The organism is Acinetobacter sp. S-1, assembly GCF_059579785.1.
The window spans coordinates 115,344-230,686 of record NZ_CM184207.1 but is presented as its reverse complement, the minus strand read 5'-3'; the positions used below and the strand labels follow the sequence as shown (position 1 = coordinate 230,686).

The following is a 115,343-nucleotide window of genomic DNA, read 5'->3' as shown; positions in this document are numbered from 1 at the left end:
CTGTAGCAGCATCATTAACTTCGACATAGTCATTTGATGCAGGCGCTTCTAATGAAATATCAGGATGTTTTAATAAATACTGCAAAGTATTTTGAATCATGCAGATTGCTCCATTGCTTTTGCACTACCTGCTTTTAGAGTTGCAAAACCTTGTTTCAAGATATCAAGGCCTTGACGGAATTGTTCAGCAGGAATGGTTAATGGATATAAGAAACGAATTACATTACCGTATTTACCACAAGTAAGAAGTAACAACCCGTTTTCCATTGCATAGTTTTGTACAACTTTTGCTTGTTCAGCTGTTTCAAGCTCTACCGCAACCATTGAACCTAATGCACGAATATCAGTTACGACGTCGCCTGTTGCTTGCTGAATATCTTTAAGAGTAGCGACTAACTCTGCACCTAATTCATTTGCACGGTCGCATAAGTTTTCTTCTTCAATCGCATCAATCACTGCGTGCGCAGCAGCAACTGCAATTGGGCTACCTGCGTAAGTACCGCCTAGTCCACCTGGGTTTGGTGCATCCATCACTTCTGCACGGCCAACAACACCTGAAATAGGGAAACCACCACCTAAGCTTTTCGCCATCGTGATGAGGTCTGCTTTAGTCTCGTAATAGTTCATTGCGAACAATTTACCAGTACGGGCAAAACCTGATTGCACTTCGTCAGCTACAAGTAAAATACCGTGCTTGTCGCAAATTGAGCGTAAACGTTTTAAGAACTCAGCTGGCACAACATTGAAACCGCCCTCACCTTGTACTGGCTCAAGCACAATTGCTGCAACATCATGCGGTGCAATATCTTCACTGAAAATATCTTCAACGCTTTCAATTGCCGCGTCTACTGAAATACCTTTAGCAGGCACTGGGTAACGCGCATGGAACACACCCGCTGGCATCACACCGAAATCACGTTTGTAAGGCGCAGTTTTACCTGTCATTGCCATCGTCATAAATGAACGACCGTGGAAACCGTTACCAAAAGTGATAATGCCGTGACGACCTGTATAAGAACGCGCAATCTTCACCGCATTTTCAACTGCTTCTGCACCAGTTGTGAAAAAAGCTGACTTTGCAGGACCAGCAATTGGCGCGCGTTCATTAATACGCTCAGCTAAAGCGACATAGCTTTCATATGGTGTTACTTGATACGCAGTATGCGTAAATTTAGTAAGTTGCTCAGTCACCGCTGCAATGACTTTAGGGTGGCGATGGCCTGTATTTAAAACCGCAATACCACCAGCAAAGTCGATAAATTGGTTGCCTTCCTTGTCCCAAAGCGTGGCATTTTCAGCTTTTTCCGCATACCACTGGCACATCACGCCTACACCACGTGGAGTTGCTTGCTGTTTACGTGCGTTAAGTGCAGAATGTTGATTATCCATTTGATTCCCTCATATTTTCATCATCAGTTGCAGCTTTGGTTTCTTGCATCCTGTGCTTAATTTTCAGGGTGCTTTACAACGACTGCCTATGCATGTAATTTCGCTCGTCTGATGCCAACTGACGAGAGCCACTTTTTAACTGTAGGAGAGAGCCAATTGCGTAGTTTACTTGGAGATCATTTGCTGCAACGACTCCAACAGGACACTGAAGGGAAACTACATCAACGCCTTTTCCGTTGCCTGCGTGGTGCCATTATTGATGGAGTCATCCAGCCCAAGACTCGTCTACCTGCGTCACGCGACTTAGCTAGTGAAATTCATGTTTCTAGAAATACCGTGCTCACTGCCTATGAACAGCTACAGGCTGAAGGTTACTTAGAAGCTCGTACGGGGCACGGCACTTGGGTTGCCGAAAAATTACCAGAGAGTTTTTTAAATACACAAAACAAGAAAAAAGTGGTTTCAAGCCCGAAAGTTCAAAGCTCTTATGCACTATCGCAGCGTGGTTCCAACTTATTGGGCTATGCCGCAGCGTCGCCACACCAATGGGGAGCTTTCGTGCCAGGAGCACCGGATGTAACCGAGTTCCCACATCATATTTTTAGTCGTATTCAAGCACGTTTAAGCCGTGAACCTGACATTAACCGCCTGATTTATAGCAATGCTGGTGGATGTATTGAGCTTCGAAGTGCATTGGCAGATTACTTACGTGTTGCACGTTCAGTCCAGTGCGATGCTGACCAAATTATTATTACTGAAGGCATTCACCAGGCGATCGACCTAGTCTCGCGTGCGCTCAGTGATATGGGAGATAAAATCTGGATTGAAGACCCTGCTTATTGGGGAATGCGTAATACGTTACGTATTAATGGTCTTGATATTCAACCGATGCCTGTCGATGCTGAAGGTATTATTCCTGAGGAAAATCCAGCAAAGCCTCCTAAACTCATTTTTGTCACACCTTCACACCAATATCCGCTTGGCTCTCATTTAAGCCTAAACCGCCGACGTAAATTGATTGAGATTGCCCGTCAGCACAATAGCTGGATTGTCGAGGATGACTATGACAGTGAGTTCCGTTTCTCAGGCCAGCCTTATCCATCTTTACAAGGCTTAGAAAATGATGCGCCTGTGCTGTACATGGGCACATTCAGTAAAACCATTTATCCGTCCTTAAGAATTGGATATCTAGTCGTACCTAAGCCATTATTTTCACCATTACGCATTGTGGCAGCCGAGCTGTATCGTGGTGGGCACTTGCTTGAGCAAAAAGCTCTAGCTGAATTTATTCGTGAAGGCCATTACGAAGCGCATATTCGCCGTATGCGCCTACTCTATGGCAAGCGCCGCGACTACTTGGTGAGCTTAATTCAACGCTACCTTGGCCCCGAATTTATTCATGAATATGATGAAGCGGCAGGGTTACATCTGGTTTTAAAACTACCAAACTCTTGCGATGATGTCGCGATTGCAGCAACGGCACTTGAACGTGGTGTCAAAGTTCGTCCCTTATCTCAATACTACATGCAGTCACATGCACATGCAGAGCGCGGGCTGTTGATGGGCTTTGCCTGTGTAAATGAAAAAGATATGGTGATGGCTTTTGGCGTCTTGCTCCAATGCTTACGTGAAGCAGGCGTACCTACGCTGAATTAACTGTTTTCTTTTATAAGACAAATAAAAAAGAGCCTCATTGTAAAGCTCTTTTTTATTTAAAAATTTAAACTAACTTTTCTTCATGACTATGAGTTAAATGGGTCGCTCTACGATCTTTACCCCAACCTAGCTTTTCAGACAACAAACCGAAGAACACAATAATGCCGAACAGCGCTGTGGTGTAAATCACTTCTTTAAAATAGGTGCCTTCAATCAACATGGTAAGAATTGCACCAATAATTGCAAAGATTACCACGTAAGTTAGATAAGGGAACATCCACATTTTAAAGTCAATTTTTACGCCTTCAGCCTCTAATTTTTTACGCATACGAAGCTGAGAATAAGCAATAGTCAGGTATACATAGAGTGTGGCTGCACCTGTTGTTAGCATGAAAAAATCATAAACATTCATACTCTCGGTTGCAGTTAAAACTACCGCAATTACAGAGAAGAAGCATGACACAATCACGCCCACCCAAGGACTGCTTTTACTGTTTACAGAGCCAAAACTTTTCGGAGCATCACCACGTTTAGCTAAAGAGAACAACATACGTGAACACGTGTAAAGTGCTGAGTTAAAGCAACTACATACCGAGGTTAGAACCACAAAGTTTACGATATGGCGCGCCCCTGGAATACCAAGTGCAGACAGAGTCACGCTATAGGTTCCCCAAGTTGAATCTTTCAAAAGTTCATTGTTGTGAGGAATGAGACATACCGCAACAAACATTGAACCGACGTAGAATAAAATAATTCGCCAAACCACCGAGTTCGATGCTTTACGAATTTCTTTCGATGGATTTGCCGACTCTGCTGCAGCTACCGTAACAATTTCAGCACCAATGTAGGCAAACATGACTCCAAGCAAGGCGGTAATAACGGATGAGCCGCCATTTGGCATAAAGCCTTGAGAGGTTAAATTACTAATACCAGAAGCAGCCGGATTACCCCAAGGCCACAAGTGCATGATGGCTAAACTACCAATCACAAGGAAAATAACAATCGCAATGACTTTGATGAGGGCGAACCAAAACTCAAATTCACCATAGTTTTTCACGTTTTGTAAATTAACAACAACCAGTGCGCCAATCACCACGACCATATAGACCCAGATCGGTATAAACGGGAACCAATTGTTTAGAATTTTTCCTGCCACATAGGCTTCCCACCCCATGAGCATGGCCAGAGTACACCAGTACAACCAACCAATTGAAAACCCTGCCCAACGGCCAATCGCACGGTCAGCATAAGTTGAAAAAGAGCCACTATCAGGGTTTAAAACGGCCATCTCGCCTAACATACGCATGATGAACCAAACAAGTAGACCACCTAAAGCGTAAGTTAAGAAAACTACAGGTCCAGTATTGTAAATAATACTGCCTGAGCCGACGAATAGAGAACCACCAATAACCCCTGCAATCGAGATCATGGTCAGGTGGCGTGATTTGAGTCCATGTTTTAAACTTTGGGAGTGATTGGCTTCAGAACCATTTTGATGAGCTGCCATATCATTTTCCTTAATATATGGAGGATATCGGCTAGTCTCGGAAATCCTCCGAAGCCAAAAAATATCCCCTAAAAATTTAGCCGTTCTGCCCAATTCCTAAAACAGAAAATTCACTGAGCTTATCCGGCGCTTCCGTATGCATACTTCCAATAGCTTTAATTTGTCGTTTCGGCACTCAAGAAACGAGAGCCATTTTTGTAATAAAAGAGAGAGCCAATTGCAAAATTTATACGCAAAATTGGCCCTTTTTGTAGGGGATGCTGGTAAATAGCTTTTAGTTTTTATTTTAATCAGATTGACTTTCTTTAGTTTTGTTCAGAAATTAATAATGCCTTTGTGCCTGTTTCCAATGCTCTAAATATATGTTTCTGGTCAGCTGGATAACAAATATAGTCGCCCACACCAAGCTCAACAGCTTCATCAATTAAGCCCACTAAAGCTTTACCTTCAACCACAATAATATGCTCCACAGAACCAACTGGATGCGGCTCTGAAAGACGGTCTTCGCCCGGCTCAACAATCAGTAAATACACATCTCGACGGGCATGTGGCGGACAAGTCGCTAACAAGATTGCTTTGTAATTGGCAATCTCAGAGCTCACTGTTGGCCCATCACCACAGCGAATCACTTGTACCTGATTACTCGGTTCTTCCATCAACCTTGCAAATGGAATATTTAGTGCAACACAAAGTGCCCATAAGGTTTCAATGCTAGGGTTACCTTGCCCTGCCTCTAATTGTGACAATGTAGATTTAGCAACACCTGCACGACGAGCAACCTCTGCCAACGAAAGCCCTGCTCTTTGACGTTCACGCGTTAAACCTTTGGCAATAATTTCAATTGGCTGAGACATTCACCACATCCGTTCTATAAAAAAAACGATCGTTCGTTTTGACAAAACGATCAGACTTATTCATTATAATGGAAAATCGTTCGTTATATCATGCTATGTCCACATACTCTTTGATTAAAAAACTAAGTAAAGACACTACCCGCTCGATTTTCTTTGTATGTCTAGCGACGAGTGTCGTTGGTATGTCTTTAGGTTCACTCGCTGCAAGTTATGGCTTAGCGCTCTGGATCCCGCTTTGTCTATCCGTGTTTGTGCTCGCAGGAACTGCTGAATTTATTTTTATTGGTTTCTTGGCTGTAGGTGGTAGCCCAATTGCAGCTGCGATTGCAGGACTACTCGTCAATTTAAGACATCTACCTTTTGGTATTGCGGTCAATGAACTAATCCGTGGCAAATTCTCTCGATATTTTGGGGCACATATCATGAACGATGAAAGCGTTTTGTTTGGTATGGCACAGCCCGATTTTGAGACGAAAAAAGCTGCTTACTGGCTATGTGGTATAGGCATCATGCTCAGTTGGCCACTTGGTGTAACGGCGGGTTATTTCATTGGAAGTGCTATTCCAGACCCGAAAACATTTGGCTTAGATGCCATTTTCCCAGCGATTTTAATTGCACTTACATTTAATGCTTTAAAGAATAAAATCACTCGAAAAGCTGCATTTGCTGGATCAACTTTAGCGCTGATCACCACACCTTTTTTGGCCTCAGGACTTCCAATTCTGATTTCACTTTTTGGCTTGATATTTGGTAGAAAGAAATGAGTCAACAATTACTAATTATTTTAGGTATAGGCTTGCTAGCACTTGGAACGTATGGGATTCGTTTCGCTGGTTTTCATTTGGGTGCCAAGTTCTCATTTTCTGAAAAATATCAAGTTTTACTGTCAAACGGTGCGACTGTTTTGCTCTGTGCGATTGCGGTGACGACAACATTTTTTGAAGGTCAACATTTTGCGGGTTTCGCGCGTATATTTGGTGTTGGCTTAGCACTGTTCTTGGTTTGGAAAAAAGTACCGCTGTTATTAGTGATTTGCTTGGCAGCTGCCGGCACGGCACTTATACGTTTGCTTGGAATTGAGTAATAAAAAAAGGCGAGATAAACTCGCCTTTTTTGAAACTTTGATTAGAACGGTAAATCGTCGTCTAAATCAGCTGGTGCAGAAGCCGGTTGTTGCGGAGCTTTAGGCGCAAAACCACCCGCTTGAGGGTTGCTTCCACCATTACCGAAACCACCTTGGTTACCATAACCACCGCTGTTTTGGCCATAGCCGCCACCTTGGTTGTTATTATTTTGATAACCATTACCACCTTGTTGAGGTGCGTTAAAACGTGGTTGGTTAAAATCATTACCGCCAGCGAAACCTTGTTCACCTTGTTGACGAGCATCTAACATTTGCATCTGGTCGCCACGGATTTCTGTAGTGTAACGCTCTTGGCCATTTTGGTCTGTCCACTGACGTGTACGTAATGAACCTTCAATATAAACCTTAGAACCTTTACGCAAGAACTGCTGAGCAATTTCCCCTAAACGGTTATGCAAAACAATACGGTGCCATTCTGTTTGTTCTTTACGTTCACCAGTATTTTTATCAGTCCAAGCTTCACTTGTCGCGATTGAAAATTGGGTCAACGAGCCCCCATTTGGAAAAGTTTTTGTTTCAGGATCACGACCCAAAGTACCAACCAAAATAACCTTATTTACACCACGCATTAGCTGTCTTCATCCTATACATTTCTATGTTTTACTTTATAAGAGTTATGCTTAAATGGCTACCTCTTTACCGAACAACTGCGTTAAATCACGTCGCGCAGCATCATCTAGAGACTGTTTATCGACTTTAATATAAGCAACTTGCTGGTCAGGCATCACCACAACTTCTTCGATACCACGAATTGCCAATAGCTGTGTGGTCCACTCATTCACCTGTTGCACATGCGGCAATGGCAACACAATCGATGACAAATACCGCGGCTGAGCTAAACCAAAACTAATTAGCAACCATATTATAGCAATCCCTGCTAAGACACTCCATCCAATCGCAGTATTATGTAACATCAATAATTGACCACCTAGTGTGCCACCAAAAAAAGCGCCTAAAAACTGACTACTGGCATTTACGCCCATAGCCGTTGCTTTTGACTGGATTGGAGCAGATTTTGACAGCCAAGAAGGCAATAAAGCCTCCATCACATTAAATGCAATAAAGAAAATTCCTAAGCCAGCGAGTAATACATATTTTGATTGATAACCAAATATGAGCAGCAGCAAACCTGCAATAATCCCTGTAATTGCTGTTAAGAAAATCCCGCGCATTTTGCGATATTTTTCAGCAATGATGATGCTTGGAAATGCAAAGAACAGGCTAATGACTAACAGCGGCAAATACACCAAACCATGGCTCGCCAAAGGAATATGCGCAAACTCGATGAGCTGTGAAGGCACATAAATAAACATGGCTGTCAGCAATAAATGCAATGCAAAAACCGAAACGTGTAAACGGTTTAAATCACCCATTTGAATGACTTGCTTAAGCTGCGCCATATAGCCTTGTTGATAATTACGATGATGACGAGTGACTTTAGGTACAAGCAATAACATCGCAATCGCAATCAAGCCCATAATGGTTGTCACAAAGAACAAACCAGAAATGCCCACAAGGCTTGTGAGCCAAGGCCCAAGGCTAAAAGCGACCACGAAAGACAGACCAATACTCATGCCCATCGCGGCCATGGCTTTAGTACGCTGCTCTTCACGTGTCACATCGGCTAAAAGCGCCATCACGACTGCTGAAACTGCACCAGCACCAGCGATGGCACGACCAATAATTACGCCATAAATCGTGTCAGATAAACCCGCAATTGCACCACCAATCGCAAACAGTAATAGACCAAATACTACAAGCGGTTTACGGCTAAAACGGTCTGCCAGTAAGCTAAATGGAATTTGTAAAATCGCCTGACTTAAGCCGTAAACCCCTACAGCCAAACCAATGAGTGCTGGAGTCGCATATTGATATGACTGCCCAACTACAGAAAAGACAGGAATAATCATGAACAAGCCCAACATGCGTAGCGCAAAAATACTACTTAAGGCAAAAGTTGAGCGACGTTCCAAAGCATTCATCATATCAATACACGTTATCAAACTAGGTAAATTATAAGCCGATTCGTTTCTAAAAATACGGAACACCTTATTTAAAATAACGATTTGGGCTTAAAAAAATAAAGAGGCATTTAGCCTCTTCATTCTATCGAACTTTACTGAAAATTAGCTTAAGGCGATTGTTGCTCGCGCTTTGAATATTGAATTGAAGCAATAACCGCCCAAACAATAAACGCTACACCAATTAAACCAGTAACAACTTCAGGTACATGTACGCCAGTACCACTTGCAATCATAATGAATGCCAAGGCACCAATTGCATAATGCGCTCCATGTTCTAAGAACACATAGGCATCTAATGTGCCTTTTTCTACAAGGTAAACTGTCATTGAACGGACAAAAATAGCACCGATTGCAAGACCCAGCATAATCACAACAACGTCGCTAGTAATTGCAAAAGCACCGATCACACCATCAAAACTGAATGATGCATCTAATACTTCAAGATATAAGAAACCACCTATACCCGCTTTAACTACGCCAGAAGCCGCGCCCGATCCATCTTTCATAATAGCATTGCCATCTTCGTCAATTTCAGGCTCACCACCTAACATATGACTTAATACTTCAACGCCAATATAAACCACAATGCCCCAAATACCTGCCATAGTCACCACAAGGCGCTGCGACTCATCAACATTTGCTGCCATAATTAACATCGCAATTAGAGCAATAAAGACAGACATTGCTGGTACGCTTGCTAAACTAGAAAGTTTAGCTTCAAGCCATCTGAACCAATGGGTTTCTTTTTCTTCATCAAAGAAGAAGTTTAAGAACACCAGTAATAAGAATGTTCCACCAAAAGCCGAAATTTCAGCGTGATGTGCCATTAAACGTTCAGAATAGGTTTTCGGATCATTGAGTGCCAATTTAGCTACTTCAATCATTCCCATATCCGCAGTCACGGCAACAATCGCCACCGGGAAAATTAAACGCATACCAAAAACGGCGATTAAAATACCTACCGTTAAAAAGAGCATTTTCCAGAACGGATCCCAATTACGTAGAACCGATGCATTTACGACAGCGTTGTCAAAAGATAAAGAGACTTCCATTACAGCTAAAATGGCTGTAATTGTTAAAGCTTTAAGCATGGTAGACACGCCCGCTTCAGGTCCGTGGGTAAAACCCCAATACGCGGATAGTGCTAAACACACCACCGTAAAAAATATCGAAAATCGGAAATGCTTCATGGATCAGACCTATACCAAGAATAAATTTAATCTTTCTTAAAAACCGCCGCTATTATATCGATAATTAACCACAAAACGATGTTGTTTTGTGCCGTTATTCCCTTTACTTTATCTCTCTGTTTAATAAAGAAATTTACAATATTTAATTAACTCATTAATCGTATTAAATATTTTCTTTCGATATATCTATCATTATTATTTTTGTATTTTAAAATTGATTTAAAATCTGGTTCAGCTGTCTTAATTTAAATGGAATGTTTTTATGCTTTTTTCTCAAGAACTTTGGCAACGCAATTTAAATTTATATCAAAAAATTCTCGACCTGCCTTTTAATCAGGAACTTGCTAACGGTACTTTAGATAAAGAAGCTTTTTGTCATTATGTTATTCAAGATGCTCAATATTTAGTGGCCTATGGTCGTGTGCTTGCTGTTGCAGCAGCAAAGGCCTTTGAGGCTGACGATATTATGCAATTTTCAGATGCAGCTAAAATTGCAATTGTGGTTGAACGTAGCTTGCATGATGACTTCATGAAAAACTTTGGAGTAACCAAAGAAGAATTTAAAAATACACCATTAACTTTGGCAGGCCACCACTACACTTCATTTTTAACAGCAACTGCTTGGTCTGAAAGCTACCCCGTTGTACTTGCTGCGCTTTTACCTTGCTTCTGGATTTATGCCGAAGTCGGTAAAGACATTGTAAATAAATCAATTCCAAATAACCCTTACCAAGCATGGATTGATACCTATGCAGGCGAAGAGTTCCATACTGCCGTTCGTAATGTAATTGCCACAGTAGATAAAGTTGCCGCACGTTGTGATGGAGATACTTTAGATAAAATGCATGCTGCATACACAATGGGTGCAAAACTTGAATGGTTGTTTTGGGATAGCGCCTACCATCAAAGACAGTGGTTAGGTTTAGATCAGATTTAAAACTTCAAAAGAATCGGTCAGTGCACTTAATAGTCTGATCGATTTTCAATAAAATGCGAGACAGATATGTATATCGGCGAATTAGCGGCTTTGACTGGAGCCACTCCTAAGGCCATTCGGCATTATGAGAAATTAGGCTTACTACCAGTCGCAAAAAGAAAAGGTAATTATCGTATTTATGAAGCGATTGATGTTCAATCGGTTAAGATGATTCGCCTTGCACAAGCTGTTGGATTTAGCCTTTCCGAGCTTTATGACCTGTCAGCTTTAAAATATAAAAATAATCGTTTTCCTGTAGAAATTGCACAGCAGCTTATTCAGAAAAAGAACCAACAAATTATTGAGCAGAAAGAAGATTTAAGCCGTTTGCAAAAAGATTTAAAACAACTAGAAGATGAGATTATTCAAACTTATATTACCAATAAGATTTCTGCTTAAAACAGTTTATTAAAATCTAAAAATAGCTTTCAAAATGAGTGCTTGACTCTGCCCTTAGGGACAAGGTTTATGGTAATAGCTTCTTTTATTACGGACCAATAAAATGAGCACTCACCTTTCTACACTTAAAAATTCAACAGCATTAATCACAGGCGCATCTTCAGGAATAGGCAAAGCCTATGCTCAAGAACTTGCATCTTTAGGAATTCACCTGATTTTAACGGCACGCTCTGAACAGAAGCTGACTGATTTAGCCGATGAACTTAGCAAAAAATATAACGTGAATGTTGAGGTGATCGTTTTAGATTTAGCTCAACCCAATTCAGCTCAAAGCTTATTTGATGAAGTGCAGGCGAGAAAATTAACGGTAGAGATTTTAATTAACAACGCAGGATTTGGTAAATGGACTAAATTTCTAGATCAATCTGTATCTACCTATCAAGAAATGATCACGCTTAACATTAGCAGTGTAACGTCTTTATGTTATTTATTTTTACCCCACATGCTTGCGAACAAAAAAGGCATCATGATTAATATTTCATCTACAGGTGCGTTCCAACCTCTGCCTTATATTGCTGTGTATGGGGCAACTAAATCTTATGTATTGCAATTTACTGAGGCTCTTGCAGGAGAATACGGCTCTTCAGGAGTTAAATTTCTGGCGGTTTGTCCGGGCAACACCCAAACCAATTTTACTCAGGTCGCAAATGCCGATACGAGTGGTATGAAAAGCTCTACGGTAGATGACGTTGTGTCTGCAACAGTTAAAGCATTAGATAAGAATAAATCAACGGTTGTGGTGGGATGTAGCAACTATTTGACGTCTCAATTGCCTCGAATTCTTTCCCGCAAAAAAATGATCAATTTAGTTGAAGGCATGCTCAGAACTCGTGTTGTTGAGTAACCATAAAAATGGTTCGATTTAAAAGATTAAGGAGTTTTCCTTAATCTTTTAATGTTGAAATAACTGCCAGCCATAAATCAAACCTGCCGCAGCCACAACCCAACATAGCGTTGCCAGTCCTAGACAAGACCACATCGACATGCGTGTTGCCAGCACATAAACAGCAACTAAATAAATGGCATAAGGAATAAGTGACCATAGACCAAACAGAGCCGTTTTTTGTAATGCCTCGGCTCCTTTTTGCTGATAAACAATCACGTGAGCAATCAAAGCAAAGGTAGGAAAAAGTGGGACTAAACCTGCAATATAAAATGCCTTACTTTTCGATAAAATCGAAATAATGAGGACAACCCCAGCCCCCAACATACACTTTAAAAATAACGCCCACATGCGCTGATCCTATCTGGTCATTTCCATTTCAAAACGCTGTATTTTGCGCTTTTTAAAGAAAATTAACAGCGACCAAAGCAATTAAAGCAGGAACTGCTTGAATATAAATAATCTTTTTGCTGGCAGTCAGACCGCCATAAATACCGGCAATGAGTACACAGCCTAAAAAGAAATTGGCAAGTGATGTGGCAAATGGTGCATCTACCAATAAAGACCAGAATAACCCCGCCGCTAAAAAGCCATTATAAAGACCTTGGTTTTGTGCCATCACTTTGGTGAGTTTTGCTTTTTCTGCATTATTTCCAAAGGCTTTCATGCCATAGGGTTTTTCCCACAAAAACATCTCTAACACTAAAATATAGACATGTAATATTGCGATAAGTGCAATTAAAATTTGTCCGATCATACAATTTTCCTTTTTATTTTAAAGATATGAAAAAAGATCAGTCTCTCGACTGATCTTTTAATGTGTTACGGTTTTAACAACACTTTGCCTTGACGAGCACCTTGCGTTGCTCTTTGAGCGGCAGTTTTAATCTCATCAAAACTAAATACACCTTCTACAGGCAGAATTAATTTTTTCTGAGTTGCTAACGTTAATAACTCAACAATGAGTTCTTTTTTGCGTTCGGTAGGCATTTCTTTGTTAACTACACTCGCCCAGAAACCTTTTACTGTCGCTTGTTTAAAAATCAAATCACCCGATGAAATCTGCATGGTTTCGCCAGTCATACTACCGAACGAAACGAGCAAACTATTTTCACTGAGTAAATTCAGCATTTCGCCACTTGCGGTTCCTCCAATCGAGTCCACACCAGCAATAAGAGGTTGGTCGCCGTGAATCTGTTTAACTTGCTCTTTCCAGTTTGGCTGATCAGTCGCAACAACATGCTGAATACCTAGTGCTTGCATCTCTGCAATCGCATCAGTACGACGGACCAGATTAATGACAGGTAAACCACGTGCCTGAGCAATCATGGCAACTGTTTTACCTACTGCACCATTCGCTGTGTTTTGAATGAGCCATTGACCCGGTTGAACGTTAACAAAGTCGAGTAGCATGAGGGCACTAATTGGCATACCAATCAGCTGTGCTGCTGTTTCATCATCAATTTCATTATTGAGTGGAATAATCCCATGAGCAGGCGCAATAAAGTACTCAGCCCAACTGCCATGCACAGCTGCCACTGCAATACGCTGCCCTACCTGCACATGAGTAACGCCTTCGCCCAACGCATCTACAATACCAACGCCTTCACTACCACCAATCGCAGGTAAAGTTGGCTTGTAACCATAGCTTCCGCGTACTGTCCATACATCATGATTATGAATTGGAGACATGATAGTTTTAATACGCACTTCGCCTGCTTTTGGTTCTGGCTTTGGCATATCCGCCTGCTCTAAAACGTCTACAGGTTCGCCAAAATTACGATGGATAATACTTCGCATTCTTTATTCCTCTATCGGTTTTATGAGTTGTTGGGTAGTTTCTAAGGCTAAATATAGATGTGCTTTGTCTTGCGACAATTTTGTGAGTAAAGCAGCACCTAACCATAACTGATACATGACTTGCGCAGTTTTTAAAGGCTCAATATGTTTTGGAATTGATCCTTCTTGTTGCCCTTCTTTGAGTAGCAAAGCCAAACGTTGCGTTAGTTTGTGCACGCCATCATTGAGAATTTGACGCATGTCTTCTGACAAGTCAGAAACCTCTGCCGCCAACTTCACAATCAAGCAATTCTCAGCCCAACTACCGTTTACGGGATCATCAATCCATGCCTGCCATAAGGCCATTAAACGAGCATGGGCACTTTGCTCACTGCGTTGCCAAAGTTGTTCCATACGAACTTTATAATCAGCCATATATTGCTCTAACAGCGCGCAGCCGAACGCCTCTTTCGAAGCAAAGTAGTGATAGAACGAACCTTTGGGTACGTCACAAGCTTTTAAGATCTCTTGCAAACCAACACCGACAAAACCTTTACGTAGTACCAGCTCAAAGCTCGTATCTAAAATGTGTTGTCGTGTGGTTTCACTTTTATTTAATCGTTTCATGCACACATCATAAACAACTATTAGACCAGTCGTCTAGTAAAGTTATGTTGCTGGTTTAATTTTGTCTAGAGTAGAAATCTGAAGTAAGGAATGTTAAAAATACAACCTGCTTATTTAAACAAATTTTGTCGATTGTCGTTTAACCGTCACAATTTGTCGCTTTAAATCATTTTGTACCACTTGAACAATTTTAAATCGTTATCATATATAGGGTCTGTTGTTTATAACCAGTCACACCTCTCTGCGACTAAGCAATCAGCACCTAAATTTTCATCAATATATAATTGAGATGTTTTATGAGCCAAAGTCATATCCGTATTCGAGGCGCACGTACCCATAATTTAAAAAATGTGTCTCTCGATATTCCACGCGACAAATTTGTGGTAATTACGGGGTTATCAGGTTCAGGAAAATCTTCTCTTGCCTTCGATACCCTATACGCCGAAGGACAACGCCGTTACGTCGAATCACTTTCGGCCTATGCCCGCCAGTTTTTATCGCAAATGGAAAAGCCTGAAGTCGACTCGATTGAGGGTTTATCACCAGCGATTGCCATTGAGCAAAAATCTACCAGCCATAACCCACGTTCAACCGTCGGTACGATTACCGAAATTTATGACTATTTGCGTTTGCTTTATGCACGTGTTGGCACGCCCTACTGCCCTGAACACGACTTGCCGATGGTTGCGCAAACTGTTTCTGAAATGGTCGATGCGGTAAAAACGCTTGAAGAAGGCACAGCACTTATGTTGCTTGCCCCAGTGGTTCGTGAGCGTAAAGGTGAGTACAGTAACCTGTTCGAACAACTACAAGGCCAAGGTTTTGTTCGTGCCCGTGTGGATGGCGAAATCATTGATATTGATACACCACCAGAACTCGACAAAAAGAAAAAACATACCATCGAAGTTGTAGTCGACCGCTTCAAAGTACGTGAAGACTTAGGTAACCGTATTGCCGAATCATTTGAAACCGCACTACGTTTAGGTGGCGATATTGCTGTTTTATCGTGGATGAATGGCGAACATCCTGATCGTGTTTTTTCTGCAAAGCACTCATGTCCTGAATGTGATCGCGCAGTCGCAGAGCTTGAGCCACGTTTGTTTTCATTTAACAACCCGTTTGGTGCCTGCCCTGTTTGTGATGGTTTAGGTACACGCAGTCATTTTAGTTCTGAAAAGCTCATTCCAAATCCTGACCTTGCGATTAGTGAAGGTGCTATCCGTGGTTGGGATCGTCAGCGTCCATATTATTATTCGATGCTGCAAAAAGTTGCCGATCATTTTGGTTTTCAACTTGATACACCTTGGAATCAGTTAGATAAAGATACACAAAAGAAATTCTTACAAGGTACAGGTAAAGAAAAAGTCGATTTAAGCTATATCGACGAACGTGGCCGTAAACATACTCGCGTGCAACCATTTGAAGGAATTTTGCCGCACCTTGAACGTCGTTACCGTGAAACTGAAAGTAACTATGTACGAGATGATTTAGCTCAATATCTCTCTAATGCAGCGTGTGATGCATGTGATGGTTCACGTCTCAATGAAATTTCACGTCATGTTCGTGTGAAAGACAAAACCATTGCTGACATTACCCGCATGTCGATTGGTGATGCTGAAAGTTACTATCAAGGCTTAAACCTTGAAGGTGCTAAAGGCGAAATCGCAGATAAAATCTTTAAAGAGATTCGAGAGCGTTTACATTTCTTGGTGAGTGTTGGACTGAATTATTTAAGTCTGGCTCGCTCTGCAGAAACCTTATCTGGTGGTGAAGCACAGCGTATCCGTTTAGCCTCACAAATTGGTGCAGGTTTAATGGGCGTCATGTATGTGCTCGATGAACCATCAATTGGTCTACATCAACGCGATAACGACCGTTTATTACAAACCCTGATTCGCTTACGTGATTTAGGCAACACAGTATTAGTTGTTGAACACGATGAAGATGCAATCCGTGCTGCTGACCATATTATTGATATCGGTCCAGGCGCTGGTGTACACGGCGGTGTGATTATTGCTGAAGGTACTTATGATGAGTTGGCTAAACATGCTGATTCTCTTACAGGACAGTATCTTTCTGGCAAACTCAAAATTGAAGTGCCAAAAAAACGTACTGAATCACCACGTCCAGATGAAGTCATCAAACTTTCAGGTGCAGCTGGTCATAACTTAAAAAATGTCGACTTAACGATTCCGCTCGGCATTATGACTTGTGTGACTGGCGTTTCAGGTTCAGGTAAGTCAACACTAATCAACCGTACTTTGCTTCCATTGGCAGCTACACAACTCAACGGTGCAACAACGTTAACCGCTGAAAAGTTTGACTCGATTGATGGACTTCAACATTTAGATAAAGTTGTTGATATTGACCAAAGCCCAATTGGACGCACGCCACGTTCTAACCCTGCAACTTATACAGGGTTATTTACGCCAATCCGTGAATTATTTGCTCAAACACCAGAAGCGAAAGCTCGTGGTTATAGTGCGGGTCGTTTCTCGTTTAACGTAAAAGGTGGACGCTGCGAAGCGTGTGAAGGCGACGGCATGATTAAAGTCGCAATGCACTTCTTACCAGACATGTATGTGCCTTGCGATGCATGTCATGGCAAACGTTATAACCGTGAAACGCTTGAAGTGGGCTATAAAGGCAAAAACATTTCTGATGTTCTAGAAATGACTGTCGAAGATGCTGCTGAGTTCTTTAGTGCCATTCCAGTCATCCACCGCCGCTTAGAAACCTTAACTCAGGTGGGCTTAGGCTATATTCGTTTAGGTCAAGCTGCTACGACCTTATCGGGTGGTGAAGCGCAACGTGTAAAACTTGCGCGTGAGTTAGCAAAACGAGATACGGGTAAAACTTTATATATCTTGGATGAACCAACAACAGGTCTACATTTCCATGATATTGCCAAGTTACTCGATATTTTGCATGAGCTACGTAACAAGGGTAATACCATTGTGGTGATTGAACATAACCTTGATGTGATTAAAACAGCCGACTGGGTTGTTGACTTAGGTCCAGAAGGTGGTTCGGGCGGTGGTATGATCATTGCCGAAGGCACACCTGAACAAGTGGCTGAGGTTGAAATTTCACATACAGGTCGTTTCTTAAAACCGATGTTGAAATAATTTATTGAATAAAAAAAGCCGGAATTTATTTCCGGCTTTTTTATCCCTCAACTGCATTTCGTCCTCGGGCTTTAGCTCTTAATAGCGAACGGTCAGCTTTCTCTAAAAGCTCTATCCAATTCGCCGCGCCTATGGCAAAACCAATACTGACTGACACATGTAATTTTTCTTCTGAACCAGATAAACAAATTTCTTCTAAAGAAATCGCAATCCGAATTTTCTCTGCTAAAAGACGAGCATCTACAAATTGTACTTGCTCTAGCAATATTAAAAATTCATCACCCCCATAACGAACAATTAAATCCGAACTTCGAATATTTTGCTTTAATTGCTCGGCAATACTGACAATGACGCGATCACCTACAATATGCCCATATTGGTCGTTCACCTGTTTAAAACGATCAATATCAATAATCATTAAACAGGTTTGCGTAAATTTTTGAGGGTAACTTTCAACAATTTTTAAATATTCAGATAAAGCTAAACGATTGGAGACTCCGGTGAGTGGATCAGTATTGGCAATATTCTTTAACTGAAATTCAAAAGCGTCGCGTTGTTGCAACATACGTTGTAATCGGTCAATTGCTTCAAATAGAGAAAAAAATTCACCTTTAGTGGTGACATTCATCTCATCTTTACAATGATCAGAACTATGCGATAAATCTAAAATTAAAGTTCTCGCTTTAATTAAAGGCGAAAATACTCGTCTTTGCGCATATATCAGAGTAAGTAATGCTGTGGCCAAAGAAATTAGAGAAATAAATAAAGTTAAAAAGAAACCATTTCGAGCAATTGTATTTTCTTGAGTGGCAATGACTACACTCTCATTAAGAATATAACTCTGCAAATCAACCACAGTGGTAAATTTACCTACAATTGCTTCGGTTAACTGTGTACCACTTAAAAAATATGGTTCACTCTTTTGGTTTTCTTCTAATAGCCTTTCTACAATCGGAATACCCTGATCTATAAACTCTGTTTTCACTCGGGAATATAACCGGCGGTATTCTGGAGTTTTTGCCTGTTCAGGCTGTAAGGTATCGACCAAAATCCATAAATATCTAGCTTGGTGTTGAGTTTGTAATGAACGTGCACGATTATTACTTGGAATCTCTTCATTAAAGCTCACAGGAGCAATAATGTTAGAGGCCATACGCCCAGCCTGATCACGCATATCAGTTAGAACGATAATAAGCGTAAAGTAATTAGAAATACGGCTGTCTTTACTTTTTAACTGCAACATTAGTTTTTGTAGTATTTCTCTACAGTTATCCCATGCGCCAAACATTCCTAAAATGGCATTATCCAGTTGAACAGAAGTTCTGGCTGCATATGGAGTTTCACCGTAATAATCAACGACACGTCGGGCTTGTCTAAGATTTCCTTTAAAATTAGTTTGTAGCTCATTGGCTAAGGAAACATAACCAGCTTGTTTTAAAATTAAAATGCTTGTATCAATTTGCGCATCAACGATTAAACGAAACTTTTTTAGTTCTTGCTGATTTTTTACTAAATCATGAGGACCACTCGACATCATTTTATTAGCAGGAGCACGTTCCTTAGAAACTTTATAGGCAATATCGGCTACTGCTCTTAAACTTTTTATTTCAGCTAGGGCTTGTCTAGTTTTTATATAATCCTGATAGCTTCCCACAATAAGAGGTACTGCCATGAATAATAAGGATAAAATAATAACCAGCATAAAAAAGAACAGTCGATTACTAATATGCTCTGAACGTAATCCTGACATTTCTAGCTGGTACTCCGTAAATGTCCTGCCATTTTTAATACGATATAAATTAGGCTTAAATCCATCCTAGCATTTTAATAACTAAAATTTCATCATTAACCCCTTCATTTCTTTTTTAATAATTATACGATCCCTAAATTTTGTCAGCTTAAATAACAAAATGAATCGAAAAATTGAATGCTTTTTATAAAAAAACTCTATTTTACAGATTAAAGATTTTTAATCATGATAGTAAAAACAGTATTTACTTGTCCTCTTGGATGCCTCTCCCAGCATCCACTGCCCAGCTTTAAGCTGGGCTCTTTTTGGCCTCTCATTTTTTCAATAAAATTCACATAACTCTTATTTTAATTTTTAGATTTTCTTACAGATAAAAAAAAGCTCAACCTTGGGGAAAGCTGAGCTCGTAAAATCTGATGTGTTCTACACATCGTATCTGGGCAAGCACTTTAAATCCTAAAAAACGTTAGGCAGTGAACTTTGCAATCGAATTATGTGATTTACCTCTACCTTTGTAAAGTTGATTAAATTAATCAGGATTAAAATTTTAATCGTTTTTTCAACTTAAAATAGAGATTTCTTTTATTTTATTCACTTATATAATAATTAAGAATAGTTAAATTTTTTAGTTAAACGAATCCAAATATTGTTAACTATTCCTCAAAATAAAACGAATTTGATAATAAAATGGCGGTTTTTTATTCACATTGTAAACACAGCTATATTTTTGTTAATGTTAAAACCGATTAATGCAATCTATTTTTTCAATCACAATTGTAATATCTTTTTAACATTTACTTCTTAATTCTTAATGAAATATAATTATTAGCTTATTGTAAATGTTCATTTTTTTATCAGGTTGACAAACCACTTTTCATTTGATTAGTTTTTCACCAATTTTAACATAAGTGTCAAATATCTTTAACATTACCTTTTCTAGATTATTGACTTCATAAATTGTTACAATACAATGACCCCAGCTTTATCTCTTGTTAATGCTGGAAATGATTATGAAAAAACTTGGTTTAGCCACTGCTGTATTATTAGCCATGACCGGTGCTCATGCTTATCAATTTGAAGTTCAAGGTCAATCTGAATATGTTGACACAACTGCAAACGATAAAAACTTCACTGGTGACGTTGCTGGTACATTCTATTTAAAAAATGTTGATACCGCTAAGGGTCCTTTAGCTGAAGCAGCTTTCTTGAACCAAGCTTCTAGCGTATCTTTAGGTTATAGCTACCAACAGTATGACCAAAACAACGGTTTGAACTACCACGTTGGTACATACGGCGTTAAAGGTGAGGCTTACGTTCCTACTCCTTACCTTCCTGTATACGCTAGCGCAACTTATAACCACACTGATGTTGATGGTAAAAACGCTATCTCTCGTGATGACAACGGTGACCGTTATGCATTAGAAGTTGGTGCTATGTTGTTACCTAACTTCTTAATGACTGTTGGTTATACAAGCGTTGCAAACCAATTCGCTTTAGATAACTTCGGTATCATCAGCAACGGTATCTACACTGCTGCGAACCAAACTGCTGCGATTCAAGACGACCAAGATGCTGTTACAGCTCGTGCTAAATATGTAGGTCCAATCGATGGAACTAACATGGCAATTGGTTTTGAAGCTGCTGGTGCTTTCGGTCAAGAAAACCAATACGGTTTGAAAACTGACCTTTACTTAACTCCTAAGTTAAGCGTTGGCGCTTCTTTCGTTGGTAACGATGGTTCAGCTGACATCAAAGGCAATGACCTTGGTGAATTCCGTCAAGCTTGGGGTGGTAACGTAAACTACTTCATTACTCCAGCTGTAGCAGTTGGTGCATCGTACATGAAAGCTGACGTTAAAAAGTCTAGCTACGATACACAAACTATCGGCTTAAATGCTAAATTCCGTTTCTAATTTAATTTAGAAATCGAATTAAAAAAGGACTCAATTGAGTCCTTTTTTTACAGCTAAATTTAGCTTCGTACAATATTTAAGAAATATAAATGGCGTTCATATTGATCGATAATGTCTTGGATCAAATCCTCTTGGGTCCAATCCATTACATCATAGTTCTGTCCACCTTCTCTTAAAAACACTTCGGCTTGGAAATATTGCCCATCTTCGGCTTCAGTACGTCCAATTAAAAAACTTGGTGGTACTGTTTCACGTGAAACAACTTTATAAATAAAATTAATTTCATTGTGATGATCGACTCGAAGCTGCATCCCATCCTCAAGTTGAGTAATTGAAACTTCTAAATGACGGCGTCTAAATTCATGTTTGATATTTTCAAACGCACGAGCTACTTGTTTTTCGATATATTCTCTAACCTCTTCTTCACTATGAGGATAGTGCATGATTAAACCTAGCCGCTGTTGCCAGCTTCTTGGATTATGAATGGCACGTGGGGTAATTCGAGCTTCCTGAATTGCTTGCATTTTCGTGACATCAAGATGCAATGCTTTTATTAATCCCCAACTCATGAACAGCATAACCACAGTAAATGGCAATGCGCTCATAATGATTGAAGATTGAAGCGCAGCCAAACCACCGACTAACAATAAAATAATGGCGAGTACAGCCATCAGTACTGTCCAGAACAAACGCTGCCAAGTTGGTGAATTTTCAGTTTTTGCAGTTAGATAGTCAGTAACGAGTGCCCCTGAGTCAGCAGAGGTCACAAAGAATAAAACGACTAAAACGGTAGCCAAAATATTCATGACACCTGACCACGGTAAGTGTCCTAAAAACTCAAATAGAGCTACTGATGAGTCTTGCTGAACAGCCTGAATGAGAGTGGCTTGATGTTCATGAATAATGCTAAATAATGCAGCGTTTCCTAAAAAGCCCATCCAGATAATGGTAAAGCCTGTCGGGATGAGGAGAACCCCTACAATAAATTCTCGAATGGTACGACCACGTGAAACTCTTGCGATAAACATACCCACAAATGGCGACCAAGAAATCCACCAAGCCCAATATAAAATTGTCCAACCACCAATCCATCCATTCGGCTGATAAGCGTATAAATTGAATGTCATGGTAAAAAGGTTAGAGATATATTGCCCAGTGTTTTGAATAGTAGTCTGGAGTAAATAAATACTAGGACCAGCGATAAAAACAAAAACTAATAATATTAAGGCTAAGACTAAGTTTAGCTCTGATAAGCGTTTAACCCCTTTATCTAGACCTAAGAACACAGACAAGGAAGCTAAAATGCTCACAAAAATAATCAGTAATACTTGAATATGGGTGCTTTGCTCGACACCGAACAAATAATGTAAACCCGAGTTAATCTGGGTAACGCCAAACCCTAGAGAAGTTGCTACACCAAATACCGTACCAATGGTCGCGAATATATCGATGCTGTCGCCCCAAGGCCCATAAATCTTCTTACCAATGAGAGGATAAAGGGCTGAACGGGTCTTTAACGGTAAATTATGTCGATAAGCAAAATAAGCCAATGCCAATCCGACCACTGCGTAAATAGCCCACGCATGCAAGCCCCAGTGGAAGAAGGTCACCCTTAATGCTTGCTGTGCTGCCTCAATAGTCTGAGCATCTCCACTTGGTGGATTAACATAATGCATGACAGGTTCGGCAACCCCGAAGAACATGAGACCGATACCCATCCCTGCTGTAAACAGCATGGCAAACCAAGACCCATTATTATATTCAGGCTGACTATGGTCAGGTCCTAATTTAATTCGACCTATTGATGAACAGGCGATATAAATCAATAAAATGAGAAAGAAGGCTACAGATAAAACATAAAACCAGCTAAATGAATCGGTGATCCATTGTTTTAATTGCTGCGTTAGAAGTTCAAAAGAACTCGGGGCGATCACCACAACTGCCAAGAACAAAGCAATGATAATGACCGTACCAAAAAATACGTTAGGATTAACGTTTGCGAACCAACCTGGTTGTTTGGAAGGCATAACTCCTCCATGTTATTTTAATGAAAAGTGACAGGCATAAAGCCAATAAAGACATTCACAGAATGAACAAAGTTAAATCTTTCAATAGAGAAAGCCGATAATACTTTAAATAAACTTAAATAATATTGCAGTTACAAAGGTGTAAAAAATTAAAACACCTTCTCCTTTATTTGTCAGAATCCTTTTTTGTTGGATGGGCAATGTACTGTAGAGCAATTAAACGTGTGACAATCAAAGCGAGATACATCACGCCACAAAACATTTGTAGCATGGCTAAAACGCGTGCTGGTGGACTAAGCGGCATTAAATCAGATAAACCTGTTGCTGACTGTAAGCTAAAGCTCAGGAACAGTAGATCTAACCAAGTCTGCAAATGATGAACATTGTTTGGATTTTGGAAGCTAGCAGGAATCAATAGCTGACAAATGTTGTAGAGGAATGCAAAGCCCCAAGCAAGCAAAGTAAAAACCGCGGCGGCTGCAAATAATTCATCTCTTGTTAAATATCGATCAGCAAACATATAACGAAATAAACCGTAAGCAGCCGAAAAGTAAGCCAGCGCTTCACAACTATGGGCAAAAATCTGAATCGTTAAATTGTTATAGCCTAATAAAATAAAGACGGAGGATATAATCGCTCCACTGACAAAAGTTAATCCCAGAAAAGTAAACATTGGGGTTTGACGAATGACCTTAGCAATAATAAGTAGGGCAAGCACTCCTAAAGCCCACGTTAGGGTCCGGTAAAATACATCATGAAAAGTGAGCATGGCCAAAATGAGTAGGATAAATTGCACAAGCAGCAACCATGCAGAAGGTAGCAGTCGAAAGCTCGCCCAGAAGTCCATGATAGATCGCATTTAATTATTTTCCTTTTTCATTATGTTTTGAATTATAGGAAATCATACTGTACAAAAAATAGGACAAACAAGTTGTTCTTTATTAAAGAGCTTCTTTCACTTTAATGTCTCCGATCAACAAAAAAAGCCCCGCAAGGCTTTTAATGAGATAGATATTTAATCCATTTTGATTTTAGTGATCTGATGCACCAGAAGCACCAATACCTGTCATTGAACGAACATATTGGGCATCGAATGCAGCACGCTCTTTTTTAGCACGTGCAGAGTTGTCAGTCACCGAGAAGAACCAACAGCAAAGGAATGACAATGGCATCGCAAATAATGCAGGACCATTGAATGGGTTAACTGGTGTATCAGAGATTTTTAAAGTATCTACCCAAACCGCTTTAGACAGAACAATAAGGACTACCGCTGTTACAAGACCAACCACACCACCGATAACTGCACCACGAGTCGTTAAACCTTTCCAGAACATTGAAAGAACAAGAATTGGGAAGTTTGCACAACATGCCACAGAGAACGCTAAGCCCACCATGAATGCTACGTTTTGCTTTTCAAACAAGATACCCAAAATCATGGCAAAGATTGCTAAACCAAGTGTCGCAATTTTTGACATACGAAGTTCTGAAGCTGGAGTCGTTTGACCTTTCTTGAATACGTTAGCGTATAAGTCATGTGAGATTGCAGATGCACCTGAAAGTGTTAAACCAGCAACAACAGCAAGAATCGTTGCGAACGCTACTGCTGAAATGAAGCCCATGAATAAGTCACCGCCTAAAGCATCACTTAAATGCACGGCTGCCATGTTGTTACCACCAACAAGTTCAAGCTTGCCTGATACTGCCATTTTTGCAACATCAAGGAATTGAGGGTTGTTTGATACGAAAAGGATCGCACCGAAACCAATAATGAAAGTTAGAAGATAGAAGTAACCAATGAAACCTGTCGCTACCACAACCGATTTACGCGCTTCTTTTGCATCTTTTACAGTGAAGAAACGCATAAGAATATGTGGAAGACCCGCTGTACCAAACATGAGTGCCAAGCCAAGAGACAATGCATCAATCGGGTTTGCGGCAAGTTTACCCGGACCCATAATTTTTGCAGCTTCTTCAAAGCTTACGCTGTGAACTTTACTGAATACTTCAATTGATTGAGTGAACATATTGCTAAAGCTGAAACCAACCGCTTTCATTACCATGAATGCCATGAAAGTCGCACCACTAAGCAACATAACAGCTTTAATGATTTGTACCCATGTGGTTGCTAGCATGCCACCAAAAATTACGTATGCCATCATTAATAGACCAACGATGACAACAGCAATGTTGTAGTTCAAACCAAATAGTAATTTGATGAGCTGCCCCGCTCCTACCATTTGAGCGATCAAGTAGAATGCCACAACCACAAGCGAGCTCAAGGCAGCTAAGGTACGGACTGGTTTTTCTTCAAGACGGAATGACACTACATCTGAAAGGTTGTATTTACCAAGGTTACGTAAACGCTCTGCAACCAAGAATAAAACAATTGGCCAACCTACCATAAACCCAAGAGAATAAAGTAAGCCATCAAAACCCGAACTAAACACCATCGCGGAAATACCAAGGAAAGATGCTGCTGACATATAGTCACCGGCAATTGCCAATCCGTTTTGGAAACCGCTGATTCCGCCCCCTGCGGTATAGAAATCTTGTGCTGATTGAGTTTGTTTTGCCGCCCACTTAGTAATAAACAAAGTGAAACCAACAAAGATGACAAACATAATGATAGCGTGCCAGTTAGTGGCTTGTTGCTCTGCTTCACCTAAGTCAGGGCTTGCCATAGCAACAGTTGAATATAGCGATGCTGCTGCCAATAAGGCTTTCGCTTTTAATGAATTCCATTTCATATTAGTGTAATCCTTTCTCATGCGTGATGGCTTCAACTTCCTTCAACGCTTCTTCACTCAACTGGTCAAGGGTATTGTTTGCGATATAGGAATACACGCCACACAGTAGGAAAGATAAAACAATAATTCCTAAGCCTAGTGGAATACCCCATGTCGTTACACCACCACTAAATGAACTCATTAAAAATTCTTTGTTGTAGCCAACAAGTAGCATAAAGCCCACATAAAGCACTAACATAATGATTGTGAGCGTCCAGCTTAATGCACTTTTTTTCTTGACCATCTTTTGAAACTTTGGATTGCGTAGAATCTGTTCTACTTGGCTCTGATCCATAACCAAACTCCTTGCCTGTGCCCAACCTTGGTCACTTTTTTAATAGTAGTTTCTCATTATTAAAATTAGCAAAATAACGTGTAATTCGTAACTTAGACTTTGGTCGTTAAAATTTAATCAATTTATAGCTTTGTTTCTGCTTGGGGTATGATAGGCACAAGGTTTTAATCATGTAGGTCATATGAACAGCTGGCTGATTATTGGGGTACTCACTCTTTATATAGCACTCTTATTTATTTGTGCTTTTTTTGGCGAGAAGCATGCTAGCCGCCTGAGTACACGTGGCCGGATGTTCTTGTTTAGTTTGACCTTAGGTGTTTACTGTTCATCTTGGACATTTTACGGTGCAACCGGAGCTGCCGTCCGAGAAGGCGTCATTTTCTTACCTATTTATTTAGGTCCACTGTTATTTGTCTGGTTTGGTTATGACATCTGGCGACGTTTAGGCCGAGTACGTCAACACCACGCAATTTCTTCAATTGCCGACTTTGTTGCTGCGCGTTATGGTAAAAGCGGCGTATTGGCATCGCTGGTTACGATCTTGGCAGTTATTGCGATTATTCCCTACCTGGCCCTACAGTTACGTGCAATTGCCTTAAGTACATCAGTCATATTGGAGCAAAATGCTCATATTCATACGACTACCAATAGCGTTTTGCTTTTAACTAGTGTCCTTGCGATCTTGGCCATGATTTTTGGTACGAGGCAGATCGCGAATACCGAACAGCATGGCGGCCTCATGTTAGCCGTTGCATTTGAATCTTTTGTAAAATTATTCGCCCTAATCTGTGTCGCTTTATTTTTTATTTTTGAAGCACCCGCGAACTTAGTACAAGTTTCGGCCGACGTAAACCAAACCTTCCAAGAAGTTCAGTTATTTGGGGTGCCTGAAACTTTCTGGATTCAGACATTATTGGCAGGTCTGGCAATTATCTGTTTACCCCGCCAGTTTCATGTAGCTGTTGTCGAATTACGCGATGAAAAGCACATTCGCGGTGCACGTAAATGGTTTGCGGCTTATCTCATTTTAACGATTCTAGCTATTATCCCGATTGCAAGCTGGGCCTTGCATGCAGCACCAAAATTCCTAACTGTGCCCGATGTTGCAGTACTCTCATTACCATTGAGTTATAACCAAGAGTGGTTAGCCCTACTGGCCTTTTTAGGTGGGTTCTCTGCATCAACAGGCATGTTACTGGTTTCATCTGTTGCCCTGTCTATCATGCTCAGTAATGACTTGATTATGCCTGCCCTATGGCGCTTCAAGTTGCTTTCACGACACGATAAACACTTACCTAAAGTTCTTAAATTTAGCCGCCGTATCAGTATTGTCGCGGTGATGCTACTTGGCTTTTTATTCTTCCATTTCTTTAATGATATTAACCAGCTTTCAGTATTTGGTTTATTGGCATTTAGTGCGGTTGCTCAATTCGCTCCTGCACTGATTGGAGGATTGTATTGGCGAGGTGGAAGTCGCCAAGGCGTTTATGCAGGTCTTATTGTTGGCTTTTTAATGTGGAGTTACACATTACTATTTCCAACCATCTTACGTAGTTTGCCGGAAGCCTATCAAGAAACAGCCCAGAGTCTTTTGCTTTTTGGCCCTTTGGGAATTAATGCATTACGTCCAGAATCACTTTTTGGCTTTGAGTCATTTGCACCTTTAACCCACGGCGTTATTTGGTCGCTTGGTTTAAATATTGTTTTATATATTTGGATTTCTAAACTTTACCGCCCAAGTGTGGCAGAACAAATTCAGGCAGAAAGCTTTTTTTATTATGAAACTAAGCCCCTGCCATCACCGCATACCTCTACCGATTTAACTTATTTACCGCACGATGCTGCACGTTTAAAAGTAGGCGATTTATTTGCGCTTGCTAAAAGAATTACGGGTGAGCAACCCACAACACAAGCGTTCGAGAACTTTTGTGAACAAAATCATCTCACGCTCAACCCGAATAGTATCGCCAATGGCATGTGGTGGCGATTCACCGAACAATATCTAGCTGGCATTATCGGCGCAGCCTCTGCCCGTACTTTGCTCACTACAGCAATGATCAATAATGGTCTGGCATTAGGCCAAGTCGCCAATATTTTAGACCAAGCCTCGCAATGGCAACGTTTTAATCAAAACTTGCTGATGACCATGATTGACCACATGACCCAAGGGGTAAGTGTGGTTGATAAAAACATGTGTTTGGTGGCTTGGAATAACCAATATTTAAAACTATTTGGCTACCCTAAAGATTTAGTCTATGTGGGTTGTCCAATTGCCGATCTGATTCGTTATAACGCTGAACGTGGCGAATGTGGCCCCGGTTCAGTCGAAGAACACGTCCGCAAACGTTTGCACTGGATGAAAGTCGGAAGTGCGCATGAATTTGAACGAATCCGTAAAGACGGACGCGTTATTCAAATGCGTGGTAATCCTATTTCAGGTGGGGGCTTTGTGACTACGTTCGCTGACATTACTGCTTTCCGTGCGAATGAGGCAATACTCGAAGCCCGCGTAAAAGACCGAACCCAACAACTTGCCGATGCTTTAACTGAGCAACAGCTTGCACGCGAACAAGCCGATATGGCCAATATGTCAAAAAGCCGATTTATTGCAGCGGCCAGTCATGACTTATTACAACCTATGCATGCTGCTCGTCTGTTTAGTACAGTTCTTGAACAAAGCATTGCGACCGAAGAAGACCGTCAAACTCTACAGCAACTTGACCGCGCTCTGTATGGCGCAGAAAGTATGCTCTCTGCCCTACTCGATATTGCGCGTTTGGAAGGCGGCACCATACAACCAAAAAGACAGCCTTATCCTCTGCACGATTTATTAAGCGATCTTGAACTCCAGTTCAAATCGATTGCTGCTCAGCGAAATATTTCACTCAAAGTTCATGATGTATCGTTCTGGATTGACACAGATCCACAGTGGATACGACGTATTATCCAAAACTTTGTAAGTAATGCTTTGCGATATACAGCCAAAGGCCGAGTGATTGTTGGTGTATTACGTTCAGCACAAAAACCTGGACACATTCGAATTGGTGTCTGGGATACAGGACCCGGAATTGCCGAAGAGCAACGTATTAAACTATTTCAAGAATTCGAACGCTGTGGGCATTTATCACCTTGGGGTGAGCAAGGTTTAGGTTTGGGTCTTGCTATTGTGCAGCGTATGACTGGTTTGTTGAATTATCCAGTCCATGTCTATTCGCAACTCGATAAAGGCTCCTGCTTTATGATTGAGGTTCCGGTGGTAGAAGCTCCAAAAGTGATAACCCCAACCGTACAAGCAGTGCCTTTAAAAACTAAGGCTTACCGAATTTTATGTTTAGACAATGATGAAACAATTCTTGAGGGCATGAGTAGCTTATTAGGTCGATGGGGCTACGAAGTTTTTAAAGCCACTGAACCAGAACAAGCATTTGAGATTATTCAAAAAGAGAATATTCAAGTCTGGCTTATCGATCAGCATTTAAACAACAACCAACTCGGTGTCGATTTTATTTTGCAAAATCGTCAACATGATGTTCCTGTTGCTTTAATTACTGCTGACTCTCATCCTGAGTTACCTCAACAATTGAAAGAACTGAATATTGTTTTACTCAAAAAACCGCTTAAGCCAGCTTCTCTAAGAGCATGGTTATCGGGACTTAAAATTGCCAGTGAGGTAGATTAAATATTTTCTCTCCCAAACCTTTTAATAAGTTTGGGAGAGATTTTTGGCAAAAATTATTGGCCTAATTTAAGCCAATAGGCAGAACTGCTCAAAAAGTCTACTTTTGTTGATTAAATAATTGGCCAAACTTTCCAATAGCCCTTTTTCTATGGCAAAGCACACCTTTTTTGTAAGTGAACACTTGTACACTTAGTTACAATTTCATAAATTGCTGTTTTTTAAAATTATAATTAGTCAAAAATAACCATATAAGACTTTAGTCGCATTCTACTTGCATTCTTCCTGACACATAAATATTCAAAACCTATTTCTTAAATGTACAGTCATTTTTATAACCCATTTCCATATTAAGCACCCCTGCTCACGAATTAATGCAAAGGACAATTGCCATGAATATTTCTGATAACAGCCCACAAGGCCAACTTTCGTCTCAACAATTTTATCGTCAATACAGTGCCAATGCTTTACTTCCTGAACTAGATTGGCAAAGTATTTTCCCCCACAGCAAACTGAATGATGCCCACATCAAAGCATTAAATACGATTTATCAGTGTGCCGTCCCCCTTGCACTTAATGTATTTCATGATCTAAATTTTGATGTATTTGCACCTGCGGCTTATCATCCTCAAGGTTTAGGTTTATTTGACAAATTGGCTCAACAAGAAGAAAACTTTTTAAAAGTTCTTAGCGCTGAAAGTGAAAATCTTGACCATGACACACGTCATCAAATCTGGAGCATGCTACTCCGTGGCGGTGCTGTACTCGTTTTCAAAGCTTGGCTTGGTCATGTCAAACTCGGCGAGAATCAGTTAGATATGACTCAGTTTGATGAATTATCTGACTTACTCTTTATTAAAACGCACCCCGATCAACTTGCTGAACGACTCCATGTTGATGAAAAAGCAAAACTCGACCATATCTTCTTAATGTATGGCAATGACATTTTCCTTGATCGCTTCAACAGTCTAGAAACAGCTGCTTTGTTTGTTGATTTAGGCGTTTATGATGCAGCCTTCTTAAGCCTACGCGATGACCGCGTAGCTGAATATTTAAAAATGAAAGGCTATGTGACTCAAGATCAAATTGATGATTTGCAATGTGCACTCAATCCTTTGTACTGCGACAGCCTAACACCAAAGCAAGATTGCCTTGCTTAAGTAGCACACATAAAAAAGACCTCAATCGAGGTCTTTTTTCTTGTTAAATTTTCTTATCTTCAATATTGAGTGCGCTAATGGCCAATACGGCTTGTGTACGGTTTTGCACACCTAATTTTCTAAAGATAGCCGTTACGTGAGCTTTAATCGTTGCTTCTGAAACATCAAGCTCATATGCGATTTGTTTATTTAACAAACCTTCCGCAACCATCATCAACACACGGAATTGCTGAGGTGTTAATGATTGAATACGTTCAGCTAAAGCAGTTTCATCTGCTGCTCTCGGGTCAAGGTTAAGATTAGATGGCAAGTTCGGTGGCAACCAGATATCACCCTCTAAGACTTGACGAATCGCTTCGCCAATATGACTTGGATGAGCCGACTTAGGAATATAACCCATCGCACCATGAGCGATCGCACGCTGAATGATTGAAGTTTCTTCATGTGCAGAAACCACAATAATCGGAATAGATGGATACTGTGCTCTTACATAAACCAGAGCCGAAAAGCCTGAAGCACCCGGTAAATTTAAATCGAGTAATACTAGATCAGGTTCTGCCCCATTTTCCAAACGCTCATAAAACTCATCAACCGAGGCTGTTTCATGAATTTGTGCCTGTGGCAGGCTATAACGTACTGCTTGAATTAAAGCATGACGAAACAAAGGATGATCATCAACGATTAAAATATTCATAAGCGATTAAAGTAATCTTGAGCATAAGTATGGCCTATTGTAACCCTACTATTTAGATGAAAGATACGTTCATCTTATCCATTTTTATGCAAAATGTTGATAAATGCAGAACCTAGCCAAGATTTTGAGATGTTTTTTAACTTTTAATCAAAATTAATCTGTTTTTTATATAAGCTTCCTTTTTATTATAAAAAATATATCACCTATAATTATATAAAATAAAAACAGCAACTTAATAGAAAAACAAAGTATAAAAATCCACTATTTATCTTTTATATTTAAAACTGATAAGGTTGACCAATTTCGTTATTTTACAGTTTACCGTCGTTGTTGATTAATAAGTCCAATCTCTTGTTTTAGGCTTAGGAACCAAATTATGACTGGTATCACATCACCAAAACCTTTAAATATCGTTGCTGTTTCTGGTGGATTAAATACCCCATCTAAAACGGAAAGTCTGGTTCAAGCCATTCTTGATGAATTATCAGAAGCAATCGATATTAAAGTTCACTTTATTAAATTAAGCGAAATCGGGCCTTTATTAGGCGGCGCATTTTATCGCAACCAACTTCCACAGCGCGTGCAAGATGATCTTGCAGCAGTTGAAGCAGCAGATGCTTTAATTGTAGGTACACCCGTTTACCGTGCTTCTTTTACAGGTCTTTTCAAACATTTCTTCGATTTTGTTGAACAAACAGCTTTAGTCGATGTGCCTGTACTTTTAGCAGCATCGGGTGGTAGTGATCGCCATGCTTTAGTACTAGAGCATCAGCTTCGTCCATTATTTAGCTTCTTCCAAGCACAAACTTTACCAATTGGCGTATATGCAACAGATCGCGACTTTACCCCTGAATATACGGTAAAAAGCGAGCAACTATCTGACCGTATTACCCTAGCAGTGGCTCGTGCATTACCAATTTTAGAATGGGCACCAGCAAAAGGTAAACGTGCAGAGGTAATCAAATCTAAGACTCAGCAAGCAAATCAAGAACTTGGTATTAACAAGCAAATTGAGCAAGAAGAAGTATTACCTTCAGCAGCTGTACCAAACCTTGATGCAGCAGAGTCTCGTTTGCATCACAAGTCTGGTAAATCATTAACGCATGTTGCCTAAGCGCAATATCGCTAAATAAAAATAACGAATGGGAGAGCGCACCATGACGCAATTACAACAACCGATTAAATTTGCTTATTGGGTACCGAATGTAAGCGGTGGCCTTGTTGTGAGCAACATCGAACAGCGTACAGACTGGAGTTATGACTACAATGTTCGACTTGCTCAGGCAGCCGAAAACAATGGTTTTGAATATGCGCTCACTCAAATTCGTTTTACGGCGGGCTATGGGGCAGAAAACCAGCATGAATCCGTGAGTTTCAGTCATGCATTACTGGCAAAAACTGAAAAGCTTAAGGTGATTGCTGCTATTCTGCCCGGCCCTTGGAAACCGGCACTTGCAGCTAAACAGCTCGCGACAATTGATTATCTAACTGAAGGCCGTATTGCGATTAATGTGGTGAGTGGCTGGTTCAGAGGCGAGTTTGATGCGATTGGTGAGGAATGGCCAGAGCATGACGAGCGCTATGTCCGCTCTGAAGAGTTTATTCGTACACTAAAAGGAATCTGGACCACCGATAACTATAGTTTCGATGGTAAATACTACCAATTCCAAAACTACACACTTAAACCAAAGCCTTTGCAAAAACCTCATATTGAAGTTTTTCAAGGAGGTAGTTCGCGTGCTGCACGTGACATGGCTTCACGCGTATCTGACTGGTATTTCACTAACGGCAATACTGTCGAAGAAATTCAAAAACAAGTAGAAGATATTCGTATCAAAGCAAAAGCCAATAACCATCAGGTCAAAATTGGTGTGAACGCTTTCATTATTGCCCGAGATACCGAAGAAGAAGCAAAAGCGGTACTTCAAGAAATTATTGATAAAGCCAACACTGAAGCCGTAAATGCTTTTGGCGATGCAACTCGTGAAGCAGGTGCAGCATCTCCAGAGCAACAAGGTAACTGGGCAAAATCAACTTTTGAAGATTTAGTGCAGTACAACGATGGCTTTAAAACCAATTTAATTGGCACACCTCAGCAAATTGCAGAGCGTATTGTGGCGCTTAAAAATGTAGGTGTCGATTTGGTTCTTTCCGGATTCTTACACTTTATTGAAGAGGTGGAATATTTCGGAGAAAAAGTTCTACCACTCGTTCGTGAGTTAGAACTTCAACAGGAAAAGGAGGTAGAAATCCAAGCGAAATCAGCCTAAAAAACTCCAGTTAAAACAGCGCAAGATAATAAAAACAACAAACTAAAATAAAGATTTATTGGCTCCAAGACTCGGCTTGGAGCTTTTATTTTTTAAGGTTTCTCAACTTCTCGAACGACAGTTTCAACCGAATATCGGCACCATTTTGAAAGTACCTCAATAAATTCATTTAATGCTGCAGGTTCAAAATGACTGACAATCATGTAGCACGCGTTGCCCATGACTTTGAAACATTCATCTATTTGTTCATATTGCTTAACCAAATTTTCAATTTCTTCAAAAGCGCGTTGTTCATTTAAATGCAAATGAATAAATTGTTTATGCGAATATTGAACAGCAATGGTGTAATTTTTGATAACCCCTGCATCCATTAATTGAGCAATTCGAGTACCCACCGCCTGCCCCGTCCGGTGAACTCGCTGCCCGATTTCTTTATTGGTTAAGCGGGAATCTTGCTTGAGTAATGCAATAATTTTTAGATCAATCGGGTCTAATTCAATATTCATTTTTCATGGCGAAAGAAAACTGGCGGTAATGCTTTCATCTGACTATAGCCGATTTTTCAAGCAGAGAATAATCTTGTTTTATCTCATATCAACAAGAGTGACCTCATGAAACAAGCTCTATTAGTTATCGATGTACAAAATGATTATTTTAAAAATGGCAAAATGGAATTGGTTGGGCCAGATCAAGCGCTCGATAAAATAAAGCAGCTTGAACAATATTTTAACGAGAAAAATTTACCGATTATTTATGTACAGCATATTAACCCGCCACAAGCGAGTTTCTTCCAAGAAAATACAGATGGGGTTTTACTTCATCCTGAACTCAGTGCTGGCAGTGATTCATTAATCGTAACAAAGCATTATCCAAACAGTTTTTTAGAAACCAATTTAAATGAGCTTTTAAAAACACATCAAATTGAACAACTCGTGATTACAGGCATGATGACGCATATGTGTATTGATTCAGGGACTCGTGCAGCCAAAGAACTTGGCTATCAACCCATCTTAATTGCAGATGCAACCGCAACTCGCGATTTAAGCCATGATGGAAAAACTGTAAAAGCTGAAGACGTACAAACTGCTTTTTTAACTGCGCTGAGTACATTTGCAAATGTAGAAAATACTGCCGATTTTTTAGCGAAATCTTAAATAAGGCTCAATAAAAAAGCCCCATTGGGGCTTTTTTTTAAATTAGTTTTGCTTATCAGGATAAACCGTTGCAATTAACTGATCTACCACTGCAGGCTCAGCTAAGGTTGAGGTATCACCTAAACTATCTAATTCATTCGCTGCAATTTTTCTTAAAATACGGCGCATGATTTTACCCGAACGGGTTTTCGGTAATGCTGGAGCCCAATGCAGCGCATCTGGTGAAGCTACAGGTCCAAGCACTTTACGTACCCAGTTGATTAACTCTTTTCGCAGCTCTTCCGACTCTGGGACACCTGCCTGTAAGGTCACGAAAGTACAAATACCTTGCCCTTTAATATCATGAGGCATGCCCACCACTGCTGCTTCTGCGACTGATTCATGCGAAACAAGAGCACTTTCAATTTCAGCAGTACCCAGACGATGACCTGAAACGTTTAAGACGTCGTCAACACGACCTGTGATCCAGTAATAGCCATCTTCATCACGGCGAGCACCATCACCTGTAAAATAAGTATTTTTAAAGGTCGAGAAATAAGCTTCAATAAAGCGGTCCGGATCACCCCAAATGGTACGCATCTGGCCTGGCCATGAATCTTTAATCACAAGGTTACCTTCAACCGCACCTTCTAGCTCATTACCCTCACCATCTACAATGGCAGGTTGGACGCCAAATAACGGACGTGTTGCTGAACCCGGTTTTAAGGCTGTTGCCCCCGGCAATGGAGCAATCAAAATACCGCCTGTTTCGGTTTGCCACCATGTATCAACAATCGGGCAGCGACCTTCACCAACAACGTTGTAGTACCAGTTCCAAGCCTCAGGGTTAATAGGTTCACCGACCGAACCGAGTAAACGCAGGCTACTACGGTTACTTTCACGTACAAACGAATCACCTTCTCGCATCATGGCGCGAATTGCGGTTGGTGCTGTATATAAAATAGAAACTTTATGTTTATCGACCACATGACCAAGACGTGCCCATGTTGGATATTGAGGTACACCTTCAAACATTAAGGTGGTCGTACCATTTGCCAGCGGCCCATAAATCAAATAACTATGCCCTGTAATCCAACCGATATCGGCTGTACACCAATACACATCATCTTGTTTTAAATCGAAGACCTCTTTAAAGGTACTGGTTACATAAACTAAGTAACCGCCTGTCGTATGTAACACACCTTTCGGTTTACCTGTTGAGCCCGATGTATAGAGAATAAATAAAGGGTCTTCTGCCTTCATTGGTTCTGGAGGACAATTGGCATCCACTTCCATAATAATGAGGTGATACCACAAATCACGGCCCGGCTTCATTTCAATTGGGTTTGCATTACGGTAAACCACAATCACATTTTCAACACACTCAGTACCCGGCAATGCTAAAGCCAAATCAACATTTTCTTTGAGTGGTAATAGTTTTCCGGCACGTAGACTTGAGTCTGCGGTAATCACGAGTTTAGCTTGGCTGTCTTCAATACGACTTGCTAAAGAATCTGGCGAGAACCCACCAAACACTACACAGTGAACAGCACCAATACGGGCACAAGCTAACATGGCAATTGCGGCTTCTGTCACCATTGGCATATACAGTACAACGCGGTCACCTTTACCAATGCCATATTTCTTTAAAACGTTGGCAAAACGGCAGACTTCATCATGTAATTCTTTATAAGAAACGATTTTATGACGAGAAGGATGGTCCCCTTCCCAAATAATTGCAGGTTTATGTGGATGTTCTTTAAGATGCCTGTCTAGGCAGTTTGCCGACACGTTCAACTCACCATCAGCAAACCATTCAATTTTGAAATTGTCTTTGTCAAAACTGGTATTTTTAACTTGGGTAAATGGCTTTATCCAATCGACAATTTTAGCTTGCTCTGCCCAGAATTCATCTGGGTTCTCGATAGAGTGTTGATAACGTTTAAAGTAGTCTGCTTCAACAGTACGAGCTGTTTTTTTAAATTCCTCTGGTACTGGATAGATCTCATTCATACGCAACTTCCTTGATCTTGTGCATCCCATCTCGAGACTGTGGCTATTATTTTACTGGATCTTATTTGCATGCCTTTGCAGTATGATGACTCTTTCAAAGCCTAGACAATGCGACTTTGGTCATATATTAACCACTTACTCAAGCATACGAAATTATGAACATTTTTATAAAATTAAGTTGATTTAAAACATTTGTCTATAGCTTTTACTTTTATAATTTTTTCAATATTTGATGGTTTTGATCATCAACAAAGATTATTTTGTCTCTCATATGCAACCTAGGAATAAAATAATATGTTTGCCCAAACAACTTCCTCACGCCCACCACAGCTGCCTTTAAAAGATAGCCCTTTTTCAATTCATGGCCGTTTTAACCGTATGAGTTATTTAGGTGGATATGGACTGATTTATTTAGTCACAATCGTGGGTTATTTTATTCTGGCCTCCTTTCTTGGAAGTTTTCAGCTTTCAAGTAATTTATTTAATTTTGAGTTTTATAGCTCTCTTTCTGGCCTCAGTGCTTTGGTAGTCTGGGCTTTTTGGCTATTCCTGATTTATTTAAATGTTGTTCTCGTCGTGCGACGTTTGCATGATCTAAATAAAAGTGGTTGGATGGGATTACTACTATTCATTCCAGTTGTTCAGTTCTTTTTTATGATTTATTTACTGCTTGCCTCAGGTACGGCAGGTCCAAATCAATATGGTCCTTCTCGACCATCAACGTTCATAGAAAAGTTAATGGCTTGGTTTATTTTATTCGCTATTTTAATTAGCCTTATTTCTACCGCAGGCTTTTTTTACTACTTCTCTGGTACCGATACTATTCAAACCCCGTCACAAATCTTACAAAAAGGAACGGAATACTTTTAATTAAAAAACACTTTATTATTCAGATGAACTCATTATAGTAGGCGCACATTTTATCTCCTACTATGATGAAAGCCGATCATCGCTTTCATAACTTTTTAAAATAGAGACTTGTCGTGGCTGATGAACAAAAATCCTTAACGGATGTTGCAAAAAATACAGGCGAACTTTTGCAAGAAGCAGGTACTAAAACCACTCAAACGGTTTTAGCCCATACCGAAAAGTATCATGATGCCTATACCACCATTGATAAAATCGTGGATAGCTTCTGGGAACGTGTGCCTTATATTTGTATTGCGATTATCGTTTTTATTATTTTTTGGCTACTCACCAAATTATTTAAGTTCTTTGTTCGTAAAACCTTAGAAAATCGTTCTTATACGCGCCAAAACCTAGTGTTGGTTCTAAACCGTGTAGGAAGTACGACAATTTTATTTTTTGGATTCTTAATTGCACTTGTCATCATGATCCCGGGTTTTACCCCAGGACAACTTATGAGCGCGTTAGGGATCGGTTCGGTCGCAATTGGTTTCGCATTTAAAGATATTTTCCAAAACTTGCTTTCAGGTATTTTGATTTTATTGAGCGAACCGTTCCGTATTGGCGATTCAATCGTGGTCAATTCACTTGAAGGAACTGTTGAAGATATCCAAATTCGTGCAACATTCTTACGTTCACCAGATGGCCGTCGTATTGTTATTCCAAATGCCACAGTTTATACGAGCGCTTTAACTGTAAATACGGCTTATCAGCAGCGACGTTGTGAGTTTGTAGTCGGCATTGGATATGACGACGATGAACAAAAAGCTAAACAGATTATTTTAGATATTCTTAATAATGACCGAAATGTACTCAGTCAACCAGCTTTCTCGGTTAACGTTACAGCTTTAGCAGATTTCTCGGTTAACCTGACTGTCCGTTGGTGGGTTGATACTACTGAAACTGATATGTCCTCATCTACAAGTACAATTCAAGCTCAAGTAAAACAAGCTTTCAATGAGAACGGTATTAATATTCCTTACCCAATTCAGGAATTAAAAATGGCTTCAAATCAGCCACTTTTAAACCCAGAAACATCAACTAAAGAGACGACCTAAAATATAAGAAATAGACGTTTCAGTTCTTAAAATACGGTTGCCTAAGCTCACAGCTTGGCAGCCATTTTTTGTGAGCAAATCAATTTCATAGGGAATGAAACCACCTTCGGGTCCAACGACTACACTGCACGCATGCGGAATATTAACTGGCATGCTCTGCTCGGCATACGGATGAGCCACATAGGCGGGACTTTCCTTTGAAATTAAGTTTGGTAGAACATCTTCAACAAAAGGTTTAAAGCGTTTATATAATTGAATTTCAGGAGCAATGGTGTCGCCTGCTTGCTCGAGACCTAAAGTCACATAGTTATCAAGTTGTTGCAAAAATGGAGTTTGCCAATAGCTTTTATCTACCCGATAACTATGAATCAAACTAATTCTTTCAACACCTAGAGTCACACTATCCATAATTAAACGGCGTAAAACTTTGGGCCTTGGTAACGCTACGATTAAATGTACTGGAAGTTTTGCAGGTACAACTTCTTCAGTGATAGGCCGTATACAAACTTCTTGCTCATTCATCGAAACAATTTCAGTGGTATAGCGTGCACCATTACGAACACCAACTTTTAGATTTTGGCCCACCGTAATATCAAGATGTTCACGTAAATGCTGCAATTGGCGTTTTGAACGGATTAACCATAAATCTGACTGAACATCATCAGGTTCTAGTAAAACGATATTCATGGTTTTTCGGCCAAATACCGGTTAATTACACCAATATGCTTTTGTAATGAACCTTGGTTACGCTGCAAAACTTTATGCGCCTGCTCAACCACCTGCTTTGCTTCTTCAGGTTCGGCTAAACATGCCATCCAGATTGCTACGACTTGCTCAGCATCTTGGGCAATGAGTACACCATTTTCGTCAATGAATTCATCGACAATAGTTTGGAAATTAAAGTAACGAGGTCCTATTACGGTCGGTACATTTAAAACCATAGGCTCTAAAATATTATGCCCACCACCCGGTTCATTAAGCGATCCACCCACAAAACACACCTGACTTAAGGCATACCATAGCCAAAGCTCACCCATACTATCTGCCAGATAAACCTGTGTACTGGCGTGAATACTATGATTCATACTTCTACGATGAGTAATTAAATCTAGGTTTTGGCAAATTTCAAAGACTTCGTCGAAACGTTCAGGATGTCGAGGTACGACAATACAAACTAACTCTGGATCTGACCTTAAATAAGGCTGAAGTGCTTGCAAAATTTGTAGTTCTTCGGGTGCATGTGTACTGGCAATTGTCAGTACTTTTCGTTGGCCCAAATACCATAGCTGGTATAGCTTTGCTGCCTGATTTATAAAAGCCTCTGGCGCATGGATATCAAACTTAATATTTCCAACTACCTGACTTTTTTGTTGATCTAAACCAAGTTCTACATAACGTTGTCGAGTCGCATTATCTTGTGCCAGCACCCAGTCAATTTGTTTCAGCATTCCTGCAGTTAGCCCTGAAACGCGGCTATAACCTTTTGCTGATTTTTCTGATAATCGCGCATTTAATAATAAACAAGGAACCTGTTGTAGCTTGGCTTGATCAATTAAATTTGGCCAAAGCTCAGTCTCAACCAATGCTAAAAGTTTTGGCTGATACAACTCAAAAAATTGTTTTAAAAGATGCTTTTGATCAACAGGCAAATAAACTGCTTGAAATAGGTCTAAATAAGGTGCTTTTAAAAATAATGATTTGGCACGCGCCTGCCCCGTCTTTGTTGTATTAGTAACTAATACAGGTTGACCGAGTTTAAGATAATGCTCGATTAAAGGCTGCGCAGCATTGGTTTCTCCAACCGAAACAGCATGGAACCAAATTGCTCTTACATTTTTCGGAGACTCAAACGGCCCAAATCTTTCAAGACATTCCTGATTATATAATTCCTGGCTTTCTGCACGTCTTTTTATCCGCCATTGGTAAAAAGGTTTTAATAAATGGAGTGCGGTGTTGTACCAAAAAGGGGTCGCCAAGCGGTTTGCCTCAAATAGTCAAAGTTTAAAACTGGGGAAAATATAACATAGATAGAAAAAATGGCAGAGTTTCGATACCTAAACTCTACCATTACAAGAAAAGCGATTTACTTACTTAAGAAATGAACTAGGTCAGTAAGTCGAAATCTCAAAGATATTATGAAGCTTCTAGTGCTGGATAGTCTGTATAACCTTCAGCACCTTTAGCATATAAAGTTGTTGGTTGAAGTTCATTTAATGGCAAGTCTTTTTCTAAACGCTGTAAAAGATCTGGGTTAGCAATATATGCTTTACCAAAAGATACAGCATCTGCCTGACCTTCACGCAAGATACGTTTTGCTGATTCTGGTGTTAGATTCTCATTGGCAATCCATACACCATTAAATTTTTCGCGAAGTTTAGGACTAATACTATCAGCAGCTTCATATTCACGAGAGAAAATGAAAGCAACATTACGTTGGTTAAGTTGTTCAACTACATGACCAAAAGTTGCTAATGGGTTTTCATCACCCATATCGTGTGAATCACCACGCGGTGCAATATGAACACCTACTCGGCCAGCGCCCCACACTTCAATAAATGCATCAACGACTTCTAATAATAAACGTGCGCGATTTTCAACAGGACCACCGTATTCATCATCACGTTGGTTGGTATTACTTTGAAGGAACTGGTCAATTAAGTAACCGTTCGCTGCGTGTAATTCAACACCATCAAAACCTGCTGCTTTAGCCAGTTCTGCTGAATGTTTGTATTGAGCAATAACTTCTTGAATCTCTTCAATTGAAAGTGCACGCGGTGTTACATACGGACGTTTAGGACGTAATAAACTCACTTCACCCGCAGGTTGAATTGCACTTGGTGCAACAGGAATATCACCATCTAAAAGTTCAGGATGCGAAATACGGCCTACATGCCAAAGTTGAGCTACAATTTTTGAACCTTGAGCATGAACTGCCTCAATAATTTTATTCCAAGCTTGTGCCTGCTCTTGTGACCATAACCCTGGGGTGTCTGCATAACCCACAGTTTTTGAACCAATTACTGTTGCTTCAGTCAAAATTAGACCGGCATTTGCACGTTGTTGATAGTATTCAACCATTAAATCATTAGGCACTCGGCTTTCACCACTACGCGCACGCGTTAATGGAGCCATTACCAATCGATTTTTGATTTCAAAATCACCAACCGTTAAAGGAGTATTGAGTTCAGCCATAATCGCCTCGACTTACACTTTTAATAATTTAAAGTGTTTGTTTTAAATGTTCGATATATTGCTGAATCAAAGCTTCGTTACGTGAAAAATAAGACCATTGACCATATTTTTGGACCTGAATAAGCCCCGCCTGCTGTAACACAGACAAATGATTAGACATCGTAGACTGAGCTACTTTACCCAAACGTTCAATATGACCTGCACAAACACCCTTCTCAAAACTACCACCACATTCTTCCACCGGTAAATAATGTGCAGGTTCTTTTAACCATTGCAAAATTTGCCGACGTAGAGGGTTGGAAAGGGCTTTGCTAATTGCATCAATATCCATAGGCTCAACACGTCTTTTAAACGAACAAAGCTTTGTTCAGCATTTCGAAAACATAATATCGCATTTTTTCGATATTCATATCTATTTTTTTCGATATTCATATCGCATTTTTTCGATTAATATTCGAAGGCTGAACTGCTTTGCCGTTTTAATCGCTAAAAATCCAAGAGTTCTACATATTCATAGATGAACTGTATTCAAACTAAAAGTTCAGCAGACTCTTATAAACCTTGTTTTAAACTCGCTTCGATAAAACGATCAAGGTCACCATCAAGAACAGCACCTGTATTAGAGTTTTCAACACCGGTACGTAAATCTTTAATACGAGAATCATCTAATACATATGAACGAATTTGGCTTCCCCAACCAATATCAGACTTCGAGTCTTCTAGAGCTTGAGCTGCTTCATTACGTTTTTGCATTTCTAATTCATATAAACGCGCACGTAACTGTTTCCATGCGTGGTCACGGTTAGCATGTTGCGAACGCTGGTTCTGACATGCCACCACAATACCTGTTGGGATGTGAGTCAAACGCACAGCCGAGTCGGTTTTGTTAATATGCTGACCACCTGCACCAGATGCACGGTACGTATCGGTACGAACATCAGAAGGGTTAATATCAATTTCAATATTGTCATCAACTTCTGGTGAAATAAATACCGCAGAGAATGAAGTGTGACGACGGTTGCCACTGTCAAATGGTGATTTACGAACTAAACGGTGTACACCTGACTCTGTGCGTAACCAACCATAGGCATATTCACCTTCAACACGAATCGTTGCTGATTTAATACCAGCTACGTCACCGTCAGACACTTCCATAAGTTCTGCTTTAAAGCCATGACGTTCAATCCAACGCATATACATGCGTAAAAGCATAGACGCCCAATCTTGTGCTTCAGTACCACCTGAACCTGATTGAATCTCGACATAGCAAGGATTCGGGTCCATCGGGTTACTAAACATACGACGGAATTCAAGTTTAGCCAGTTCATCTTCAGCTGCACTAAGCTCTGACTGAACATCTTCAAGCAAGCTTTCATCATCAGCTTCTACAGCCAAATCTAACATCGCTTTTGCATCTTCAAGTTGTGTTGACAACCCATCCAATACATTAATAACGTTTTCTAGTTCGCCCTTTTCTTTCGCCATCGCCTGAGCACGGCTTTGATCATTCCAAATCGCAGGGTCTTCTAACTCACGTAAAACTTCTTCTAAACGCTCTTTTTTCAGATCGTAGTCAAAGATACCCCCGTAGTGTTTGGCTACGATCAGTTAAGTCTTTCAATTGGTTTAGATAAGGATTAATTTCCACGCGAGTGTTCCCATAAGAGCAGATAAACAGTCAATTATTTTAGCATAGCTTGCCATACTCAAACAAAAGCCCTCAAACATATTGATTTTCAATATCTCATTAATGAAAAATAAATATAATATTATTGATTTACCCATTAAAAATACATTAAAATTAACAACTTAAATCTTAATAACTTTATAACATATATTACTCTAGAGCTTTATCCATGAAAAAATCAAAATTTTTGTTTGCACTCATCACAGCTGCATGTGCTTTCAACGCAAATGCCTATCAAACTGAAGTTGGTACAATGTACGAATTTACAGATATGGATGGTGCAGAAAATAATAGCTTCGGCATTAACGGTAAATATTATTTTAATCCTGTAGAAGCAAAAACTTTCCCTTTAGCTGAAGCTGCTTTTTTAAATAAATCTTCAAATATTGGACTAGGATATGCATATAGCAAACTAGAAGATGATGAAGATTCTGGAAAACTCGAATTTAGTTCTGTAGGCATTACAGGTGAATACTTTATTCCAAATACCCCACTCTATTTATCAGGAGCATTTAACCGTACAAAAACCGAAGTCACTGCAAATGATTTTGGTTCGGTTGATGATAGCGGTAATGGTTATGCTGTAGAGGTCGGTTTCCTACCAACAGATGGCTTATTGTTGGCCGCTGGTGTAACAGATTTATCTGAAAGCTTTGATCCAATACAAGCAGCTAAATATGGCTTTATTACTTCAGTCACAAATGCTACAGCTGTAACTGGTGAAGATGAGGATACAGCCGTAACTTTACGTGCCAAATACGTTACTCAAATTTCAGGTTTTTATACTAATTTTGAAGGCCAAACTTATATTGGAGATGAAACTACTTATCGTTTAGGTGCAGATCTTTATCTTGATCCAACTTTAAGTATTGGAGCATCTTTTGCAGACTCAACAGCAGAAGATTCAGATACAATTTTTAGTCTTCGCGCACAAAAATTCTTTACACCACAAGTAGCAGTAGGCTTAACTTATACGACTGTTGAGGATGCTGATTCTTTTGGTATTAATGGAACATTCCGTTTCTAATTCATAAGAATTTATTAATTAAAGATATAAACGCTTGGATAGATTTATCTGAGCGTTCTTCAGTTCATTTTAATTTTAACCAGTAACATCCTCATACAAAATTGGGTACTTTTACAGCAATTTTTATGATCTACACAAAATCTACTCAATTTTAATAAAATAAAACATTATTAACTTTTATTTAATAATCAATAATTTAAATAGATCAAGTTTACATAAAAAACACATAGTTACAGTATGGTTACTTGAGCAAGATTGACGCATAAGCATTTTGGTCTAGACTAAAAGTTGTAACAAAACATTTATAAAATCGCTTTTTAGAGGGGAGAGATTCCATGAAAAAACTAGCAATTGCATCAGCTCTTTTATCTGCACTGGCAGTAAGTGGCGCAGCAAACGCTTACCAAGCTGAAGTTGGTGGTTCTTACAATTATCTTGATCCAGATGACGGCAGCAGTGTAAGCAAATTCGGTGTTGACGGGACTTATTACTTTAATCCTGTTCAAACTCGTAACGCTCCACTTGCTGAAGCAGCTTTCTTAAGCCGTGCAAGTAATGTTAACGCTCTTATCAACTATGGCGATAACAGCGGTACTAAAGACACTCAGTATGGCGTAGGTGTTGAATACTACGTTCCTAACTCAGATTTCTACCTTAGCGGTGATGTAGGCCGTAATGAGCGTGAAATCGATAACACTAATATTGATAGTAAAGTTACGACTTATGCTGCTGAAGTAGGTTATTTACCAGCTCCAGGTTTATTACTTGCTCTAGGTGTTAAAGGTTACGACGAAAAAGACGGTAAAGACGGCGCTGATCCAACAGTTCGTGCTAAATACGTAACTCAAGTAGGTCAACATGACGTAAACCTTGAAGCGTTTGGTGCGTTTGGTGACCTTGACGAATATAAAGTTCGTGGTGACTACTACATCGATAAAACTTTAAGTCTTGGTGTGGATTACTACAATAACGACTTAACTGATAAAGATGAATTTGGTATTAATGCTAAAAAATTCTTAAATCAACAAGTAAGTCTTGAAGGTCGTATTGGTTTCGGTGACAACGATAACACTTATGGTGTTCGTGCAGGATACCGCTTCTAATATCGCTTAAAAAGCACATAAAAAAATCCGCTCTAATGAGCGGATTTTTTTATTGGTTTAAATGCACAATACGCAATTGTAAATTTACATTGCCATTAAATGCATTACGATCCATTTCATATACTAAATGAACTTCATCTCGCATAGGATTAAATTCAAAACGACCAGCTGCATTAAATGCAATCGCATCAAAAGTATATTGATCTAGGGCTAACCTAAGTTTTAAATGTGTTTCTTTAAGCCAGCGATAATCAACAACTTTAAAATGTCCTTCAAACTGAGGAAAAGGGAATTTTTGTCCCCACGGTCCCAGTTGTTCTATCCAATTTAAAGTATCTAGCTGTAAGGCAGAAGCAGGAAGTTCGCCATCCGTCCATAGCGTTGCTTGAAACAAAGATTCTTCCATTGCTGCAATGCAATTGGTAAATGCTGTTTTAAAAGCTTCAAAGTTTTCTTTACGTATGGTTAAACCTGCTGCTGCTGCATGCCCACCAAAATGGCTCACCAATTCTGGATGTTGTTCAGCGACCTGTTCAATCGTATCTCGAATATGCACGCCATCAATTGAACGTGCTGATCCTTTAATATGAATGCCATCTTCATCGGGTGCAAAAACAATAGTGGGGCGATGAAATTGTTCTTTTAAACGCCCCGCTACAATTCCAATCACGCCCTGATGCCAATTTTCTTCGAAGAGTATAAGAGCTGGAGGAATGTCTTCTTTTGAGAGCTGCAAGCTATCTAAAGCAGATAAGGCTTGTTGCTTCATCTCTCCTTCGATTTGACGGCGCTCTATATTTAATTGATTTAACTGTCTCGCGATTGGATACGCAGATTCCATAGTGTCAGCTAATAAACATTCAATGCCTATACGCATGCTCTCCATGCGTCCAGCAGCGTTAATACGCGGACCTAAAACAAAACCTAAATCTTGTGCACGCAAAGATGAAGCCTCACGGCCAGCAATATCTAGCAACGCCAATATTCCGACTCGGCATTGATGTTGTTGAATACGTTTTACACCTGCGTCGACCAAAATGCGGTTGTTATAATCTAGGACAGCAACATCCGCATAGGTTCCCAAAGCAACCAAGTCTAGATATTGAGTGACTTTACTTGTACTTTTGTTTTGCTTGTTACGTAAACTAGCTAAATTGGCCAGCACATAAAATGCAACTCCAACACCTGCAAGCGCCTTACTTGGGAACTCACAACCTAACTGATTTGGGTTTACAACTGCTTCTGCAAGTGGTGTTTCTTTGGTCGTTAAATGATGATCTGTAATAACCACTTGCATGCCCAGTACATGTGCCGCTTCAACACCAGCATGGCTGGAAATCCCATTATCGACAGTAATTAATAAATCGGGTTGATAAGTTTGATGTGCAAGCTCTGCAATTGCGGGGGTAAGCCCATAACCGTATTTAAATCGGTCTGGAACCAAATAGTCGACTTGTGCCCCCATATCGCGAAGCACCAATACCATTAAAGCTGTGCTAGTTGCACCATCGGCATCATAATCACCGACAATAACAATTTTTTTCTGCTCATCAATAGCTTGGTCTATTAATGCCACAGCAGTTTCTAATCCCTTGAGCTGCGGAGCTAATAAATTCTTAAGCTTTAACTCTAATTCCTGTTCAGATTGTACTCCACGCCTTGCCAAAATTTCGGCAATAAACGAAGGCACGCCCTGAAACTGTTCAGGGCGTGTCAATAAAGGTCTTTGTTTGATTTGTATTTTTGTCATTTAAGGCATCAGTCGGTGCATCGTCCATTGACCGTCGATTTTTTCATAACTCAAGCGGTCATGTAAACGATTTGGTCGCCCTTGCCAGAATTCATAGTAATCTGGCTGCAGACGATAACCTCCCCAGAACTCTGGCTTATCAAGCACTTCACGACTTGTAACTTGCTGTTGTAAGTCTTGAAAACGTTGCTGTAACAGCTCTCGGCTTTCAATCTTACCACTTTGCGGCGTACTGATATGCGCTGCAATCTGGCTATCACGTGGTCGTTTACGATAGTAATCTGTAGACTCTTGCTCAGCAATTTTGACTACATGACCACCAACTCGCACCTGACGCTCTAGACTTGGCCAGTAAAATAATAATTCGGCATATGGATTTTCTGCCAAATCGATACCTTTCTGACTGTCGTAGTTAGTATAAAAATCATACCCAGCTTCTGTAGCCCCACGTAACAAAACTGTTCGAACATGAGGTCTGCCATTCGCACTTGCTGTCGCTAATGACATTGCATAGGGTTCATGCAAATTGGCTGCTAGAGCATGGTTAAACCAACCAAGAAACTGCTGATGAGGACTAGATTCAACTTGCCCCTCATGCAATTCTCCTTGCTCGTAGCTTAAGCGTAATTCACTTAAATCTTTAATGACATCACTCATGTCATGCACCTTATGCGACTTGTGCTTGTGAACGAACTGAATCTGCTAAATGCTGAGCTAAAGCATTCACTTCTTGCTCATCATCACCTTCGACCATAACACGAATTACAGGCTCTGTACCTGACTTACGAATCAAGATTCGTCCACGTCCTTTGAGCTGTGCTTCTGCTTTATCAAACTCGGCAACCAATGCAGGAATAGAATACGGATCAAGCATTTGTTCTAAACGTACATTCACAAGAATTTGAGGGAATAATTTAAAGTCTTGAACCAACTCATGAAGAGCTTTATTTTGCTCGACCATCACGGTTAAAACTTGAAGTGCTGCAATAATCGCATCACCTGTCGTACTCTTGTCTAAAGTTAGAATATGGCCAGATGGTTCCCCACCAGTAACCCAACCATTTTCTTCTAGGGCTTGTAATACATAACGGTCACCAACCTTAGCACGAACAAAACCAACATTCGCTTTTTCAAGTGCGACTTCGAGTGCCATGTTACTCATGACAGTACCCACTACGCCTGCTGGCTTATTTTGAGCCTGAGTCGCTAAAATATATAAGATATGGTCACCATCAATTAAGTTACCAAACTTATCCACCATCACGACACGGTCAGCATCACCATCAAAGGCAATCCCTAAATCTGCTTCGTGCTCAACTACAGCTTTTTGTAGATTTTCAGGATGTGTTGAACCACAACCTTCATTAATATTTAAACCATCCGGCTCATTATATAAAGCAACTACTTTTGCACCTAACTCACGGAAAACCGAAGGACCAACGCTATACGCCGCACCATGAGCACAGTCCAACACAATCTTTAAATTATTTAAGTCAAAGTGGTAAGGGAAAGTAGATTTACAAAATTCGATATAGCGACCATTCGCATCATTTACACGAACACTTTTACCTAAGTTTGCTGTGTCCTCAATATATAAATCTTTTTCTAATTCGAGGTTAATTTCTTCTTGTAGAGCATCTGGTAATTTTTTACCTTCGCTTGAGAAAAATTTAATCCCATTATCAAAATATGGGTTATGTGATGCAGAAATCACGATACCGGCATGAGCATGTAAAGCACGAGTAAGGTGCGCAATTGCTGGGGTTGGTAAAGGGCCAAGTAAATGAACATATACGCCAGCAGCGTTTAACCCCGCCTGCAAAGCAGACTCTAAAATATAACCAGATAAACGAGTGTCTTTTCCTAATACAACAAGTGGCTTATTTTTTGGACTCGTTCGTTTTAATACCTTCCCTGCAGCAAAACCGAGTTTTAAAGCAAACTCTGGAGTAATAGGCATTTGCCCAAATTTTCCACGAATACCATCCGTTCCAAAATAACTCATAGCTTATCTCATTTTTACGCCACTTCAGCCGTGGCTTACTTCATATATGGCAATTCCGCCATATCTCTTTTCGTCAGATTTACTTTACACCAAAAACAAAAAGCCGTCAGTGTAATGACGGCTTTCTTCATTGTTTTGGTTACGAAAATCTAACCAACACGATAGTTTGGAGCTTCTTTAGTAATCGTTACATCATGAACATGTGACTCAGACATGCCTGCTGAAGTAATTTTCACAAATTTCGCATTTTGGCGAAGATCTTCAATCACAGCTGAACCTGTATAACCCATCGATGAACGTAAACCACCCATCATTTGATGAACGATGTTACCCATTGGGCCTTTATATGGAACACGGCCTTCGATTCCTTCTGGTACTAACTTCTCAGCACCCGCTTTTGAATCTTGGAAATAACGGTCAGCAGAACCAGTTGCTCCCGCCATTGCACCTAATGAACCCATACCACGATATGCTTTGTAGTAACGACCTTGGAAAAACTCAACTTCGCCCGGCGCTTCTTCAGTACCCGCAAGTAATGAACCAACCATGATCGTACTTGCACCCGCACCGATCGCTTTTGCCATATCGCCAGAGAAGCGGATACCGCCATCTGCAATTAAAGGAATTTGATCTTTTAGTGCACTAGCAACGCTGTCAATCGCAGAAATTTGTGGCATACCGATACCAGCCACAATACGTGTTGTACAGATAGAACCAGGGCCAATACCTACTTTTACAGCATCTGCACCTGCATCTAATAATGCTAATGCAGCATCACCAGTTGCAATGTTGCCACCAATCACTTGTACTTGAGGGAAGTTTTGTTTCACCCAACGTACACGTTCAATTACACCAGCAGAGTGGCCATGCGCTGTATCAACAACAATTACGTCAACACCAGCTTCAACCAATGCTTCCACACGACTTGGTGTATCAGCACCAGTACCTACCGCAGCACCAACACGTAAACGACCAAGATCATCTTTACAACTGTTTGGATAGCTCTCAGCTTTGCGGAAGTCAGTTACTGTAATTAAGCCTTTAAGTTCGTTGCTCTCACCAACGACCAAGACTTTTTCAATACGGTGTTTTTGCAATAATGCTTGAATATTTTCTTTAGACTCGCCTTCACGTACAGTGACTAAACGATCTTGGCCTGTCATGATGTTGCTAACAGGTTGTTCTAAATTGGTTTCAAAACGCGTATCACGGCCTGTCACAATACCAACAACCTTGCCGTCTTTAACAACAGGTACACCACTAATGTTATTAGCAGAGGTAATTGCGATGAGTTCACGTACTGTAGTTTCAGGCGTTACAGTGATAGGATCTTTCACCATACCCGCTTCGAATTTTTTCACACGGCGTACTTCTGCAGCTTGAGCAGCAATATCCATGTTTTTGTGCAAAATCCCGATACCACCATTTTGTGACATCGCAATCGCCATACGTGACTCTGTCACTGTATCCATTGCAGCTGAAACTAATGGGATATTTAAATGAATGCCGCGAGTTAAACGTGTCTTTAAAGAGACATCTTTTGGGAGAACAGTAGAGTAGGCAGGAAGTAATAAGACATCATCGAAGGTTAGCGCTTCTTGAACGATGGTCAGCATAACAATCTCACTGGTAAATTCCGTGAGCTATTATAAACAAATTTCAATGCAATTTTCATATTATCTTTGCCTTTTTCAGCAATAGATAGAGAGCTTCTCCAAATAATTCCCACTTATTATTGTGTTAGCTCATATTTAACTCACCTGATCATAGTCATGATCATTCTCAGAATCGGCTGGGTTAACACGAATAAGAGGAATAAGCTGGTGCGCCAAACGAGCTTTACTACATTGCTCATCTCCCATCTGCACCTCTCTACAGGTAGAACTACGTACAGTATAAATAGAACAACCCACCTCTTTACCAATTTCACCCGTCAAAGCCTGACACCGTGGCTGAGCCCGATTAGTTCCACGCATACAAGAATAAACAGGTGTCAAAGGTTCAATTAGATGTTCATCTATTAACTCGGCCTCAGCCCAGTAAAATGAAACCCGAAAATGTGCACAACATGCCCCACAGTGTAGGCACTCATCTGGAGTCGCAACTTGAGATAACATTTTATTCAAATTCTCGTCATCAAAAATTTTTCTGCGACGGAAAATACTAAAAAAATTTCAAATTGGACTCAAGATAATGGATCTCATTTTTTAAGTAGGGCAGCTAAAAATTTGCTCCGTCATTAAATCTACGCCGCATGGCAAGGTCTCAATCCAGTCTAAAAACTGATTGACCATTTCTTTACCCATAAATGGACTACCGTGCTGAGGCACAATCATTTCAATATCCATTTGGCGCACCATATTGACCCACAAACGGATAACTTTATTGGAACACATATAGCGTTGGTGAAAAGCCTTCATTTTCATGACGTGCGTATCGAAATCTTTTAAAGGCTGATTAGCATCTTCAACAATCGAGGCGCCCATATCACCAGAAAACAGAATCTTAGCAACTGGGTCATAAAACTGAAAATTACCCACCGAATGTAAGAAATGAGCAGGAACTACCACAAGCTTGGATTCCCCTAGAGTAATTACTTGGCCGCGGTCGGGTAATTCAATAAGGCGATCTTCCCAATTCCCTTTCATACGCTCACTCATAAATGAGGAATTTAGGTGTGGTAAAAAACGTGCCCATAATTTTGATGCAACAACTTTAGCATCGGTATAAACCAGCCAGCGTGGCATTGAAGTAATAATGTCCGGATCTTGATGCGAGGCCATCACATAGTCCAGATTTTTCAAACGTGTATATTTATTTAATTCCATCGTTAATGGAACGTAGGTCAAATCGCCACCCGGGTCAATTACAGCAGCACGTTCATGGTCAATAATTAAAAATTGATTGGCTTGGATACCTTCCCCTTTAACCAAGCTGGTAAAACTAATACATTTATGTAAGCCATTATCAAATAATATCTGCGATGTTGTTTTTTCAAACCCCATACAATTCCCCAAAAAAACTTTAAATATTAGATATTTTTATATCCATACTAAAATAAAGGGATTCAGTAACTCTTGCAATAAACTACTTTATTTTTCTAATAATATTTTAAAATTGATTTTGCTTTTCTTATTTTATAAATGAATCATAATGTTATTTAAAATTAACCCACAATAAATTAAAATAATTCTCATTATCAAATTTACTTTTTGTGCTGCTTAGGCCTCCCATGAATCAACCCTTCCGTTTTTCAACATCAAAAACATTGTTAGCAGTTGCTATTTTTACTTCGATGACAGCAAGTCACGCTGAAAAAATAACAGAACAACAAAATTCGACCAGTGTTCTTCCCACGATTTCTGTTCAAGCGCAAAAAGAAAGCACCTCACCTTACGTCGCAACTAAAGCAAACTCTGCCTTAAAATCAGACGCACCTTTATTTAAAACTGCTCAGTCGGTTTCGGTAGTAACCCGTGAGCAACTTGACCAAAAACAAGCAAAGACACTTACAGATGCACTTGAAGGTGTTGCTGGTGTTGGAGCTGGGAAACTTGGTCGTCGTGGTTGGGATGATTTCATTATTCGAGGACAAACTTCTTCTGATTCAGTTTATGTCGATGGTTTAAGAATTGGTCAAAGTTCTCCAACCCCATCTGTAGCAGCTGAAATATCAGGTATGGATCAGGTACAAATTTTAAAAGGGCCTGCATCTATTAATTTTGGTTTGGTTGCTCCAGGAGGTATTGTCAACTTAGTGACTAAACGCCCTCAAGCTGAAAGCTTTGCTCGGGCCACTATGACTTATGGCAGCTACAACCTTAAAGAAGGAACGTTCGATTTAAACTATAGCCCTAATAATAGTGAAAAAGGTGCTTTCCGTTTAAATGGTCGTATCTCGGATCAAGATGACCCAACAGATTATGTATATTTTAAAAATTACTACATCTCCCCCTCTTATAACTTTGACTTAGGGGATAACACTGATCTATCTGTCATCGCAAGCTATCAGCATCGCGAATACATCCGTCAACAAGGGTTACCTGTCATTGGTACATTAAAAGATAACCCTAACGGCGCTATAGATCGAAGTTTATATATTGGCGATCCTAATTTTGGTAAATATGAAGCAGATGTTTACCGTACAGGTTATACCTTTAAACACGCTTTTGATAACGGTTGGAACTTTAATCAGAACTTTGCCGTACAAAAAACTGAAATGGATGGTACTGCTGTCTTTGCTCGCACGGGTAACAACTTTTGGGTAAAAAACAAACAAGGTGAAATCGACTACACAACCATTAGCCGTAAAAATAATAGCCGCCACCAAATTATTGATAATTTAAGCTTTGCCATTGATAACCGTCTAAATAAACAGTTTGATTTATATGGTATGCAACACGACCTTAATATTGGAGTAGATGCTTTTCAGGAAAAAAGTGATTACACCAACGATAAATACGATATTGGCGATTTAAATATCTATGACCCCGTTTACGGTCAAAATGTAAAATTGACTCAAAATGTTCGTGATATCAACCGTCTCAAATATTTAGGGTTTTATTTACGTGACCGCATTCAGCTTAATGACCAATTACTTTTAAGCTTATCTGGTCGTCAAGACTGGGCGCAAACTCAAACCACAAGTTTGGTGACTGGCAGTACAAGTAAACAAACAGACAATGCATTTACAGGCAGCGCCTCTGTCATGTATACCCTTAATGATATTGTGGCTCCTTATGTCAGCTATGCCACTTCATTTACCCCAAATAGCGGTACTGATGTAAATAACAATCCATTCAAACCTGAAGAAGGGAAACAGGTTGAAGTCGGAATGAAATTACAAAGCCCAGATCAACGAGTTCAAGGTGCTATCGCTTGGTATGATTTAAAACGTCAAAATGTTTTAGTCACTGATACTGCGAATAGTGGCTATAAAGTACAACGTGGCGAACAGTTAACTCGCGGTATTGAAACTGAGCTAAGCGCAGAAATTTTAGAAGGTTTAAAATTAACAGCTGCCTATACCTACACAATTGATGCTGAAATTAGTAAAGATGCAAACGCGAGCAATGTAGGAAAAGCACTCGACAATATTCCTGAGCATGCTTACAGCCTGTCGGCTCGTTATAAATTTGACCCTGCCTCAAAACTTGGTTGGTATGTCGGCGGTGGATTCCGAGGTGAAACCTATAAAACTATGGATAAGTTAGATATCCATATTCCAGGCTATACCGTATTTGATACAGAAGCTGGCTATGATGCAGGACATTGGGGTGCTCAACTTGCGATCCGTAATCTATTCGATAAAGATTATTATGCAGGTGCCTTAAATGAAAATTTGGTGACTTTAGGTAATCCACGTCAAATTAACTTTACTATGAAATTTAACTATTAAAATTACCTATAAAAAAACGCACTCGATTCGAGTGCGTTTTTTGGCAGTTTTAAATGCGTTAGAAAAAATAATGCTGTACTAAAGTAGAGATACCTACAATTAAGAAAATAGCGGCACCAATTTTATGAATGAGCGAAATGGGTAAACGTTCAGCCAGTTTATTACCAATAAATACAGCGGGTGCATTGGCAATCATCATACCTATTGTTGTACCAAGCATAACCCAGAAAATGCTGTCATAACGTGCAGCTAAAGCAACTGTTGCTATTTGGGTTTTATCGCCAATTTCAGCCAAGAAAAATAAAATAAAGGTTGCACCAAAAACACCAAATTTTTGCCATCTATTAATACTATCCGTTTCATCATCGAGCTTATCTGGAATAAGCATCCAGAACGCCATACCAATGAAACCAGCTGCAAGGACCCAGACTAAAATTTCGGGGCTCAACACGGTCGTAATCCACTGTCCAAGTACAGCAGAAATACCATGATTAATTAGAGTAGCTAAAAGAATCGCAATAAGAATAGGGATTGGCTTACGGAAACGTGCAGACAGTAAAAGGGCCAATAATTGGGTTTTATCGCCCATTTCAGCGAGGGCAACAATTGAAGTAGAAATCAGAAATTCTTGCATGTCGTTTCTCTGGCTAGCATAAATGCCCATGACCTACCCCTCCTGCTAGCCAAATATCTGCAGAGTGGTAAATCAAAGGTCTTGCCAACTCGGAAACGATGAGACGTTTAAGCTATGATGACCATGTTCTGTTGAACAATTATGTTGATCATCACCTATTCATTTAGAAATGAATAGCGGCTACTCCCCAATGAAGTATGCGTTTATTATATTCGAGTAGTTCTATTTTTCAAACATTCAGGCGAAAAATTTTATCCACACCCAAACTAACAATCGTCCTAGACCCAATAATAAAGCTAAACAAATACTTAAGTTAATAAATCCAAAATTATTAATGCCAGTTACGTGCTGAGACTGAAATTCAAATGGCAAAATAAGCATTGCTACAAATACTTCCAAGCCCATTGCAACGTAGGTCATCCATTCCCAAGGAAAGTTTAAAACACTCACCCACAACCCCATTAATAAAAATACAATTAATAGAATCGGCACCATGATTTTTAAAAATCCTACCATTTATTCTTTCTCCTTTACCGACTAACGAGAAATTTCTCCTCTCTCGACACTTCATTTTTCGTCTTTAGATTAACTTAAAACCAATTAAATTAAATATCAAAATAAAACCCCGCCGAAGCGAGGTTTTAATGATTCATTTAAAAATATTAGATCAATAAAGTACGAATATCTTTAAGAAGTTTCGTAAGCTTATTAGTAAAGCGAGCCGCATCTGCACCATTAATTACACGGTGGTCATAAGACAATGACAAAGGCAACATTAAGCGCGGATCAAAGTCTTTACCATTCCATACTGGCTGCATTGTTGCAGGTGAAATACCTAAAATTGCAACTTGTGGCCAGTTCACTAGTGGTGTAAATGCTGTACCACCAATTGCGCCTAAACTTGAAATGGTGAAATTCGCACCTTGCAAATCTTTCGGTGTTAATTTCTTATCACGCGCTTTTTGACCTAACACACCCAATTCAACTGCAATTTGCTTAATTGATTTTTGGTCTGGGTTACGAAGTACTGGCACAGTTAAACCATCAGGTGTTGCTACCGCAATTCCCATATGGATTTCATTGCGCAAGAGCACTGATTTACCGTCATCAGATAGATGACCTGCGAATTCACGCTCTTCTTTCAACAAATACGCAACCGCTTTGATAATGAATGCCATAATCGTCAGGCTGATACCTTCTTTTTTGAAGTTGCCTTTTAACTCATTACGCCAATCTTCCAACTCAGTAATGTCAGCCAAATCAAACTGGGTGACTTGCGGAATAAAGTTGTTCAATGACAATTGCGGAATTGAAACTTGCTGCAAACGCGTCAGTACTTTTTCTTCCACACCACCAAACGCAGTAAAGTCAGGAAGCTTTGGCAAACCCGAAACCGCTGGTGCAACCGCAGCAACTGGCGCCGCTTGCGGTGCAGTTAAACGACTCTTCACATACGCAAAGATATCTTCTTTAACAACACGGCCATGCTCACCAGAAGTTTTAACTTGAGATAAAACTACACCAAGTTCACGAGCAAGCTTACGCACAGCTGGTCCTGCATAAACTTTAGCGTTTTCGGCTTCTTGTTCTTTGGTTAATTTATCATTACCAGAAGAAGCAGGGGCAGATACTGCTTGAGTCGGAGCAGGAGTTGCCGCTTTAGGTGCTGCTGCCTGTGGAGCTGATTCTGCTTTCGCCGCTGGTGCAGCAGCAGGTGCTTGGCCTTCAGCTTCAATTGTTGCCAGCAATACACCTTGTGAAACTTGTTGGCCTGCTTGCAAGTGAATTGCTTTCACAACACCAGCAACAGTACTTGGAACTTCCACAGTTGCTTTATCTGACTCAACAACAACAAGGCTTTGGTCTACATCAACTTTGTCACCAACCTGAACCAAGATTTCAGCAACAACTGCTTTATCTACACCCAAATCAGGAACGTTAATGTCAACCGGTCCAGATTGAGTAGCAGTCGATGCTACAGTTTCTTGCTGAGTTGGTGCAGGTGCTGCCGCCGGAGCTGCTGTTGTAGAAGCAGATGCCTCAGCTGACGCACTAGATGCAGATGTTGTTTTCACTTGAATGAGCACAACACCTTCTTTAACTGTATCGCCTTCTTTAACTTGAATGCTTTCTACAGTACCTGCAACACTGCTTGGTACTTCTACAGTTGCTTTGTCAGACTCAACCACAACGATGCTTTGTTCAACATCAATCTGTTCGCCAACTTTTACTAAAATTTCACCAACTAGTGCTTTTTCAACACCAATATCGGGAACTTGAACTTCAACCACTTGGCTAGTTGTTGCCGTTGCTGGTTGAGCAGCAGTTGAAGGCTGTTGAGCCGCTGCCGGTGCTGCTGTTTGTTCAGCTACTGGTGCAGCTTTTGGAGCTTCTTCTGCTTGAGCTACTGGTGCAGCACCCTCAGCTTCCAGTTCAAGCAATACCGTACCTTCAGTTACGCTATCACCTTCTTTGATTAAGATGCTTTTTACCACACCTGCTGAAGTGCTAGGCACTTCAACAGAGGCTTTATCTGACTCAAGCAAAACAAGGCTGTCATTTTCTGCAATGCTGTCGCCAACTTTTACTAAAATTTCAGCAACAACTGCTTTGTCTACACCAATATCAGGGGTCTTAATTTGCATGCTTAGTTCCCCTCACCTGTTTGCGTTTCATTATATTCAGCAACTGCCTGAACTTCTGGATGCGCTTGAGGAGCCCATGCCACTGGACGGTCAGTATCTAACTCAAAGTTAGAAATTGCGTCTTTAACTAAACGTGCGTCCACTTCACCTTCGTCAGCTAATTTTTTCAAAGTAGCAACAACGATATGTGCAGCATCAACACCAAAGAAACTACGTAAATTAGCACGTGTATCTGAACGACCATATCCATCTGTACCCAATGCAACAAATGGGCGACCATCTGGAAGATAAGCACGGATTTGTTCGCTGTAAGCACGCATATGGTCTGTTGCTGAAACAACGATACCTTCTGTGCCACGTAACTGTTTAGATACCCAAGACTCTTTCACTTCTTCAGAAAGTGGGTGTAAACGGTTGTATTCTTCACATGCCATACCATCACGTGACAACTCATTGAAGCTTGTTACGCTCCAAACGTTTGAATGGATTTGGTATTCATCACGTAAGATTTTCGCAGCTTTGATGACTTCACGAAGAATTACACCTGAACCAAGTAATTGGACAGTTGCTTTTTCATCTTTTTCGAACAAGTACATACCACGTTTAATGCCTTCCTCAGCGCCTTCAGGCATTGCAGGATGCTCGTAGTTTTCGTTCATTACAGTTAAGTAGTAGAACACACGCTCTTGGTTCACATACATACGTTGCAAACCGTCATGTACGATTACAGCTAATTCATAACCAAAACATGGATCATAAGATACACAGTTTGGAATAGTGTTCGCCAAGATATGTGAATGACCATCTTGGTGCTGTAGACCTTCACCGTTCAATGTTGTACGACCAGCTGTTGCACCTAACAAGAAACCTTGAGCTTGCGCATCACCAGCTGCCCACGCAATGTCACCAATACGTTGGAAACCGAACATTGAGTAGTACATATACATTGGAATCATTGGCAAGTTATTCGTTGAATAACTTGTTGCCAACGCAGCCCATGCACTCATCGCACCAGCTTCGTTAATCCCTTCTTGAAGCATGTGACCATCACTTGCTTCACGGTAATGCATTAACTGTTCTTGGTCTTCTGGAGTATATTTTTGACCATGAGCTGCATAGATACCGAGCTGACGGAACATACCTTCCAGACCAAAAGTACGTGCTTCATCTGGAACGATTGGTACTACGCGGTCTTTAATCGCTTTTTCTTTGAGTAAAGAAGCAATTAAACGAACCATCACCATAGTGGTAGATTGTTCTTTACCACCTGAGCCATTCAATACAGCATCAAATACAGATAATTCAGGAATCGCTAAAATTTCACTCTCTTTACGACGTGCAGGTAGGTAACCACCTAACGCTTCACGACGCGCCTTCATGTACTTCATTTCTGGAGAGTTTTCACTTGGGCGATAGAATGGAAGCTCTTCTAACTTATCGTCTGTAAATGGAAGATTGAAACGGTCACGTACATATTTCAAAGAGTCGATCTGCATTTTTTTGATTTGGTGAGTTTTGTTCACCGCTTCAATTTCTTCAGACAAACCGTAACCTTTAACAGTTTTCGCAAGAATAACTGTTGGTTGACCTTTAGCTTTCATTGCTTCTGCATAGGCAGCAAACACTTTGTAAGGGTCGTGACCACCACGGTTGAGATTATCGATGTCTTCATCGCTTAAATCTTTTACAAGTTCCGCAGCTTCTGGGTACTTGCCAAAGAATTTCTCACGTGTATATGCACCACCTTTCACTTGATAGCGTTGGTATTCACCATCAACTGTCTCTTCCATTACCGCTTTTAAAGCGCCTGTGCTGTCTTTTGCAAGTAGTGGGTCCCAATGACGGCCCCATACCACTTTAATTACGCGCCAGCCTGCACCACGGAATAAAGATTCTAACTCTTGAATGATTTTACCGTTACCACGTACAGGACCATCTAGACGCTGTAAGTTACAGTTAACAACCCAGATAAGGTTATCAAGCTTTTCACGACCAGCAAGTGAAATTGCACCAGTACTTTCTGGCTCATCCATCTCGCCATCGCCAAGATAAGCCCAAACTTTACGATCTTCTTCTTTGATCAAGCCACGGTTCATCAAATATTTTTGAATATGTGCTTGATAAATCGACATGATTGGACCAAGGCCCATTGATACGGTTGGGAATTGCCAATAGTCAGGCATTAAATATGGATGCGGATAGCTTGGTAAACCGTTACCGCCAACTTCACGGCGGAAATTACTTAACTGTTCTTCAGTTAAACGTCCTTCAAGGAATGAACGTGCATAAATACCAGGAGCACAGTGCCCTTGGTAATAAATCATATCTCCGCCAAAGCTATTGCTGTTTGCGCGGAAGAAATGGTTAAAACCTACGTCATATAATGTTGCACTTGATGCGAAGCTCGCCAAGTGTCCACCTAAATCGTCACCTGTTTTATTCGCACGAAGTACCATTGCTAAGGCATTCCAACGAATCAATGCACGAATACGGCGTTCCATATCTTGGTCGCCTGGCATTGCAGGTTGTTCTTCAACAGAAATTGTATTTAAGTAAGGTGTATTGAGACGTTGAATTGGAACATGCTTAGCAATTGCTTGTTGGTAAAGTTTTTCCAACAAGAATGCCGCTCGTTCAGTTCCCATATGTTGTAAAACTGAATCGAATGCATCTTGCCATTCTTGGGTTTCTTGTGCGTCGGAGTCACCGTAAAACGCCATAATTCACCTGTTCCTTGTTCTCTAATCTACTTTGTATTTTTACCACGTTTTACCCCTTTCAAGTTATTGCCTCGGGTGAATGTGGGGGGGCCCTATTATTTTCTGAATGAATAGTCATTGACCGAGCAGTAAACAAAATAACAAAAAAACGCCAATAATGGCGTTTTTTTATACAATCTTTGCGTTAAAAAAGGTTTAGCTTAGTTTTAGATTCATAAATTTAATAACCTTACCTTTTTAAGTATGCTTTTATGGAAGCATCGCCAAGTAAGTAGTTGGGTTTTTACGTTGACCGTCTTTTACTACTTCATAATGCAAATGTGGACCAGTACAGCGACCTGTACACCCTACATTAGCAATATGTTCACCAGCAGAGACTTGGTCGCCTACACGTACCATTAGACGTGAAGCATGAGCATAACGCGTTAAATAACCATTGCCGTGGTTAATTTCAACATATTGACCATAGCCAGTGCCCCAGCCAGATTTAGTTACAATACCTGGGCCTGTAGCATAGATTGGCGTGCCACTCGGAGCAGCCATATCTAATCCGCCATGATGTTCTGCACGGCCACCCATGGTACGACCACCAAAGTTTGAAGAAACTCGTACAGTATCAGGAAGAGGGTGAGAAACTAACCAAGAGTAAGAATTTGAAGAAGAACCATTAAAAGAATTTTTTGCGGTTGTGTTACCGTACTTCTTTGCGAGCGACTCATTGTTGAGTTCAACTGTTTTTTGGCGTAAGGTCACTGAAACTTTCGCACTCGCCGGAAGATCTAAATCATCGGGATGAGTATATGAACCTTGAGATAATGTTTTTGATAGCTGTTCCAATCGATCTGAATCAGTAGATTGGTTAATTGTTTGATAATCTGCAAAAGCAACTGATGCTGCCGAAGCGGCAAGTGAAAACGCTAATAAAATACGACGCGTGTGCATAAAAACCTCTTGAAACTGTTCTTACTCAAGTTCCTTATGATCTCTTCCTTGATATCGATTGAAATGAACGCTTAAGATTAAGACAAGAATCCATCCGAGAATGACCATGTCTAAACCCGATAACGTTTTTCAACAAACCGGAAAACACATAAAAACAGGAAACCTTACGTTTCTAACAACGCAAGTCGCGCAATGGCAAAGACTTACGAAAATTATCCAACCCTTATTGCCCCAACCGGAACAATGGCAGGTCGTGTGTTATCAAAATGGCTCTTTAATCATTACTGGTGAAAATCAAGCGATGATTAGTCAACTCAGTTATTTACAGAACCAATATGTATCTAAATTATCTCAGCTTGAAGGGTTAAAAGACTTACAACGAATTCAGGTCCGATTGAGAAATAAAAATATTCCAAATGCACCCTCATCTGAGCCATCTAAACCCATTCCCCCGGAAACACAAGAAATGTTACGTAGTGTAGCCGACTTCGTGAGCGACCCTAAGCTTAGCCAAGCTTTACTACGTTTGGCAAGCAATAAAAAATGACGAGCTTTCTATTTCTTAATTAGAATCATTATTATTATGTGATTATAATCACACTTTTTAATGTTACATTATAACATAGCCAAGTAAAGACAAGGACTTATGTCACGCTCACATATGGAATTGGACATTGACTCTCGTCATCAAATGTTACAATTTCATAATTACTCGGATCACTTTGAACATTGCGTAACAACTGATTATTTAAAGCATGTCCTGATTTATAGCCATCAAACTTGGCAATAATTTGATGACCAAGCAAATACAAATCACCTACTGCATCTAAAATCTTATGTCTAACAAATTCATCAGCGAAACGTAAACCTTCTTCGTTGACGACCCCTGTATCATCTACACCAATTGCATTATCTAAGCTTGCGCCTAGTGCTAAATTGTTTGCCTTCAGGTAGTCCAGATCTTTCATGAAACCAAAAGTACGTGCCTCACTGACTTCATAAACAAAAGTTTCTGTCGAAAAGTCGATTGTGGCAGATTGATATTCTTTAGCAAATGCCGGATGGTCAAAATCAATCGTGAAATTTAATTGAAAACCATTGTGAGGGCTAAAAATTGCTTTCTTATCATCGATGAGTGCTTCAACCGGTTTTAATATTCTTATGAATTTTTTCGGTGCATCCAGTTCTCGTAATCCACCTTGCATTAAAAGGTAAATAAATGGACCAGCACTACCATCCATAATTGGAACTTCAGAAGCAGATACCTCAACAATCAGGTTATCAATTCCTAAACCTGCAATCGCACTCATTACATGCTCAATTGTGCCTACTTTTATATCTCCGGTTACCAAGTTGGAGCACATAAAAGCTTCTTGAATGAGCAATGCATTAGCAGGGATATCGACTGGCGGATCCAAATCGATACGGCGAAATACAATACCCCCATCCACGGTATGTGGAATGAAATTGATCATCACTTTTTGACCGCTATGAAGACCTATTCCACTCGCTTTTACCACACGATTGAGAGTACGCTGTTTCACCATGCTTTGTAACTTCTTTTTTAAAACCGCTATACGTTAGCATATTTAGTCATTGATCAAAAATAAAAAAAGGCAGTGTTTAAACACTGCCCTTCATTAAATCTAACGATAATTTACTTACGTTGCTGATTTTTCAAGTAATCTTGAATACTCATTGGAGAAGAACGCGGAGTAGAACTTGCTGTGCTACTGACTTCATTATCAGCGTTTTGACGCTTATTGATTGCAGGAACATCATCTTCATCAACAGATTGAGCTGATTGACTCGATGCATGGCTTACCGTATTACGCTTTCTCGGTTCAGCGTCTGCTGCATTACGAGTTAAACCAGTTGCAATCACTGTTACACGTAATTCATCACGTGCATCTGGATCAAATACTGTCCCGTAGAAGATTTCGCCTTCATCAAGGTCAACAATCTGGTTCACAACGTCAGTAATGATTTCTGTTTCACGTAACGTAATATCATCACCACCCGTAATGTTAATTAACACACCTTTGGCATTAATAATATTAACATTATCAAGTAATGGACTACGGATCGCTTGTTCAGCAGCTTGACGTGCACGATCTTCACCACGACCTAAACCAGCACCCATCATTGCGTAACCGCGAGTACTCATTGCAGTTTTCAAATCGGCGAAGTCAAGGTTAATGTGACCACGGTTAACAACCAAGTCAAAGATACTACGTACAGCGTTTAACAATACATCATCAGCTTTTTTATAAGCATCTTTCATTGAAATATCGCCATATACGCTCAATAAGCGTTGGTTAGGGATAATAATCAATGAATCAACATGTGCTTCAAGTGCTTCAATACCGCGTTCAGCAGATTTTAAACGACGACGGCCTTCAAAGTTAAATGGAGTTGTAACTACGCCAACGGTCAAAATACCCATTTCTTTAGCAACTTCAGCCACAACAGGCGCTGCACCAGTACCTGTACCACCACCCATACCAGCGGTAACGAAAACCATATCCGTACCTTCAAGGTGGTGACGAATGATTTCACGGCTTTCTTCTGCTGCAACTTGCCCTACTTCGGGGTTAGCACCAGCACCAAGACCACGTGTACTTTGCTCGCCTAACTGAATTTTGAAAGGTGCATTCATACAGTCCAGTGCTTGTTTGTCTGTATTGGCACAAACGAATTTAACACCTTGAATATCAGACTGCACCATATGTTGAACGGCATTACCGCCACCACCACCTACACCAAATACAGTGAAACGGGCTTGACCGTTGCCATCGTTTAGTTCATCTTCTATAAATTCAAATGAGGCCATGACCTTTAGGGTTCCTAATACATTATGGCAGTCACTTCAGCCCGTATACTGCCTTGATTTTCAAAAATAACTAATTTTAAGAATGCTGTGCAATACCAACCTTGTCAAGTACAGCGGTTTTCTCTTACAACTTCCTAACAATTCTACCAATAAATACATACATCCTAAAAAATGGCTTTTAACTTGCTATTAAACGCATTCCAGCCATTCACCATTCGTTCCCATACCGAACGGTCATTTGCCTCTTCAGGCTCTTCAACAGCATCTTGCAACTCACTTTGGCTAAACATGAGCAAACCAGCTGCTGTTGCATACATAGAACGACGTAAGGCTGCTTGATGTTGATCATCAGCATAAACCTGTAACGGCGGATTACCCAAATGTGCAGATACACCCAACATACGACGAGCTAAACTCACCATACCTTCTATTTGACAAGCATCCCCTGTCAATACTACCCCATGGTATAAACCATGAATTGCACCGCTTTGTTCGAGTTCATCGCGAATCTGGCTAAAGATCTCTTCATAACGGGCAATAATAATTTCTGACAACTCAATTCGGCTAATTGTTTGAGGGCCATCAATTCCTTCTACCTGAATCATGTGATCTGGCTTAACAGCACTTAAATCGACACAACCATGCAGAATTTTAATTCGTTCAGCTTCTTCTGTCGTAGTTTGCAATACAGCTGCAATATCACGTGTAACATGCTCACCACCGCGTTGCAATGTACGTGCTAGAGCTAAACGACCATCTAGATAAACAGCAAGATTGGTAATGCCTGCGCCAATATCAACCAGACAAACACCATACTCTTTTTCATCTTTCAGCAAGCTTGCCTCAGCGGTTGCCAGACAAGACACCACCATTTTTTCAACCCCGATATTTGCACCTTTCATGGCACGATCAAGGTTTTGCATAGTCGCTATAGGCATCATCATTAACTGATAATGTCCAGTCATACTATGGGCAGTCATATTAATTGGATTCTGCACCCATTCAGCAGAATCACCCAACTCAAAGCCTAACGGCACTGCACTTGCTAAATAGTAATCAGAAGTCACATGACTTGCTTTTGCCAATTCTAACGCGCGCACGACTTCATTTGTTGTAATCACATGTGCTGGATTAGATACTGGTGTGCGACCAGAGGCATAAAAACTTTGCAACTCGGTACTCGGAATAGATACCCATGCGCTATGAATGCGACATTCGGCCATATTTTCCGCTTCAGCAACAGCATTTTTAATCGCAGCAATGACTTTATCGAGGCTTACAATTTTTCCTTTATTCATGCCTCGATTGCGAGCAGTTGCCATACCGATAACTTGAATGTTATCCGGCGCATGAATTTTTCCAATCAAAACTGAAACTTTATGCGTCCCAATGTCAATCGCAACAACTGAGGGAACAGCTTCACTCATCACTCATACCATTTCTTTGTTGTTTAATACCAGGCAAATTGCCTATTTTAAAGCCACGTATTATGGCTTTGCTTTTGTTCCACCTGCAATGCTTGTGTCATCACTCGTTACAACAAACTGACCATTCACAATTTTAGGTGGTGTTGCGTTCTTCCATTGAATAGATAATCCATTACGATATCGCAAATCAATGGCTGAGATTTTCGACCACACCGGTTTTAAGTCAGATTGTGCCAGATGACTTAAACGTTGCAACTTATTCATTGTTTGATCTTGGTCAACAATAATACGTAAACCAGAATCAAATTGCATAAACCAAGTCATTCGCTCAGTCAGATATAACTCTTTTAAGCGTAAATTAACAGGATGGAATAATTGATTAATTTCATTATAGCGTCGCATCATCATTTTTGACTGACTTACCGGCCCATGAAGCAACGGAAGTTCAGGATGAATTGTCGGCTCCGCCTCACTAAATACATCGCCTCCATCGCTTAACAAGCGACCTGTTCCCCAACGGGCGATAGCATGTCGAGGCATGACACGAACACGAATACCATTGGGCCAAGCGCGAGATACAACAACTCGGTCTACCCATGAAATTTCTAATGTTTTGTCACGAATCTGTTCTAAATCAGATGTGAAATAATTCGCTTTTATAATTGGAGCAACATGTTGCATCACTTGTTGTGTTTCAACAGAAGACGCTGAACCTACAACTTCTAGTTTTGCAACTGTTGCATCTGTAATAACTTTATATAACCCATAAATTCCGACTGCCAGCACTACAAAAGCAATAACCAACAGCACCCATCCACCAGCATTCGCAAGCTTCTGCTTACGCGTAGGCGGTTTATCATGAATAGAGGTGATGGCCGCACGTTTACGGCGCATGGAAGCCGGAAGTTGTGCCATATTTAAGCCGTACCTTCCAATGTTTGCTCAAGAATCGCAACACACAATTCATCAAAGCTATAACCAACAGCTTTAGCAGCTTTTGGAACTAAAGAGTGACTGGTCATACCTGGAACAGTATTTACCTCTAAAAGCCAGAAATTACCTTGCTCATCCTGCATCGCATCAATACGACCCCAGCCTTCTGCACCCACCGCCTGAAAAGCACGTAAACACAATGCTTGTAGGTTTTTCTCTTCAGCCTCACTCAGACCACAAGGAATACCATACTCTACATCATTACGTTGATACTTCGCTTCATAGTCGTAGAAAGCAACATCTGCTGGTGGTTGCAAACGAATAACCGGCAAAGGCTGTCCATTGAGGAATGAAATTGTGAATTCACGACCAGTGATCCATTTTTCTGCCATCACCACAGCATCGTGCTGAGTCGCCTTTTCAATTGCAGCAGCAAAGTCTTCTGCTTTCTCAACCTTACTCATGCCGACACTCGAGCCTTCATGTACAGGTTTGATAATGACAGGTAAGCCTAACTCAGCAATCACCGCCTCTAAATCTGTTTCTTTAGTAATAATGCGATATGGCGCTGTAGGTAAATCGCTACCCTGCCAGATTTGCTTGGTTTTAACTTTATCCATGCCAATAGCAGAACCTTGCACGCCTGTTCCTGTATAAGGCAGATTTAACCATTCAAGCACACCTTGAATTTGGCCATCTTCACCGCCGCGACCATGTAATACAATAAATGCACGATCATAATTTACAAGTTCAGTCACACTGCGGTCTTGTGGATCAAATGCTTCAGCCTGAACACCTGAACGTAACAAAGCGTCCAAAACTGCCTGACCACTATCCAAAGACACAGCACGCTCAGCCGATTTCCCACCAAATAACACGGCAACTTTGCCGAATTTTGTAGCATTTGACACGTTTAAATCCTTAACCCGATTATTCAATACTTTTTGTTTATTTCACATACAAATGGTGTTGTGCAAGTTCTACTGAAATTGCTCCCACGTTACCCGCACCTTGTGTTAATAACAAGTCATTTGGTTGTAACACATTTTGCATGATGTTTTGTAAATTACCTTCAACCGGATCGACCAAAATCGGTTCTACTTGTCCGCGTAAACGAATACTACGCGCTAAAGTGCGGCTATCTGCACCCACAATAGGTTTTTCACCAGCAGGGTAAACTTCCAATAATAATAATTGATCGACTTGAGAGAGCACTTCAATGAAGTCATCAAAACAATCGCGAGTACGAGAGTAACGGTGTGGCTGGAACAACATAACCAAACGACGGTCCGGATGGCTTTGACGTGCAGCTTTAATAGTTGCTTCTACTTCTTTCGGATGGTGTCCATAGTCATCAACTAACTTAACGTTGCCATCAGCAAGTTCAAATTCACCTTGCACTTGGAAGCGACGGCCAACACCACTAAACCCTTCTAATGCACGGCTAATTGCATCATCAGAAACACCTTCATCTGTTGCAACACCAATTGCTGCTAAGGCATTTAAAACATTATGTAAGCCTGGTTGATTAATTGTTAAACGCAATGGTTCACGACCTTTACGCAACACAGTGAAATGCGATTGCATACCATCTTGTTCAATATCAACTGCACGAATGTCATTATCTTCATTAAAACCATAAGTAATGACTGGACGGCCTACACGCGGCAGAATTTCACGAATGTTTGCATCATCACCACAAACGACAGCCAAACCATAAAATGGTAGGTTATGAAGGAACTGTACAAACGTATCTTTTAATTTATCAAAGCTACCTTCATAGGTATCCATATGGTCAGCATCGATATTGGTTACAATCGCTGCCATTGGTTGCAAATAAAGGAAAGATGCATCTGATTCATCAGCTTCAGCCACGATGAAACGGCTTTCACCTAATGCCGCATTTACGCCTGTACTGTTAAGTAAGCCGCCAATAACATAAGTTGGATCAAGGTTTTCTTCTGCCAACATCGTCGTCAAAAGACTAGTAGTTGTGGTTTTACCATGTGTACCAGCCACAGCAATACCGTGACGGTAACGCATAAGCTCACCTAGCATTTCTGCACGACGTACAATTGGAATACGCTGTTCAATTGCAGCTTTAATTTCCGGATTTTCCGGATCAATTGCTGTAGAAACTACAAGCACATTGGCATTTTTAATATTTTCCGGTTGATGACCAATATAAACCTTGATGCCATTTTTCTCTAATTGTTCTGTAGTTTTAGACGCCTTAATGTCCGAACCGGAAATTTTATAGCCTTGGTTACCCAAAACCTCTGCAATGCCACACATCCCAGCGCCACCGATCCCCACAAAATGAATGTGTTTAATACGGCGCATTTCAGGCACTTTAATCAGTTTTTTTGCTTGGTTCGCAGCTGTTGATGGAGACATAGTAAATCCGATTACATTTTTTGGATAAGATCAACCACATGCTGAGTCGCATTTGGTTGGGCATGTTGACGCGCTTTCACTGCCATTTCAGTAAGTAATTGGCGGTTCATCAGCGAAGTGAACAATTCATTTAAAACATCTGGCGTCATGGTCGATTGCTGGCAAATTTTCGCAGCACCGACATCCGCCAGAAATTTGGCATTTGCAGTTTGATGGTCATCAACTGCTATAGGGAGTGGTACAAAAACTGCGGCCACACCTGCTGTTGCAACTTCTGTTACGGTGAGTGCTCCAGCTCGGCAAATAATTAAATCCGCTTCACTATAAGCTTTTGCCATATCTTCAATAAACGGCAAAACGTGTACAGTTAAATTAGCTGGTGCATCTGCATAAAGTGCTTGAGTTGCCTCAACTTGTTGCTGACCACACTGGTGAAAAATATTGAGTGGAACTTGTAATTGTTTTAATGCTGGAGGTAAGCGTTCATTGAGTGCTTTGGCACCTAAAGAACCACCAACAATTAGAATATTTAGAGGCTGTCCTGCTTGCGCACGCTCATCATAACGCCACTTTGGGCTTAAAATATCTGTGATTTCATGACGTACAGGATTTCCTGTTGTAACGACTTTTCCACCAGCAAGAAAGGTATTTGGAAATGCTTCACATACGACTTTAGCAACACGAGACAACTGCGCATTGGTAAAACCTGCAACTGCATTTTGCTCGTGAATAAGTACAGGAATACCTAACAAACGTGCGGCTAAACCACCTGGACCAGCTACATAACCACCAAAGCCTGCAACCGCATCAACTTTAAGTTGTTTCATATAGCGCATTGCACTAAAAGTGGCTTTTAAAATTTTAAAAGGTGCAGCAACTTTACGGACTAATCCATTGCCACGAACACCTTGGATATCAATTTGATATATTGGAATATTTTGATCTTTTAATAACCGATTTTCCATACCTGTTGGCGTGGCTAACCATGAAACCTGACAACCTTGTTGTTGAAGTTGTTTGGCTACGGCGAGGGCTGGAAAAACATGTCCACCTGTACCGGCAGCCATCATCATGACATGTTTGGGTTTGCTTTGCTGTGAATCGGTCACGGTCTAATTCTTCAACTCAAAAAACAATGGAAATTGTCATCTATTTTTGTAGCCGTTTATTTTAATCCTAAAGCTTCATTAACGAAAAGCTAATTTCACTCGTTTATAACAGAAAGATGTGCTTTTTTGAAAATATGCCTACAAAGCTGTGGTGTATTTAGTATTGTTATTTTATTAATTCATATATTTTCAGGTGATTTCCAATAAATACCACTGAAAATCACCTGAAATAAATAATTAAGCTGTACGGCCAGCTTCTAATACATCAAATAGATCATCGGCAATTGATGTACCAAATTGAGCATCAATTTCGCGGATACAGGTTGGACTAGTGACATTAATTTCAGTGACATAATTACCAATTACATCAAGTCCAACAAATACCAATCCTTTTTCACGTAAGAAAGGCCCGATTTTCGCTGCAATCTGCTTATCATTTTCAGTAAGCGGACGCGCTTGGCCTAAACCGCCTGCTGCCAAGTTACCCCGCACTTCACCATTTTGTGGAATACGAGCTAGGCAGTAAGGAATAGGTTCGCCATTTACCATTAAAATACGCTTATCCCCTTCTACAATTTCAGGAATGTAGCGTTGAGCCATAATTGGACGAGTACCTAGCTCTGTAAGCATTTCTAGGGTAGAACCAATATTTACACCGTCTTGGTATAAACGGAAAATTCCCATACCACCCATACCATCAAGTGGCTTAACGATTACATCGCCATGTTCTTTAATAAATTCACGAATTAAACTTTGCTGTGATGTCACAAGTGTAGGTACTTGTAGCTCTGGAAATTGCGTTGCAAAAAGTTTTTCATTGCAATCACGCAGTGACTGAGGCTTGTTAATAATCCATGAACCTTCGCGTTCAGCTTGCTCAAGCACGTAAGTCGTGTAGACAAAATTCATGTCAAACGGTGGGTCTTTACGCATGAGCACAACATCGTAAGCCGCGATAGATTCTTTTTTCTTTTCGCCTAACTCATAGTAATGGTTGTAATCTTCGAACACCTTTAACGGTGAGATGAGGCCGTAAGCTTTGCCTTGATCGATATATAAATCTTGTTGTAATGCATAACCTAATTCATGTCCACGACGGCTCGCCGCCCACAACATTGCCATGGTTGAATCCTTTTTAAGGTTTACGGTTTCAATCGGATCCATGACGACAAGTACACGCATGCTCAAGCTCTTCTTAAAATTTAAATTAGCATGAGTATAACTGAGATTTTTCACTGGTTTTTCTTAATTTCAGTAAAACCTTATCGGTTATTTCTTTATCTTGAATTAAGGTAAATTCAGTTAAACTATGATCATAAAATATTATTTTTAAAGGCTAAACATGAAACTTTATCGCTATTTAACTGGCCCCGATGACTCTGCTTTTTGTGTGCGAGTAACTAAAGCTCTGAATCATGGTTGGGAGTTATATGAAGCACCCACTATGACCTTTAACGGCACGCATGTCATTGTGGGACAAGCAATTTGCAAAACAATTGATGAAAATTATGATCCAGAAATGGATATTTTAGATGTTCTCAAAAATAACGCGTAATTCCAGAAGGGTGCTTTTAATCGATGAAAAGCTCCCTTTAAAACCCAATTAACAAGAAAAACTAATGAGTCAACTCATACAATTCGTTTAATTTGCTAATTAACTTATTAAAAATCAGTTATTAAAAAATAAATATGTCATTTTTTAAGATAATAGTTCTTTTATTCTAAACAATTAAATGATTATAATTATCATTTATACTTTTATTTTTGTTAATTGATTTTATTTTTATGTTAAGAGTTTCTATACCATCTCCCCAAATGAAGCGTCTTTTCCCGCTGAGCTTACTCAGTTTAATGATCTTGAATATTCAAGGTGCCTACGCAGAGGAACCGACTGATTCAGCCGCAAAAGTGGCAGCTACCATGCCCACCATAAAAATTGAGGCAATGAGTGAGCTCGACCCAATTAAAAGTTATATCGACTATGATAAAGCCAATGTCACACGTAATGGTTTAGACAAAAAAGATATTCCTCAAACCGTTGATACGATTGATGTTCAGAAATATAAAATTTATGGATCAAATGATTTAAGCGTTATGCTGCAAGGCACCCCTGGCGTATCAACCAGTTACGATATGCGCGGTGATGGGATCACGATTCGTGGTTTTGGTGCTGATACAGGTGATATTTACCGTGATGGCATACGTGAAAGCGGACAAGTACGACGTAGTACAGCAAATATCGAACGTATTGAAATTTTAAAAGGCCCCGCCTCTGTTTTATATGGCCGTAGTGCTGGCGGCGGGGTTGTGAATATGGTGAGTAAGTTCGCCAATTTTGACTCTAAAAGTTCAGTTGGTGCATACGCTGGTTCATATGATAACTACGGAACAACCGCTGACATCAACCAAGTACTTAATGACAATTTAGCAGTACGTTTGACTGGAGAATATGGTGAGTCAGGCAGCTTCCGCTCTGGTATTGAAAATAAGATTGAAATGTTTTCACCAAGTTTCACTTATAAAAATGACGATGGAACACTCACATGGACCACACAATATACTTATGACAAATTAGGTCGTGTGCCTGATCGTGGTCCAGCATATGAAAACTTGCCTGCGGGAACCTCAATTAAAATGGGGTTTGCCCAAGACGGCGATTATGTTGATGATATTTTGCAAGTTGTCCGCACCGATGTGAATTATCAATATGCGCCTGATTGGAACTTTCACTGGGCAGCAAGTTACCGACAAGCAGAACAGAACTTTGACCACTTTTATTTTGGAACTTATTGTGGTTTAGATGGTAAAAACTCAAAGAATGAGTCTTGTACTAAAAAAGGTTACGTCGACCAAATTTACTACTGGCAACAAACCAGCAATAAGACCACCACCAATACCTTTGATATTAAGGGTAAGTTCAAAACTGGTCAGCTTGAACATCAAATCATGATGGGTACAGACTGGACCTATGAGCAACGAGAGCCACGTCTAGCCAATAAAACTCAAAATGGGTCAGCCATTTATGGTTACGTTAATCCAATCACTGGTGAACGAGAGTACAGTCGTGGCAATGGCCCATTAAAGATTAGTCAGCATAACTATAATGAAGGCACAACTTATGGCGTATTTATTCAAGATTTAATTGGTCTAAATGACGAACTTAAACTCATGCTGGGTGTGCGCTACGATTACTTTGACTTCTCAACCACCAACAAGCTGACTAATGAACACCGTAATGTAAAAGATGGCAGCTTTAGCCCGAATGTTGGCTTGGTATGGCAACCGCTTCCTGAACATAGCTTTTATACGTCTTACTCTAAAAGCTTTGCTCCATTTGGCGGACAAATGGGTGTTAACCAAGTTACTGGAAACACCGATGTCACAAAAATGGATAAAGAGCCTCAATATAACGAGCAATATGAAGTGGGTGTAAAAAGTGAATGGTTAGATAATCGTTTAAATACTCAATTTTCTATCTTTGATATTCGTAAAAATAATATCCGCTATAAACCAAATCCTAATGAGCAACCAGAAGTATGGGCAACTGCGGGTCAGCATCAATCTCGTGGTCTTGAATTTAGCTTTATTGGTCGCGTACTTGATAATGTTTTTGTCCGCGGTGGTTATGGTTATACAGATGCAAAAGTGAAAGAAGATAAACAAAAACCTGAACAAGAAGGCAACTATTTAGCAAACACATCCAAGAATACTGGTAATTTATTTGTTCGTTATTTACCAACCGAGCAGTGGTATACCGAAGTGGGTGTGACCTATGTCGGGTCTTATTATCCAAATATTAATAATCAAGTAAAAATGGAAGGCTTTAACCGTGTTGATGCAGCGATTGGTTATAGTGCAGATCCGTGGAATGTTACGCTTGCAGTGAATAATTTGACCAATAAAGAGTACTGGCGTTCAGACAGCATGCCAGGCACACCACGTAATGTGTTATTGCGTTTGAATTATCAGTTCTAAAAAAAATATTAAAAAGGCATACCCCTATTAGAGGTATGCCTTTTTATTAATGCTATACATTTGTACGATCTTAAGGCTGACGAAGTCCATAAAGATCGATTTTCCAAAGAAGATTTTGGGTTGTAGCAACAAATAGGATTGATTCAACTACTGCCAGACCAGCAGAGTAGTTACAATGATGAATATATATCCAAGCAGTACTTTCACTAATATAGTCAGAATTTGTACGTAACAAGCGATTATCTGTAGTCGACGCGAATAGGATATCTCCATAAGCAGCCATTGCATTGACAGTTGCATCCTGTGTAAACGTCGTCATTGCTGTCCATGACGGCGATGTTCTCGTTGCTGGTGCCCTCCATAATGCTCCTAGACTATCAACTGCATAAAGCATCCCGCCCGTAGCAGCTAATGCCTTGGTTCCACCAGTCGGACCAGTCCCTATTGAAGTCCAGAAGTGACCAACTTCTGAAGCAGGATACCACCAAAGTTGATTATCGGTTGTAACACAATAAAGCGTATCTCCAAGAGCAGCCATGGCGGTGACATAATTCGCCTCACTAATGTCACGCCAAGCTATATCTGCACCAACAGGATAACGTTGTGCAAGCCTATTCTGTGCAGTTGCCGCGAAAAGTTTGCCTTCCAATGCTGTAAGTGCTTGGCAATCATTTGCATATCCAATATTCTCCCAATCCCAAGCTATACGCTGTTTAAGACGAGAAAACACGTTACGTGTAATAGTAGCTACAACAGAATCACTTCCCAAAACAGATATCCAGTCCGTTGTTGCAACATTAAAAACAGTACCATTACGAGAAAATATACTCATTGTCGCCCGCCCTGGTTTACCATTCCATGAACGCAGATCTGCCGAAGCAAGCACTGTCGTTGTAAGTGGTGTATTTTCATCCCCTGTAACACGCGGATAACCCTCAATTTCTTCTACATAAGCTGCAGCATCAGCCTCATAAGTCATGAAAGCTGATGTTGTGGTTGCAGATGAAACACCATTGAATACCCAATGGCTCGGAAACCTGAGCGTATATGCTGTTGCTGCTCCACCATAAGCCCCATCAGTAAAACCAGTACCAAGGAACGAGTTCTGTGGCCGGTTCAATGGAGGCTCTGCCCATGCTACGGTCGTATCATAAGCATTTTGGTTAGGGTCACTACCAGCAAATTTATAAAAAACAACCATGCGGTTCCCTTGTTCTAACCTCACAGCTCGATAACAAGTGTTCCCAGAGAGTATGATCATGTTCCCGCCGTTAGCAACGAACTGTTCCGTTTGGTCCCGCATTGCTCTTGTCCAGTACTCATCATGTCCTGCAATGATAAGACACTCATAATTCATAAGTAGATTTGAAATACTATGTAAGTCCACACTCGAGCAATATTCAATCGCTATTCCTTCAGTTTCGAGCCAGTGAATAAGAATGGACTCAGGTCCATCACTTGATGGAGTACCACCAGATCGATCAAACGAAACTTTACTCGCCCGAGTTCCCGCGCCCCCACTGTTAAAATCATATAAACTTTTGCCACCTGCTGGATTATAGGCGGTTGGTGTCAGAAAAGAGACTTGTAAAAGTACCTTAGAAACAGCCGCTGGAGTGGCTGGTCGAATTACAAAAGTAAGTACATCCTGTCCAGAATAAGCTAGACGATATAGTCCAGAAGGCCAAGTTGAAGGGATGTTAAAAGTTGTTGAAACTGGCCATCCAAATCCTTCCCATGGATTTACCGTAGGCAGTGATCGATTAGAAAGAGTTGTAGAGATTGTTGATGATATTGAAGTTGTTCCTATACGCTCTATGGTTAAATTAGTTACCCCAGGTGAATCAGTACTGAGATAAAAACTTATTGAACTTCCAGGTACTACTGAAGTTGCTGATGAATATCCAAAAACTGCCATATCTCCACCTCGTATCCTTATGAAATGAAAAACTGGAAAATTTTTTACATCTTTTAACGCTTTTATCTATAAATGAGCTCATTTCAAGCATTCGTCAAGATCAATAACTTAGGTAAAATTTTTAAAAATAAAAATTATTAAATTTATTATTCATCATCAATTTAATATATTTTACCAAAAAGAAAAAAATATGGCTTTTAAAGATGATTTTAAGTCTTAAATATAATTATTAATTTCATGTGAATTTTAAAATAAAAAAAACAAAGAATAAAAAATACTATTTAGTAAAAAATCAAAGTATTATTTAATAATTTATAAGAGGAAAGAATATTTTATATAATTTTTAACTGTATTATTTATATGTTATTTAAGGAAAATTAATAACAAAAAAGGAAGCTTTATGCTTCCCCTTAAATTGTTAAAAAATTAAATTCCGTACTTTTCACGATAAGATTGCATATTGGCTAAAGCTTCTTTTTCGTCTTTTCCATCTAAATAATCCATTAAGTCCTTCATAGTAATCAGTGCATGCACAGGAATTTCTAATTCTTTTTGAACTTCTTGAATTGCAGAAAGCTCACCTTGACCACGTTCTTGACGATCTAGCGCAACCAAAACACCCGCAATAGTTGCGCCAGCATTTTTCAAAATCGTTACCACTTCACGAATCGCTGTACCTGCGGTAATCACGTCATCAATAATCCAGACTTTTTTACCTTCAACCGCAGCACCGACTAAAACACCGCCCTCACCATGATCTTTCGCTTCTTTACGGTTAAAGCCCCATGGCACGCTTTTGTTATGGACTTGCGATAAAGCCACAGCAGTCGCTGCTACAAACGGAATACCTTTGTAAGCTGGTCCAAAAATCACATCAACATTTTCACATTGTGTTAATTTATCAGCATAGCCTTGCGCTAAAAGAGATAAAGCTTCACCATCGTTGAGTAGGCCTGCATTAAAAAAATAAGGACTCACGCGTCCAGATTTTAAAGTAAACTCACCAAATTTAAGCACACCGCGTGATAATGCGAGTTCGATAAATGCTTGCGGGTGAAATGACACAGGCGTTGTCATGAGGTGCTCCAAATTCACAATTGAGGTTAAATTTTCGCATGATACCAAAGGATCAGTATCCAAGTGATGTAAAAATTCTTCGAGTCGTTTCCATTAACGTAAATGGCTTACGTTCTTCAGTAACGAAAGGCTTACTTGAATGGTTAGAACAGTCAGATGCCGATGTCGTATGCATGCAGGAAAGCCGCATTACCCATGAACAATGGACTGAAAAATTTAGACCCGAAGGATGGCATACCCATCTCTTTCCAGCAGAGCGTGCAGGTTATGCGGGGACTGCAATATATAGCCGCCTACCCTTCGTCTCTGTTAAAGATGGTTTAGGGTTTGAGCTGGCTGACAGTCAAGGCCGCTTTATTTCTGCGGAATTCGATTTAGGTTTGTCACATCCGGTACATATTGCATCATTATACTTACCTTCGGGCTCAAGTGGTGAAGAAGCGCAAGCACGTAAAGATTTATTTTTAGGTGAATACGCAAAAATCTTGAAACAATGGCGTGATGAAAACAAGTCAGTCATCATTTGTGGTGACTACAACATTGTTCATAAACGAATAGATATCAAAAACTGGTCAGGTAACCAGAAATCTTCTGGTTGTTTACCACATGAACGTGCGTGGCTTGACCATATCTATGATGAACTTGGCTATGTCGATACCTTCCGTGTAGTTCGCACAGAAGCAGAACTTTATTCATGGTGGTCAAATCGCGGTCAAGCTCGTGCAAAAAATGTAGGGTGGCGTATTGATTACCATGCATGCTCGCCAGACTGGAAAGCACGTACAATTAACGCATGGGTTTATAAAGATCAATGGTTTAGCGACCATGCACCCGTTATTATCGACTATAAAATTCAAGAATAAGTGAACACTCGTTCACTTACATTGTCGTTTTCGCTTACAGCATATGTCGTTTTTGAGTATTTTTCTTACACAGCTTTAACGGCATTATAGCCCCACGGCACAGGGAAGCAGTCAGGATGACGCAAAAGGATAGGACGCCGTAGGAAGATAAAATAAACTTATGATAAGTTTATTTGCAAGGATGTGACATTGGACGTTGAAATGAGACCCGCATGATCAGGATGATTAAATGCGGGTTTTCTCTTTTCTGTCTCTTATTTTGCGCTAAGTTCTTTTAGTTTTAACTTCTTCTTATTAAGCTCATTATTACCATGTCTTATGACAATAACATGACATTTTTCTTTCGATTAATCATTAATTTTCATTTGTTTTAAAAGTATCGGTATAAGTAGTGCTTCAAAGCTTTTTGGGTTAGGCTGTGTGCTCTCTCTTTTTGACATGGTCCGATAAAATGTTAAAAATTTATGGAATTAAAAACTGTAACTCAATGAAAAAAGCATTTGATGCCTTACAGGCTAAAGGGCTTAACTATGATTTTCATGATTATAAAAAACAAGGCATTGATGCAGATACTTTAAAAATCTGGTTAAAAGAAATTGGAAAAGATACCGTTCTCAACAAAAAAGGAACGACTTGGCGCAAGCTTTCAGAAGAAGAACAAAACCGTGCTCTAAGCAGTGAAGATCACCTGATTGAAGCACTCATTGCTCAACCAAGTTTGATTAAAAGACCTGTTTTAAAAACTTCACAGGGTTTTATTGTGGGTTTTGATGAAACCGCTTATCAAAATATACAAGGCTAAAAAAACGAGCCATTTGGCTCGTTTTTTTATTAAAACTTTTAGTTCGCGCGAATCCATGTTTGGTTACGACCAAGTGCAGAAACGCCAATATAACCACGTAATTTAAGCTTTTTGCCGCCATCGGTTAACTCACCTTTCAGTTTGTAAGTTTTACCTGATTTTGGGTCTAAAATCGTACCGTTTTCATAACTGTTACCACCTACATTTTTTAAATTATGTACAATGGTGACACCTTTAAGCGGTTTGTTTTTGTACGGACCTTCACATTTTGTACAAGCGTTTTCTTCACCTGGTGTCAAAATGTTTTGGATGGTTGCAGTTAGGGTTCCGTCCTTCTGTTCCGTAAATTTCACTACGGCTTTTGGCTTGTTGGTCTGATCATCAATCGTTTTCCATACCGTTCCATTGAGTGAATCAGCCGCATTGGCAAATGCAGCCATACCAATGAGTCCTAAAGCTAAAGCAATCTTTTTCATTTTTGTAATATCCTTGGGTCTTTCAAGATTTTCAGTATTCAGAAGTCGCAAAGATATTGCAATTTTTGAATGTGACTGTTTCGTGTAACCTTGTAATCTTGCAAAATAAAATTTACAAGAAAACAAGAAACTAGCATAAAAATGGATGCTATATGAATATATCAAATGTTTGGAAATATTATTTTACAGAAACTTTTCTTAAAACAACAATTCGTAAGCCAAGCCAGCTAAATTTGCCAGCTACTGCCTTACGCCCTGTACTAGATCAGATGTGTCGTGCTTTTCCACGTCAAAAAAATGTTTCTGTGCGCCCGATTCGACTAGCAGGTATTAAAGGTGAAGAAATCAAACCGCAAGATTCTGCGACTCAACTGATTTTTCACATTCACGGCGGTGCTTTTTTCCTTGGTAGTGTCAAAACACATCATGCTTTTATGACGGATTTAGCTGCCCGTACTCAAATGCAGATTATTCATGTGGACTATCCGCTTGCACCTGAACATCCATACCCTGAGGCAACTGAAGCTCTGTATGACATCTATCAATCTTTAGTGGTGCAAGGCATTCAGCCGAAAGATATTATTTTATCGGGTGATTCATGCGGGGCAAATTTAGCGTTAGCACTTTGCTTACGTTTGAAAGAACAACCTGAACTCATGCCGAGTGGCCTGATCTTGTTGTCTCCTTTTTTGGATTTAACACTCACGAGTGAGTCTCTTCGGTTTAACAAAAAGCACGACGCCTTATTATCTATTGAAGCCCTACAAACAGGTACTCAGTACTATATAGGCAATCATATCGCAGCTGATGACCCACGTGTTTCACCTATCTTCGATGACTTGCATGGCCTACCACCTACTTTAGTTCAAGTGGGTTCTAAAGAAATCTTATTAGACGATGCCAAGCGTTTTAGAGAAAAAGCTGAAGAGGCTGGCGTTAAAGTTCAATTCAAACTTTATACGGGCATGTGGCATAACTTCCAGATGTTCAATGCGTGGTTTGATGAAGCAAAACAAGCATTGGCAGATATTGCTGAATTTGCCCACGAACTGGATAAAACTTAATTTATTTATAAATGATGTGAATAGGCCTCAAAACTTTTCACATCATTTTCTTTATAAAAAGTCATCATATATAAATTGAAAATCATGTTATGTTTAAAATATAAATTATTGAAAAAATCCAATTTTAGGATGGTCTAACGAAGAGGCATCTATATTTAGGAGCCCTTATTTATTATGAAAAATCGTTTAATCACTTATCCCGTAAATAGAATAAAACAGGTGATAATCGATTTCATCCACAATAATCACATCATCAACTGGACGCCATTACAAAAAAGCGCACTGATGCTCACACTTGCTTGCGCAATGAATTTCAGTTGGATTTTATGGAAAGGCTATATTTTAATTACACCAAGTGTTTGGCAATGGGCAAATCTGCCTTTAGTTGAATCACAAATCTGGCTCAATTTATTTACCTTATTTTTATTAGTCCTTTTGATTATTCCATGTTACCGCTACAAAAATGATGATTGGGCTCAAAAAGTTATTCCTTTCATTAGCGTGCAGTTCTTTGCACTTATGCTATGTCATGATGGATATTTAATTGGCAGTATCAGCCCAGCCACTATGGTCGGTTATGTGGGTACGATTGGGGTGGGTCTGGTGTTATTTGACCGTAAAATTGTTTATAGCGCTCTTGTACCTGCCACAATTATTTTAACTGTTTGTACATATTTAAGTATGACAGGTGCTTTAGCGTATGCACCTCTATTTAATTTTAGAGCCATGGATCATGCCCAAACCAATTCTTTCTGGTTAGGAAGTATGGCTTTTTTTATTATGCCGATTTTATTGGCCTGTTTTGTTTTATTTGAAATATTACTCACCCAATGGCGTCAGCGAGAAACTTATATTCAACGTTTAAGCCAAATCGACCCATTAACTAATGTATTAAATAGACGTAGTTTAAACATGCATTTGGAGTCGCTACATCAACAACAATTTGATTATGCTGTGGTACTTCTTGATATCGATCATTTTAAAAAAATTAATGATATATACGGCCACCATCAAGGTGATCAGGTCTTAATTGAAATTGCTCAATGTCTTTCTGAGAATTTGCGTAGCGAAGACATTATTGGTCGATTTGGTGGAGAAGAATTTATTTTACTACTCCCCCATACAGATATTATTCAAGCAGAGAAAATTGCTGAGCGTTGTCGCCAAGCCTTGCAAGAATTACCTGTTTTTACCGCTCAAAATAATCCTATTCACATTAGTGCGAGTTTTGGAATAAGCAGTTCAGCTTTTGCACAAGATCCTTATCTGGTTATTCGGCAGGCTGACCAAGCACTTTATGCGGTAAAAGCTTCGGGACGTAATCAGGTACGTACATTTCATCAGACCGAAACTATTGATACTTTATGATTCTTTGAATTTTGCCAAACTCGCGAGTTGCTGCAAAAGCTCTTGTTGACTAAAAGCGCCCGTTAAACGTAAAGCACGAATCTCTTTTTGCTCTGGGCTTAAAAATAAATAGGTCGGTGGTCCTAAAATATTCCACTGCTTGAGTAGCGCTTCATGCGACTGGTCATAATGGCTCAAATCAAGCTTAATTAAATAATAAGGTGCAAGAGCAGATTGAACCTCTGGTGCTTTTAAAATACGGTGCTCAATCGGTTGGCAGGCAACACACCAATCTGCGTAGATATCAACCACAATAGCTCGGTCAGTAGGTGCTGCCGCTAAAATTTTCTCAAAGTCCGCTGCTGTAGTTGCAATATGCCACTCGGCCATGTGGGCAGAACTTTGCAAAGTTCGATTTTGAATATGTTGATATTGGTTATAGGCTACAAAAGGGGTAACGATTAATAATAAAATCGCGTAGAGCCATTGTAGTTGCCCTTTTTTCCAGAAAAACTGATAAACAGCATAGCCTATAAAAGCAAGGCCTAATACGAGGCTAAGCACTTGCATACCCAAATCTGGCAGCAAAGGACGAATAAAATAAAGACTTAATCCCAACATCAGAAAAGCAAAAATTACTTTAATCTGATGCATCCAGTCGCCCGCTTTAGGCAAGAATTTTGCCCCTAAAATACTTGCGAGTAACAATGGAATTCCCATTCCAAAGCCTAGGCAGAATAAAAGCAAAGCACCTTGCCACTGATTTTGCGTTTGAGAAATAAATAACAAAGTTCCGGCGAGAGGTGCGGTCATACAAGGCCCCACCAAAAGCGCAGAAACGACACCCATAACCCCAGCACCGACCAAAGTACCACCTTGTTGCATTGACTGAATACGGTCAAGTCGGTTTAACCATGTCTGAGGTAAACGAAGCTCAAACAAACCAAATAAGTTCAGAGCAAAAACAATAAACAGCAAACTAAAAGCAATTAAAGTCGCTGGCTGTTGTAACCAGCGTTGGAAATTTAAGCCTGCCGAAGAAGCAATTAAACCTAAGCCTGCATAAACCAATGCCATGCTACACACAAAAGTAAGCGCAATGGTCCAAGCCTTTAAACCTTTATGTTCGCGAATGATCAGTGAAGTTAAAATAGGAAGCATCGGTAAAGAACATGGCGTAAATGCGAGCAACATGCCTAAACCTAAAAATAATAAAACTCCATACCAAAGCGAGTGTTCAATTAACTTGGCTGACCAGATCTGATCTTGCGCAATTTGAGTTGTAGTTGTATCAGCTGCTGTCTCTGTACTCTGCTCTTTTTCTAAAGATTCTGAACCCGAGGAAGTGTCGGATTGTGTATTCGCTAAATCTAGTAATCGTTTTGGCGCTGTTCCTGCTTGGTTTTGCACACCCACCAAGCCATCTGCATCGGTTTGAAACTCAATGGTCTGGGGTGGATAACAAATACGGTCTTTGGCACAGCCCTGCCAAGTCACACTATAGTGCTCTGAAGGCTTAGTCTTAATTTGGAAATTAACTTGATGGTAGTAAACCTGACTTTGCCCATAATTTTCATCATATTGGGCAACCGCTTTAGGTAACTTTAAAGTTAAAGGTTGAGTACCTTGTTGTACAGAAAATTTATGCTGATAAAGATAATAATTTGGCTGAATCTGCCAAGACAAACTCGCAGTATGCGGCTCAGAAGATTCAACCGAAAATGAAAAAGCTTGTTCGGGTGAGAGTAGCTTATCTTGTGCAGAAACCAGCTGGCTAAACACACAAACAGCAACTGCTAGAAAATAAAGAATTCCCTGATGAATAAGCTTTTTCATTAACATAAATTTAAATTGCTTCGATTAGAACAAGAATGCCACGCCTAAGCCACCGTTGTAGCTCTTGTCTTGACCCTCTAAATCAACCCCGATACTTGCATCGAGCTGAGTACGATCATTTACGGCGTAGACTAAACCTGTCCCTAAACCATATTCGTAGTCTTGGCTTTCAGCTTTACGGTAAATGAACTCAGAATAACCTGACAGCTTACCTGCGATTTTATAATCAATCGTTGGAATTGCAGTTACTGCCCAGTTACTATTTTGTACTTCGTAGCGCATGGTAATTGATGTGCCTACTAAGTCATTATATTTATAAGCGACTGCTGAACTTAGGCTATAAATATCGTCATGTGCAGTAAATTCATCATTTCCAGTGGCAATGATCGCTTCAGCTAACACAGCCATTGATAAATTTTCATCGTTTAGATCAATTGCTTTTTTCAAACCGATGCTGACATCACCAAAACCTGAAGTGTCATGTTTTTTACCAGCCCGTTTAGTTTGAGTCCATGCTGGACCTTGCCAACCTAATTGTAATTCCAAACCATCAGCTAAACCGGTACGGAATAACATATCTTCATTTACAGTTACGGTTTTTTCTTTGACGCCATCAACCGTTGATTCTGTATAAGTTGCACTTGGCAAACCTTGTTCCCAAGCCAATTTACCAACTGGAGTAATCCCTGTTCCAAAGCCAGCACCTGGGCGGTCAAAAGAGAACTCTGCAGCAAAAGTACTTCCTGCGGCAACAGTGGTCAAAGCAAAAGTTAAAATTTGAAATGTTCTCATTCTATTATCCAATCAAGTAGTTAGTTCTTTTGACATTTTTGCCCCATGTTGGCGCAATAATTCTAATGTTTCACGCTCTTCTTGAAGCGCTTCTGACCAGTCTATTTCATCAAAGTCACAATCAAAGAACAACTGACTGATTGACGATAAAATAGTGAGTCCTTCTTCATCGCGTGTGTTTGGATCAACTTTTTCATTTAATAAACGTTGAACGGCTGGCGCACATGCCGAGCTTGCCGCATCCCATAAAGGACCATAAAACTCTTCTGCATCCCAAAGGTGTACATTCGCTTTGGCTTGAATCAAAGCTTCGAGAATATCGAGGTAAACTTGTAATGATTGTTGCTTTTCTTCTTTTGATAGTGGTGTACCCGCTTCATAAGCTTCTGATACATCTTCCCACCATTTAAAAATTCCATCACAAATGATTGATACAGGTGGTCCTTGTTCCGGATCAATAAAGTTCGGATCAAGTCCTTCAGCAAGTAATTTTTGCACTTGCGCGAGTTCTAATTCTTCTATGGATTTAATTAAAGCTTGCTGCTGGGTGGTTAACATGACCATCTCTCAAAAATATATTAGGGCTATTATGCCTAATCTCTTCTGAAGATTTTAGAGGTTGATTGCATCGCATTGCAAACCTAATGTTGTGAATAGTTTTATTTTCATTAAATATAAAAAAAGCCCCGAAGGGCTTTTTAGCATTTTAAATTAAACTTCATCATCAATGAATTCTGGTTGACCACCTCTCGGGTGTTCTTTTTTCTCAAAAGTATGTTCAAGGCTACGTTTTAATTTTTCAATCGCGCCATGAATCGAGGCGTCAATATTTCCTGCTTTATGATGTACTGCAACTGGTTTCAAACCTGAAGGACGCGCTTCAATCATACAGTGGATATCTTTGTCACCACCTTTGTCCCCATTTTCATCACTAAAATGAACCGAAAAATGCGTAATACGTTCGCTATGACGTTGGAATTCTTGAGTAAGTTCTGCACGTACATAAGTAATTAAACGTTCGCTGTTATGGATGTTTTTATCTGTGCGGATTTCAATATTCATAAATACCATCCTCTCTTTCTTACTGTGGATCTTTTCTATGCAAAACTTTTTTATGTTGGCATGTTTTAAGCATGCATGAACTGACTTCAATTGTACATTTTGATGGTGTAATGGTTTGTTATCTCCTGACTTAAACGTACTGCTTTTAATTTATTTTGAAGATCTTCATACCTTCAATATCAGTCCATCTATAAAAATATGCAAGCTGATTTTTTAAATTTTTATGAAAAATTGAACAAAAGGAGAGCAATCGTGTCCAAATCTTATCTATCTGGAGCAGAGCTTATTGAGCAAATCCAGAAGTCTCCTTATTCACGTGATTTAATCGGATATCACGGGCAACCGCCACAAGTTAAATGGCCTAATAATGCCAAGGTTGCTGTGCAATTTGTTCTTAATTATGAAGAAGGTGGCGAAAAACATATAGAGCATGGCGATGATGGCTCAGAACAGTTTTTATCAGAGATTATTGGTGCCGCAAGTTACCCAGCTAAACATATGTCGATGGACTCTATGTACGAATATGGTTCACGTGCTGGTTTTTGGCGCATTCATAATGAATTCCAAAAGCGCAAACTTCCAATGACCATTTTTGGGGTTGCAATGGCACTTGCCCGCAACCCTTATATTGTAGAAGCGATTAAGCAAGCTGATTATGATGTGGTTTCTCATGGTTACCGCTGGCTTCACTATCAAGATACCGACATTGAAGTCGAAAAACAGCATATGGAGCAGGCTTTAACTGTCTTAGAAAACCTTTTTGAAAATAAAGTGATAGGTTGGTACACCGGACGTGACAGCCCCAATACACGTCAGTTACTCGCAGAGTTTCCACAAATACAATATGACTCAGATTATTATGGTGATGACCTGCCTTTTTGGACAACGCTTACCAATGCTGATGGCGCATCACGTCCTCATCTGATTATTCCTTACACTTTAGAATGTAACGACATGAAGTTCTGTTCACCGGGCGGCTTTAATAGTTCAGAACAGTTTTTTCAATATTTGAAAGATAGTTTCGATGTGTTGTATGCAGAGGGAGAAACTGCACCAAAAATGATGTCGATTGGAATGCATTGCCGCATTTTAGGGCGTCCGGGCCGTTTTAAAGCATTACAAAAATTTCTCGACTATATTCAAATGCATGATCGAGTATGGGTATGTCGTCGACAGGAGATTGCCGAACATTGGTATAAAAATCACATAACTAAATAATTGATTTTTAATTTTCAAAATTTATAAGCGAATTAAAACTCGCTATTGGCACTGTTATTGCTAAAACTCCATATCAAGACAACGAGTTTAGGAATAACAGTGTTTTTAGCCGAGTTTAATCAAGCCCCACCAGAACAACTCAAGACTTTGTTAAAAAACTGTGTCCACATTCAAGCATGGGCCGAAAAAATCATCTCAAAACGCCCCTATTCAACAAAAGCATCTCTTTTGGAATATGCAGAACAATTAAGTCAAATGTGGTCATGGCAAGAGATTCAAGCAGCTTTAGCAACTCATCCAAAAATTGGTGAACGCGAAGCTAAAAAACAACTCAATGCAAAAGAGCAAGATTTTTCATCTAAAGAACAAGCTGGCATTTCTTTAGATGAACAAACACAACAAGCTCTGCTGCAAGGTAATCTTGATTATGAGCAAAAGTTTGGCTTTATTTTTTTAATTAAAGCGGCAGGCCTCAGTAGTGATGAAATTTTAAAAAAGCTACATGAAAGACTAAAAAACGACTTAGCTATCGAAAAAACAATTGTACATGAGCAACTCGCAGCGATTGCTCTATTACGTCTATCTCAGGAAATACAAGCATGATCAGCACTCATATTTTAGATACGAATTTAGGTAAACCAGCTGCAGACGTAGAAGTAAAGTTGTTTCATGCAGCAACCCATGAACTGATAGCGACCGCAACCACCAATCAAGATGGTCGAGTGAGTGATTTTGGCATAACAGACTTTGCAGAAGGTGCTTATCAACTTGAATTTGAAATTGCTCCTTATTTTTCATCGCAGCAAGTCAAAACTTTTTTCCCGCGTGTTTGTATCCAATTTTTCATAGAAGACATCAATCAGCATTATCACATTCCTTTATTGATCAGCCCATTTGCTTACTCCACTTATCGCGGTAGCTAACTCAGATATAAATAGGAGAAAAATATGAATTATCAGCAAAAAAATGCGATTTCTCCAGAGCATGAATATTTAGGAATTTCCAAAAGTTTTGCTTACGGCTTACAGCATGTGCTGACCATGTATGGTGGCATTGTAGCCCCGCCCTTGATTATTGGAACGGCAGCTGGCTTAAGCTCAGCACAAATCGGAATGTTAATTGCGGCTGCGCTATTTGTAGGTGGATTGGCAACACTGATTCAAACCATCGGTACCAAATATCTAGGCGCAAAATTACCTCTCGTACAGGGTGTATCTTTCGCGGGTGTGGCCACCATGGTCGCCATTATCACTACAGGCGGTGGTTTACCTGCTGTCTACGGCGCGGTCATTGCTGCATCTCTAATTGGACTGTGTCTTGCACCTTATTTTTCTAAAATTATTCGTTTTTTCCCACCTGTTGTGACAGGATGCGTCATCACGATTATTGGTCTATCTTTGTTACCTGTCGCGATTCGCTGGATGATGGGTGGTAACAATAAAGCACCTGACTGGGGAAGTGTAGAAAATATCTCTTTGGCCTTACTGACTTTAGGCATTGTGATTGTTTTAAATATGTTGCCGCAAGCCAGCATTCGTCGCTTATCGATTTTATTGGCTATTGTTGCTGGTACTGCCCTCGCCTATTTTATGGGCTTTGGTGATTTTAGTCAGGTAAGCTCAGGCGCATGGCTGCAATTTCCACACTTATTTGCATTTGGCTTACCGACTTTCGAATTAAGCGCAATCTTGTCGATGTTGATTGTGACTTTAGTCATTATGACGGAAACCACAGCCGATATTATTGCTGTCGGAGACATTGTAGGAACTGAAGTCGATTCAAAACGTATCGCCAATGGTGTTCGTGCAGATATGTTCTCAAGTGCTTTTGCGCCTATCTTTGGTTCTTTCATGCAAAGCGCTTTTGCCCAAAATGTTGGACTGGTTGCGATTACAGGCATCAAAAGCCGCTTTGTAGTCGCAGCAGGTGGTGTCATTCTGATTATTTTAGGTCTACTACCTATTATGGGTCGTTTAATTGCAGCGATTCCAATGCCCGTACTTGGTGGTGCAGGTTTGGTCTTGTTTGGGTCGGTTGCAGCGAGTGGAATTCGCACTTTGGCAAAAATAGATTATAACGATCAGAAAAATTTAATTATTGTCGCAACTGCTTTATCAGCTGGGATGATCCCAATTATTAACCATGAGTTTTATGCTCATTTCCCGGTTTGGGTACAAACTTTGTTCCATTCGGGCATTAGTTCAACATGTATCTTTGCTATCTTGTTGAATTTATTATTTAATCATTTACCTTCATTTCGCAGTTCGCGTACCCCCCATTTAAGCCAAACAATAAATACAAGAAATACTCATTAAAGATTTAATTTTTAGCGCCCCACTTCGGTGGGCTTTTTTTTAACCATTGATCAAATTTGGCTTCATTTTTGCTTAAGACCCTGTATCCTTAGCGTGCTTTATTTGGGGGGAGATCATTTAAATGCAATTAAAGCAACTTGCGGCGACTTGTGCCTTGTTATCTGCAACTGCCATGGTTCAGGCGAAACCAATCTGGCAAGATTTTAGTGTGACTGGACTTTATGGTGAAAACTATGAAGTTGTAGATGACAAAGAAACTACGATTACTTTGGAATATGCAGCAAAAGTTAAATACGCTGATGTGTTTTTCTTTATGGACCGCATGCGTGGTGAAAATGACCACAAGAGTACTTACTTTGAGTTATCACCACGTCTAAGTTTAGGCGAAGTGTCTGGTAAAAAACTGTCGTATGGCCCAATTAAAGATGTACTCATTAGTACTACTTGGGAAGGTAACAGTGAAGACGGCAACAACTTCGACAACTTCCTTTATGGTTTTGCAGTTGATTTAGATATCCCATATTTCCAATATGCAAATTTAAACTTCTACCGTGCAAATAATGAGAACATTGACGACGATTATCAAATGACATTCGTTTATGGTATTCCATTAAAATTAGGATCTGAAGATTTCTTGGTAGATGGTTTCCTTGACTGGTCAACTGCTGAAGGCGACCATGCGAGCGAGTTAAACTGGACAACTCAGTGGAAATGGAATGTGGGTAAACACATTTCTCCTGATACACGCCTATACCTCGGTATCGAGCACTCAGTGTGGAACAACAAATTTGGTATTAAAGGTGCCGACGAAAATAACGTTAGTGCATTGGTTAAATACCACTTCTAAAATCCAAATTTAGAAGATAAACAGCAAGGAAAATTCCTTGCTGTTTTTGTTTTTAATCAAGTGGATTACCCACAATATTGCTAATAATTCCCTGCATAATATGTCCACCTTGTTCACGGCGTAATTCTTCATACCATGCTTGTGTAACAGCTTCATCTTTCATATGTGTCACATCACAACGTTTGCGTGCGCGAAGCACCAACTCATTAGCACGTTCATTGCGCTTGTTTTGATAGCGACGTAAAGCATCCTCTAGCCCCAAAGTATTAATTTGCAGAGAACGCGCTAAATAAATCGCATCTTCCATGGCTTGGCAGCCGCCTTGCCCAATATCAGGTGTCGTGCTATGTGCAGCGTCACCCAAAATCACTACACGACCTTTATAAAACTGTGTAAACGGTTCAATATCATGGATTTCTACCCGATTGGTTTTTTGCGGGTCTAAGCGTTCAATAAGCTGCTGTACGGGTTGGCACCAATCAACAAAATATTGTTTTAAAAGTTTTTTATATTCATCTCGATTATTATCTAACCCTGCTGGTAAAGGCACATCTAAAAAGAAATAGAACTTTCCATCTGCAACTGGCATTAGGGAGGCACGCTTGCCTTCGCCCACATAAGTCGTCCATTGCTGGGCTGGAGCTAAATCTTCAGATATTTCAACCAAGCCATTCCAGTTTACATACCCTGCGTAACGGCGCTGCACTTGCTGCCCCAATACATAGGTCCGTGTAAGTGAATGAGTGCCATCCGCCCCAATTAATAGATCGGCCTGCGTTGAGCTACCATCTGCAAAATGAACTTCTACAGAATCAGCTTTGTCTTCAAGGCTGACCATTTTTTTGCCTAGATAAATCTGATCACGACCAAATTCATCCATCAACATATTTTGTAAATCAGCACGTGCAACTGGATAAGGTCGTTGGCCCACTTCTTCAATTAATGGCAGTAAACTGAATTGTGTCATCACATCTCCAGTTAAACCGTCCACATAGGCCAAATCATCCATTTGTCCACCAAGTTTGGCGATTTTGTCAGTTAATCCCAGATAGTTCAGACATTTCACACCATTCGACCACAGCGAAATTGCCGCGCCGACAGGAAGAATTTTTTCAGTTTGCTCAAAAATGCGAACTTGGTGACCAAATTTCTTTAATGCAATGCCTGTGGTTAGACCTCCCATTCCTGCACCAATAATCACCACATTCATAACACTCTCCTATAGATATTCACCTATAGGGTGCTTATGCTAAAAACATGCCATCGTTCAAAATTTATTTAGCTTTTCCACAAAACTGGCATGCACCATGCTTATATATTTATGTATAAAACTCGACTTGGCACGCTCCGTGTTAGCGCAGTTTTAAATGAAAAATCATGTTTTTAACAAGAAATACGGATACTCCACTATGGCAACATTGCACGCTCCAGCTTTTGAACTTCCTGAGATTTTGAATACGAAAACCAATTTGGCAGATGCCCGAATTGGTGCACAAGTCATTGAGTGTTCAGATGATTTCTTTGCTGAAGCAAAACGTATGCTGCAATTTGATGCACCTATTTTTGTTGAAGATAAATTTGATGACAACGGCAAATGGATGGATGGATGGGAGACACGCCGTAAGCGTCACGCAGGTTATGATTGGTGTATCGTGAAGCTTGGTGTAAGCGGAAAAATCACTGCTCTTGATATTGATACCAGCTTTTTTACAGGAAATTATCCTGCATCTGCATCATTAGAAGCATGTTATGCACCAAATGGGGACCTGACAGGGGCAAAATGGGAGAATGTTTTAGGAAATACTGAACTAGGCCCGAGCCAGCATCATATTTTTATGATCAATAATGATGCACTTTTCACTCATATACGCCTTAATATTTTCCCAGATGGCGGTATTGCCCGTTTACGTGTCTATGGTGATGTTCATATTCAGGTAACTGATAGTGAACAAACTCTCGATTTATTGGCTCTCGAAAATGGTGGCCGTGTAGTTGCCTATAGTGATGCGCACTTTGGACATCCGCGTAATTTGATTAACCCAGGCCGTGGCGTCAACATGGGCGATGGATGGGAAACCAAACGCCGCCGTGCACCGGGTTATGACTGGTGTATTCTTGCGTTGGGTAAAAGCGGAAAAATTGAAAAGCTTGAAATTGATACAGCTCATTTTAAAGGAAACTTCCCTGCCCAAGTATCTATTCAGGCGGTTTACCTCGAAAATGCAACCGATGCACAGTTAATTCCTCAAAGTATGTTTTGGTCTTACTTACTAGAAGCCCAACCGATGCAAATGGATCATATTCATGAATATGTGAATGAGATTTTACAGCATGAAAAAATCTCGCATATTCGTATTAACATGATTCCAGACGGTGGTATTAGTCGTGTTCGTTTATGGGGAAAAATTACCAAGTCATGATCATGAAGAATGTTCAAATTCAGCCATTAACCATTGAGAACTTTCAGTCCTTTGGAGAAGTCATTTGTTGCGATGGGCATGACTTTTTTCATATTAACGATGCCCACACTGAGCGCTATCATGCGCTCGTTGAAACTGAAATTGAAGGGGAAGCAAAGGCAGGAATTAGTATTTTCCGTAATATTAAGACCAGTGTGCTGCCTCTGGAAATTTCAATGCTAGAGCGCCATCCGAAAGGCTCTCAGGCATTTATTCCACTACAGCAACAAAAGTTTTTAATTATCGTGGCACCCGCTTTGGACGAAAATACTCCTGATATTTCAAAACTATGTGCTTTCGTCTCGAATGGAAAGCAAAGTATTAATTATCGGGCAGGCACATGGCATCATCCTTTGCTTACCTTCGAGGCACCAAGTGATTTTGCAGTGGTGGACCGAATTGGAGGTGGAGCAAATTGTGATGTTTTTCAATTTCCACAGGTTATAAAAATTACGACCTAAATTAAAATATACAGATCTGTCTATTTTAATTTAATAGTAGAAATCGTTGTGGTGATTTCCAACAATTTAGATTTACATAAAAAAATCCCCGCCAATTGAGCGGGGATTTTTTACGCCTTTTTAGACAGTGATATCAGCTAAGTTACCCTTCTGCTCAAGCCACTGCTTACGATCTGCCGAACGTTTTTTCGCAAGTAACTTGTCGAGTAAACCTGCCGTTAGATGCACATCATCTAGATCGAGCTGAACTAAACGACGCGTGTTCGGATCCATCGTGGTTTCACGTAGTTGAATCGCGTTCATCTCACCCAATCCCTTGAATCGGGTAATTTGCGGATTACGATTACCTTTAATATTTTTCAAAATAGTTTCAAGTTCATCATCATCAAGCGCGTAATGAACATCTTTACCAATGTCGATACGGAACAATGGTGGCATTGCCACATACAAATGTCCTTCTTCAACCAATGCTGGGAAGTGTTTAACGAATAAAGCACAAAGCAAAGTCGCAATGTGTAAACCATCCGAGTCAGCATCGGCCAAAATACAGATTTTGCCATAACGTAATTCAGATAAATCATCACTGCCTGGGTCTACACCAATCGCAATCGCAATGTCGTGAACCTCTTGGGAAGCGAGTACTTCATCTGAAGAAACTTCCCATGTATTTAAGATTTTTCCACGAATTGGCATGATCGCCTGAAAGTTTTTATCACGCGCTTGCTTGGCACTACCACCTGCTGAGTCACCCTCGACAATAAATAACTCACTGTCCTCACGTGTTTGACCAACACAATCTGCCAATTTACCCGGCAATGCAGGGCCGGAAACAATTTTTTTACGCTCGACTTTCTTGGCTGCTTTTAAACGACGACCTGCTTTAGAAATCGCCATTTCTGCCAGCTGCATGGCAATTTCAGCATGTTGGTTGAGCCAGAGCGCGAAAGCATCTTTAGCAATATTTAAAACAATATTTGATGCTTCTCGACTCGAAAGACGCTCTTTGGTTTGACCTGAAAACTGCGGTTCTTGGAACTTGAGCGACAAGATATAGTTCACGCCATCCCAAACATCTTCTGCCGAAAGTTTAAGGTTTCGTGGCAACAGGTTGCGCAGCTCACAGAACTCACGTAACGCCTCAGTTACCCCAGAGCGCAAACCGTTCACATGAGTACCGCCTTGTGCAGTTGGAATTAAGTTGACGTAACTTTCTTGAACCTGTTCACCGCCTTCCACATTCCAACAAATCGCAAATTCACATGCCGCACGGTCTGCCTGACCGCTGCTTACAAATGCAGGGTTTGGCAAAATTTCGCGGTCTTGCAATTCATCCATCAAATAATCGACGAGGCCATTTTCAAATTGCCATTCGATTTTTTCATCGTTAATTTGATCGATATAAGTAATTTTTAAACCAGCTGCTAAAACAGCTTTCGCTTTTAAATTATGTTTAAGTGCTTTTAACGCAAATTTTGGACTATCGAAATATTTAGCTTCTGGCCAAAAATGTACCGTTGTACCTGTCGCACGTTTCGGTGCTTTACCCTCAAGAACAGCTAAAGGTGCTACTGGTTCCCCTTGCTCAAAGGCCATCTGGTATAAATTACCCTGACGCTGAACTTCAACCTCAACACGTGTAGATAAAGCGTTTACAACCGAAATCCCCACACCATGTAAACCACCTGAAAACTGATAGTTATCGGTACTGAATTTACCGCCTGCGTGGAGCTTGGTCAGAATGATTTCGATACCACTTTGACCATATTCAGGATGAATATCGACTGGCATACCACGGCCATTATCTTCAACCGACAACGAACCATCTTTATAAACCGTGACACAGATTTTGTCGGCATGACCAGCTAATGCTTCATCAACAGCATTATCAATAACTTCTTGGGCTAAATGGTTAGGTCGAGTCGTATCGGTATACATCCCTGGACGACGACGAACAGGGTCTAAACCAGAAAGAACTTCAAGCGATTGAGCCGTATATTGTGTCACGTTGTACGTTTTCCTTATTTGATGGTGTGCGCAAAGAATTCGATCACTAACGGTAATTTTTCTTCAAAATCTTCCATAGCATGATTGCCATGAGCATCCGTCAAAATCAATGAGGATGGCGTTGCAGCACTATAATAGCGTTGTGCTTGACGATAATCCAAAATTTCGTCGCCTTGTTGCAATAAGACGAGTATTTTGTCGGCATTTTCAGGTTGTTTCAGTTCCAGTTGTTGTAACTGCCGTAACTGAACATGGTCAATTGACCATTGATCATTCACCACATAGGGCATACTTTCAACTTGAAATAACTCATCAAACAGTTTCCATGGTTGCATAGCAGGGTTAATCAGTACAGCTGGAACATTATATTTCGCGACAAAATATGTCGCAAAAAACCCGCCAAGGCTACTACCAACTAAAGCCACGTCTTGTAACGATTCAATAAGCGCTGAAACTTGCTCAACCACTAGATCAGGAGATCTGTTTAAATCTGGCAAATGCACATTTATGCCCAATTCGCTACAATACTGCTTAAGGCTCAGCCCTTTAATTGAAAGAGAGCTACTATTAAAGCCATGGAGGTAGATAATATTCATATATTTTCCCTCTAAATTGAGAATAAACTCACATTTTTGTTCTCAGTTTGTATATAAAAACACTATTGTCAGACAAGAAAAACCACTCAACTAACCATTCATCAGTATTTTAAAAACATGTGTTATTTAAACTACTAAGATGGAAACGTTAGCTGCCGTTGATAAAAAGTACAGCTTAAAACGTCGGTTATAACGTATATGGGGAAAAGATATGCCGAGCTTAACACCACTACATGAAACTTATTGTAAATGGGATCGTACGCCACCTAGTCAGGCAGACGTATTAGAAGGTTTAGCTCAACTGTTCAGCACCAGCTTAAATGGTGTACATGAATTAATTCAAGTTATTAATATTGAAGTATTAAAAAATGCTTTTGGTGTGAGTACACAAAATGCTAAAAACTTTCAAAAACGACCATTTGTGCAAAAGGCATATCAGTTTTCTTATGGCGCTTTACAAAAATATGGGAGTTGTTTTTTAGCGCCAAGCTTACGTCACATTATTGAAAAATATCCTACACTTCACGAAAAACCACTCACCCCAAGCCTACATTTTTTAGTCGGTATTTTGAATGGGATTTTTGGGGATTATCTACTGAAACAGCATAGCCCCCTCGCTTTACCCATGGTGCTATACGATCACTACGGTGCAATACAACAAGGGGAACTTGCAGGCCGTATCGTGATTTTAGCTCATGGTTTATGTATGAACCATCTGACTTGGTCAAATGCACACTATGGCGGCATTGGTGAGCGCCTGTTAGCGCAGCGTGACCATAACACCATGTTGTATTTAAATTACAACACAGGTCGACGCATTTCAGCTAATGGACGCAGTTTTTCAAACTTATTAGAAGACTTGGTCCAACGTAATCCAAGAATTACCAGCATTGATATCATTGGCCATAGTATGGGCGGGCTAGTCTCTCGTAGTGCCTTATTTTATGGCAAACAAAATATGTATCAATGGATTCATATGGTCGAGAATCTAGTCTGTATTGGCTCTCCACATCATGGGGCAGTTTTAGAGCGCTTTGGCTTTACCATACAAGATAAACTTGGGGCTTTCCCTTTTGTCGGCTTACTCGGTCAACTGGTTAATATTCGCAGTAATGGTATTTTAGACTTACGTCACGGCAGCGTTCGTGATGATGATTGGGAACATATGGATGCCCGTATTGGTATGATGGATGATAACCGTGCTCCTGCTCCACTGCCTTCCCATATCAACACCTTTTTAGTAGCAGGGACCTTAGAATTTGAAAAGGTCCGTAATAAAGCATTGACCGTAATTGGCGACTACTTAGTGAGTGTAAAAAGCGCGCTAGGCGAACACCCTAATCCACGTTTTCAGCTTAAAGTTCCAGATTCACATAAAGCCGTGTTTTATGGCTTAAATCACTTTGAAATTCAGTATCACTCAAGTGTTGCCGAACAGATCACTCGCTGGTTATATCCTCATGTGAATGATTATGTTCAAGAGGGTATTCAAACTCATATTATTGATATGCCGAACTATAAGCTCGAAGATTTAGAAGGAATTGTAGAGACGTAAAAAAAGCCCAACTTATGTTGGGCTTTTTTAATTAATTAGCTTTTGTAGAAGAAAGAAAATATTTTTAAATTTCAACCTTCCAAGCTTTATTGGCAATTACTTTTCCATTTTTTATATTTAAAACAATATTGTAAACTGCTGCATCACCATTATTAAAAGTATTTAAAATATAAATATTATTATTTAAATAATATATTTTAAAATCAGCAAGCTCGTTCTTGTCTCCATCTATACCATTGTTAGGAAAAAAGTATTGCTCTATATCATTTTACCAATTTCTATTTTCTTATCTTTATCCTTAATTATGATTTTATCAAGTTGTAAAAAATCATTATTAGGTAAAGTACCATCAGTACCAAAGAATTTTTTATCATTAAAATACTTATATTCACCCTCTGCTAAAATAAAATATATTGAAACATTTAATACTTAATTTTGAACATCAACTGTTTTACGTAATTTAATATAAAATATTTTAGTTAAATATAATTAATAGTAATATATACCATCTTACACCTAATCTTATTACTTAAATAAGATTAGGTGTAAATAATATTATTCTCATATTAAGTATTTAGTCTCTCTAATTTATAAAAGTAAAAAAACTTACCACTCTTGGCATAAAGTTAAAGAGTTAATATAGTAAAAAACAACCTTGGTTATAACTCTGGAATTTCTTTAAAATAAATTTTTTCCTTATCAGAACAAACGCTATAGAACATGCCTGAATAATTATTCTTCGGATCTAAATCTTTCAGATAACTTTTACAATCAAGTAAAAGCTGCTTATTTTTCTTTATAAAAGTTAATTTTTGATATTGTTTGAAAGAGTAACCATCATAGAAGTCATTAATTATATACATATCTTTTCTATAGTTTTTCGAGGGAACATAATCAGAGTTATCACCACTACCTATAGAATTATAGTTTCCTAAAGTTTGAAATATCTTATTAGTTTCCATAACTAGATTATTTTCATTATTTGTAACTATTTTCATTTGTGCCCATCCCATCTCAACACCTTCTGAAAAGATATTTTTATAAACAACATAATATTTATTATCTTTTATTTTTATATAAAATTCATCTACCGGAGGCTTATAAGCAAATAATGCATAGCTGTTTTGATTTTTTGTATAATTAAATTCATTACAAGTGTTTTTTAAATTGCATTTTTTATATGAATAATAAATTGTATTAGCTGTATTAGCTGTATTAGCTGTATTAGCTGTATTAGCTGTATTAGCTGTATTAGCTGTATTAGCTGTATTAGCTGTATTAGCTGTATTGAAACATCCAGAAATTAATAAAACTAGTATTAATAATAAAGTATTTTTCATTGGGTTATCTCTATATGCATTGCACCTTCTCCAGGTTCATCCCCAGAAATAAAGCCACTAATGATACCATTAAGCTTAGCATCCTTACAGGCTTGCTTAAATTTTTTCCCTTGTGCATTCAAGTGACTATTAGTACCAAAACCATTACTATTTAATCCTATATCTACTACATTAACCTTGTTATATTGTTCAGTACTGACACAATGTTTGGAAACTTTTTTATTTTGTTTTTGTAATTCAATAATTTTCTCTACCATTTTACTAATAGTTTGTTCCTTCCTCATATTCTTGGCTTTACATTCATCTCTGACTCTTTTTACTTCTTCTCCCGGCGCAGTATACCTAATATTCTGACTATACATTGCATTAGCTTGGGATTCAGCTGTTCGAATTGTGCTTGTTATATATATTTTATTCATTCCCGCTTCTTTAGCTAAAAATGCTAATATTTTTTTGGTTTTTTCAGAAACAATATTTCGTCTCCACTCTTCATTCACGCCGCTAAATAGAACACTTACTCCTTCAACCTTAGCTACTTCTGCTTTTTGAATTTTCAAATTAATCGTTGCCATACTATTTTCAATTTTTCCATCAAAAATAATTTTCTCTTTATTGGATTCCAAAACTATAATTCTAATAGATTCATTTATTACCCCCTTATGAATTTTTTTACCCAGCCCATTTGCACCACTGACATGACTACGTTTTGTTCCTTTATACTCAACAATATAACTACCACCATTAAATAATTGATTAGTTTTAACGTCATAAGTTAAAACTGTAAATTCAACTTCTCTACTATCATTAACCACCATTTTGGGATGACCATCTTTACTTATCGCAGTGTTTTCATCTCTTTTAGGAGTAGAGTCATGAGTTTCAACTGGTTGTTTATGTTTTGATGAAGGAACTTGTTGTTTAGATTGAGCTAGTTCTACAACTTTAGTCCCTGTCTTTATATTTTTTGATGCTTGCTCTATTGCTGACGAGTCAACATCGATAACACGAAGCGATTTATTTTTATCAACTTTGATAGTCAATAAGTTCCGTTCATCTCTTAATTTATAATTCAGCTCGAATCCTGGCATTGCACTAACAGTTATCTTTCCATTACCATCAGTCTTTTTTTGCTTTATCTGATTTCTATATTTTTGAATTAAATTCAAATTTGTTATAGGTTTTTTCGTATCTTTATGTCTAAAAAGAATATTAAAAGTATGTAAATTAAGCTTTATCGTCTTTTCGCCCATACCTTCTTGTGCTGTAAAATGAATAATTTCTTGTTTTGAGTCTAGCCCACTAATTAAAAATGTAATCTCCTCGCCACTTAATGCTGTTAAGCTATTTTCAATACCATTAGCACCTACCCTATGCTTCTTTTCTGCATTTTTATATTTTAGAAAATAAGAAAAATTTGGAATCGGTTTATTTTCACTGTCTATGACTTTAATACTAAAATTAATATTTTTTTGCTGATCATTACTTTTACTTACTTTCGCGTTTTGCTCAACACTTGCTTTATTTTCTAATTTCACAGGCTCCGGTTTCTGCGAAGGAGTCGGTTGTTGGGTATGTATATCTGTTTGGGATTTGATTCCGCTTATACCATTTGCAACCACCAAAACTGCAGAATGATTTTTACCATCAGCAATTAATAGTACTGGCTTTTGATTATTATCAACAACAGGTTTTCCATCAACGGTAATCCTTGCTCCCCATCCTCCTTTCACTAAAATAGATCTAATTTTTCCTTGACTATTTGTCAATAAATTACTAAGAGTTGGCACTACTTTTGTTTTTTTGTAACCAACACTTACTCTAGAGTTAACTAATGGGCTAGCACTTTTATCTACAAATTGCACGTAAAACCGTGATGTACCTTTGTATCTATGCCAACTCATATCATCATTTTCAGTGCCTTTTATTTCAACTTTTTCTGTTTCAGAGTTTATAAATGCTGGTGGATACTTATAAATTTTTGGCTTATCTTTATGTAGTTGTGCTTGTGCTTTTGGGCTCCAATATAGCACGATGCCATTTGTAAAATCCTCTTCTTGTCTATTATAAATTGGTGACACTAAATCAATAATATGCTGAGTAGATTTAGAAATTTTATTAGATTTCATTTCCAACCTAACTTGTCGAACAGCATCAGTTTCATCTGTTAAAGCATCAAAATCATTTTTTAAATATCCCATTATACTTGTGTGTTGAGCCCATTCACCAAAACCTATTCTGTTCATTATACAATGTGCAACGGCTCTCTTTGAAATATCTCCACAAATACCCGCTTCGCCTTTTATAGTTGCGATAAAATCAATAAATTCTTCAGAATAACTCATCGTTATTCTCCACATGGATTAGCTATTTTTTTATTAGCTAATATGGTTGATTCATTATTTGCTATTAAATTTAAACTACCATCACGTAAAAAAGAACTCATATTTTTAAAATAACTATAATAATCAAACCTTTGAATCAAACTATTAAATTCTTTAGTTTTTAAATTGACAATTTTTCTAGCCTTATTTGTAAACAATTTTCTTGCATAAATAACTTTCTTTTCACTATCACTTTCAATCAAACAATTATTTTTATTATCAATGGCAATAAATTCGTCTGTGGAATCCTCTTTATTTTGACTATAGAAAAGCGTAACTAAACATGGAGACCCACAAGATGTTTTTACTTTATATAAGTTTTGATTTATTTTTGAAATATTTAAAAGTTTGACACCTTTTATAACTATTTCATTCTGAGCATTTACAGTTCTCACAATGTCACAACTAGAATTATATTCATCCTTACATTTCGCCGAAACTACAAACGTATCGCCATTTGCATAAAGATTAAAACTAAAAATAATTGTGCTCAATAGAAAAATTGATATAAAAGTCTTTTTCATATTCAATCGCGAAACTTGCGTTGTTTTTCGTTTAAATATTTCAATCATGTTCATGCTCTTCTCCACACCCACAGCCATCAATCTCCTCACCATCTAGTGATTCAGCTTCCTGTCCAAGCATCAGCTCTTTAATTTCTGTTAAATAAGCTCCTGGGACTAAAGCGAGTTCTACATTATCAACAGAATCGCTGTAAACTCTCGCGCTACTTTCTTGCTCAAACTCATATACAGCTTCAATTTTCTTAGAATGATTAATTAACTTATATTTCATATTTTTTAATATTTTAGTATCAAATATTTGACTTAAATCAAATCTCATACTATACATCCCAGTTGCCGGCATTTTCGGCAACTCAGCATTTACTGTTGCTCCACTCGTAAACAAGTGCTGCCCAGCTTTACTTTCAAACTTACCGCCTGTTGTTGAAAATACACCATCCGCATTAATTTTGAGCTGAGATCCACCCGCGGTTAAAACAATTTCTTTTGGACTGGTAAGCTCGATTTTTTCTTCCGTAGAAATGAGCTTAATGACCTTTTTAGCAATTGCTTCAATGGCATCGTCTTGTGCTTGTAGTTCGAGCTTTCCTTTTGCTGCATAAGCACGCAAACCCTTTTGCGCGGCAAACAAACTTATTTTGTCTTGCGCATGCCCAATGATATTTTTCTGTGCACTTAAATTAATTGAACCGCTGGCACTTTCAGCAATATCTTGCGAAGCTTGCAGAATAATATTTTCAGGTGTCGTCAAGGCAATGCCATTTGGCGATGCTAATAACATCAAGGCTTGTCTAAAAATTTTGCCTTGTTCTTGCTGTTTAATATCGGAACTACTTTCTAAACCTTGGGTATAACCTTCCATAAAGCCTTGCAAAGAACTTAATGCTTTAGAAGGTGATACTTCCAATTTACTGCCTTTACTAAACGTTCCACATACACTCATCATGTCAAAGTCTTTAGTCTCGATATTCGCTAAGACTTTTCCAACCTCTTGAATACTTTCAAATGGATTTTTATGAATGCGGTCTTTAATACTGGCAAGTTTTCCTTTAACGATGTCAGCACCATGCTCTTCAACATTTTCAATAAATGCTTTTAAGTTTTCTACCGCATCTTTGGCATCGCTAAAAAAAGAATTAAATTCGTCTACAACGCCTTTTGCATTTCCCCCTAACGCACCAATATCTTGAATAAAGCCGCCACAGTCTTTTAAAGCGTGAATAGGATCGTTATTAATCCCTTCTTTAAATAGATTCACCGTACTATCTAATGCCTGTCCTGTAGTTTTTAGCTCAAGTGACTGGATGAATTTGGGTAGGCGATTAATCACGTTCAAAGCATCAGTCTGTTGCTTTGCTGCAACTTCACTGAGCATTTTCATGCTTTCATAGCCTTGTGAAAGTAAAGATTGTGCTTGTGCGGCCTCTAGATGGTCTGCAATCGCCTGCTCTTGTGCATAGGTACTAATGAGCATCCCTTTACCTGCACGCACAGCTCCCCAAGCATCTGTTCTAAGCTCAAAGCCTTCTCCACGGCCTTGGCTCGTCGCTTGTTCTTTTGGATGGCTTAAATTACCCAAATTCAGCTGTGTTGCTGCATGGCTACTTTGTAATTGGGTACTAATTTGCCCCGTTGTGTCATCAAAGCGTAATTGGTTAAAGCCACTACCACTGATTTCCTGACTGCGAATTCCGCTTAGTTTTTTAGTATCAGGAAGCTGCCCTTTCACATCGAACTTGGTTGGTGAGCGCTGTGCTTCATGAATGCGTCCAGTCACAAATGGACGGTCAATATTGCCATCAAAGAAGTCAATGACCACCACTTCACCAATACGTGGTAAGAAGCGTGCTCCATAACCTTCGCCTGCCCAAGGAGTCAGTACATCCACCCAAGCTGAGTCGGTATCATTGTCATTGCTACCCGCGCCACCATCATGCCCATGATCATCACTACGGGTGAATAGAAAACGCACCTTAATGCGCCCCCATTCATCAACATGAATAGTCTCTCCCTCTGGCCCCACGACTTTGGCTCTTTGCGGGTAAGCAATTGGGCGATGCTGTTCTGGATTATATTCAGGTGCCGTTTTAATTTGACGGCGTATTAGGGTCAGCTCATTACCTTGGCGCTCAATATCATCATAACCACGTTTATCCCAACGACTTTGGGTTAACAACTGGCTAACTTGCTGATGTAAATCTTTTGGTAAGTTATTTTGGTTATAGAAATTTTTAGCAATGATTAAGAACTCTTGATCTGCTCCTTCATGCTGATCAATTTCAGGATGCTCCTGTAAATTAAACCAATAGCCGACTTGACTATCACGGACGCTACTATAAGCCTTAAAATATTTGGCCCGACTCGCGTACATGTCAGTGAAGTGCTGATTTAATTTTTCTAGCTGATTACTACTTGAAGCAGTGGCCTGATCTTCCCCTTTCAAATCTTGCATCCAAGCAGGACTAACATGCCATGCTTGTTCAAGACTCAAACTCGCTGAATCAAATTGCTCTGAATGTAAGTGTGTAGTGATAACTGAACCTACACCTTCTTCATGTGCTAGAGCATCAGGTTGCCAACGCTGCACATGTACAGCAGTCGGCTGTAAAGACCGCACCGCAACAAAACCTGTAATGCTATCTTGATATTCTGTCGCACTACTTCTGTGATAGCGAATACTGCGTCGTTCTAAAGCTTGGTACTGGCTATTATCATCAATGAGTCTTAGTTTTTGAGCCTGTATTGGTGCAGTAAAATGAGGGACAAAAAGCTCTGATTCATCAATGAGCCAACTAACACCCTCACTTCGCCACAAGCGTGTAAGAAAGTCATAATCAGATTCATTGTGCTGCATGATAAATGGGCGAATATCATAACTCTGACTTAATCCACTAAGATCAAGACTTAAACTTGTCGCAAATAGCTGACTTTTTTCTTGCCATTCTTTAAATAAAACTTCCGTGACTTCAATAATGCTTTTATTCATAAAAACACGACTATTACGGCGCTTGTGCCATAAGTTTGTCGCGTCTTTTAAGGTGAGTTTATAAAGCGTTAAAGCACCGTCACTCTGGCCATAACTCGCTTCTGTTACAATTCCTGTAGTTCGGAATAATTGTCCAGAATCAGTAACCTGATCAACAGCAACTTGCACACCTATAAACTGCTTTAATGCAATTTGGGCACTCGTTGAAAGGCAGATCAACTCAGCTTCCAATCCCCCATTTAGCTGATGTTGGCCTTCTATACGCTGTAAAAAAACTTGGCTATTGAGTAGTTCATTAGAAAATTGCACATGGATGGCACGTTTCTGCGCACTTAACCCTATTTTTTCCAAAACATTAAAGATATTAAAAAGCATTTTTTTATAATCATAAGGATATATAAACGGCTGCACTTTATAAAAAACAGAACTATCTGTCTACATGATTATGCTTTTTTTTAATTCGTTTTTTTATATTTTGACCTATTCCCAAGCAATAAAAAGCCCAACATAGTGTTGGGCTTTTTTAAAGAGCTTTAAGCTCTTTTTTTGGTTGTCTTAAATACTGGATAAAAACGGAATAACTGCCATAAACAGACCAGTAATAGTAAGAGGAAATAGACCAATGACCAAACTGGTAAAGATTGACCTAAAAAGGTCCAATCAATTGCTGCACATTCACCTGAACCCGACAATACTTCTTGTAAAACCGTTTTCATTGGTAAGGCATCAATTAAATAATTTAAACCTGGGCCACAGCTTGGTACTTGATCTGGTGGTAAATGTTGCAACCAGACATGACGTCCTGCCACACCTACTGACCATAAAATTGCGATGCCTGCTAAAAATGCATAAAAACGTTTAACCGCATTGGAAACTGGGTTATGCAAAAAGGCTATGAGTGCTACAAGGCCCATCGCCATTAAGCCAACACGTTGAAAAATACAGAGCGGACATGGCTCTAAACCTTTTACATGTTCCAGATACAACGCAAAAGACATGCCGACAATACTTGCTAAAACAAGTAGTCCACTCACCAAACGGTAACTTAATCGCATGTAAAACCTCGTTTTATTATCGATATTGTTCAAGATATTGATCAAAACTGACCTTGGTATCTTGCTCAAGTTGTTCTTGCTGCTGTAACGACTGTGCAGCCAATTGTTCAAAATGTTTCAAGGTTTCCACACTAAGCTCATGCTGTTCATAACTTTCAGCATGTAATTGCGCCATGTGGCTACCAAAACTCCAAGTTCCACCATGTTTTAACGTATCGTCAATAACATGGGCAGATAAAGTCTCATCAACTTCATCAATTCGTGCTTGCATGACCGCCAAAGCTGAACCATACAAGTCCGTTGCATAGGTCTGATCGAGTAGCTGTGCACAATCTTGCATTTTTGCAATATATAAACGTGCCCAATCTTCGATGTGATATGACCCTGTTAAATCTGTAATGGTTGCGTTTGGCGCTCGACCTCGGTTGACCACCTCTGTCTGATTTTTCTCAACCAAGTCTTGTTCAGGACATAACAAGTCTGGGCTATCACTTAACAGACAATAAAGTGCTAACACTTCAAGAAAGCCTGCTGTCGTTTCATCAACACCAATTGCCGAGTATGGATTTACATCTACTGCACGTAACTCAACATAACCGACACCTCGATTTTTTAAAGCTTGAGACGGTGTTTCACCTGCTTGAGGCACCTGTTTTGGACGTACGAGACTGTAATATTCATTCTCAATCTGCAAAACATGATCATTAATTTGCAACGGCTCACCAGATGCATCATTTAACCCTAAACGGCTAAATGGTGGGTAAGGAGAATGAACGGCTTTTTGTAAACCATCCAGATAGCCAGACAAATTGTTGTAATGAATACCTAAGCTTTTTTGTGCTGAGTTTTGATAGCCTAATCGTCCCATACGCAAAGCTGTAGCATACGGTAAATAGTATGAACCTTTGATTAAAGGCAACAAATGATGTTTGTGTCCAGTCAAGAAACAACGACATACTGTTGGACTCGCGCCCACCAAGAACATGACCAATGGTGTTAAACGAATAAAATTACGAATAAGGCCAAAATAACGATGGCTACGGTAATCCTGCAAACTTAATGATTTTAATTGTTCGTCAGTTTCATGAGCTTGTAGCTCAGCAAAAAGTGTATCTGGGAAAGATAAGTTGTAATGCACGCCTGAAATGGTCTGCATACGGCGACCATATCGAATTCCTAACCCACGGCGATATAGTGTTTTAAAACGGCCAATATTAGAAGTGCCATATTGCGCTAGACGAATCCGTTCTTCATTGTCGTCTAACATACATGGCATAGACAGCGGCCAGAGTTTTTCACCATTTTCTAAATGACGATGTACAACCGCATGAATATCGGTGAGCTCATGCAGAGCTTCTTCAATCGTTGGCTTAGGTGAGGTAATAAACTCCATCAACGCTTCTGAATAATCAGTCGTAATTTTTGGATGTGTTAACGCCGAACCTAGTGCCTTCGGATGTAACTCTTGTGATAAGAACCCATTACTTTGCATACGTAGGCTTTCACGCTCTATTCCACGTAACATGCCTTGTAGTAGCGACGAATCCACCCAAGCAGGAATAACTGATTGAGATGGTGTAGTGGGTTGACTCATGCATTTGCTCGCTTATTAAAGATCACTATATACAAAATCGTGAGATGATACGGTTACTTATATAATCACATCATTCCAGTTTGGCAATTTTTATCACAATCTTGTTATTTAAGACACGAAAGAATTGTGATTTTATTGAAGAATAATTGCTAAAGAGTTGTCAATATCATGAACGAACAAGACATTTTAAACTTCTGGTTTTCTCCTGAACACCGTTCACTTTGGTTTGCAAAAAGTGATGATTTTGACAAAAAAATCCGTGAAAATTTTTCTGATGTTCATCGACAGGCAACTCAAGCAGAACTCTGGTCTTGGCGAAAAACAGCAGAAGGTCGTTTGGCAGAGATTATTGTACTAGACCAGTTTTCTCGCAACATCTATCGTGATCAGCCCCAATCTTTTGCCTATGACAGCTTGGCATTAGCTTTGGCACAAGAAGCAATTAGTTTGCAACTCGATGCACAGCTTAATCCAGAGCAACGCTCTTTTTTATATATGCCATTTATGCATAGTGAATCAAAATTGATCCATGAATTTGCCTTGAAACTATTTCAACGTCTTGGCAATGAAATTAACTTGAGCTTTGAGAAAAAGCATAAAGTCATTATTGATCGCTTTGGACGCTATCCTCATCGCAATACCATTCTCGGGCGTGTTTCTACTCCAGAGGAAACCGAATTTTTATTAGAACCGAACAGTAGTTTTTAAAGCTTCTTAATTTTTAATGCTGAGTCATCTTTGTTTTAATGCTCAGCTGGGAGTTCACCATGAAATATCTCTCTCTTTGTTTAGCCTTAGGCACTGCCTTAACCTTAACTGCTTGTGCAACGACTCCAAGTAAACCAAAAACCTTTGATCAACTTGGCCAGTTTTCCGCATACCCTTTAAATGCGCAAACATTTCGTATTAGTTTTCAAGCCGATCCGAATATGAGTTACGGTGCAGCTGAAGAAATCACTTTGGTAAAATCAGCGCAAACGACCGTACAAAAAGGTTTCCGCTTTTTTAAAGTACTGAATGACCCAAGTAACCAAAGTCAGAAACCACCACGTCAGGCTGTGGTTTATCCATCTGCTCCAAGCTTTTATCCTTATGGCTATGGTCGTCGCTATCCGGGTTTCTGGCATGATCCATTCTATGATTTCCCACAAGTGGTCAATATCGACCCTGTTCAAGTGTCGTATACTATTGAATGTTATCGGGATCAAAAGCAGGCTCCTCAAGACGCTTTTGATGCAACCTTGATCTTGAAATCAATCGGACAAAAATATGGATTGAGTCCGACAGGAGCGCTGTTGCCACCACCCGAGCCTCCAGTAAAACAAAAATGAATAGGATAAATTTATGAGCATGGCAGAAGAAGTTCACCACGTGCCCAGTCTTAAACGTAGTAAATATTTTGCTACCCTAGCGCTGATCATCGTCGTTGTGCTGTGGATTGCACTGATGGTAGCCGACCGTTTTCTGCCAGAATATACAGGTTTTATTCATATTTTGATGCTAGGGGCCGAAGCAGGTGTAGTTGGTGGTCTAGCCGATTGGTACGCGATTACAGTTCTGTTTAGGAACCCTTTTGGTAAGTTACCAATTCCTAAGTTTTTACGGGACCATACCGAGATTATTCCGCGTAACAAGGCACGTATTGCAGAGTCAATGGGCCGTTTTGTACAGGAAAATTTTCTTTCGCCTCAAGTGGTCGAAAAAAGCTTAGAAAAAACAGACTTAAGCCTCGCAATTGGTCAATGGTTGGCAAGTCCGCAAAACAATACGCAAGTGGTGCAGCTCATTCAGCAAACTGTACCGAAAATTTTTGAATTTGTGAGCCAAGAGCAAATTGCTAATTTCGTGCAAAACAACAGTGTGCAATGGGTACGTAATACCCAAGTCAACAAACTCGCCAGTGAAATGCTACGTGCAGTCTTGGAAAATGATTTCCACCAAGACGTTTTACAACGTGGTCTCGATATTGCCCATGAGTGGGTGGTACAAAACCCAGATAAAACCCGTGAATTAACCCGAAAAATGTTTAAAGCACTGGGGGTCTGGTCACTTGCAAGAGGTGCAAGCTGGATTGGTATTGATGTTCAACAACGTACCATCGACTCATTGGTTGAAAAAGTAGAATCGATGCTGGCCGACCATGAACACCCATGGCGACAAGAAATTGAAACTATTGCACATTCACTCATGCTGGAACTAGCGAAACCCGATAGTGTTGCCAGTCAACGCCTTAACAGCGGCAAAGATGCGCTCCTTGATAGTCCTCAAGTTCTAAATTTTATTAGTGGTGCTGTCACCATTTTGTGTGATGCCATTAAAGAAGATTTAATGAAAGAAGACTCTGGTATTGCAATGAACCTGCGAGCTGCGATTCAGCAATTGGGTGAAAATCTTGTTCAAAATGTAAAAGTACGTGAAGTTCTCAACAAAGAAATGACAGGACTTGCCATGAATTTTACGGATCAATATAGCCATAAAATCATACGCTATGTGAGTGAACGCATTCATGAATGGGATTCACGTGAAATGATCGGGAAAATTGAAAATGAAGTCGGTGGCGACTTGCATATGATCCGAGTAAATGGTGTTGTAGTGGGTGCATTTATTGGTTTGACACTCGGTGTAATTCGGGCAGTGATTGAGTCAATTTTATAACTTTAAATATTTTTAATAAGAGAACAATATGCTTCAGCTACAGTCAAAATTGGCCACTCAAGGCGTGACTATTTTTAGTACCATGACGGCAATGGCACATCGTTTAGGTGCTCTCAACCTATCACAAGGCTTTCCAGATTTTCCGGCGCCACAAGCCTTACTTGAAGCCTTATCTCAAGCGACTTTAGCTGGACATAATCAGTACCCGCCTGGCGATGGCATTCTCGGTTTACGGGAGCAACTCGCTTTACAATTTCAGCAGCGTGATCAACTTCAACTTGATCCTGTTACTCAAATCACGATTACTCCCGGCGCAACCATTGCAATTTTTTGTGCCATACAAGCCTGCATCAATGCAGGTGATGAAGTCATTATTTTTGACCCAAGTTATGATAGCTATGGCCCTTCTGTCGAGTTAGCAGGCGGTAAAGCTGTTCATATTGCGTTGCAAGCACCTGACTTTAAGGTGAACTGGCAACAAGTTAAAGATTTGATTAATGACAAAACCCGTATGATTGTGGTGAATACGCCCCATAATCCAACCGGTACGATCTGGGCAAAACAAGACTGGTTAGAACTCATTGAACTGATTCAAGATAAAAATATTCTGGTTTTATCCGATGAGGTCTATGAACACTTAGTTTTTGATGGTCAACAACACTTTAGCGCATTGCATTTTCCAGAGCTCAGAGAGCGTAGTTTTGTGATTGGTTCTTTTGGAAAAACCTTTCATGTGACGGGATGGAAAACGGGTTACTGCGTCGCTTCACCTGAGCTGATGCGTTTATTCCGCCAGATTTATCAATATGCGAATTTCTGTGGTACGACCCCTTGTCAGATTGCTCTAGCGCAATATATGGAGCAACATCCAGAACATATTCAAGAGCTTTCTCAGTTTTACCAAACGAAAAGAGATCGATTTAATCAGGCAATTCTCAATAGTCGTTTTTTACTTAAACCTTCTCAAGGTACTTATTTCCAAAATCTTGATTATAGTCAAATTCGTCCCGACTTAAACGATGTGGAAATGTGCCAGTTTCTTGCCGAGCAACACAAGATTGTGGCTATTCCAGTTTCGGTTTTCTACCAGCAAGCGCCTGAGTCTTTACGCTTGATTCGATTCTGCTTTGCTAAAAATGATGAGACTCTGCAAAAAGCAGGAGAAATTCTGAATCAATGTTAATAAATTTAGCCACTTAGCACTGTAAAAATACTACAAGTCATTCACTCCAAATATGCTAAGTTGAATATCCGCCCAGCTCAACAAAGAGATGGGCGATGGAGAATACATGCCACCAAGACAGTCCTTAATTCAACAGCAAAATCTATGGAAAACATTTTTTGTTTTCTTGCTACCCTTGATTGCAACCAATATTTTGCAGAACTTGTCGGGAACTATTAACACCATCTTTGTTGGTCAAATGATGGGAGTAGATGCAATTGCGGCAGTTTCTGTATATTTCCCTATCTTATTTTTGCTACTCGCTTTTATTATTGGGATTTCAACGGGTACTACTGTTTTAGTAGGGCAAGCATGGGGTGCGCAAAATATAGAGAAAGTCCAAAGTGTGGTCGGTTCTACCCTGTTTATGACCATCATTGGTGGAATTATTACCGCGATTCTTGGTGTGTTTTTCGCCCATGATATTTTGGAGCTTTTAGGTACAGATCCCAAGGTAATGCATCTTGCTTTGCCTTATGTACAATGGATGTTGGCGGGTAGTCCACTTCTGTTCGTTTATATTATCTATACCTCAATTTTACGTGGTGTGGGAGACAGTACGACCCCTTTACTGGCTCTAGCTTTAACCAGTGTCATCGGTGTAATTATTACACCAATTCTTCTCAAAGGTTATTTTGGCTTTCCTGCCCTAGGGATTATTGCTCCTGCTATAGCATCAATTATTAGTTATATCGCAATATTAATTTTTCTCGCGATTTATCTTAACAAGCAAAATCATTCACTTCGGCCGAATCGTCAACTTCTGCAACATATCCGTCATAATCCAGAACTGAGCAAAATTATTTTACGCTTAGGCGTCCCAACTGGTATTCAAATGATTACCACCTCAATGGCGGGTTTAGTTATTGTTGGGTTGGTTAACCATTATGGTTCACATGCTACAGCAGCGTATGGAGCAGTGAATCAGGTGCTCAACTATATTCAGTTTCCAGCGATTTCGATCTCCATCGCAGCCTCAATTTTTGCAGCGCAAGCGATTGGTGCCGGTAAATCAGATCTATTAGCGCGAGTAACCCGCACGGCTCTGGGAATGAACTTTTTATTTACAGGTGCCTTAATTGCACTTGGTTATCTATTTTCAAAATATTTAATGGCTTTGTTTATTACCGACCCAACTGTGGTGGTGTTAGGTCAACAGCTTTTATTTATTGTACTTTGGGCGATTTTATTCTTTGGCGCAGGTGCCATTTTTGCATCTATCATGCGTGCGAGCGGTACCGTGACTGTTCCAATGCTGATTAACATCTCTGCCATTTTATTTATTGAAATTCCATGCGCTTACTGGTTTAGCTCAATGTGGGGACTTAAAGGCATTTGGGTTGCCTATGCCTTGGCATTTGTCAGTCTATGTATTATTCAAGGCTTGTATTATCAATTTATTTGGAAGAAAAAGACGATCAAAGTTCTTATTTAGAACCATCCAAGCCACATAAAAAAAGCCATCATTTGATGGCTTTTTTTTATTTAAATCTTATTTCATCCATTTGGTCACAACAGTTGAAGCACGTTGATATCCTGTTGGGAACAAACGCTGCAATGCATCAAGAAATTTTGCATCACTACCAATCAATAAACGGCGTTTATTTTTCAAAACGGCATCCAAGATTTGACGAGCCGCTTCTTCTGGTGGAGTACGTAGAAACTTATCAAAGTTTTGAATCGATTTAGCTGGGTCCATACCTAAAGTACTCAAGCTATCACTCATTTTTGCAGCTTTAGCAATATTGGTACGAATTCCCCCCGGATGTACGCACAAAGAACTCACGCCACTTTTTTCAATATCCAACTCTTGGCGTAACGATTCGGTAAAGCCACGCACAGCAAATTTAGTTGCGTTATAACCAGATTGTGTCGGTTGAGCAGTCAGACCAAATAAGCTCGAGATGTTAATAATGTGCCCATCTTGAGTTTGCTTAATGAACGGTAAAAATTCTTTAGTACCGTATACGACACCCCAGAAGTTAATTCCAACAATCCACTCTAAGTCTTCGTAGGTTGCGCCTTCAACAGTCGAGCCTAACGCAACGCCAGCATTGTTAAAAATCAGGTTAACAGAACCGTGATCTTGCACAGTTTCTTGCGCCCACTGTTTTACCGCTTCACGGTCAGACACATCAAGCTTTTTGGTGGTAACAGTAATATTGCTGTACGGCTTTAAAAGCTCGACAGTTTGTTGTAATCCTTTTTCATTAATATCACTCAACGAAAGATGGCAGCCCTGTTTTGCCAGAAGAATTGCTAACTGTTGCCCAATGCCAGAACCCGCGCCCGTAATTGCAGCGACTTTGTTTTTAAAATTTTTCATTGTCCATCCTTTGTTTTTCGATTTGCACAACCGGTTCATTGCATGTGCACTTTAGACACCTTCAATATAATTTTGACAATACACATTGTCAATATAGTACACTGTAATTTCAGATAGAATGGCACAATTCTGCTGAGGGCTTTATCATAGTGAGCATATTTGGCCAAAACCTATAAATTAGGAAACCATTCTTTAGGAAACAATTTATTTATGGCGACTAACGACTCAACCAGTAAAAAGAAAACAAAAAGTGTGAGTAAAGAACGTCAGTTCAAAGGGTTATCTCTATCTGAACGTAAAGAGGCACGCCGTGAAAAGCTGATTGAAGCGGGTATTGCAACCTATGGAACCCTTGGTTTTTTTTCAGTGACGGTAAAAGATGTCTGCCAAGAGGCAAAACTCACCGAACGTTATTTTTATGAATCATTTAAAAAGAGTGAAGATTTATTTCAAACCATCTTTTTAAAAATGATTGAAGAATTACAGCAAAATCTGATGCAAGCCGTGATTAAAGCTGCGCCCGATCCAGAAAAAATGGTCGATGCTGGTTTAAGAGCTCTGCTGACGACATTAAAAGATGATCCGAGATTAGCTCGTATTGTCTATGTCGATGCAGTTCTGGTGCAAGAATTACATAATCAAGCCACCATTCAAGAAACACTTGCGCAATTTGATCGCATGATTCAAGCCTTCGTTATGCTGACCATGCCCCAAATTCAGCACCATGAAAATGAGCTTTCTTTAATCGCAACTGGTTTGAATGGATATGTCACTCAAATTGCAATTCGTTGGGTGATGGGAGGATTTGAGCAGTCTCTTGAGCAGGTTTTAACTGCATGCCGTATCGTTTTTTTATCTTTATTAGCTCAAGTTTCAAAATAATATTAAAGTTTTTTGACAGCCAAAAATGTGAAAAAATAGCTAAGCAATTAAGGTGATAACCTATTGAATGATTTTAGAAAGTTTAAGGCTTAGATGTCATAATTTGGTCATACCTTTGCCTTAGTTTTGTCACAAATTATTGCTAAATTCATTTTTATAGACTTTTCTGCAATGAAATTGTCATAATTAATCTTTGTAATAAGCCTGTCATAACTACAAAACGGTTCACCGTTAAATCTATAGGATATTGCGTTGTGAAAGATGACTATATTTTAATTGTCGATGATGAGCTTCCTATTCGTGAAATGATCCATACTTCTTTGGACATGGCAGGCTTTCAGTGTTTACAGGCAGAAGATGCCAAACAAGCTCATCAAATTATCGTCGACCAACGTCCGGCGCTTATCTTGCTTGATTGGATGTTACCTGGAGGCGTAAGTGGTGTCGATTTATGTCGCCGCTTAAAACGCGATGAGAACCTAGCAGAAATTCCAGTGATTATGCTGACCGCTCGCGGAGAAGAAGACCATAAAGTACAAGGTCTTGATGCGGGTGCAGATGATTACATGACGAAGCCTTTCTCAACACGTGAACTGGTTTCACGTATTAAGG

Annotated in this window: 100 protein-coding genes, 1 pseudogene and 1 riboswitch (2 of these 102 cut by a window edge); of the genes and pseudogenes, 40 read left to right on the top strand and 61 right to left on the bottom strand. The window is 39.7% G+C overall.

Annotated elements, in window-relative coordinates:
* Positions 1-100, bottom strand: the 5' end (the start) of a protein-coding gene (locus AC52J8_RS01030) for an NAD-dependent succinate-semialdehyde dehydrogenase (protein ID WP_086399935.1). It extends 1,349 nt beyond the left edge of the window; 100 of the gene's 1,449 nt are visible here — the first part of the coding sequence; the start codon lies at positions 98-100; its stop codon lies off the left edge, out of view.
* Positions 97-1,389, bottom strand: coding sequence for a 4-aminobutyrate--2-oxoglutarate transaminase (gene gabT, locus AC52J8_RS01025; protein ID WP_002117401.1), 1,293 nt, complete (start codon positions 1,387-1,389; stop codon positions 97-99). The genes AC52J8_RS01030 and gabT overlap by 4 nt, the downstream gene beginning before the upstream one ends.
* 156 nt (positions 1,390-1,545) lie before the next feature.
* Between gabT and pdxR the strand changes: the two genes are divergently transcribed.
* Positions 1,546-3,045, top strand: a complete 1,500-nt coding sequence (gene pdxR / locus AC52J8_RS01020; RefSeq protein WP_017399625.1) for a MocR-like pyridoxine biosynthesis transcription factor PdxR — start codon at positions 1,546-1,548, stop codon at positions 3,043-3,045.
* Positions 3,046-3,109: 64 nt separating this feature from the next.
* On the opposite strand, the gene AC52J8_RS01015 is transcribed toward pdxR, so the two are convergent.
* Both AC52J8_RS01015 and AC52J8_RS01010 read right to left on the bottom strand, forming a co-directional pair.
* Complete coding sequence (locus AC52J8_RS01015; RefSeq protein ID WP_002117418.1) at positions 3,110-4,552, bottom strand: amino acid permease; 1,443 nt, start codon at positions 4,550-4,552, stop codon at positions 3,110-3,112.
* A gap of 305 nt (positions 4,553-4,857) precedes the next feature.
* A complete protein-coding gene (locus AC52J8_RS01010) occupies positions 4,858-5,406 on the bottom strand; it encodes a helix-turn-helix domain-containing protein (protein ID WP_002117406.1) in 549 nt (182 codons plus the stop codon).
* A 68-nt stretch (positions 5,407-5,474) separates the two neighbouring features.
* Between AC52J8_RS01010 and AC52J8_RS01005 the strand changes: the two genes are divergently transcribed.
* Positions 5,475-6,170 carry an AzlC family ABC transporter permease gene (locus tag AC52J8_RS01005; protein ID WP_086399934.1) on the top strand — a complete coding sequence of 232 codons (696 nt, stop codon included), beginning with the start codon at positions 5,475-5,477 and terminating at the stop codon, positions 6,168-6,170.
* Positions 6,167-6,490: an AzlD domain-containing protein gene (locus tag AC52J8_RS01000; RefSeq protein ID WP_002117414.1), complete on the top strand. Its 324-nt coding sequence runs from the start codon at positions 6,167-6,169 to the stop codon at positions 6,488-6,490. The genes AC52J8_RS01005 and AC52J8_RS01000 overlap by 4 nt, the downstream gene beginning before the upstream one ends.
* Before the next feature lie 41 nt (positions 6,491-6,531).
* Here the strand turns inward: AC52J8_RS01000 and ssb are convergent, their stop codons facing one another.
* From ssb to AC52J8_RS00985, 3 genes are all read right to left on the bottom strand, one after another.
* Positions 6,532-7,119, bottom strand: a complete 588-nt coding sequence (gene ssb, locus AC52J8_RS00995) for a single-stranded DNA-binding protein (protein ID WP_005066890.1) — start codon at positions 7,117-7,119, stop codon at positions 6,532-6,534.
* 51 nt (positions 7,120-7,170) lie between these two features.
* Positions 7,171-8,535 (bottom strand): MFS transporter, encoded by a 1,365-nt coding sequence (locus AC52J8_RS00990; protein ID WP_086399933.1) that lies wholly within the window; start codon positions 8,533-8,535, stop codon positions 7,171-7,173.
* 146 nt (positions 8,536-8,681) lie between these two features.
* Entirely contained in the window at positions 8,682-9,764 is a 1,083-nt protein-coding gene (locus AC52J8_RS00985) for a DUF475 domain-containing protein (RefSeq protein WP_005066886.1), read from the bottom strand.
* A 262-nt stretch (positions 9,765-10,026) separates the two neighbouring features.
* Here AC52J8_RS00985 and tenA point away from each other — a divergent pair, with 262 nt between their 5' ends.
* The 3 genes from tenA (at position 10,027) to AC52J8_RS00970 (ending at position 12,043) form a co-directional block, all read left to right on the top strand.
* Positions 10,027-10,701, top strand: coding sequence for a thiaminase II (tenA, locus tag AC52J8_RS00980; RefSeq protein ID WP_086399932.1), 675 nt, complete (start codon positions 10,027-10,029; stop codon positions 10,699-10,701).
* Between the two features lie 66 nt (positions 10,702-10,767).
* On the top strand, positions 10,768-11,139 hold the full coding sequence (locus AC52J8_RS00975) for a MerR family transcriptional regulator (protein WP_068929809.1): 372 nt from the start codon (positions 10,768-10,770) through the stop codon (positions 11,137-11,139).
* Between the two features lie 103 nt (positions 11,140-11,242).
* Positions 11,243-12,043, top strand: coding sequence for an SDR family NAD(P)-dependent oxidoreductase (locus AC52J8_RS00970; RefSeq protein ID WP_086399931.1), 801 nt, complete (start codon positions 11,243-11,245; stop codon positions 12,041-12,043).
* 48 nt (positions 12,044-12,091) lie between these two features.
* Here AC52J8_RS00970 and AC52J8_RS00965 read toward each other — a convergent pair whose 3' ends face one another.
* The 4 genes from AC52J8_RS00965 to AC52J8_RS00950 all read right to left on the bottom strand — a co-directional run bounded on the left by AC52J8_RS00965 (position 12,092) and on the right by AC52J8_RS00950 (position 14,488).
* A complete protein-coding gene (locus AC52J8_RS00965; protein WP_004789991.1) occupies positions 12,092-12,433 on the bottom strand; it encodes a GlpM family protein in 342 nt (113 codons plus the stop codon).
* A 52-nt stretch (positions 12,434-12,485) separates the two neighbouring features.
* Positions 12,486-12,839, bottom strand: coding sequence for a DUF1304 domain-containing protein (locus AC52J8_RS00960; RefSeq protein WP_086399930.1), 354 nt, complete (start codon positions 12,837-12,839; stop codon positions 12,486-12,488).
* 65 nt (positions 12,840-12,904) lie between these two features.
* The gene (locus AC52J8_RS00955) at positions 12,905-13,882 is read right to left on the bottom strand and encodes a zinc-binding dehydrogenase (protein ID WP_014207904.1); all 978 of its coding nucleotides are present in this window, start codon (positions 13,880-13,882) and stop codon (positions 12,905-12,907) included.
* Between the two features lie 3 nt (positions 13,883-13,885).
* Positions 13,886-14,488 carry a TetR/AcrR family transcriptional regulator gene (locus AC52J8_RS00950; protein WP_014207905.1) on the bottom strand — a complete coding sequence of 201 codons (603 nt, stop codon included), beginning with the start codon at positions 14,486-14,488 and terminating at the stop codon, positions 13,886-13,888.
* Positions 14,489-14,784: 296 nt separating this feature from the next.
* On the opposite strand from AC52J8_RS00950, the gene uvrA reads away from it, so the two are divergent.
* The gene (uvrA, locus tag AC52J8_RS00945) at positions 14,785-17,616 is read left to right on the top strand and encodes an excinuclease ABC subunit UvrA (protein WP_032004969.1); all 2,832 of its coding nucleotides are present in this window, start codon (positions 14,785-14,787) and stop codon (positions 17,614-17,616) included.
* 40 nt (positions 17,617-17,656) lie between these two features.
* Here uvrA and AC52J8_RS00940 read toward each other — a convergent pair whose 3' ends face one another.
* Positions 17,657-19,366 (bottom strand): GGDEF domain-containing protein, encoded by a 1,710-nt coding sequence (locus AC52J8_RS00940; RefSeq protein ID WP_086399929.1) that lies wholly within the window; start codon positions 19,364-19,366, stop codon positions 17,657-17,659.
* A gap of 1,010 nt (positions 19,367-20,376) precedes the next feature.
* Here AC52J8_RS00940 and omp33-36 point away from each other — a divergent pair.
* Positions 20,377-21,279 carry a porin Omp33-36 gene (gene omp33-36 / locus AC52J8_RS00935; protein WP_002122006.1) on the top strand — a complete coding sequence of 301 codons (903 nt, stop codon included), beginning with the start codon at positions 20,377-20,379 and terminating at the stop codon, positions 21,277-21,279.
* A 59-nt stretch (positions 21,280-21,338) separates the two neighbouring features.
* On the opposite strand, the gene AC52J8_RS00930 is transcribed toward omp33-36, so the two are convergent.
* The 4 genes from AC52J8_RS00930 to AC52J8_RS00915 form a co-directional block, all read right to left on the bottom strand.
* Positions 21,339-23,306 (bottom strand): glycine betaine transporter, encoded by a 1,968-nt coding sequence (locus AC52J8_RS00930; RefSeq protein ID WP_057068964.1) that lies wholly within the window; start codon positions 23,304-23,306, stop codon positions 21,339-21,341.
* 166 nt (positions 23,307-23,472) lie between these two features.
* A complete protein-coding gene (locus AC52J8_RS00925; protein WP_032004975.1) occupies positions 23,473-24,165 on the bottom strand; it encodes an ion channel in 693 nt (230 codons plus the stop codon).
* A 172-nt stretch (positions 24,166-24,337) separates the two neighbouring features.
* Positions 24,338-26,053, bottom strand: a complete 1,716-nt coding sequence (locus tag AC52J8_RS00920) for a cation acetate symporter (RefSeq protein ID WP_005078627.1) — start codon at positions 26,051-26,053, stop codon at positions 24,338-24,340.
* A 1-nt stretch (position 26,054) separates the two neighbouring features.
* A complete protein-coding gene (locus AC52J8_RS00915) occupies positions 26,055-26,387 on the bottom strand; it encodes a DUF485 domain-containing protein (RefSeq protein WP_000372818.1) in 333 nt (110 codons plus the stop codon).
* A gap of 181 nt (positions 26,388-26,568) precedes the next feature.
* Here AC52J8_RS00915 and AC52J8_RS00910 point away from each other — a divergent pair, with 181 nt between their 5' ends.
* Both AC52J8_RS00910 and AC52J8_RS00905 read left to right on the top strand, forming a co-directional pair.
* Positions 26,569-30,066, top strand: a complete 3,498-nt coding sequence (locus AC52J8_RS00910; RefSeq protein ID WP_086399928.1) for a hybrid sensor histidine kinase/response regulator — start codon at positions 26,569-26,571, stop codon at positions 30,064-30,066.
* A gap of 389 nt (positions 30,067-30,455) precedes the next feature.
* Positions 30,456-31,223, top strand: coding sequence for a hypothetical protein (locus AC52J8_RS00905; protein WP_046811788.1), 768 nt, complete (start codon positions 30,456-30,458; stop codon positions 31,221-31,223).
* A 43-nt stretch (positions 31,224-31,266) separates the two neighbouring features.
* Here the strand turns inward: AC52J8_RS00905 and AC52J8_RS00900 are convergent, their stop codons facing one another.
* Positions 31,267-31,917, bottom strand: a complete 651-nt coding sequence (locus tag AC52J8_RS00900) for a response regulator (protein ID WP_002122041.1) — start codon at positions 31,915-31,917, stop codon at positions 31,267-31,269.
* Positions 31,918-32,293: 376 nt separating this feature from the next.
* Between AC52J8_RS00900 and msuE the strand changes: the two genes are divergently transcribed.
* Both msuE and sfnG read left to right on the top strand, forming a co-directional pair.
* Positions 32,294-33,031 (top strand): FMN reductase, encoded by a 738-nt coding sequence (gene msuE, locus AC52J8_RS00895; RefSeq protein WP_086399927.1) that lies wholly within the window; start codon positions 32,294-32,296, stop codon positions 33,029-33,031.
* 43 nt (positions 33,032-33,074) lie between these two features.
* The gene (sfnG, locus tag AC52J8_RS00890) at positions 33,075-34,187 is read left to right on the top strand and encodes a dimethylsulfone monooxygenase SfnG (protein ID WP_086399926.1); all 1,113 of its coding nucleotides are present in this window, start codon (positions 33,075-33,077) and stop codon (positions 34,185-34,187) included.
* A 92-nt stretch (positions 34,188-34,279) separates the two neighbouring features.
* Here sfnG and AC52J8_RS00885 read toward each other — a convergent pair whose 3' ends face one another.
* The gene (locus tag AC52J8_RS00885) at positions 34,280-34,693 is read right to left on the bottom strand and encodes an Lrp/AsnC family transcriptional regulator (protein WP_086399925.1); all 414 of its coding nucleotides are present in this window, start codon (positions 34,691-34,693) and stop codon (positions 34,280-34,282) included.
* A 105-nt stretch (positions 34,694-34,798) separates the two neighbouring features.
* Between AC52J8_RS00885 and AC52J8_RS00880 the strand changes: the two genes are divergently transcribed.
* Positions 34,799-35,341 carry a cysteine hydrolase family protein gene (locus AC52J8_RS00880; protein ID WP_002121836.1) on the top strand — a complete coding sequence of 181 codons (543 nt, stop codon included), beginning with the start codon at positions 34,799-34,801 and terminating at the stop codon, positions 35,339-35,341.
* 42 nt (positions 35,342-35,383) lie between these two features.
* On the opposite strand, the gene acs is transcribed toward AC52J8_RS00880, so the two are convergent.
* Entirely contained in the window at positions 35,384-37,333 is a 1,950-nt protein-coding gene (acs, locus tag AC52J8_RS00875; protein WP_002121838.1) for an acetate--CoA ligase, read from the bottom strand.
* Between the two features lie 294 nt (positions 37,334-37,627).
* On the opposite strand from acs, the gene AC52J8_RS00870 reads away from it, so the two are divergent.
* Positions 37,628-38,203 carry a DUF805 domain-containing protein gene (locus AC52J8_RS00870; protein ID WP_005804442.1) on the top strand — a complete coding sequence of 192 codons (576 nt, stop codon included), beginning with the start codon at positions 37,628-37,630 and terminating at the stop codon, positions 38,201-38,203.
* A 113-nt stretch (positions 38,204-38,316) separates the two neighbouring features.
* The gene (locus tag AC52J8_RS00865) at positions 38,317-39,297 is read left to right on the top strand and encodes a mechanosensitive ion channel family protein (protein ID WP_005078641.1); all 981 of its coding nucleotides are present in this window, start codon (positions 38,317-38,319) and stop codon (positions 39,295-39,297) included.
* Here AC52J8_RS00865 and AC52J8_RS00860 read toward each other — a convergent pair.
* The 5 genes from AC52J8_RS00860 to prfB all read right to left on the bottom strand — a co-directional run bounded on the left by AC52J8_RS00860 (position 39,277) and on the right by prfB (position 44,137).
* Positions 39,277-39,984, bottom strand: coding sequence for a 16S rRNA (uracil(1498)-N(3))-methyltransferase (locus tag AC52J8_RS00860; protein ID WP_014207920.1), 708 nt, complete (start codon positions 39,982-39,984; stop codon positions 39,277-39,279). The genes AC52J8_RS00865 and AC52J8_RS00860 overlap by 21 nt on opposite strands.
* Positions 39,981-41,273, bottom strand: a complete 1,293-nt coding sequence (locus tag AC52J8_RS00855; protein ID WP_086399924.1) for a 3-deoxy-D-manno-octulosonic acid transferase — start codon at positions 41,271-41,273, stop codon at positions 39,981-39,983. The genes AC52J8_RS00860 and AC52J8_RS00855 overlap by 4 nt, the downstream gene beginning before the upstream one ends.
* Before the next feature lie 157 nt (positions 41,274-41,430).
* Positions 41,431-42,489: an alkene reductase gene (locus tag AC52J8_RS00850; RefSeq protein ID WP_086399923.1), complete on the bottom strand. Its 1,059-nt coding sequence runs from the start codon at positions 42,487-42,489 to the stop codon at positions 41,431-41,433.
* Positions 42,490-42,517: 28 nt separating this feature from the next.
* Positions 42,518-42,820 carry an ArsR/SmtB family transcription factor gene (locus AC52J8_RS00845; RefSeq protein ID WP_002121891.1) on the bottom strand — a complete coding sequence of 101 codons (303 nt, stop codon included), beginning with the start codon at positions 42,818-42,820 and terminating at the stop codon, positions 42,518-42,520.
* 221 nt (positions 42,821-43,041) lie between these two features.
* Positions 43,042-44,137, bottom strand: a protein-coding gene (gene prfB / locus AC52J8_RS00840) for a peptide chain release factor 2 (protein WP_140157919.1) whose coding sequence is annotated in 2 segments (ribosomal slippage) — positions 43,042-44,064 and positions 44,066-44,137 — 1,095 coding nt in all. Because the reading frame shifts where the segments join, the coding sequence is not laid out codon by codon here.
* A 208-nt stretch (positions 44,138-44,345) separates the two neighbouring features.
* Between prfB and AC52J8_RS00835 the strand changes: the two genes are divergently transcribed.
* The gene (locus tag AC52J8_RS00835) at positions 44,346-45,203 is read left to right on the top strand and encodes a putative porin (RefSeq protein ID WP_086399921.1); all 858 of its coding nucleotides are present in this window, start codon (positions 44,346-44,348) and stop codon (positions 45,201-45,203) included.
* 335 nt (positions 45,204-45,538) lie between these two features.
* Positions 45,539-46,306, top strand: a complete 768-nt coding sequence (locus AC52J8_RS00830) for a putative porin (RefSeq protein WP_005038035.1) — start codon at positions 45,539-45,541, stop codon at positions 46,304-46,306.
* 49 nt (positions 46,307-46,355) lie between these two features.
* Here AC52J8_RS00830 and recJ read toward each other — a convergent pair whose 3' ends face one another.
* The 6 genes from recJ to AC52J8_RS00800 all read right to left on the bottom strand — a co-directional run bounded on the left by recJ (position 46,356) and on the right by AC52J8_RS00800 (position 53,066).
* Positions 46,356-48,056: a single-stranded-DNA-specific exonuclease RecJ gene (gene recJ / locus AC52J8_RS00825; protein ID WP_086399920.1), complete on the bottom strand. Its 1,701-nt coding sequence runs from the start codon at positions 48,054-48,056 to the stop codon at positions 46,356-46,358.
* Positions 48,057-48,713, bottom strand: coding sequence for a pyridoxamine 5'-phosphate oxidase (gene pdxH / locus AC52J8_RS00820; protein WP_086399919.1), 657 nt, complete (start codon positions 48,711-48,713; stop codon positions 48,057-48,059).
* Positions 48,714-48,723: 10 nt separating this feature from the next.
* The gene (gene glmM / locus AC52J8_RS00815; protein ID WP_086399918.1) at positions 48,724-50,061 is read right to left on the bottom strand and encodes a phosphoglucosamine mutase; all 1,338 of its coding nucleotides are present in this window, start codon (positions 50,059-50,061) and stop codon (positions 48,724-48,726) included.
* Between the two features lie 149 nt (positions 50,062-50,210).
* Complete coding sequence (guaB, locus tag AC52J8_RS00810) at positions 50,211-51,677, bottom strand: IMP dehydrogenase (RefSeq protein WP_002121951.1); 1,467 nt, start codon at positions 51,675-51,677, stop codon at positions 50,211-50,213.
* Positions 51,678-51,812: 135 nt separating this feature from the next.
* The gene (locus AC52J8_RS00805; protein ID WP_086399917.1) at positions 51,813-52,178 is read right to left on the bottom strand and encodes a YkgJ family cysteine cluster protein; all 366 of its coding nucleotides are present in this window, start codon (positions 52,176-52,178) and stop codon (positions 51,813-51,815) included.
* Positions 52,179-52,268: 90 nt separating this feature from the next.
* On the bottom strand, positions 52,269-53,066 hold the full coding sequence (locus tag AC52J8_RS00800) for an oxygen-binding di-iron domain-containing protein (RefSeq protein WP_086399916.1): 798 nt from the start codon (positions 53,064-53,066) through the stop codon (positions 52,269-52,271).
* Positions 53,067-53,293: 227 nt separating this feature from the next.
* On the opposite strand from AC52J8_RS00800, the gene AC52J8_RS00795 reads away from it, so the two are divergent.
* Positions 53,294-55,459: a TonB-dependent siderophore receptor gene (locus AC52J8_RS00795; RefSeq protein ID WP_086399915.1), complete on the top strand. Its 2,166-nt coding sequence runs from the start codon at positions 53,294-53,296 to the stop codon at positions 55,457-55,459.
* Positions 55,460-55,517: 58 nt separating this feature from the next.
* Here AC52J8_RS00795 and AC52J8_RS00790 read toward each other — a convergent pair whose 3' ends face one another.
* The 5 genes from AC52J8_RS00790 to AC52J8_RS00770 form a co-directional block, all read right to left on the bottom strand.
* A complete protein-coding gene (locus AC52J8_RS00790) occupies positions 55,518-56,093 on the bottom strand; it encodes a TMEM165/GDT1 family protein (RefSeq protein ID WP_086399949.1) in 576 nt (191 codons plus the stop codon).
* Positions 56,094-56,108: 15 nt separating this feature from the next.
* Positions 56,109-56,294: riboswitch (yybP-ykoY riboswitch) on the bottom strand.
* Between the two features lie 36 nt (positions 56,295-56,330).
* Positions 56,331-56,609 (bottom strand): hypothetical protein, encoded by a 279-nt coding sequence (locus tag AC52J8_RS00785; protein WP_086399914.1) that lies wholly within the window; start codon positions 56,607-56,609, stop codon positions 56,331-56,333.
* 146 nt (positions 56,610-56,755) lie between these two features.
* Positions 56,756-58,738 (bottom strand): 2-oxo acid dehydrogenase subunit E2, encoded by a 1,983-nt coding sequence (locus AC52J8_RS00780; RefSeq protein WP_086399913.1) that lies wholly within the window; start codon positions 58,736-58,738, stop codon positions 56,756-56,758.
* Positions 58,739-58,740: 2 nt separating this feature from the next.
* Positions 58,741-61,458: a pyruvate dehydrogenase (acetyl-transferring), homodimeric type gene (aceE, locus tag AC52J8_RS00775; RefSeq protein WP_002121885.1), complete on the bottom strand. Its 2,718-nt coding sequence runs from the start codon at positions 61,456-61,458 to the stop codon at positions 58,741-58,743.
* 249 nt (positions 61,459-61,707) lie between these two features.
* Entirely contained in the window at positions 61,708-62,400 is a 693-nt protein-coding gene (locus AC52J8_RS00770) for a M23 family metallopeptidase (RefSeq protein ID WP_017399845.1), read from the bottom strand.
* 100 nt (positions 62,401-62,500) lie between these two features.
* Here AC52J8_RS00770 and AC52J8_RS00765 point away from each other — a divergent pair, with 100 nt between their 5' ends.
* The gene (locus tag AC52J8_RS00765; protein ID WP_086399912.1) at positions 62,501-62,947 is read left to right on the top strand and encodes a DciA family protein; all 447 of its coding nucleotides are present in this window, start codon (positions 62,501-62,503) and stop codon (positions 62,945-62,947) included.
* Positions 62,948-63,044: 97 nt separating this feature from the next.
* On the opposite strand, the gene lpxC is transcribed toward AC52J8_RS00765, so the two are convergent.
* The 8 genes from lpxC to gshB form a co-directional block, all read right to left on the bottom strand.
* Complete coding sequence (gene lpxC, locus AC52J8_RS00760; RefSeq protein WP_002121967.1) at positions 63,045-63,947, bottom strand: UDP-3-O-acyl-N-acetylglucosamine deacetylase; 903 nt, start codon at positions 63,945-63,947, stop codon at positions 63,045-63,047.
* Between the two features lie 110 nt (positions 63,948-64,057).
* The gene (ftsZ, locus tag AC52J8_RS00755; RefSeq protein ID WP_002121912.1) at positions 64,058-65,233 is read right to left on the bottom strand and encodes a cell division protein FtsZ; all 1,176 of its coding nucleotides are present in this window, start codon (positions 65,231-65,233) and stop codon (positions 64,058-64,060) included.
* Positions 65,234-65,397: 164 nt separating this feature from the next.
* Positions 65,398-66,660 carry a cell division protein FtsA gene (gene ftsA, locus AC52J8_RS00750; RefSeq protein WP_002122057.1) on the bottom strand — a complete coding sequence of 421 codons (1,263 nt, stop codon included), beginning with the start codon at positions 66,658-66,660 and terminating at the stop codon, positions 65,398-65,400.
* Positions 66,661-66,720: 60 nt separating this feature from the next.
* A complete protein-coding gene (locus tag AC52J8_RS00745) occupies positions 66,721-67,575 on the bottom strand; it encodes a cell division protein FtsQ/DivIB (protein WP_014207933.1) in 855 nt (284 codons plus the stop codon).
* A gap of 2 nt (positions 67,576-67,577) precedes the next feature.
* Positions 67,578-68,504: a D-alanine--D-alanine ligase gene (locus tag AC52J8_RS00740; RefSeq protein WP_017399847.1), complete on the bottom strand. Its 927-nt coding sequence runs from the start codon at positions 68,502-68,504 to the stop codon at positions 67,578-67,580.
* A 37-nt stretch (positions 68,505-68,541) separates the two neighbouring features.
* Complete coding sequence (gene murC / locus AC52J8_RS00735; RefSeq protein WP_057075488.1) at positions 68,542-69,990, bottom strand: UDP-N-acetylmuramate--L-alanine ligase; 1,449 nt, start codon at positions 69,988-69,990, stop codon at positions 68,542-68,544.
* A gap of 11 nt (positions 69,991-70,001) precedes the next feature.
* A complete protein-coding gene (murG, locus tag AC52J8_RS00730; RefSeq protein WP_086399911.1) occupies positions 70,002-71,099 on the bottom strand; it encodes an undecaprenyldiphospho-muramoylpentapeptide beta-N-acetylglucosaminyltransferase in 1,098 nt (365 codons plus the stop codon).
* Between the two features lie 237 nt (positions 71,100-71,336).
* Entirely contained in the window at positions 71,337-72,281 is a 945-nt protein-coding gene (gshB, locus tag AC52J8_RS00725; RefSeq protein WP_017387572.1) for a glutathione synthase, read from the bottom strand.
* A 160-nt stretch (positions 72,282-72,441) separates the two neighbouring features.
* Between gshB and AC52J8_RS00720 the strand changes: the two genes are divergently transcribed.
* On the top strand, positions 72,442-72,654 hold the full coding sequence (locus AC52J8_RS00720) for a DUF1737 domain-containing protein (protein WP_086399910.1): 213 nt from the start codon (positions 72,442-72,444) through the stop codon (positions 72,652-72,654).
* 230 nt (positions 72,655-72,884) lie between these two features.
* On the top strand, positions 72,885-75,074 hold the full coding sequence (locus tag AC52J8_RS00715; RefSeq protein ID WP_496538856.1) for a TonB-dependent receptor: 2,190 nt from the start codon (positions 72,885-72,887) through the stop codon (positions 75,072-75,074).
* A 70-nt stretch (positions 75,075-75,144) separates the two neighbouring features.
* Here AC52J8_RS00715 and AC52J8_RS00710 read toward each other — a convergent pair whose 3' ends face one another.
* A complete protein-coding gene (locus tag AC52J8_RS00710; protein WP_086399908.1) occupies positions 75,145-76,992 on the bottom strand; it encodes a N,N-dimethylformamidase beta subunit family domain-containing protein in 1,848 nt (615 codons plus the stop codon).
* Between the two features lie 426 nt (positions 76,993-77,418).
* Entirely contained in the window at positions 77,419-78,069 is a 651-nt protein-coding gene (gene pyrE / locus AC52J8_RS00705; protein ID WP_044099842.1) for an orotate phosphoribosyltransferase, read from the bottom strand.
* 38 nt (positions 78,070-78,107) lie between these two features.
* On the opposite strand from pyrE, the gene AC52J8_RS00700 reads away from it, so the two are divergent.
* Together AC52J8_RS00700 and AC52J8_RS00695 are read left to right on the top strand one after the other, a co-directional pair.
* On the top strand, positions 78,108-78,932 hold the full coding sequence (locus AC52J8_RS00700) for an exodeoxyribonuclease III (RefSeq protein WP_002122009.1): 825 nt from the start codon (positions 78,108-78,110) through the stop codon (positions 78,930-78,932).
* A 451-nt stretch (positions 78,933-79,383) separates the two neighbouring features.
* A complete protein-coding gene (locus tag AC52J8_RS00695) occupies positions 79,384-79,734 on the top strand; it encodes an arsenate reductase (RefSeq protein WP_032036146.1) in 351 nt (116 codons plus the stop codon).
* A 38-nt stretch (positions 79,735-79,772) separates the two neighbouring features.
* Here AC52J8_RS00695 and AC52J8_RS00690 read toward each other — a convergent pair whose 3' ends face one another.
* Positions 79,773-80,210, bottom strand: a complete 438-nt coding sequence (locus AC52J8_RS00690) for a DUF2147 domain-containing protein (RefSeq protein ID WP_002121971.1) — start codon at positions 80,208-80,210, stop codon at positions 79,773-79,775.
* A gap of 152 nt (positions 80,211-80,362) precedes the next feature.
* Between AC52J8_RS00690 and AC52J8_RS00685 the strand changes: the two genes are divergently transcribed.
* Together AC52J8_RS00685 and AC52J8_RS00680 are read left to right on the top strand one after the other, a co-directional pair.
* The gene (locus tag AC52J8_RS00685) at positions 80,363-81,274 is read left to right on the top strand and encodes an alpha/beta hydrolase (RefSeq protein WP_032036148.1); all 912 of its coding nucleotides are present in this window, start codon (positions 80,363-80,365) and stop codon (positions 81,272-81,274) included.
* A gap of 174 nt (positions 81,275-81,448) precedes the next feature.
* A complete protein-coding gene (locus AC52J8_RS00680) occupies positions 81,449-82,642 on the top strand; it encodes a GGDEF domain-containing protein (RefSeq protein WP_203080009.1) in 1,194 nt (397 codons plus the stop codon).
* Here AC52J8_RS00680 and dsbD read toward each other — a convergent pair.
* The 4 genes from dsbD to AC52J8_RS00660 form a co-directional block, all read right to left on the bottom strand.
* Positions 82,637-84,463, bottom strand: coding sequence for a protein-disulfide reductase DsbD (gene dsbD, locus AC52J8_RS00675; RefSeq protein WP_086399906.1), 1,827 nt, complete (start codon positions 84,461-84,463; stop codon positions 82,637-82,639). The genes AC52J8_RS00680 and dsbD overlap by 6 nt on opposite strands.
* A gap of 18 nt (positions 84,464-84,481) precedes the next feature.
* Positions 84,482-85,249: a transporter gene (locus AC52J8_RS00670; protein WP_014207941.1), complete on the bottom strand. Its 768-nt coding sequence runs from the start codon at positions 85,247-85,249 to the stop codon at positions 84,482-84,484.
* Positions 85,250-85,261: 12 nt separating this feature from the next.
* Positions 85,262-85,807, bottom strand: a complete 546-nt coding sequence (locus AC52J8_RS00665; protein ID WP_086399905.1) for an ankyrin repeat domain-containing protein — start codon at positions 85,805-85,807, stop codon at positions 85,262-85,264.
* Between the two features lie 153 nt (positions 85,808-85,960).
* Complete coding sequence (locus tag AC52J8_RS00660) at positions 85,961-86,311, bottom strand: HPF/RaiA family ribosome-associated protein (RefSeq protein WP_001019316.1); 351 nt, start codon at positions 86,309-86,311, stop codon at positions 85,961-85,963.
* 252 nt (positions 86,312-86,563) lie between these two features.
* On the opposite strand from AC52J8_RS00660, the gene puuE reads away from it, so the two are divergent.
* From puuE to AC52J8_RS00635, 5 genes are all read left to right on the top strand, one after another.
* Positions 86,564-87,529, top strand: coding sequence for an allantoinase PuuE (puuE, locus tag AC52J8_RS00655; RefSeq protein WP_197738958.1), 966 nt, complete (start codon positions 86,564-86,566; stop codon positions 87,527-87,529).
* A gap of 99 nt (positions 87,530-87,628) precedes the next feature.
* A complete protein-coding gene (uraD, locus tag AC52J8_RS00650) occupies positions 87,629-88,132 on the top strand; it encodes a 2-oxo-4-hydroxy-4-carboxy-5-ureidoimidazoline decarboxylase (protein WP_002121920.1) in 504 nt (167 codons plus the stop codon).
* On the top strand, positions 88,129-88,452 hold the full coding sequence (gene uraH / locus AC52J8_RS00645) for a hydroxyisourate hydrolase (protein WP_005066767.1): 324 nt from the start codon (positions 88,129-88,131) through the stop codon (positions 88,450-88,452). Before uraD ends, uraH begins: the two co-directional genes overlap by 4 nt.
* Before the next feature lie 24 nt (positions 88,453-88,476).
* Entirely contained in the window at positions 88,477-89,844 is a 1,368-nt protein-coding gene (locus AC52J8_RS00640) for a nucleobase:cation symporter-2 family protein (protein ID WP_086399903.1), read from the top strand.
* A gap of 121 nt (positions 89,845-89,965) precedes the next feature.
* Positions 89,966-90,691: an outer membrane protein OmpK gene (locus AC52J8_RS00635; protein ID WP_002121976.1), complete on the top strand. Its 726-nt coding sequence runs from the start codon at positions 89,966-89,968 to the stop codon at positions 90,689-90,691.
* 52 nt (positions 90,692-90,743) lie between these two features.
* On the opposite strand, the gene hpxO is transcribed toward AC52J8_RS00635, so the two are convergent.
* A complete protein-coding gene (gene hpxO / locus AC52J8_RS00630; RefSeq protein ID WP_057069017.1) occupies positions 90,744-91,901 on the bottom strand; it encodes an FAD-dependent urate hydroxylase HpxO in 1,158 nt (385 codons plus the stop codon).
* A gap of 199 nt (positions 91,902-92,100) precedes the next feature.
* On the opposite strand from hpxO, the gene alc reads away from it, so the two are divergent.
* Together alc and AC52J8_RS00620 are read left to right on the top strand one after the other, a co-directional pair.
* Positions 92,101-93,111 carry an allantoicase gene (gene alc / locus AC52J8_RS00625; protein WP_086399902.1) on the top strand — a complete coding sequence of 337 codons (1,011 nt, stop codon included), beginning with the start codon at positions 92,101-92,103 and terminating at the stop codon, positions 93,109-93,111.
* Positions 93,108-93,611, top strand: a complete 504-nt coding sequence (locus AC52J8_RS00620) for an ureidoglycolate lyase (RefSeq protein ID WP_197738997.1) — start codon at positions 93,108-93,110, stop codon at positions 93,609-93,611. The genes alc and AC52J8_RS00620 overlap by 4 nt, the downstream gene beginning before the upstream one ends.
* A 120-nt stretch (positions 93,612-93,731) precedes the next feature.
* Here AC52J8_RS00620 and parE read toward each other — a convergent pair whose 3' ends face one another.
* Both parE and AC52J8_RS00610 read right to left on the bottom strand, forming a co-directional pair.
* Positions 93,732-95,615 (bottom strand): DNA topoisomerase IV subunit B, encoded by a 1,884-nt coding sequence (parE, locus tag AC52J8_RS00615; protein WP_005804402.1) that lies wholly within the window; start codon positions 95,613-95,615, stop codon positions 93,732-93,734.
* Positions 95,616-95,629: 14 nt separating this feature from the next.
* On the bottom strand, positions 95,630-96,211 hold the full coding sequence (locus AC52J8_RS00610) for a YqiA/YcfP family alpha/beta fold hydrolase (RefSeq protein WP_017387585.1): 582 nt from the start codon (positions 96,209-96,211) through the stop codon (positions 95,630-95,632).
* Between the two features lie 211 nt (positions 96,212-96,422).
* Between AC52J8_RS00610 and AC52J8_RS00605 the strand changes: the two genes are divergently transcribed.
* The gene (locus AC52J8_RS00605; protein ID WP_002121854.1) at positions 96,423-97,766 is read left to right on the top strand and encodes a PGAP1-like alpha/beta domain-containing protein; all 1,344 of its coding nucleotides are present in this window, start codon (positions 96,423-96,425) and stop codon (positions 97,764-97,766) included.
* A gap of 64 nt (positions 97,767-97,830) precedes the next feature.
* Here AC52J8_RS00605 and AC52J8_RS00600 read toward each other — a convergent pair.
* The 7 genes and pseudogenes from AC52J8_RS00600 to gshA form a co-directional block, all read right to left on the bottom strand.
* A pseudogene (locus AC52J8_RS00600) lies at positions 97,831-98,162 on the bottom strand (SH3 domain-containing protein); the annotation flags it as partial.
* 263 nt (positions 98,163-98,425) lie between these two features.
* Complete coding sequence (locus tag AC52J8_RS00595; RefSeq protein ID WP_203080008.1) at positions 98,426-99,106, bottom strand: hypothetical protein; 681 nt, start codon at positions 99,104-99,106, stop codon at positions 98,426-98,428.
* On the bottom strand, positions 99,103-101,448 hold the full coding sequence (locus AC52J8_RS00590) for a hypothetical protein (RefSeq protein ID WP_086399899.1): 2,346 nt from the start codon (positions 101,446-101,448) through the stop codon (positions 99,103-99,105). The genes AC52J8_RS00595 and AC52J8_RS00590 overlap by 4 nt, the downstream gene beginning before the upstream one ends.
* A 2-nt stretch (positions 101,449-101,450) precedes the next feature.
* Positions 101,451-102,065: a hypothetical protein gene (locus tag AC52J8_RS00585; RefSeq protein WP_086399898.1), complete on the bottom strand. Its 615-nt coding sequence runs from the start codon at positions 102,063-102,065 to the stop codon at positions 101,451-101,453.
* On the bottom strand, positions 102,052-105,372 hold the full coding sequence (locus tag AC52J8_RS00580) for a type VI secretion system Vgr family protein (protein ID WP_197738957.1): 3,321 nt from the start codon (positions 105,370-105,372) through the stop codon (positions 102,052-102,054). Before AC52J8_RS00580 ends, AC52J8_RS00585 begins: the two co-directional genes overlap by 14 nt.
* Positions 105,373-105,530: 158 nt before the next feature.
* Positions 105,531-106,052 (bottom strand): disulfide bond formation protein B, encoded by a 522-nt coding sequence (locus tag AC52J8_RS00575; protein ID WP_002121896.1) that lies wholly within the window; start codon positions 106,050-106,052, stop codon positions 105,531-105,533.
* Positions 106,053-106,068: 16 nt separating this feature from the next.
* Positions 106,069-107,646 (bottom strand): glutamate--cysteine ligase, encoded by a 1,578-nt coding sequence (gene gshA, locus AC52J8_RS00570; RefSeq protein WP_017387592.1) that lies wholly within the window; start codon positions 107,644-107,646, stop codon positions 106,069-106,071.
* 168 nt (positions 107,647-107,814) lie between these two features.
* Between gshA and AC52J8_RS00565 the strand changes: the two genes are divergently transcribed.
* From AC52J8_RS00565 to AC52J8_RS00545, 5 genes are all read left to right on the top strand, one after another.
* Complete coding sequence (locus AC52J8_RS00565) at positions 107,815-108,354, top strand: DUF924 family protein (RefSeq protein WP_002121850.1); 540 nt, start codon at positions 107,815-107,817, stop codon at positions 108,352-108,354.
* Between the two features lie 59 nt (positions 108,355-108,413).
* A complete protein-coding gene (locus AC52J8_RS00560) occupies positions 108,414-108,977 on the top strand; it encodes a CC0125/CC1285 family lipoprotein (protein WP_002122008.1) in 564 nt (187 codons plus the stop codon).
* Positions 108,978-108,990: 13 nt separating this feature from the next.
* Positions 108,991-110,301 carry a DUF445 domain-containing protein gene (locus AC52J8_RS00555; protein WP_017387594.1) on the top strand — a complete coding sequence of 437 codons (1,311 nt, stop codon included), beginning with the start codon at positions 108,991-108,993 and terminating at the stop codon, positions 110,299-110,301.
* A gap of 28 nt (positions 110,302-110,329) precedes the next feature.
* Positions 110,330-111,484, top strand: a complete 1,155-nt coding sequence (locus AC52J8_RS00550; protein WP_086399896.1) for a pyridoxal phosphate-dependent aminotransferase — start codon at positions 110,330-110,332, stop codon at positions 111,482-111,484.
* Between the two features lie 106 nt (positions 111,485-111,590).
* On the top strand, positions 111,591-112,958 hold the full coding sequence (locus tag AC52J8_RS00545) for an MATE family efflux transporter (protein WP_203080007.1): 1,368 nt from the start codon (positions 111,591-111,593) through the stop codon (positions 112,956-112,958).
* A 57-nt stretch (positions 112,959-113,015) separates the two neighbouring features.
* On the opposite strand, the gene AC52J8_RS00540 is transcribed toward AC52J8_RS00545, so the two are convergent.
* The gene (locus AC52J8_RS00540; protein ID WP_002121857.1) at positions 113,016-113,849 is read right to left on the bottom strand and encodes an SDR family NAD(P)-dependent oxidoreductase; all 834 of its coding nucleotides are present in this window, start codon (positions 113,847-113,849) and stop codon (positions 113,016-113,018) included.
* Between the two features lie 210 nt (positions 113,850-114,059).
* Here AC52J8_RS00540 and AC52J8_RS00535 point away from each other — a divergent pair, with 210 nt between their 5' ends.
* Together AC52J8_RS00535 and phoB are read left to right on the top strand one after the other, a co-directional pair.
* The gene (locus AC52J8_RS00535; protein ID WP_000224580.1) at positions 114,060-114,731 is read left to right on the top strand and encodes a TetR/AcrR family transcriptional regulator; all 672 of its coding nucleotides are present in this window, start codon (positions 114,060-114,062) and stop codon (positions 114,729-114,731) included.
* Positions 114,732-114,985: 254 nt separating this feature from the next.
* Positions 114,986-115,343: the 5' portion of a phosphate regulon transcriptional regulator PhoB gene (phoB, locus tag AC52J8_RS00530; protein ID WP_000650776.1), read on the top strand. 353 nt of this gene lie beyond the right edge of the window; only the first 358 of its 711 coding nucleotides appear in the window; it begins with the start codon at positions 114,986-114,988; its stop codon lies beyond the right edge, outside the window.

Bases quoted from the DNA above. Each gene is read 5' to 3' on its own strand.
- AC52J8_RS00610 (WP_017387585.1), bottom strand. From the start codon at position 96,211: ATGAATATTATCTACCTCCATGGCTTTAATAGTAGCTCTCTTTCAATT.
- AC52J8_RS00885 (WP_086399925.1), bottom strand. From the start codon at position 34,693: ATGAATATTGAATTAGACCCGATTGATCTAAAAATTATTGCATTACTC.
- AC52J8_RS00535 (WP_000224580.1), top strand. From the start codon at position 114,060: ATGGCGACTAACGACTCAACCAGTAAAAAGAAAACAAAAAGTGTGAGT.
- AC52J8_RS00930 (WP_057068964.1), bottom strand. From the start codon at position 23,306: ATGCCTTCCAAACAACCAGGTTGGTTCGCAAACGTTAATCCTAACGTA.
- AC52J8_RS00595 (WP_203080008.1), bottom strand. From the start codon at position 99,106: ATGAAAAATACTTTATTATTAATACTAGTTTTATTAATTTCTGGATGT.
- AC52J8_RS00850 (WP_086399923.1), bottom strand. From the start codon at position 42,489: ATGGCTGAACTCAATACTCCTTTAACGGTTGGTGATTTTGAAATCAAA.
- AC52J8_RS01000 (WP_002117414.1), top strand. From the start codon at position 6,167: ATGAGTCAACAATTACTAATTATTTTAGGTATAGGCTTGCTAGCACTT.
- AC52J8_RS00830 (WP_005038035.1), top strand. From the start codon at position 45,539: ATGAAAAAACTAGCAATTGCATCAGCTCTTTTATCTGCACTGGCAGTA.
- AC52J8_RS00790 (WP_086399949.1), bottom strand. From the start codon at position 56,093: ATGCAAGAATTTCTGATTTCTACTTCAATTGTTGCCCTCGCTGAAATG.
- msuE (WP_086399927.1), top strand. From the start codon at position 32,294: ATGACTGGTATCACATCACCAAAACCTTTAAATATCGTTGCTGTTTCT.
- AC52J8_RS00970 (WP_086399931.1), top strand. From the start codon at position 11,243: ATGAGCACTCACCTTTCTACACTTAAAAATTCAACAGCATTAATCACA.
- AC52J8_RS00575 (WP_002121896.1), bottom strand. From the start codon at position 106,052: ATGCGATTAAGTTACCGTTTGGTGAGTGGACTACTTGTTTTAGCAAGT.
- AC52J8_RS00745 (WP_014207933.1), bottom strand. From the start codon at position 67,575: ATGGCACAACTTCCGGCTTCCATGCGCCGTAAACGTGCGGCCATCACC.
- AC52J8_RS00555 (WP_017387594.1), top strand. From the start codon at position 108,991: ATGAGCATGGCAGAAGAAGTTCACCACGTGCCCAGTCTTAAACGTAGT.
- ftsA (WP_002122057.1), bottom strand. From the start codon at position 66,660: ATGAGTGAAGCTGTTCCCTCAGTTGTTGCGATTGACATTGGGACGCAT.
- AC52J8_RS00985 (WP_005066886.1), bottom strand. From the start codon at position 9,764: ATGAAGCATTTCCGATTTTCGATATTTTTTACGGTGGTGTGTTTAGCA.
- omp33-36 (WP_002122006.1), top strand. From the start codon at position 20,377: ATGAAAAAACTTGGTTTAGCCACTGCTGTATTATTAGCCATGACCGGT.
- AC52J8_RS00590 (WP_086399899.1), bottom strand. From the start codon at position 101,448: ATGAGTTATTCTGAAGAATTTATTGATTTTATCGCAACTATAAAAGGC.
- dsbD (WP_086399906.1), bottom strand. From the start codon at position 84,463: ATGTTAATGAAAAAGCTTATTCATCAGGGAATTCTTTATTTTCTAGCA.
- AC52J8_RS01010 (WP_002117406.1), bottom strand. From the start codon at position 5,406: ATGTCTCAGCCAATTGAAATTATTGCCAAAGGTTTAACGCGTGAACGT.
- AC52J8_RS00665 (WP_086399905.1), bottom strand. From the start codon at position 85,807: ATGTTAACCACCCAGCAGCAAGCTTTAATTAAATCCATAGAAGAATTA.
- pyrE (WP_044099842.1), bottom strand. From the start codon at position 78,069: ATGACAACGCCTGTGTCATTTCACCCGCAAGCATTTATCGAACTCGCA.
- AC52J8_RS00565 (WP_002121850.1), top strand. From the start codon at position 107,815: ATGAACGAACAAGACATTTTAAACTTCTGGTTTTCTCCTGAACACCGT.
- gabT (WP_002117401.1), bottom strand. From the start codon at position 1,389: ATGGATAATCAACATTCTGCACTTAACGCACGTAAACAGCAAGCAACT.
- pdxH (WP_086399919.1), bottom strand. From the start codon at position 48,713: ATGAGTGATGTCATTAAAGATTTAAGTGAATTACGCTTAAGCTACGAG.
- AC52J8_RS00835 (WP_086399921.1), top strand. From the start codon at position 44,346: ATGAAAAAATCAAAATTTTTGTTTGCACTCATCACAGCTGCATGTGCT.
- ftsZ (WP_002121912.1), bottom strand. From the start codon at position 65,233: ATGGCCTCATTTGAATTTATAGAAGATGAACTAAACGATGGCAACGGT.
- AC52J8_RS00920 (WP_005078627.1), bottom strand. From the start codon at position 26,053: ATGAAATGGAATTCATTAAAAGCGAAAGCCTTATTGGCAGCAGCATCG.
- AC52J8_RS00925 (WP_032004975.1), bottom strand. From the start codon at position 24,165: ATGCGATCTATCATGGACTTCTGGGCGAGCTTTCGACTGCTACCTTCT.
- AC52J8_RS00550 (WP_086399896.1), top strand. From the start codon at position 110,330: ATGCTTCAGCTACAGTCAAAATTGGCCACTCAAGGCGTGACTATTTTT.
- AC52J8_RS00870 (WP_005804442.1), top strand. From the start codon at position 37,628: ATGTTTGCCCAAACAACTTCCTCACGCCCACCACAGCTGCCTTTAAAA.
- AC52J8_RS00635 (WP_002121976.1), top strand. From the start codon at position 89,966: ATGCAATTAAAGCAACTTGCGGCGACTTGTGCCTTGTTATCTGCAACT.
- AC52J8_RS00670 (WP_014207941.1), bottom strand. From the start codon at position 85,249: ATGAGAACATTTCAAATTTTAACTTTTGCTTTGACCACTGTTGCCGCA.
- AC52J8_RS00700 (WP_002122009.1), top strand. From the start codon at position 78,108: ATGATACCAAAGGATCAGTATCCAAGTGATGTAAAAATTCTTCGAGTC.
- AC52J8_RS00715 (WP_496538856.1), top strand. From the start codon at position 72,885: ATGTTAAGAGTTTCTATACCATCTCCCCAAATGAAGCGTCTTTTCCCG.
- AC52J8_RS00690 (WP_002121971.1), bottom strand. From the start codon at position 80,210: ATGAAAAAGATTGCTTTAGCTTTAGGACTCATTGGTATGGCTGCATTT.
- AC52J8_RS01015 (WP_002117418.1), bottom strand. From the start codon at position 4,552: ATGGCAGCTCATCAAAATGGTTCTGAAGCCAATCACTCCCAAAGTTTA.
- AC52J8_RS00720 (WP_086399910.1), top strand. From the start codon at position 72,442: ATGAAACTTTATCGCTATTTAACTGGCCCCGATGACTCTGCTTTTTGT.
- gshA (WP_017387592.1), bottom strand. From the start codon at position 107,646: ATGAGTCAACCCACTACACCATCTCAATCAGTTATTCCTGCTTGGGTG.
- AC52J8_RS00765 (WP_086399912.1), top strand. From the start codon at position 62,501: ATGACCATGTCTAAACCCGATAACGTTTTTCAACAAACCGGAAAACAC.
- AC52J8_RS01005 (WP_086399934.1), top strand. From the start codon at position 5,475: ATGGAAAATCGTTCGTTATATCATGCTATGTCCACATACTCTTTGATT.
- uvrA (WP_032004969.1), top strand. From the start codon at position 14,785: ATGAGCCAAAGTCATATCCGTATTCGAGGCGCACGTACCCATAATTTA.
- AC52J8_RS00710 (WP_086399908.1), bottom strand. From the start codon at position 76,992: ATGGCAGTTTTTGGATATTCATCAGCAACTTCAGTAGTACCTGGAAGT.
- AC52J8_RS00860 (WP_014207920.1), bottom strand. From the start codon at position 39,984: ATGAATATCGTTTTACTAGAACCTGATGATGTTCAGTCAGATTTATGG.
- uraH (WP_005066767.1), top strand. From the start codon at position 88,129: ATGATCAGCACTCATATTTTAGATACGAATTTAGGTAAACCAGCTGCA.
- AC52J8_RS00795 (WP_086399915.1), top strand. From the start codon at position 53,294: ATGAATCAACCCTTCCGTTTTTCAACATCAAAAACATTGTTAGCAGTT.
- AC52J8_RS00910 (WP_086399928.1), top strand. From the start codon at position 26,569: ATGAACAGCTGGCTGATTATTGGGGTACTCACTCTTTATATAGCACTC.
- sfnG (WP_086399926.1), top strand. From the start codon at position 33,075: ATGACGCAATTACAACAACCGATTAAATTTGCTTATTGGGTACCGAAT.
- aceE (WP_002121885.1), bottom strand. From the start codon at position 61,458: ATGGCGTTTTACGGTGACTCCGACGCACAAGAAACCCAAGAATGGCAA.
- AC52J8_RS00950 (WP_014207905.1), bottom strand. From the start codon at position 14,488: ATGAAACGATTAAATAAAAGTGAAACCACACGACAACACATTTTAGAT.
- glmM (WP_086399918.1), bottom strand. From the start codon at position 50,061: ATGAGTTATTTTGGAACGGATGGTATTCGTGGAAAATTTGGGCAAATG.
- recJ (WP_086399920.1), bottom strand. From the start codon at position 48,056: ATGACAAAAATACAAATCAAACAAAGACCTTTATTGACACGCCCTGAA.
- AC52J8_RS00975 (WP_068929809.1), top strand. From the start codon at position 10,768: ATGTATATCGGCGAATTAGCGGCTTTGACTGGAGCCACTCCTAAGGCC.
- AC52J8_RS00560 (WP_002122008.1), top strand. From the start codon at position 108,414: ATGAAATATCTCTCTCTTTGTTTAGCCTTAGGCACTGCCTTAACCTTA.
- gshB (WP_017387572.1), bottom strand. From the start codon at position 72,281: ATGCGTGTACTTGTCGTCATGGATCCGATTGAAACCGTAAACCTTAAA.
- AC52J8_RS00620 (WP_197738997.1), top strand. From the start codon at position 93,108: ATGATCATGAAGAATGTTCAAATTCAGCCATTAACCATTGAGAACTTT.
- hpxO (WP_057069017.1), bottom strand. From the start codon at position 91,901: ATGAATGTGGTGATTATTGGTGCAGGAATGGGAGGTCTAACCACAGGC.
- AC52J8_RS00685 (WP_032036148.1), top strand. From the start codon at position 80,363: ATGAATATATCAAATGTTTGGAAATATTATTTTACAGAAACTTTTCTT.
- AC52J8_RS00660 (WP_001019316.1), bottom strand. From the start codon at position 86,311: ATGAATATTGAAATCCGCACAGATAAAAACATCCATAACAGCGAACGT.
- AC52J8_RS00540 (WP_002121857.1), bottom strand. From the start codon at position 113,849: ATGAAAAATTTTAAAAACAAAGTCGCTGCAATTACGGGCGCGGGTTCT.
- AC52J8_RS00680 (WP_203080009.1), top strand. From the start codon at position 81,449: ATGAAAAATCGTTTAATCACTTATCCCGTAAATAGAATAAAACAGGTG.
- AC52J8_RS00955 (WP_014207904.1), bottom strand. From the start codon at position 13,882: ATGCGAAGTATTATCCATCGTAATTTTGGCGAACCTGTAGACGTTTTA.
- alc (WP_086399902.1), top strand. From the start codon at position 92,101: ATGGCAACATTGCACGCTCCAGCTTTTGAACTTCCTGAGATTTTGAAT.
- ssb (WP_005066890.1), bottom strand. From the start codon at position 7,119: ATGCGTGGTGTAAATAAGGTTATTTTGGTTGGTACTTTGGGTCGTGAT.
- guaB (WP_002121951.1), bottom strand. From the start codon at position 51,677: ATGCTGACCATCGTTCAAGAAGCGCTAACCTTCGATGATGTCTTATTA.
- AC52J8_RS00940 (WP_086399929.1), bottom strand. From the start codon at position 19,366: ATGTCAGGATTACGTTCAGAGCATATTAGTAATCGACTGTTCTTTTTT.
- AC52J8_RS00695 (WP_032036146.1), top strand. From the start codon at position 79,384: ATGTTAAAAATTTATGGAATTAAAAACTGTAACTCAATGAAAAAAGCA.
- AC52J8_RS00960 (WP_086399930.1), bottom strand. From the start codon at position 12,839: ATGATCGGACAAATTTTAATTGCACTTATCGCAATATTACATGTCTAT.
- AC52J8_RS00880 (WP_002121836.1), top strand. From the start codon at position 34,799: ATGAAACAAGCTCTATTAGTTATCGATGTACAAAATGATTATTTTAAA.
- AC52J8_RS00770 (WP_017399845.1), bottom strand. From the start codon at position 62,400: ATGCACACGCGTCGTATTTTATTAGCGTTTTCACTTGCCGCTTCGGCA.
- AC52J8_RS00905 (WP_046811788.1), top strand. From the start codon at position 30,456: ATGAATATTTCTGATAACAGCCCACAAGGCCAACTTTCGTCTCAACAA.
- AC52J8_RS00780 (WP_086399913.1), bottom strand. From the start codon at position 58,738: ATGCAAATTAAGACCCCTGATATTGGTGTAGACAAAGCAGTTGTTGCT.
- AC52J8_RS00580 (WP_197738957.1), bottom strand. From the start codon at position 105,372: ATGCTTTTTAATATCTTTAATGTTTTGGAAAAAATAGGGTTAAGTGCG.
- AC52J8_RS00800 (WP_086399916.1), bottom strand. From the start codon at position 53,066: ATGGGGTTTGAAAAAACAACATCGCAGATATTATTTGATAATGGCTTA.
- AC52J8_RS00805 (WP_086399917.1), bottom strand. From the start codon at position 52,178: ATGTTATCTCAAGTTGCGACTCCAGATGAGTGCCTACACTGTGGGGCA.
- AC52J8_RS00915 (WP_000372818.1), bottom strand. From the start codon at position 26,387: ATGGATCAGAGCCAAGTAGAACAGATTCTACGCAATCCAAAGTTTCAA.
- lpxC (WP_002121967.1), bottom strand. From the start codon at position 63,947: ATGGTGAAACAGCGTACTCTCAATCGTGTGGTAAAAGCGAGTGGAATA.
- AC52J8_RS00965 (WP_004789991.1), bottom strand. From the start codon at position 12,433: ATGTGGGCGTTATTTTTAAAGTGTATGTTGGGGGCTGGGGTTGTCCTC.
- AC52J8_RS00990 (WP_086399933.1), bottom strand. From the start codon at position 8,535: ATGATGAATGCTTTGGAACGTCGCTCAACTTTTGCCTTAAGTAGTATT.
- AC52J8_RS00585 (WP_086399898.1), bottom strand. From the start codon at position 102,065: ATGAACATGATTGAAATATTTAAACGAAAAACAACGCAAGTTTCGCGA.
- AC52J8_RS00605 (WP_002121854.1), top strand. From the start codon at position 96,423: ATGCCGAGCTTAACACCACTACATGAAACTTATTGTAAATGGGATCGT.
- AC52J8_RS00545 (WP_203080007.1), top strand. From the start codon at position 111,591: ATGCCACCAAGACAGTCCTTAATTCAACAGCAAAATCTATGGAAAACA.
- AC52J8_RS00900 (WP_002122041.1), bottom strand. From the start codon at position 31,917: ATGAATATTTTAATCGTTGATGATCATCCTTTGTTTCGTCATGCTTTA.
- murC (WP_057075488.1), bottom strand. From the start codon at position 69,990: ATGTCTCCATCAACAGCTGCGAACCAAGCAAAAAAACTGATTAAAGTG.
- acs (WP_002121838.1), bottom strand. From the start codon at position 37,333: ATGAATGAGATCTATCCAGTACCAGAGGAATTTAAAAAAACAGCTCGT.
- AC52J8_RS00845 (WP_002121891.1), bottom strand. From the start codon at position 42,820: ATGGATATTGATGCAATTAGCAAAGCCCTTTCCAACCCTCTACGTCGG.
- tenA (WP_086399932.1), top strand. From the start codon at position 10,027: ATGCTTTTTTCTCAAGAACTTTGGCAACGCAATTTAAATTTATATCAA.
- AC52J8_RS00785 (WP_086399914.1), bottom strand. From the start codon at position 56,609: ATGGTAGGATTTTTAAAAATCATGGTGCCGATTCTATTAATTGTATTT.
- AC52J8_RS00640 (WP_086399903.1), top strand. From the start codon at position 88,477: ATGAATTATCAGCAAAAAAATGCGATTTCTCCAGAGCATGAATATTTA.